We start from the raw sequence: 109,517 nt of genomic DNA, 5'->3' as shown, positions 1-109,517 counted from the left end.
GGGCCTGAACCCGGGCGAGCTGACCGTGGGCGCGGTCTGCGTCTACCCGACGATGGTGCCCCATGCCGTCAAGGCGTTGGAAGGGTCGAATATCCCCGTGGCCTCGGTCGCGACGGGCTTCCCGGCGGGTCTGATGCCGCTGCATCTGCGGCTTGAGGAAATCCGCTGGGCGGTGGCGCAGGGCGCGGCCGAGATCGACATCGTGATCAACCGCGAACTGGCGCTGACCCGGAACTGGCAGGGCCTGCATGACGAGATCGCGGCGATGCGCGAGGCCTGCGGCGATGCGCATATGAAGGCGATTCTGGCCACCGGCGAGCTGGAGACGCTCAACAACGTCTATTCCGCCTCGATGGTCGCGATGCAGGCGGGGGCCGATTTCATCAAGACCTCGACCGGCAAGGAAAGCGTCAACGCGACGCTGCCCGTCAGCCTCACCATGCTGCGCGCGCTGCGCGATTACGGGATGGCCACCGGCCACCGCATCGGCTTCAAACCCGCAGGCGGGATGAAGCAGGCGAAAGAGGCGCTGGCTTGGCAGATCCTGATGAAAGAAGAGCTGGGCCGCGACTGGCTCAACCCCGACCTGTTCCGCTTCGGCGCAAGCTCGATGCTGGGCGATATCGAGCGCCAGCTGGAGCACTACGTCACCGGCCGTTACGCCGATAGCAGCCGTCACGCGCTGGCCTGAGGAGAGAGAAAAATGAGCATTCAGAACATCCTCGAAACCATGGAGTACGGCGTGGCCCCCGAAGACGACAGTCAGGCGCGCAAATGGCTCGCCAAGCATGAGGGCGGCTTCGGCCATTTCATCGACGGCGCGATGACCAAGCCGGGCGATCTGTTCGAAGTCCGCGATCCGGCAAGCGACACGGTGCTGGCGCGCGTCACGCAAGGTTCGGCGTCGGACGTGGATGCCGCCGTCACCGCCGCGCGCAAGGCGCAAAGCGGTTGGGCGAAGCTGTCGGGCCATCAACGCGCGAAGCACCTCTATGCGCTGGCCCGCCACATCCAGCAGCATTCCCGCCTTCTGGCGGTGCTGGAGACGCTCGACAGCGGCAAGCCGATCCGCGAGAGCCGCGACATCGACATTCCGCTGGTCGCGCGCCACTTCTACCACCATGCGGGCTGGGCGGAGATCCTCGACGACGAACTCCCGGGTCACACTGCGCAGGGCGTCTGCGGGCAGATCATCCCGTGGAATTTCCCGCTACTGATGCTGGCGTGGAAAGTCGCGCCGGCACTGGCCGCGGGTAACACCGTCGTCCTGAAGCCCGCCGAATATACGCCACTCACGGCGCTGGCCTTCGCCGAGATCGCGCAGGAATGCGGTATCCCGAAAGGCGTGATCAATATCGTCACCGGCGATGGTGAAACCGGCGCTGCCATCGTCGGCCATGAGGGGATCGACAAGCTGGCCTTCACCGGCTCGACCGATGTGGGCCGCATCCTGCGCGAGCGCACGGCTGGCTCGGGCAAGGCGCTGACGCTGGAACTGGGCGGCAAATCCCCCTTCGTCGTCTTCGAGGATGCCGATCTGGATGCCGCCGTCGAAGGCGTGGTGGATGCGATCTGGTTCAATCAGGGGCAGGTCTGCTGCGCGGGCTCGCGCATCCTCGTGGCCGAGGCAGTGGCCGAGCGGTTCGAGACGCTGCTGCGCGCCCGGATGAAGACGCTGCGCACCGGCGACCCGATGGACAAGAGCACCGATATCGGCGCGATCGTGCACCCCTCGCAGCTCGCGCGCATCCGCGATCTGGTCGATAAGGGCGCAAGCGAGGGGGCGACGCTGACCCAAGGCTCCGCCCCGCAGGGCTGCTTCTTCCCGCCGACGCTGGTGACGGATGTCGAACCCGCAAGCGTTCTGGCCACCGAGGAAATCTTCGGCCCCGTCGTCACGCTCACCACCTTCCGCACGCCGTCCGACGCCGTGGCACTCGCCAACAACACGCGCTACGGGTTGGCGGCCAGTATCTGGTCGGAGAATGTGAACCTGTGCCTCGACATCGCGGGGCAGGTGAAGGCCGGGATCGTCTGGATCAACTCGACCAACATCTTCGACGCGGGCGCGGGCTTCGGCGGCTATCGCGAGAGCGGCTTCGGCCGCGAGGGCGGGCGCGAAGGCATGCGCGCCTATCTGCGCAACCCCGCGGCGGCCACCGGCAAGGGCCGCGGCACGACACCATCCGAGCTGGAAACCGGCCCCGCAGACATGATCAAGGGCGGCGAGATCGACCGCACCGCGAAGCTTTATGGCGGCGGCAAACAGGCGCGGCCCGATAGCGGCTACAGCTATCAGGTGAAGGGCGGCAAAGCAGTCGTGGGGCTCGCAGGGCTCGGCAACCGCAAGGACATCCGCAACGCGGTCGAGGCCGCGCACAAGGCCAAGGGCTGGGGCAAGGCCACGGGCCATAACCGGGCGCAGGTGCTCTATTACATCGGCGAGAACCTCTCGGCGCGCGGCGCGGAATTCGCGGCCCGTCTGGAAAGCTTCGGCGCCTCGCGCAAAGCCGCCGAGGCCGAGGTCGAGACGGCTGTCGAGCGTTGCTTCTGGTATGCTGCCCAGGCCGACAAGTTCGACGGCGCGGTCCACGCGACCAAGTCGGAATTCGTGACCCTCGCGATGAACGAGCCGATCGGGGTGATGGGGCTGGTGGCTCCCACCGCGCAGCCGCTTCTGGGGGCGATCTCGCTGGTGCTGCCCGCGATTGCGATGGGCAACCGCGTGGTGTTGGTCCCGAGCCAGACCCATCCGCTGGCCGCGACCGACCTCTATCAGGTGCTCGACACCTCCGACGTGCCGGGGGGCGTGGTCAACATCGTCACCGGCCCGCGCGACGAGCTGGCGAAGACGCTGGCCGCCCATGATGGCGTCGATGCGATGTGGTATTTCGGGAATGCCGAGGGCTGCCGGATGGTCGAGGCGGAAAGCGCCGGGAACCTCAAGCAGACCTGGGTCGAAGCCGACGATGCACGCGACTGGGGAGCTCGTGCGGGGCAGGGGCGCCTGTTCCTCGACCGCGCGACGCAGGTGAAAAACATCTGGGTGCCCTACGGCGCGTGAGGCCTCTGACAGAGCATCGAGAAAGCGGCGCCGAGAGGTCAGGCCTTCTCAGTAAATCTTGCGGGTGAGAAACTTGAAGGCTCGAAGCGCAATGGTCGCTTCGAGCCCGAACTTGCATGATATGACGTTACGCGGGAAGGTCAGCTTTGGCGCTGTTGGGCTTCGATCGCGCTCATTTCAGATGCCACCGCAGGACCGCCGCAATGCTGAACTCTCCCATAGAAATTGGTGATTTCCGCATCTCAGAAGCAGATCAGCTCGGAGTCATATTCTTTGAGGCCGTGCGCGAAGGAGCTAGGGAATTCTATAATTTTGAGCAGCGGCGGGCTTGGGCGTCGGGGCCGCCTTCGGGACCGGACTGGGCATCTCGCCTGACCGCTCAGAGAACTATGGTAGCGCGTTTGGCAGGCCAGCCCGTTGGCTTCATGACCTTGGACGATGATGGCTATATAGATCTTGCTTTCGTCGCACCCGGCCACCAACGACAGGGCGTCGGTGGATCTCTCTATGCCCGGATCGAGGCAATCGCTCGAGACGGCAAGATAGCGCGTCTTCACGCCCACGCGAGCTATCTTGTCCGAGGCCTTTTTGAGCAGCAGGGGTGGGACGTGGTTCGCGAGCAGAAGATCGAAAGGGCTGGCGTTACATTGACGAACTTCCTGATGGAAAAACGCCTCCATTATCCAGTCCGGCGCACTGGCATTGCCGCGCGTTCTGACGAAAACTGACCGTGAGGACCGAGCGGCGATGTTGCGCGCTGTCATGCTTAGCCGGCATCCGCCGCAGACGGCTTCCGAAGAATTTGTCGGGAGCTGCTGATCGACATGGCGTCGCGCCTACAAGGCGTTCGGCCCCACGCTGCACCATTTACTGCAAAGGGTTGGCGCCTGAACGGGCCGCTTTTTCATGCGGGATCGGCGCGCGCAAAGCTGCGCCAGGCGGCAATCGCAAACAGACGCGACCAAACGGCGTGTGATGAAATTGTTTTGAAATCAGGGGAGTAGTGGCAGTCCGTAGGGGAATCGAACCCCTCTTTCCAGGTTGAAAACCTGGCGTCCTAACCGATAGACGAACGGACCGCACAACGCTCAGTCAGGGCTCGGAAGTGGCAGTCCGTAGGGGAATCGAACCCCTCTTTCCAGGTTGAAAACCTGGCGTCCTAACCGATAGACGAACGGACCACTCTGAACCTTCCGGGCATACCTGCCTAAGGTGGAGCGGTGTTTAGGCCAGAGAACCGTGACTCGCAAGAGGGTAATTGCGGATTTTCGGAAAGTTTTTGTCCCTCCGTTACGGCAGCAGCGAAGCCTTGGAAATATTGCCCTTTTCCGTGTGCGATGGCGGGGTGGCGGTTACGCTTCGGCGGCGTCTTCGAGGCGCAGCTGAACCTTGTTGCGCCCGCCCCATGTGTTGATCTCCAGCCGCCCGGCGAGGTGGAAGCGTTGCGCGCCCGGCTGGCTCAGCGCGGGGCCGAGCGGGCCGTCGAACGCGCCGAAGCAAATCGCCTCGATCCGACCGCCCATACCGTCGCCGAAATTGAAGCGCAGGTGGCTTTCCCCGATCCGGCGCGCGCCCACGACTTCCATATCGGCGAAGGCGAAACGCGGGGCAGGGGCGCCCTGGCCGAAGGGGCCTGCGCGGTCGAGATCTTCGATCAGCTGCGGGGTCGCGGCGCCCGGCATCAGCATCCCGTCGAGGCGCAGGTCGCGCGGTCCGATTTCGCCCGCGCCCTGTTTGGCCAGAAGCTCCGACAGGCGTGCCATCGCGGGCTCCAGCTTGTCTTCCTCGACCGTGAGGCCCGCGGCCATCTTGTGCCCGCCGCCTTTCAACAGCAGCCCCTCAGCGGCGACGCGCTGGATCGCGGCCCCGATATCGACGCCCGCGACCGAGCGCGCGGACCCTTTGCCGATCCCGCCCTCCACGCCGATCACGACCGAGGGGCGGTTGGTCGCCTCTTTCAGCCGCGCGGCCACGATGCCCACGACGCCCGGATGCCAGCCCGCGCCCGCCGCCCAGACGAGCGGCGCGTTCAACCCGCGTTCCTCGGCCTGGCTCAGCGCGGCTTCGCGCACGGCGTTCTCGACCTCTCGGCGCTCGGTGTTGAGCTGGTCGAGCCGCTCGGCGATGGATTGCGCCTCATGCGGGTCGGTTGTCGAGAGCAGGCGCGCACCCAGATCGGCCGCGCCGATCCGTCCGCCCGCGTTGATCCGCGGGCCAAGCACGAAGCCCAGATGATAGGCCGCAGGCGCGCGATCGAGCCGCGCCACATCCGAGAGCGCCACGAGGCCGGGCCGCTCGCGCCGCGCCATGATCTTGAGGCCCTGACGCACCAGCGCCCGGTTGCAGCCCGTGAGCGGCGCCACATCGGCGACCGTCGCCAGCGCCACCAAATCCAAGAGCGTCATCAGCGGCGGTCCCTGCACGCCTTCGTCGCGCAGCTGCCGGTTCGCCTCCACCAGCATCAGGAAGACGACCGAGGCCGCGCAGAGATGGCCCAGCTCGCCGGTCTCGTCCTGCCGGTTCGGGTTCACCACGGCCAGCGCGGGCGGCAGGGTCTCGCCGCCGAGGTGGTGGTCGAGGATGACGACATCGGCGGGTTTTGCGGCGGCCACGGGCTCATGGCTCAGCGTGCCGCAATCGACGCAGACGATCAGCGGATGCTCGGCTCCGAGGCTCTCCATCGCGGGCACGTTCGGCCCATAGCCCTCGTCGATCCGGTCAGGGATATAAAGCGTCGCCTCGCGCCCCATCGCGCGCAGCCAGTTGATCAGCAGTGCCGCCGAGGAGCCGCCATCCACGTCGTAATCCGCGAAGACTGCGATCTTCTCGCCGGACTTCACCGCCTTGAGAAAGCGCGCGGCCGCCTGCTCCATGTCGCGCAAGGATCGCGGATCGGGGAGTAGCTCGCGGATAGTGGGTTCCAGAAAGCCCTCGCTTTCCTCCGGCGTCACGCCACGCGCGACGAGGATACGGGCGAGCGGCAGGGGCAGGCGCGTCTGTTGCGCCATCGCCTCGGCCAGCCGGTCGGCCTCGGGTGTGGGGCCGATCCAACGGCGGCCTGTCAGGGATTGCTCGACGGAAAGGAAACTGCTCATGCCTTCGGGTGTAGCCAAATCATGCGAGCCCTGCCAGCCACTATGAAGCGGAGCTTGCGCGGGCCGTCACTCAGGCCGTCATTCGGGCCCTCACTCAGGTATGTCTTGCAGCAGGGCCTGACGCGAGTCCGAGGCGAATTCGCGCCGCCAGAGCATCCCCGTCGTGAACAGCGTCGCCGCAATGAGCGCATAGGGCCCAAGCAGCCACGCCAGCGTCGTCAGCGCGAAATAGACCGAGCGCAGCCCGCGATTGAAGCTTTTCGCCGCGTTGATGTTCACCTGCGCCGCCTGCTCGGCGCGCGGATAGGCCAGCGGGTCTTCGGGCTCGTTGGGCACCGCCGCCATCGCGATCGCGGCATAGGAAAACAGCCGGTGCGACCAGACGAATTTCAGGAAGGCATTCGCTCCGAACAGAACGGCGGTGAGGATGCGCGCCTCCCACAGCAGATCGGGGCCGCGCGCGATGTCGAAATCATCGGCGAGATTCGTCAGCGGCTGCGGATTCGCGATCAGCGCCAGCCCGGCACCGATGGCGATCAGCGAAGACGAGGCGAAGAAGGTCGTCGACTGCCGCAGCCCGTCCACCATCGCCGAATCGAAGATCCGCGGCTGGCGCGTCACGAGCTGGCGCATCCATTCGCGACGGTAATTCTCCATCAGCTTGCCCATCGAGGGGCGGGCGGCGCTCGGATGCTCGGTCGTCCAGCCGATCACCATCCAGCAGGCGATCAGAAGGGCAAGCGCCGCGAGGTCGAGCGGCCCCAGCGGGCCGATATGAAACGTCGTCATCATATCGACAGTTAGCGCGATGCGGCTTCTCTTGTCACCGGGGCTTATTGGTTATATTTTCTGACCAACCGGGAGGAGTTTGCCATGGAAATGCCCAAGCCGAAGGAGGATCTGCTGGCGCGCAAGCCGCAGATCATCGCCCGCCTGCGCGAGGTTCTGCCCGCGGATGCGGTGATCGACGACCCCAGCGAGACGCGTGCTTATGAGTGCGATGCGCTTTCGGCCTATCGCTGCCAGCCGCTGGGCGTGGTGCTGCCGCGCTCGACGGCGGAGGTGGCGGCGGCGCTGAAGGCCTGTCACGAGCTGGGCGTGCCGGTGGTGCCGCGCGGCGCGGGCACCTCGCTTGCGGGCGGTTCGATGCCGCAGGCGGATTCGGTGGTGCTGGGCCTCGCGCGGATGAATGCCGTGCTCGAGACCGACTACCCGAACCGTTTCATACGGGTCGAGGCGGGGCGTACGAACCTCTCGGTCACCGGCGCGGTGGAAAGCGATGGCTGGTTCTACGCGCCCGATCCCTCGTCGCAGCTCGCCTGCGCGATCTCGGGCAATATCGCGATGAATTCCGGCGGCGCGCATTGCCTGAAATACGGGGTCACCACGAATAACCTTCTCGGCGTGACGCTGGTCACGATGGAGGGCGAGGTGGTCGAAGTCGGCGGGCCTTACCTGGACGCGGGCGGGCTCGATCTTCTGGGGCTGATCTGCGGCTCGGAGGGGCAGCTGGGCGTCGTGACCGAAGCCACGCTGAAGATCCTGCCCAAGCCCGAAGGCGCGCGCCCCGTGCTGATCGGGTTCAACTCGAACGAGGTCGCGGGCGCCTGCGTCGCCGATATCATCAAGGCGGGCATCCTGCCGGTTGCGATTGAGTTCATGGACCGTCCCTGTATCGTCGCGACCGAGGCCTTCTGCCATGCGGGCTATCCCGATTGCGAGGCGCTGCTGATCGTCGAATGCGAAGGCTCGGAGGCCGAGATCGACGAGCAGATCGGCATGATCCGCCAGATCGCGACCCGGCACGAGCCGGTCGAGTTCCGCGAGGCGCAATCGGCCGACGAGGCCGCGCGGATCTGGCTCGGCCGGAAATCCGCTTTCGGGGCGATGGGGCAGATCAACGATTACATGTGCCTCGACGGCACGATCCCTGTGTCGGAGCTGCCCTTCGTGCTGCGCCGGATCGGCGAGCTGTCGAAGGACTATGGGCTGGACGTCGCGAACGTCTTCCATGCGGGCGACGGCAATATGCACCCGCTGATCCTCTATAACGCGAACAAGCCGGGCGATCAGGAACTTTGCGAGAAGTTGGGCGCGGAAATCCTGAAGCTCTGCGTCGAGGCGGGCGGCTGCCTGACCGGCGAGCATGGCGTGGGGATCGAGAAGCGCGACCTGATGGATGTGCAATTCGAGCCTGCCGATCTGGAAGCGCAGATGCGGGTGAAGGACGTGTTCGATCCGAAATGGCTTTTGAACCCGGCGAAGGTGTTTCCGCTGGGCGCGAGCGCGAGCCGCCGTGCAAGCTGATGGCGCGAGCTGAGGGCGGGGAGGGGCGCTGCCCCGCTCGCTGACGCGAGCCCCCGGGATATTTTTGCCAAGAGGAAGGCAGATTTTATGAGAGTTGAGAGCGAGGCGCAGCTGGCCGAGGCCGTCCGGGATGCGGGTGGCGCGCTGGCGGTGCGTGGAGGCGGCACGCGGCCTGTGGGCCGGTGTCTGGGTGAGCCGCTGGAAGTCGGGATTTCGGGCATCACGCTCTATGAGCCGGGCGCGCTGACGCTGGTCGTGGGCGCGGGGACGCCTTTGGGCGAGGTGGAGGCGGCGATTGCCGCCGAGGGTCAACGCCTGCCCTTCGAGCCTGCGAATTGGGGGTCGGTTCTGGGCGCCCCGGGCACGAGCACCGTGGGCGGTGTCGTGGCGGCGAACGTCTCGGGACCGCGCCGGGTGCAGGCCGGGGCCTGTCGCGACAGCCTGATCGGGACGCGGTTCGTCGATGGGCGCGGGCAGATCGTTAAGAACGGTGGCCGGGTGATGAAGAACGTCACCGGCTACGATCTGGTGAAACTGATGGCGGGAAGCTGGGGCACGCTCGGGGTGATGAGCGAGGTGGCCTTCAAGCTGCTGCCCGCAGCCCCGTCTCAGGCGACGGTTGTGATCGACCTTCCGGCCGGAGCCGCCCAGGTGGCTCTGGCGGCGGCCTTGGGCTCGCCCTTCGACGTGTCCGGTGCGGGCTGGCTGCCCGGAGTCGGCGCGGTGGTGCGGGTCGAGGGTCTGGCCGAATCCGTCGCCTACCGGGCGGAGCAGTTGCGCAAACTGATGGAGCCGTTCGGTCCGGTGCGGATCGAGGAAGACGGCTCGGCCGAGATCTGGCAAAGCCTGCGCGATCTGGAGCCGTTCATCGGCAAGGACGGCGATCTGTGGCGGCTCTCGGTGAAGCCGTCGGAGGCCTTCGAAATCGTCGCGCGTCTGGGTGGCGAGGTGCTGCTCGACTGGGGCGGCGGGCTGATCTGGGCGCTTCTGCCGGAAGGGAGCGATGCCCGCGCGTTGGCTTCCCCCTATACCGGCCACGCGACCTGCATGCGCGGCGCGGCGGGCGTCACCTTCGAACCCGAACCCGCTCCGATCGCCGCGCTCACCACCGCGCTGCGGGCGCAATTCGACCCCAAAGGTATTCTGAACCCCGGAAGGATGGGCTGATGCAGACGAATTTTTCGCCCGAACAGCTGAAAGATCCCGGCGTCGCGCGCTCCAACGAGATCCTGCGCGCCTGCGTCCATTGCGGGTTCTGCACCGCGACCTGCCCCTCCTATCAGGTGCTGGGCGACGAGTTGGACAGCCCGCGCGGGCGCATCTACCTGATCAAGGATATGCTGGAGAATGACCGGCCCGCGGATGAGAAGACGGTCAAGCATCTCGATCGTTGTCTGAGCTGTCTGGCCTGCATGACGACCTGCCCCTCGGGCGTGCATTACATGCATCTGATCGATCATGCGCGCGCCCATGTCGAGAAGACCTACAAGCGCCCGATGATGGACCGGCTTCTGCGCTGGACGCTGGCGAAGATCGTGCCCTATCCGGGCCGCTTCCGGCTGGCGATGGGCGGCGCGAAACTGGCGAAACCCTTCGCGGGGCTGCTGCCGGATAAGCGGCTGCGCGCGATGGTGGGCATGGCGCCGAAGACCATCCCGCCCGTCAGCCGCAATGACGATGCGCAGGTCTTCGCCCCGATGGGAGAGAAGAAATACCGCGTGGCGCTGCAGATCGGCTGCGCGCAGCGGGCGCTCAACACCGATATCAACGACGCGACGATCCGGCTGCTGCGGCGGCTGGGCTGCGAGGTGGTGATCCCGAAGAACCTGGGTTGCTGCGGGGCGCTCTCGCATCACATGGGTCGCGAGGACGAGAGCCATTCCCAGGCAGCGCGCAACATCCGTGCCTATCTGAGCGAGGGCGATCTGGATGCGGTGATCATCAACACTTCGGGCTGCGGCACGACGGTGAAGGATTACGGCCATATGTTCCGCAACGATCCGATGGCCGAGGAGGCGGCAGAGGTCGCGGGTCTGGCCTGTGATGTGTCGGAATTCCTTGTGAAAATCGGTCTGCCTGAAGGCAATGGCGGGATGCGGGTGGCCTATCACGCGGCCTGTTCGCTCCAGCATGGCCAGCAGATCAAATCCGCGCCGAAGGACCTGTTGAAACAGGCAGGCTTCGAGGTGGTCGAGCCTGCCGACAGCCATCTGTGCTGCGGCTCGGCGGGCACCTATAACCTGCTGCAGCCGGAGATTTCCGACGAGCTGAAAAAGCGCAAGGTGGCGACGCTCGAGGCGAAGCAGCCCGAGGTGATCGCGGCGGGCAATATCGGCTGCATGGTGCAGATCGGCGGCGGCACCGAGGTGCCCGTTGTCCACACTGTCGAGCTTTTGGACTGGGCCACGGGCGGGCCGAAGCCGCCGGCGCTTGCGCAGGCCTGATCCACGCCACAATCTGGCCGCATCGGGGCGCTACGAAAGGCAAAACGCCCCGCAATCTTCGGAGCCCCGATGCGCCTTCTTGCTCTCGCTCTTGCTTGTCTGACTGCGCTGCCTGTGCTGGCGCGGGCCGAGACGATCACCCAGGCCACGCCCTTGCGCGCGCTCGAGACGGGCGACGATACGCGTGGCTGGCAGGCGGTGGGGCGGCTCGATCTGGGCCATGGCAGCTTTTGCACCGGCACGCTGATCGCGCCCGATCTGGTTCTGACGGCGGGGCATTGCCTCTATGACAAGCGCAGCGGCGCGCTGATCGATGCGCGCGAGATCGAGTTTCGCGCGGGCTGGCGCAACGGTCGCGCCGAGGCCTATCGCAAGGTGTCGCGTGCGGTGCTGCACCCCTCCTATCACTATGGCGGGCCGGTGGGAGTGAAGCGTTCGGAATTCGATCTGGCGCTGATCAAGCTCGCCCAGCCGATCCGCCTGCCGCAGCTTCAGCCCTTTGAGGTGTCGCGCAATGCGCCCTATCGCGGCGAGGAAGTGGGCGTTCTGTCCTATGCGCAGGGCCGCTCGGAGGCACCGTCGCTGCAACGCGATTGCTCGGTGCTGGAACGTGCAGGCGCGACGGTGGTGATGAGCTGCTCGGCCGATTTCGGGGCCTCGGGCTCACCGGTCTTCAGCTTCGCCAATGGCCGCCCCGAGATCGTCTCGGTGGTCTCCGCCAAGGCCCAGATGGGTGCGCGCCCGGTCTCGATCGGGGCGCTGGCCAATGGGGTCGCCGATCTGCGGCAGGCCATCGAGAGCCGCGACAACGTCGCCACCACTCGCGAAATTCGCGCGGGCGGGGCAAAATTCATCAAGGCGAAGTAAGCGCGATGGGCATTCGGCGGATCATCGTGGGTGTCGTGGCTCTGGCTCTGCTGGGCGGCATGGGCGAGGCGCAGGAGGCGCGCAATTCCGCGCTCGACCGACTGTCGCAACGCGCCGATCTCTTCGGCTGGGAAGCGGTGGGCAAGGTCACCATCGGCGCTGACGGCTACTGCACAGGCGTGTTGATCGCGCCCGATCTGGTGCTGACGGCGGGCCATTGCATCTTCGACCGGCGCGCACAGGCGCCGCGCGACCCGGCGACCCTTGGTTTTGCCGCAGCCCAAACTGACGGGGCGGAGATCACCGCGCGCCCGGTCGCCGCGATGGTCGCCGATCCGGACTATAACCCGTTCGTGCCGCTCTCGGTGGACACCGTGCGCCACGACGTCGCCCTTCTGCAGCTCTCCGCGCCGATCCCGACCTCGGTCGCGGCGCCCTTCCGCGTGGGTGCGGTGCCTGCCGCGGGGGCAGAAGTGTCGGTCGTGTCTTACGCGCAGGGCCGGGCCGATGCGCTGTCGTGGCAAAAGGCGTGCCGCGTGTTCGGGCAAGCCAAGGGGTTGATCGGCTTCGATTGTGATGTCTCTCACGGCTCCTCGGGGGCACCGGTCTTCGACCGTTCCGGGCTCGCCGCAGGCGGGCGGGCGCAGATCGTGTCTTTGGTCTCCTCTGGCTCGCGTAAGAATGGCGTCTCGCGCGCCTACGGGATGGAATTGCCCGCGATCGTCGCGCAGCTGAAATCCGCACTGCGTAGCGGGCGGGGCGTGATCCGCGCCGTATCCCCCGGCGTCGGCCCCAGCGCTTCCGCCGCGCCGCAGATCCGCCGCACAGAGCCCGCGCAGGGCCAGCCGCGGATCCTGTCTGGCGGGGGCACAACCGGGGCGAAATTCCTGCGCCCCTAAGGGCTTGGCCCGAAGCGGCGCGCCTCTTGAAACGTCGCGAGAGATTTCCCAAATTTATGGGTACCGGAATGCCTGATGAGGGTTCTGGCACCCAACTGCCCGGCCCCGGAAAGGGGCGGGTTTCATAACCATCGCTCAAGAGAGGATGATGATATGCGAAGCTTTGATCTTTCGCCCCTTTACCGCGCCACCGTGGGCTTCGACCGCGTGGCTGATCTGATGGACCGTGCGCTGACCAGCGATCTCGCCCAGCCGACCTATCCGCCCTACAATATCGAGAAGACCGACGAGAATGCCTATCGCATCTCGATCGCTGTTGCAGGCTTCGGATCGGACGAGCTGACCGTCGAGATGAAGGACGGCGCGCTGATCGTGACCGGTCGCAAGGCCGAGGACGATTCCGGCCGCACCTACCTGCATCGTGGCATCGCGACCCGCGCCTTTGAGCGCCGCTTCGCGCTGGCCGATCATGTGAAGGTCACCGGGGCCACCCATGAAGACGGGATGCTCCACCTCGATCTCGTCCGCGAAATGCCCGAGGCGCTGAAACCGCGCCGGATCGAGATTGCCGGCCCGACCAAGACCGAGGCCAAGCAGGTCGAGACGGTCGACGCCTGAGGCATCTGCCATCGGTGAAAAATGACGGGCGCGGGGGGGAACTCCCGCGCTTTTTGCTGTCTGGGGCTCAGGGCGGCGTGAGATCGGTGCCGCCGCGCTGGAACACCATCACATGGTCGCCGCTGCCGGTGAAGGTGACCGCCGCGCCTTCGACCTGCGCCTGCTTCATGTCGAAGAACAGCTGCGCGAGGCCCGCATCGGCCTTGAATTGCGGCGTCTCCTGCTCGCAGGCGAAAGTGGGCGAGGCCGAGGTCGGCCGGATGCCAAGCGCGGGGTAGGGGGCGAACATCACCCCGGTCACGCAGAGGCAATGCCCGCAGACGGCGAAGCGCGAATTCTCTCCGATATAGAAGCGGATCGCCCGCGCGGGCGCCTTGCCGTCCACCGTGGCGAGGTCATAGGCGCGCCGGGTTTCCACCTTGGCGGCAAGCGTCTGGGCGTCGGAGGTGCCGCTCGGCATACAGGCTGCGAGCGCGACTGCGAGCCCGAGAGTCGCAACGCGCGCGGCCGTTTTTCTTGGAAGATCGGTCATGGTCTTGGTCCGTTACTGGCTACTGCCAGCAGGATGCGCGGTCCCGACCATAGGCGCATTGATCCGGCGCAAAGACCTCGCGGGCCTCAGTCGGCGACCATTGCGCCGATCAGGGCGATCTCTTCGGTGCCTGCCTCGCGGGCTTTCTCCTCCAGCCGGCGATAGGCTGCGAGGACGGCTTCGCCCTCGGGGGTGAGCGACGCGCCGCCGCCCTTCGCCCCGCCGCGCGCGCGATCCACCAGCGGCGACTTGAAACCCGCATTCATCTCTTCGACCAGCGACCACGCACGTTTGTAGCTCATTTTCATCGCGCGCCCCGCCGCGGAGATCGAGCCGTGTTCGGCGATTTCCTCCAGCAGCCGGACCTTGCCGGGGCCCAGCATCGCCTTGTCGAAATAGAGGCGCATCATCAGGCGGGTCAGTTCCATTCGGGCATCCCTCGCGCTCGTCACGTCATGCGTCCCTTATCCTGATCCTGTGCACGGGCCAAGACAAGGGGGCGGGCGCGCGAATGCACAGGGGCATGTGCTCTTGCCATTGCCCGCGCCTTGGGCGAGCGTGCGCGCGAAGGAGCCCCCGCATGTATATTTCGATCGCCTCGCTTGTGGGCGCCTATCTTCTGAGCCAGTTCTACCGCACCTGTCTGGCCGTTCTGACGCCCGTTCTGGGCAAGGAAATCGGCGTGACGCCGGGCGATCTCGCCGTGTCTCTGGGGCTTTGGTACGGGGCCTTCGCGCTGATCCAGATCCCGATCGGCGAGGCGTTGGACCGGATCGGGCCGCGCCGCACCGTGGGCGTACTTATGGCGCTTGGCGGGGGCGGGGGCGCTGCCGTCTTCGCGATGGCGCAGGGGCCGATGGGCATCCACCTCGCGATGATCCTGATCGGCGCGGGCTGCGCGCCGGTGCTCGTGGGCAGCTATTTCATCTTCGCGCGCAGCTTCAAGCCGGCGCTGTTCGGCACGCTCGCGGCCTCGATGATCGGGGCGGGAAGCCTTGGCAACCTCGCGGGCGCGGCGCCGCTTGCGGCCTCCATCGAGGCTTTCGGCTGGCGTCCGACGCTCTGGGCGCTCTCGGCGCTGACGTTGCTGGTAGCGGCGCTGATCCTGTGGCTCGCGCGAGATCCCGAGCGGGTGGAGCAGCCTGCAGGCCGCCGCGGCACCGCGCTCGACGTGCTGCGCCTGCCGGGCTTCTGGGTGCTGCTGCCGCTGACGGTCGCCAATTACACCGCCGCTGCCGGGATCCGCGGCGTCTGGGCGGGCTCCTATCTGGCCGATGTCTTCGGAGCCGATGCGCAGCTGATCGGCAAGGTGACGCTGGTGATGGGCCTCGCGATGATCGCGGGTAATTTCGCCTATGGCCCGGCGGACAAGATTTTCGGCAGCCACAAGCGGGTCGCGCTCTATGGCAATGCGGTGCTGGCCGTGGCGCTGGCGGGGCTGTTCGTGCTGCCGGGGCAGTCGCTGTGGTTGGCGACGGTTCTTCTGGCCGCGATCGGCTTCTTCGGCGCGTCCTTCCCGGTGATCATGGCGCATGGCCGCACCTTCTACCCGCCGCATCTGACGGGACGGGGCGTGACGCTGCACAACATGTTCTCGATCATGGGGGTGGCTGCGATGCAATTCGCCTCGCGCCCTGTGTTCGACGCGGTTTCAGTGGGGCATACGCCCGCGGTGGCCTATGGGCTGCTGTTCGCGTTCTTCCTTGCGCCGCTGATGATCGGGCTGGTTTTCTACGTTTTCGCCCGCGACAGCGGTGATGGCATGAGCTAAACCCATCGCATGACCCGGCTTGGATTTCTGATCAATCGCACGCTGCGGCGCGAGGCCCCGCTGGCCGCGCTCTCCGTCTCGCAAAAGGCGCTGCTGGGCGATCTGGCAGGCAAGTCCGTCGCGCTTGTCGGCAATGCCCGCGCGCTGGCCGAGGGGCAGGCGGGGGCCGAGATCGACGCGCATGACGTGGTGATCCGGATCAACCGCGCGCCGATGCCCTCGGCCACGAGCCACGGCACGCGCACCGACTGGCTGGCGCTTGCGACCTCGCTGCCCGAGGCAGAGCGCGCCCGGATCGCGCCGTCGCGCATCCTGTGGATGAGCCACAAGCGCAAGCGGCTCGATTGGCAGACCGCCACGAGCCCGGGTTTTTACCTGCATCCGCTGGACGACTACGAGGGGCTGAAGGCCAAGCTCGGCGCGCAGCCCACCACCGGCGCGATGTTGATCGAGATGCTCCTGCGCTCGGATCTGGCGCGGCTCGACCTCTATGGCTTCGATTTCTTTGCCTCGCTTTCGCTGTCGGGGAAGCGCTCGGCGGACAAGGTGCCGCATGACTTCGCGGCAGAGGCAGAGATGGTCGGCGGGTTTCTCGCCTCCGACCCAAGGCTCATTCGGAACTGACCCTGCGTCGAATCCCTTTCATTTCCTGACATAAAGCGGTAGGAAGCCGCGTTCTATTCGAGCAAGGAGGTCCTCATGGGCTATAAAGTCGTCGTTGCAGGCGCCACGGGTAACGTGGGCCGCGAAATGCTGAACATCCTGGCCGAGCGCCAGTTCCCGGTCGATGAACTGGTGCCGCTCGCGTCGCGCCGGAGCCTCGGCACAGAGGTCAGCTTTGGCGATCAGACCCTGAAGACTAAAGATATCGATGGGTTCGACTTCACCGGCTACGACATCGCGCTGTTCGCGATCGGCTCTGACGCCACGAAGAAATATGCGCCCATTGCCGCCAAGCAGGGCTGCATCGTGATCGATAACTCGTCGCTCTACCGCTACGACCCGGACGTGCCGCTGGTCGTGCCGGAGGTGAACCCGGAAGCCGTCGACGGTTACGCGAAGAAAAACATCATCGCGAACCCGAACTGCTCGACCGCGCAGATGGTCGTCGCGCTCAAGCCGCTGCATGACCGCGCCAAGATCAAGCGCGTCGTGGTCTCGACCTACCAGTCGGTGTCGGGCTCGGGCAAAGAGGCGATCGACGAGCTTTGGAACCAGACCAAGGGCATGTATGTCCCCGGTCAGGAAGTGGAGCCGAAGGTCTATCCCAAGCAGATCGCCTTCAACGTGATCCCGCATATCGACGTGTTCCTCGATGACGGGTCCACCAAGGAAGAGTGGAAGATGGTCGCCGAGACCAAGAAGATCGTCGACCCTGCGATCAAGCTGACCGCGACCTGCGTGCGCGTGCCGGTCTTTGTGGGCCACTCGGAAGCGATCAACATCGAGTTCGAGGAGTTCCTCGACGAGGACGAAGCGCGCGACATCCTGCGCGAAGCGCCCGGCATCATGGTTGTCGACAAGCGCGAAGATGGCGGCTACGTCACCCCGGTCGAATGCGTCGGCGATTTCGCCACCTTCATCTCGCGCATCCGTCAGGACTCGACCATCGAGAACGGCCTGAACATCTGGTGCGTGTCGGACAACCTGCGCAAGGGCGCGGCCCTGAACGCGGTGCAGATCGCCGAGACGCTGGGCAAGCGCGTGCTCAAGAAGGGCTGAGCGTTCGGCCTTATTTGAATTGGGAAACGCCCGGTCGGAGGATCGGGCGTTTTTCTTTTGGGGCAAAGTGAAGAGGGACGCGCCCGAGCCTCGGGTGGGCGCTTTGCTCCGTCTGTGGCCGGGCACTTAATCTCGCAAGCCCGAATGTCGCTTGTGCCCGCGAGGTCATCGCCAATGCGCCCTCCCGGGGGGGGGTCGGGCGCGGCCCGGGGCTGGTCGCCCCGCGCTACAAAGACTTACCGCGCGACCCGCTTAACCCCGAGATACGGCCCTTCGCCCGCCGCCGCGATCCGCGCCTTGGCGGCCTCGATGCCCTCATAGGCCACGCTCATCGTGTGGCCGTTGGCATGGATCATCGTCTCGCGATCGCAGGCGAGCGCGACATGGCCTTTCCAGAACAGCAGATCGCCACGCTGGAGGGGGGCGCTCTCCGGCACGACATCTCCCATTTCCGCCCATTGCAGGTCGCTGTCGCCCGGCACGGACTGCCCGCACAGCGCGAAGCCGATCTGCACCAGACCCGAACAGTCGATCCCCGCACGGCTGTTGCCGCCCCAGAGATAGGGCGTGCCTAGCAGCCGCTCGGCCACCGCGACCGGATCGGCCTCGGGCTGACCGAGCGCGCGCAGATGCTGGCGCGGCACGAAGCCCTCGGCGGCCACGGCGAACATGCCATCGTCGCCCGTCACTGCCAGACGCGCGCCCATCGAGAGCTGCATGACTTCGCCGCGCTTGATCGCCGCCTCGCGATAGACATGCGTCGCGGGTGCGGTGACGACATGGGTGGCCGGCTCGGGCGTGCCGAAGGTATCGGCGGCGATCCAGCCGCAATAGCCGTCCCATGCGGCCTGCACGAAGGCGAAGCCGTCGCGCTGGTCGATCACGGTTACCTCGGCCCCAAAAAGAAGTTGCCGGTCGCGCAGGCTTCCCGGCTCGGGGCAGAGATCGGTCACGGGAACGACGATCCGCGCGGGCATGCCGTGGGTGAAGCCTTCCGCCTCGATCTGACCGCGCAGGGCCTCCAGCGCGATCTCGCCTGAATAGGGCAGGCGGCGACGGTCGGTCATTTCAGCACCTCGGGCAGGGCTGCGAGGACCGCCCGCGCGCCTTGGCCGACCCCGCCTTTCGGACGGGCGGGGGCGGCGGCGGGTTGCCAGCCGTAGATGTCGAAATGGGCGAAACGCTCTGTCTCGGTCACGAAGCGGCGCAGGAACAGGGCTGCGGTGATCGAGCCCGCCATACCGCCCGAGGGCGCGTTGTCGAGATCGGCGATGCCGGGTTCGATCTTCGCCTCGTAGGGCGCCCAGAACGGCATCCGCCAGAGCGGGTCTGCCACCGCGCCCGAGGCCGTCGCCAAGGCCTGCGCGACGCCTTCGTCATCGGTGTAGAACGGGTGAATGTCCGGCCCCAGAGCGACCCGCGCGGCCCCCGTCAGCGTCGCCATGCAGATCATCAGGTCGGGCGGGGTTTCATCGGCATAGGCCAGCGCATCGGCCAGCACCAGCCGCCCTTCGGCATCGGTATTGTTGATCTCTACGGTCAGACCCTTGCGGCTCGTGAGGATGTCGCCAGGGCGGAAACTGTCGCCGCCGACCGAGTTCTCCACCGCCGGGACCAGCACGCGCAGGCGCAGCTTCGCGCCGGTCGCCATGATCATATGCGCAAGCCCCAGCACGGTGGCCGAGCCGCCCATATCCTTCTTCATCAGCCCCATCGAGGCGCCGGGCTTGAGGTTCAGCCCTCCGGTGTCGAAACAGACGCCCTTGCCGACCAGAGTCAGCGCCGGTCCTTCGCTGCCCCAGCTCAGCTCGATCAGCCGCGGCGCACGGGGCGAGGCGCGGCCCACCGCGTGGATCATCGGGAAGTTCTGCGTCAGAAGATCGTCGCCCTTGATCACCTTGGCCTCTGCGCCGTGGCGTTCGGCGAGCAGTCGAGCTGCTCCCTCCAGCTCGACCGGGCCCATATCGGAAGCGGGGGTGTTGATCAGGTCACGGGTGAAGGCCTCGCCCTCGGCCACGGCTTCGATCTGCGCCGCGTCCAAACCGTCGGGGCAGACCAGCCGCGCTTTCGGCGGCGGGGCTTCGGCATAGCGGCCGAACCGATAGCCCGCGAGCAACCAGCCAAGCGCCGTTTCCGCCTTCAACTCTTCCGACAGATCGCCCTCGATCCGCCATGCGCCTTCGGGCAGGGCCGAGGCCGCCCGCGTCAGAGAGAACCGCTCGCGCGCCCGGGCAGCAGAGGTCCCGAGCCCCAGCAGCGCCGCCTCCGCGCCATCCGGGCCGGGCAGAAGCGCGACCTGACCTGCGCTCGCCTTGAACCCCGTCGCCTCGACGAAAGCGCGCTGCGCGGGGGACAGATCTGCGAGAGCCTGCTCCAACCCCTCGGGCGCAACGGCGATCAGCGCGCGCGCGGGCGCGTCCGCTTCGGCGAAGCGCATCGCGGGGCGAGGGGCGAGAAAGGAAAACTCGGCGGGCATGTCTGCGGTCTTGTCTGTGCTCATGGGGGGCGGCTCCTTGGCTCTGGTGGTTGCTTTCGTCCCAGAGCCTAGCGTCGCCGCGCCTGCCCGCAAGGGCCGATCGATCACGCCTCAGGAAGACAGGTTGCCGATATCCCAAACCTCGGTGAGCGAGCGTTCCGCGATCCGGCCCAGCCGCGCCATTACCGCCGCCTGCGCCACCGCATCGCCACCCGAGATGCAGTCCAGAAGGTCGCGCGCCGTGCTGACCATCGACACCAGCCCGACCTGTTCGGCAAGCTCCATCACCTCGACGATCGCGCGGCGCAGCTTGCCGCATTGGCCCGATTTCGTGGCCTCTTCCAACGCGCTGAGATGGAAGGCGAGATCTTCGACCGTGGCGCAGATCACCCGCTCCGCCCCGTCCTGTCCCAGCTCCGCATAGAGCACCACCAGCCGCGCCGTATCCAACGACATCTTTTCCTTGCAGCGCAAGCGAGACACCTGTGTCACCCCGACACCCCCTTTGATTTCACCATCGCCCGGGCGGTAACGTGATCGAGAGGTCTCAAGATTTCGTTGAGCGATCCGGAAAATCTTCTCGAAACCGGGCGCGCAACGCGCTATTTGACGCAGCGATAAGACGCCAGACACCAGACGAGGGATCGATGAGAGAGCATGTGAAACCGCTGCCCAGCTACCTTGTGAGCCGTTATCAAGGATGGCACGCCACCACTTATAACGAGAACCGCGCCTGGTATCGCCGTCTCGCCTCCGAAGGGCAGCGCCCGCGCTCGATGATCATCGCCTGCTGCGACAGCCGCGTGCATGTCACCTCGATGTTCGGCGCCGATCAGGGTGAGTTCTTCATCCACCGCAACATCGCGAACCTCGTGCCGGAATTCACGCCCGATGGCGATCACCACGGCACCTCGGCGGCGGTCGAATATGCCGTGACCAGTCTGAAGGTCGCGCATCTGATCGTGCTGGGCCACTCCAATTGCGGCGGCGTCGCGGGGTGCCATGCGATGTGCTCGGGCCATGCGCCGGAGCTGGAGGAGAAAAGCTCCTTCGTCGGCACCTGGCTGAACCTGCTGCGCCCCGGTTACGAGCGCGTGACCGACCTGCCCGAGGATCAGCAGGTGCTGGCGCTCGAGCGCGAGGCGGTGAAAGTCAGCCTCGAGAACCTGATGACCTTCCCCTTCGTGCGCGAGGCGCTCGATGCGGACCGGATGACGCTGCACGGGCTGCGCCATGACATCGGCGAAGGCGTGCTCGAACAATATGACGCCGACACGGATCGGTTCGAGACGTTCTGAGGTTTTGCCTTTTCCGTTGGCCCCCGCGTGGGGCCGACGGCTCCGCTGCGGCGGAAATCCGACTGGTGTTCATGGGCTGTTAAGCTTGATGCGCGAGGCTGGGGGGACCCCGCCAATGCGAACGAGCTTCGACCCGCCATGTCACAATCTGCATCCCGCTCCCATTCTCAGCACCGCCTTGTCTCTCTGCGCCTGCCGCTCGATCTGATCGAGCGCATCGCGGCGGAGGCGCGTGCGTTCGGTCTGCCCCCGGCAGAGCTGATCCGGCGCGTGTTGCAGGACGGTCTGGCGGAGGAGGCTGCGCCCGAAACATCCGGTGCGAAAGCGCCGCTGCCGGAAATGCACGCGGTGCAGGAGGCGCTGGATCAGGCGCGCGACTGGTTCGATCTGCAACATCAGCTGCGGGGGGAGGGCTTCGTTCTGCGGCTTGCAGGCGGCGGGGCCTTGGGGCTGCATGCATGGCCCACCAACCGCTTCCTGATGCTGCTCGACGAGATCGGGCCGAGCCTGACGGAGCTTGTGCTGCGGTTCGGCGCGCCGTTTCCGGGCGACGACGGCGGGCGCACCAAGATCGTAGGTGCAACAGCCGGGCAGGGCGCGACCGTGGCGGAGGGCGCGTCGGCACGGGCGGCTGCCGCCGAATATGCGGCAGCGCAGGCCGCGCAGGCGGCGGGGCCGCAAGCCGCGCCGGGGGAGAAGACGCCCGAGGCGACAGAGAAGACCGGCGGTGCAAAGGCGCAGCCTCCCGAGGTGCCGAAGGCCGAGCCGCCCGCGCGCGGGTTCCTGCGCCTGTCGCCGTCGCTGCTCGCGAAACTGCGGGCTGCGGCCGATCCGCGAAACGCGGCCTGATCACGCGGGCCTTCGCCGCGCGCGGGGCTGTTCGCGCAGCCTTGCCTTAGCGCAGGACCTGATCGGTGGGCCAGCTGAGCGTGGTCTCGGTGCGGATCGTCTTGGTCTCGCCCGCGCCCAGATCGAAGCGCCATGCGAGCACGCCGCGGCGATGGTCGTAATCGCTCTCGCTCGCGGGCGGGGTCGCCTTGGTCGTGATCTTCAGGTCCTCCTGTTCGGAATAGGGCACCCGGTCGATCACCCGCATCGGCCAGCCTTTGTCGGTGAGGTTCTTCACCTCGATCTCGACCACCTCGCGGCGCTCATTGGATTTCGAGATGAAGCCGCTATCGCCCTCCATCGTGTCGGGCACCCGGCGGTCCACGCGAATGCCTTCGATCGGCCCGAAGCCAAGCGTCAGATCGTCACCCGCCGCGACCATCGGCAGATGCGACTGGCCGACCAGCGCGCCATCGGCATAGAGGTTCGCGGGGCCGGGCAACAGGATCTCGCCGGTCGCGTTCTTGCCCTCGGCCACGCGATAGGCCTGCGGATCGGTCAGCGGCGCGGCCTCGGCGAAGACATCCATCGGCAGGGTCTTGGAATCGAGGCTCAGGCGCAGATCGTCCACTCCGTCGCGCAGGTCCACCGCGCTCGGGTAATGGTAGGTCACCGTCTCGCCCTGCATCTGCATCTCGGCGCGGTCGCTGATCGCGGCCTCCATCATCGGCTCGGGCGCAGCGCCAGACGCGGCGAGGGAGCGCTTCATCGGGACCGGCGTGGGCGGCGCGTCGGGATCACCGATCCGGGCCAGCCGCGGATAGACCTCGCCGGGCTCCGCCCGTCCGCCGGGACGTGCCGTCGAGAGGGTCAGATCGACGCCGCGCCAATCCTCGCCCGTGTCCTGATGGACCGAGACGAACCGCTCCATGTCCACCGCCCCCTTGTCGCGGTCGAGCCGCAGATCATAGGAGGGCTGCCAGCCCGCATTCTGGACGTAGGAAGTGATCGTCAGCGTGCCCGAACCCTGCACCTTGGCGCTCAGCACGTCACGATCCTGCGCCGGGTTCAGCAGCGCATCGAGCGCCGTCTGCGCCTGCTTCACCGCCTCTTTCGCGGGGTCGAGCGCGGCTTCCGCGCGACGCGCCTCGGCTTCAGCGGTAATCGCGCGCTCAGAGGCGGAGAGGATTTGATCCTCCACCATCTGCGCCAGTGCGCGCAGCTGTTCGGGTGCGGTAACCTGCGAGTCGGTGTTCTTGAGATAGGTGATCTGGTCGCGCGCGGCCTGCGCCTTGGCCCTGATCGTCGCCACCGAGTCCTGCTGTTCCGCCAGCGCTTCCTTCGCGGAGGCCAACCGATCCCGCGCGGATTTCACCGCCGCGCTCTCGCCATCGCCGACGGCGGGCGCGCGTCCGGAGATCAGGCTCACCGCGCCGATCTGCACACCGTCACCCGACACCCGCAGCGTCGAGATGTCGGTGCCTTCGGGAAAACCCGGCACCAGCAGGTCATGGCTGCCCTCGGGGGCGTCCAGCGTCACCTGCCGCACCACCTGCGCGCCGCGCGGGAATAGCGTCACGGCGGTGATCTTGCCCGGCGCCTCGATCGTGTCGGCCAAGGCGGGCAGGGCGGTCGCGGCCAGCAGGGCCGCCGTCAGGGTGATGCGCATCGGTTCCTCCCAAATCCGTACCAGATCGAGCCTGCGTCGCCCCGCGCGCAGTTGCAAGCCATTGAAATTCGGCGCGGCTCGCGACTGGCGGGAACTCGCCAGAGGGTCCGGGGCGCGGGGCAGGGACGCTGTGCCTGCTTGCCCTTGCGTCCGCAGCCGCGCGCGCTTACGTTGCGCCCTACCTCGGGGTGCCAGCGCAAGGCTGGCTGAGATGCGATCCACGCGAACCCGTTGAACCTGAACCGGTTAAGACCGGCGGAGGGAAGGTAGCCGGATCTCCCGGCCCCACTCCGTCCGGCAAGCCCAAGGAGTGAGGCATGAAAACCCACCTGATGCTTGCGGGAGCCCTGAGCCTGATCGCCACGATGGCGGCGGCCGAGGACAAGCCCGTACTCACCGTCTACGCGCCCGATTATTTCACGAGCGAATGGGGCCCCGGCCCCGCGATCGAGAAGGGGTTCGAGGCGAGTTGCGATTGCGATCTGAAATTCGTGGCGGGCGATGTGCTGCCGCGTATCCTGCTCGAAGGCGACAAGACCTCCGCCGATATCGCGATCGGTCTGAACACCGACGTGACCGCGAAGGCGCGCGCCACGGGCCTGTTCGCCCCGCATAACGAAGACACCTCCGATCTGACCATGCCGGTCAAATGGGACGATCCGATCTTCCTGCCCTTCGACTGGTCGGAGCTGGCTTTCGTCTATGACAAGACCAAGCTGAAGAACCCGCCCGCGAGCTTCCAGGACCTGCTCGATGCGCCCGACGACGCCTACAAGATCGTCATCGAGGATCCGCGCAGCTCGGTCGCGGGTCTGTCGCTGCTCTTGTGGGTGAAGGACATCTATGGCGACAAGGCCGAGGAGGCCTGGACGAAGATCGCGCCCAAGGTGCTGACCGTGACGCCGGGCTGGTCCGAGGCCTACGGCATGTTCACCGATGGCGAGGCGGATATGGTGCTCAGCTACGTCACCTCGCCCGCCTACCACATCATGGCGGAGAAGGATGACAGCAAAGTCGCGGCGATCTTCCCCGAGGGGCACTACTTCACCCCCGAGCTGGTCGCGCAGCTCAAGACCTCGAAGCACCCGGAACTGGCGCAGAAATTCCTCGATTACGTGCTCAGCCCCGATTTTCAGGGCATGATCGCGACGGCGAATTGGTCCTTCCCGGCGAAGCTGCCCCACGATCAGCTGCCTGAGGTGTTCCAGAACCTGCCGATGCCCGACAAGACGCTCTATCTGGGTGAGGCCGAGGCCGAGAAACTGCGCGGTCCGGCGCTGGACGAATGGCAACGCGCCTTCTCCAAATAAGACGCGCGCCCCTCTGGGCGGTGCTGGCGGGTGCGGCTTTGACCGCGCTCGTCCTTGGCACATTGGCTGCGGTGACGCTGCGAGCGGGCGGGCTGACGGGACTGCGCGAGACCGACCTCGCCGCGATCCGCTTCACGCTTTGGCAGGCGGCGGCCTCGGCGCTGATCTCCTGCGCGCTGGCGATCCCCGTCGCGCGGGCGCTGCACCGGCGCCGCTTTGCGGGGCAGGGGCTGCTGATCTCGCTGCTGGGGGCACCGTTCATCCTGCCGGTGATCGTCGCCGTTTTCGGGCTGATCGCGGTGTTCGGGCGGCGCGGGTTGTTCAATGCGGCACTCGCGCCCTTCGGCATCGATCCGATCTCGATCTATGGCGCGCAGGGCGTCATCATCGCCCATGTCTTCTTCAACCTGCCGCTGGCCACGCGGATGATCCTGCACGGCTGGGAGGCGATCCCGGCCGAGCGGTTCCGCCTTGCGGCCACGCTGGGCTTCGGCCCGGCCGAGGTCACCCGCCACCTCGAACGCCCGATGCTGCGCAGCGTCCTGCCCGGCGCGTTTCTCGCGATCTTCCTCGTCTGCCTGACCTCCTTTGCGGTCGCGCTGACCCTGGGCGGCGGCCCGCGCGCGACTACGGTGGAGCTGGCGATTTACCAAGCCTTCCGCTTCGATTTCGACATGGGCCGCGCGGCGAGCCTTGCGCTGGTGCAGGTCGCGATCTCGGTCGCGGCGCTGCTGATCGCGGCGCGCGCCACCCTCCCGTCGAGCTTCGGCGCGGGTCATGACCGCCGCGCCACGCCGATCCCGCAGTTGTCCGGGGGGGCAGAGCGTGTGGCCTTCGATACGCTCGCGATCCTTCTGGCGGCCGTCTTCCTGCTGCTCCCCATCGGCGCGGTCTTCGCCCGTGGGCTGCCTGCGCTGGCCGAACTGCCCGAGATGATCTGGCCTGCCACGCTGACCTCGCTGGTGATCGCGCTGGCCTCGACGGTGATCACTCTTGCCATCGCCCTGCCGCTCGCGCTGGTGGCCACGCGGCAACGCTGGGCGGAGATCGCGGCGATGCTACCGATGACCGCGTCGAGCCTCGTGATGGGCACCGGCGCTTTCCTGATCGCGCGGCCCTTCGTGAACCCCACGAGCCTCGCCCTGCCGATGGTGCTGCTGACCAATGCCGCGCTGTCGGTACCTTTTGCGACTCGCATCCTGATGCCCGAAATCCGCACGCTGCAGGCCGATTACGACCGGCTCGCCGCCTCGCTCGGGCTGCGCGGCTTTGCGCGGCTGCGCCTGCTGACGGTCCCGCGCCTTGCCCGGCCGCTGGGCTTCTCGGCGGGGCTGGCTGCGGCCTTCTCGATGGGCGATCTGGGCGTCATCACGCTGTTCTCGGACGGGCAGACCCGCACCCTGCCGCTGGCGCTGTTCCAGCTCATGGGCTCTTATCGCATGGATCAGGCGGCGGGCGCTGCGAGCCTGCTCCTGATCCTCACCTTCGCGCTTTTCTGGGCGCTCGACCGCGCGGGGCATTATGCTGACCCTCGATAGACTGACCCTCACACAGGGCGATTTCCGCCTCGAGGCCGATCTGAAGATCCCTGCCGGTGCGCGCGTCGCGCTGATCGGCCCGTCCGGGGCGGGCAAGTCGACGCTGCTCGCGGCCATCGCGGGGTTCTTGTCGCCCGCAAGGGGCCGCATCCTTTGGCAGGGCGAGGACATCACCGCGACGCCGCCGGGGGAGCGCCCGCTCTCGATCCTGTTTCAGGACCAGAACCTTTTCCCGCATCTGCGGCTCGAGACCAATCTCGCGCTCGGCCTGAACCCGAAGGGCAAGATCGACGCCACCGACCGCGCCCGGATCGAGACGGCGCTGGCGCGGGTGGGCCTTGAGGGGATGGAGCGGCGCAAGCCCGGCGCGCTGTCGGGCGGGCAGCAAAGCCGCGCGGGGCTCGCGCGGACGCTGCTCCGTGGCCGTCCGATCCTGCTGCTCGACGAGCCCTTCGCGGCGCTGGGGCCCGCGCTGAAATCCGAGATGCTGGCGCTGGTGGCCGAGATCGCCCGCGAGCAGGGCACGACGGTACTGATGGTCAGCCACGATCCCGAGGATGCCCGCGCGCTTTGCCCGCAGACGGTTCTGGTGGCCGAGGGCCGCGCCCATGCGCCGCAAGAGACCGGACCGCTTCTCGACGATCCGCCGCCTGCGCTGCGGGACTATCTGGGAGAGTAGGGGCTCTGCCCCTCTTCGCTGGCGCGAATTCACCCGGGGATATTTGAACAAGCCCGAAACGGTCTGCGCTTCGGGCTTGCTGGAAATATCCCGGGGGTCCGGGGGCAGCGCCCCCGGCCTTGGGGTCAGTAGATCACGACCGAGCGGATCGACTCGCCCGCATGCATCAGATCAAACGCCTTGTTGATATCTTCGAGCGGCATCGTGTGGGTGATCATCGAGTCGATCTCGATCTTGTCGTTCATGTACCACTCGACGAATTTCGGCACATCGGTCCGACCCTTGGCGCCGCCGAACGCGGTGCCTTTCCAGGTCCGGCCCGTGACCAGCTGGAACGGGCGGGTGCCAATCTCGGCCCCCGCGGGTGCGACGCCGATGATTACCGACACGCCCCAGCCGCGATGCGAGCATTCCAGCGCGTCGCGCATCACCTGCACGTTGCCCGTGGCGTCGAAGGAATAGTCCACGCCGCCGATCTGGTCACGCTCGGTCTTGGTCAGGTTGACGATCTGCTGCACGACCGGAACGTCCGATTTCGACGGATTCACGAAATGGGTCATGCCGAACTTGCGCGCCATTTCCTCTTTCGAGTCGTTCAGGTCCACGCCGATGATCATGTCAGCACCCGCCATGCGCAGGCCCTGAATCACGTTCAGACCGATGCCGCCGAGACCGAACACGGCGGCGGTCGAGCCGATCTCGACCCCTGCGGTGTTGATCACAGCGCCGATGCCGGTGGTGACGCCGCAGCCGATATAGCAGATCTTCTCGAACGGTGCGTCGTCGCGCACCTTGGCGAGCGCGATCTCGGGCATCACCGTGTGGTTCGCGAAGGTCGAGCAGCCCATGTAGTGATAGATCGGCGTGCCATCGAGCATCTTGAAGCGCGTGGTACCGTCCGGCATCAGGCCCTGACCTTGGGTGTTGCGGATTGCGGTGCAGAGGTTCGTCTTGCCCGAGAGGCAGGACGGACATTCGCGGCATTCCGGCGTATAGAGCGGGATCACGTGATCGCCCGGCTTCAGCGTGGTGACGCCTTCACCGACCTCGAGCACGATGCCCGCGCCCTCATGCCCGAGGATCGTCGGGAAGATGCCCTCGGGGTCAGCACCCGAGCGGGTGAATTCGTCGGTGTGGCAGATGCCGGTGGCCTTGATCTCGACGAGCACTTCGCCCGCTTTCGGGCCTTCCAGCTCCACTTCCATGATTTCGAGCGGTTTTCCCGCCTCGAGCGCGACTGCGGCACGGGTTCTCATGGGCGCATACTCCTTGTATAAATTCCGCAATAGCCTGCGTTATCGGCGCGGCCAATGCAATGAAGGGTGCGACATGTTGAAACGATTTTTCGTCATGGGTTCGATGCTGGCGCTTGCGGCCTGCGATCCCGCGGGTCCGATGAGCGAGACCCCCTCGGATAGCGCCGCTCCCGCGCCTCAGGCCGAAGCGCCCGCGCCCTATGTCACCCCGCCTGTCACCCTCACCAAAGGCGGCCTGCAGGAGCGTGAGCCCGACACTTGCGGCGCGGTGAACTACACCTCGGTCCTCGGCCAGCCGGCGGCACAGATTCAGACGCTGGGGATCACTAAACCCTATCGCATCGTGGAATGGCGCGGCGTCGAGGATCAGGTCTACAACCCGCAGCGCGTCGTGTTCCGGCTCGACTCGCGCGGGAATGTCTACAACATCGATTGCGGGTGAGCCTGATGGAACGGAGCAGGGCGCGGATCGGTCTGATCGTCACACTTGGGGTCGCAGCCTTCGGGGTCGCGGCCTGCCAGCCGCACCGCATGCCGCCGCGGTCGGGGCCGCCCGCGGTTGGCGTCTGCCCGCCGCCCGGACTTGCGGCGCTCGTGGGGCGGCCTGAAACGGTGCTGGCGGGGCTCACCCTGGCGCGGCCCCATCGCATCATTCATCCGGGCGATGCGGTGACGATGGATTACGCCCCGGGGCGGGTGAATTTCGAGATCGACGAGAACGGAACGATCACGGCGGTGCGCTGCTACTAGGGCAGAGCGTGCGGCGGATCGGAAAATGAAAAGCCCCGTGTCTGACCAGGACACGAGGCTTTTCTGCAGGAGGGAAAAGCGCCCGACGATACGAACTGGGTGGGGGCTGTTTACCGCACCGTCGGGCTTTTAGCGTTTTCCGCTGATTTGAGGGTGTCGCTGAATCCCGGCAGGAAGGCGCAGGAAATCAGGCATTTTCTAGGTCATATTCCGGCGCGGCAAAGGCGTGTGCAACCTTAGCGCGGGTGGGCTTGATTTGCGCCACGCGCGATGTACCCTTTGTAAATGACGGTTCAAACGCCTTCCCCCCATCCGAACCCTTCCGGCGTGCCGGAGCAGATCGCTTTCGATCGCTCCGAGCTTGGCGTGATCCTGTCGCTTTACGGGCGCGCGGTCGCGGCGGGGGAGTGGCGTGATTACGGGATGAGTTTTCTGCGCGATGTTGCGGTCTTCTCGATCTTTCGCCGCGCCGCTGAAGTGCCGATCTACCGGATCGAGAAACGGCCCGCGCTGCGCTCGAAACAGGGGCAATATGCGGTGATCGGGCAGCAGGGCCAGGTGCTGCGGCGCGGTCACGATCTGCGCCAGGTGCTGCGGGTGCTCGAGCGCAAGCTGATCCGCGCGGTGGAGTGAGCGCGTCCCGCGCGCAACCAAGGTCTTTCTAAGCTGCCGCGCGCAATGCCATGCGCGTTGCCTCGAAGCCCCTGACTTGCTAAGCCAGCGCCGAAGGAAACCTGCGAGGCGCGCGTCCCATGTCGTTCAACACTTTCGGTCATCAGTTCCGCGTCACCACCTGGGGCGAAAGCCACGGGCCTGCGCTTGGCGCGACGGTGGACGGCTGCCCGCCCGGCATCGAGATCGACGAGGCGTTCATCCAGCAATTCCTCGACCGTCGCCGTCCGGGCCAGTCGAAGGAAACGACCCAGCGCAAGGAGCCCGACGCGGTGCGCATCCTGTCGGGTGTGTTCGAGGGCCGCACGACCGGCACGACGATCCAGCTGATGATCGAGAATACCGATCAGCGCTCGAAGGATTACGGCGAGATCGCGCGGCAGTTCCGCCCCGGTCATGCCGATATCACCTATCATCAGAAATACGGTGTCCGCGATTATCGCGGCGGCGGGCGTTCCAGCGCGCGCGAGACGGCGGCGCGTGTGGCCGCCGGGGGCGTGGCGCAGGCGGCGCTGCGCCAGTTGGTCCCCGATCTGCAGATCTACGGCTACATGGTGCAGATGGGCGCGAAACATCTGGATCGCGCGAAGTTCGACCGCGATGCGATCCTGCAAAACCCGTTCTTCCTGCCCGACGGCGAGGCTGCGGATGAATGGGCCGATTATCTCGCCGCGATCCGCAAGGGGCAGAATTCGGTGGGGGCCGCGATCGAGGTGGTGGCCGAGGGCTGCCCGGCAGGTCTGGGCGCGCCGATCTACGCCAAGATGGATACCGAGCTGGCCGCCGCGATGATGTCGATCAACGCCGTGAAAGGCGTCGAGATTGGCGAGGGCATGGCTGCTGCGGCCCTGACAGGCGTCGAGAATGCCGACGAGATGGTGATGGGCCCCGAGGGCGTCGAATATCTGTCGAACCACGCAGGCGGCATCCTTGGCGGGATCACCACCGGCCAGCCGATCACGGTGCGCTTTGCGGTGAAACCGACCTCGTCGATCTTGACGCCGCGCCGGTCGGTCAATGTCGCGGGCGAAGAGGTTGAGGTGATCACCAAGGGCCGCCACGATCCTTGCGTCGGCATCCGCGCGGTGCCGGTGGCCGAGGCGATGATGGCCTGCGTGATCCTCGATCAGTTCCTGATGGATCGGGCGCAGACCGGCGGTGTGCGCGGCGCGATCGGCTGAAGGGGGCGCTGCCCCCGTCGCCGGAGGGCGACATACTCAAGGGAAGAGGGGGCTCTGCCCCCGCTCCTGCGGAGCCCCCCGGGATATTTTGGCCAAGCCGAAGCTAGGCCGCGGTCTGCCGGTTCGCCGGTGCATTGCGCTATGACGTGACGTGCGCGACCTTGCGGGATGTGAACCGCCCGGTTTATTCTGCGGGCCCGGGTCGGTTGCCCGGGACCGGAGGGCAGATGTCACAGGCAGATCAGATCAATCGCGGGCGCAAGTTCGATCAGGTGCTCGAAGGGGCGCGGACGATCTTTCTGCGCGACGGGTTCGACGGGGCCTCGGTCGATGACATCGCCAAGGAAGCGGGCGTGTCGAAAGCCACGCTTTACAGCTATTTCCCCGACAAGCGGCTGATGTTCGTCGAGGTCGTGCGCTCGCAGCTCAAGGAGCAGACCGACAGCGCGGTCGCCACGATCGATTTCAGCGCCGCCCCCGAGGTAGTGCTGTCGCTTGCCGCCGCGCAGATCGTCGACTCGATGAACTGCAAACTCAACCAGGGGCTCTATCGGCTCTGCGTCGCCGAATCCGAGCGGTTTCCCGAACTGGGCCGCGCCTTCTACGCGGCGGGGCCGGAACTGGTGCATGAGTTGCTGATGGAGTACCTGCGCTGTGCCGGGGACCGGGGCGAGCTGGTGATCGACGATATCGATCTTGCGGCCTACCTCTTCATCGAGCTGTGCAAATCGGAACTGCACCCCAAGCTTCTGTTCGGGATTTGCGACAGCTTCACCGGCGAGCAGAAAGAGCGCGTGATCCGGGGCGCGGTCGCGATGTTCCTTGCACGCTACGCGGCGAAGGCCTGATCAGGCCAGATCGCGCACCATCCACTGATTGCCTTCACCGCGCTGCAACTGGAAGCGGCCGGTCTTGATCAGCAGATCCGACAGCTTCGCGCTGCCATAGGTGCGGGTGTCGAAATCCGGGTTGGCCTGCGTGATGAACTGGCCGAGCTGGCCCAGCGAATACCACTCCTCTTCCAGACCGATCGCTTTCATCGCGTTGACGATGATCGGGATCGCGGCTTTGGGTTCCTGCTTGCCGCCCGAAGTTTTCGGGGCGCTGGTGCCGGTCTTGCCTGAGGTGGGCTTGGCGGCGGTGTCGGTGGTGCTGTCGCCATTGCCGAGGTTCTCGACATAGATGAAGCGTTTGCAGGCCTTGCGGAAGGCTTCGGGGGTCTTCTGTTCGCCGATGCCGTAGACATCCAGCCCCTGCTCGCGGATGCGGGCGGCGAGGCGGGTGAAGTCGCTGTCCGAGGAGACCAGCACGAAGCCGTCGAACAGGTCCGAATGCAGGAAATCCATCGCCGCAATGACGAGCCCGATATCGGAGGCGTTCTTGCCCTTCGTGTTGGCGAATTGCTGATCCGCGACGAGGCCCAGTTCGGCCACGCGCTTGGCCCAGCCCGCGAGGCGCTGCGCCGACCAGTCGCCGTAGATCCGGCGCACCGAGGCTTCGCCCAGCGAGGCGATCTCTTCGAAGATCGCTTCGGCATATCCGGCAGGGACGTTATCGGCGTCGATCAGCACGCACAGGCGCGGGGCGCGGGAGGCGGGGCTGATATGGGGCAGGTCGGAAATGTCGGGCATTGTTACTCCTGTTGTCCCTTCCCAGATAGCCCGCTTGTCCGCGACATCCAAGAGCGCGGACGCTTTGCGCCGCGTCAGCGGAGGGAGAATTTCAGCGCCCCTCGGGGCCGTCATACTGGCGTTCGACCTTGGCGACACGCAGGGCGTAATGGCGATACCAGCGATCCTTGCCGAGTTGCTGCGCGAGCTGGTGCTTCGCCACCGTCTTCCACGCGATCAGAGCCGCCTCGTCGGCCCAGTAGCTGACGGTGAGGCCGAAGCCTGTTCCATCGCGTGCGCTTTCCATTCCGATATAGCCGGGCTGCTGAGCGGCTAGCGCGGCCATCTGTTCGGCCATCGCGCCATAGCCCTCATCGCTCGCGCCGGGCAGAGAGGCGAAGATCACCGCGTAATAGGGCGGGTCGGGCAGGGGCGCGAAGCCGGGGGGCGGGGTGGACATCGGGCAGCTCCAGAGAACGGAAAACGCCCCCTCGCGGGCGAGGGGGCGTTCATCAGTCTAGCAGGTCGAGCCCGGGCTTACAGGTCGAACTTCTTGCCCTTATGCGGCGCCCAGAGCTTCTTGTTGGTCAGGTAGAGCAGCGTGCTCAGCACCGCCAGCATCAGCACCGCGACGAAGCCCCAGCGCTTGCGCGATTCCAGCTTCGGCTCGGCCGTCCACATCAGGAAGGCGGACACGTCCTGAGCCATCTGTTCGACGGTGGCGGGCGTGCCGTCCTCATATTCGATGAGGTCTTCCGAGAGCGGCGGAGGCATGGCGATCCAACCACCCGGGAAGGTGTGGTTGCCGTAGAAATACGAGCCCGCCTCTTCCTTCTCTTCGCCGGTGTAACCGGTCAGGACCGAGTAGATATACTCGGGGCCGCCGATGCCGCGGAAGAACTGGTTGATGCCGAGACCGTAGGGACCGTGGAAGCCCGCACGCGCTTTCGCCATCAGCGACAGGTCCGGACCCATGCCCATGCCCGAGACGACCGGGAAGTGGTCGGTCTCTTTGCCGTCGCGCTCTTCGCCGGTTTCCTTGTCCATCACGGTGAACTCGGCGGCATAGGCGCGCACCCAGGCCGGGTCCATCATCGGGCCGCCCTGATCAGCGAGCGTGCGGAAGGCGACATAGCGCAGGCCGTGGCAGGCCGAGCAGACCTCCCGGTAGACCTGGAAGCCGCGGCGCAGCTGCTGTTGGTCGAAGGTCCCGAAGGGGCCCTCGAAGGAGAAGTCGATATCCTCGACATGGCTTTCGCCGCTTTCGGCCGCCATCGCCGGGGAGGTCAGGGCGCTTGCCCCGATCACCAGCGCCGACAGGGCAGAGATCAGAAGATGTTTCATTTGGTGTCCCTCTTCCTTACTCATTCAGCCGATTTGATGTCGTAGTGGTGGTTGAAGTCTTCCTCGATCGTCGCCGGCAGCGGTTGCGGCTTCTCGATCAGGCCAAGCAGCGGCAGGATCACGAGGAAATAGACGAACCAGTAGGTCGCGCCGATCAGCGAGATGTAGGGGTAAATCCCGTCGGTCGGCATCGCGCCCACCCACATCAGCACCATGAAGTCGATCGCCAGCAGCCAGAACCACCATTTGAACATCGGGCGGTAGGCGCCCGAGCGTACTTTCGAGGTGTCGAGCCACGGGGCCAGCGCCATCACGAGGATCGCGCCGAACATCGCGAGCACGCCGAAGAACTTCGCGTCGACGATGCCGAAGGTGATCCAGTTGACGAACATCACGGCCCAGACGTCCGAGGTGAAGGCGCGCAGGATCGCGTAGAAGGGCAGGAAGTACCATTCCGGCACGATGTGTGCGGGCGTCGCCAGCGGGTTCGCCTCGATGTAGTTGTCGGGGTGGCCGAGATAGTTCGGCATGAAGCCCACGACCGCTGCGAAGACCAGCAGGATCACGGCGAGCGCGAAGAGGTCCTTGATCACGAAATAGGGCCAGAAGGGCAGGGTGTCCTTCTCGGCTTCCGCTTTCGAGCCGGTGCGGACCGGAACGCCCGTCGGGTTGTTGTTGCCCGTGGTGTGGAAGGCCCAGATATGCACGATCACCAGCGCCGCGATCACGAAGGGCAGCAGGTAGTGCAGCGAGAAGAAGCGGTTCAGCGTCGCGTTGTCCACCGCCGGGCCGCCGAGCAGCCAAGCCTGGATCGACTCGCCGATGCCCGGGATTGCGCCGAACAGGCCGGTGATCACGGTCGCGCCCCAGAAGGACATCTGACCCCAGGGCAGAACGTAGCCCATGAACGCCGTGCCCATCATGCACAGGTAGATGATCATGCCGATGATCCAGGTGATCTCGCGGGGCGCCTTGTAGGAGCCGTAATAGAGGCCGCGGAAGATGTGGATATAGACGGCGAGGAAGAACAGCGAGGCGCCGTTCGCGTGAATGTAGCGCAGCATGTAGCCGCCATTCACGTCGCGCATGATGTGCTCGACCGAGGCGAAGGCCAGATCGACATGCGGGGTGTAATGCATCACCAGAACGATGCCGGTGACGATCTGCAGCACGAGGCAGAAGGCCAGCACGATGCCCCAGATCCACCACCAGTTCAGGTTCTTGGGGGTGGGGATCATGATCGTGTCGTAGATCAGCCCGATGATCGGAAGACGCTTATGCGTCCATTTCTCGAAGCCCGTCTTGGGCTCGTAATGGTCGTGGGGAATGCCCGACATTTAAATGCCTCCTCAGCCCAGCTTGATGGTGGTTTCATCGGTGAACTGGGCCACCGGGATATCGAGATTGCGCGGTGCGGGGCCTTTGCGGATCCGGCCGGCGGTGTCGTAATGCGACCCGTGGCAGGGGCAGAACCAGCCATGGTAGTCCCCGGAGCCGTTGCCGATCGGCACGCAGCCCAAATGGGTGCACACGCCGATCATCACCAGCCACTCGCCCGCCTCGTCGAGCGTGCGGTTCTCGTCGGTCGCTTCGGCGCCCGGCTTGTTCGCGTTCTCGGCGGAGGTGTCGACCAGATCGGCGAGCGGCACTTCACGCCCCAGTTCGATCTCTTCCTCGGTGCGGCGGCGGATGAAGACCGGCTTGCCGCGCCATTTCACCGTGAGCTGCGTGCCGGTCTCGACGCCCGAGATGTCGACATAGATCGACGAGAGCGCCTTGACGTCGGCCGAGGCATTCATCTGGTTCACCAGCGGCCAGACGGCTGCGCCGGTCACCACCGCGCCAGTGCCGGCGGTGGCGTAATAGAGGAAATCCCTCCGGGTGCCTGCGTTATTATCTGCGTGGGACACGTTGTCTCTCCTTCCCGGGCCCGCGAGGGGGCCGATAGTGACGTGCCGGGGCACGTCGCGAGGTGCCGCCAAACATGGCCGCTCTCATACCAATCACGAATTTGTCAGTCCAGAACACATTCGCCTGATTTTGCCCCGCGGGACAGTAAATTGTCGCTCTTGCAACAGATCACGCAGGGTCAATGGCCATACGCGCCGGGGAAGGCACCCTCGCGCGACAAGTTCGACGCGCAACTGCCGCTCCCGATTGGGGAAAAGCGATTCGTGGCCTTTAAAACATATAACAAATTCGCATTTTTGAAGATGATCACTCTGCATCTGGCTCGGACCGTTGGCCGAGCGGAGGGCGGGCAAGCTGGAATACGCCGCCGCCATGTCGCTCAGTCGGGCGCGAGCAGGTAGCCCAGACCGCGCACCGTCTGCAGGTAGCGCGGCTCGCGGGGGTCGCGCTCGATCTTTCGGCGCAGGCGCGTGATCTGGACGTCGACCGCCCGATCACCGCCGCCTTCCTCGCCGCTGCCGCGCTCGCGGCCCAGCTCCTCGATCAGTTCCGTGCGGCTGACCACGTCGCCCGCATGAGTCGCGAAGATGCGCATCAGCTGAACCTCGGTCGCGGTCAGCTTCACCAGCGCATCGCCATCCCACAGCTCGCCCCGCTCCTGATCGTATTTCAGCGGCCCCAGCGAGAGGTATTTCGGACCGCTCTCGGTCTCCTGCGGCACCCGGCGCAGGATCGCGTTGATCCGCAGCAGCAGCTCCTTCGGCTCGAACGGTTTCGCGAGATAGTCGTCTGCGCCCGCCTCCAGACCCTCGATCCGTTCGCGCGTCTCGCCGCGCGCCGTCAGCAGCAGGATCGGCGTCGCGATCGATCTGGCGCGCAGATCGCGGGTCAGCGACAGCCCGTCCTCGCCCGGCATCATCACATCCATCACGATCAGGCTGAATTCCAGCCCCGACAGCAGCGCGCGCGCATGGCCCGCGTCGCGCGCGGCGGTGACGAGAAAGCCGTGGCGCTGCAGAAAGCTCTTCAGCAGCGTCCGGATGCGCTCGTCATCGTCGACGATAAGGAGATGAGGGTCGGCCGAGTAGGGCATCAGTCGTCTTTCATCATTTGATAGAGCTTGTGCAAGTCGGGGCCCATCATAGCCTCCAGCACCTGCCGGAAGCCCGCCACCGCCTGCGGCCCCGCCGCGCGATAGGCAGAGCGCATCCGGCCGCGCTGCGCTTCCGACAGCGCGCGTTCCAGCGTTTCCCCTTCAGCGGTCAGATGCAAGCGCCGCTCGCGCTTGTCGCGGGTGCCGACGCGGCTTTCCACCAACCCGTCCTCGATCAGCGTGCGCAGCACCCGGTTGAGCGACTGCTTGGTCACGCCCAGAACCGCGAGCAGCGTCGTCACCGTCAGCCCCGGCTGGCGGTTGATGAAATGCAGCGCGCGGTGATGCGCGCGCCCGTAGCCGTATTCTTCGAGCAAACGGTCAGGATCGGCGGTAAAGGCGCGATAGGCGAAGAACATCGCCTCGATGCCTTTGCGCAATTGCTCGTCCGTCAGGAAAAGAAGTGTCTCGCCCCCGGGGCTTCCGCTATCTGCCATATCGTCCCTCTCTTTTGCGTGACTTTATGTCAGCCTTGTTGACTATCCAAGACTCAACTGCTACCGCAGAACAGTTTTAGCGCAACAAAGTGTCCACTTCGGACGTAAGTTGCGCAATATTCGTAAAATGGCGTGACTGCAAGGAGAGTAAGATGTCGGGCTCGTATGACGATCGTGACGGCAAGATCTGGATGGATGGACAGCTTGTGGAGTGGCGCGACGCCAATGTCCACATCCTGACTCACGCGCTGCATTACGCGTCCTCCGTCTTCGAAGGCGAGCGTTGTTACAACGGCAAGATTTTCAAAGGCGAAGAGCATTCCGCCCGCCTGCGCAAATCGGCGCAACTGCTCGACATGGAAATCCCCTATTCGGTCGAAGAGATCGAAAAGGCCAAATACGACATGCTCAAGGCCAATGGCTGGACCGACGCCTATGTGCGCGCGGTGGCCTGGCGTGGCGCGGGCGAGGATATGGGCGTCTCGGCGCGCAAGAATCCCGTGCGTCTCGCCGTCGCTGGCTGGGAATGGGGCAATTACTACGGCGATGCGAAGATGCAGGGCGCCAAGCTCGACATCGCGAAATGGCGTCGCCCCGATCCGCGCACGATCCCGGCTGAAGCGAAGGCCGCCGGTCTCTACATGATCTGCACCATGTCCAAGCACGCCGCCGAAGATCGCGGCTATTCGGATGCGCTGTTCATGGATTGGCGCGGCTACGTGGCCGAGGCGACCGGTGCGAACATCTTCTTCGTGAAGGACGGTGAGGTTCACACGCCCAAGGCCGACGTGTTCCTCAACGGGATCACCCGTCAGACCGTGATCGGCCTGCTGAAAGAAAAGGGCATCACCGTCCACGAGCGCCTGATCGAGCCGACCGAACTGGCCGAGTTCGAGCAGTGCTGGCTCACCGGCACCGCCGCCGAAGTGACGCCCGTCAGCCAGATCCGCGACTTCAACTTCGAGGTCGGCGCGCTGACCCGCGACATCGCCGAGACCTACGAGAAACTCGTGCGCGCCTGATCCGCGCTTCAGCCGAGAAAACAGAAGGGCGTGCCCCCCGGCACGCCCTTTCGCGTTTTCATAGCGCTCAAGCGTAAGTCAGATGGTCAGGTGGCTTCGGCCCGCTCGATCCGCAGGAACTGTTTCATCCGCGCGCCGTGGTCGGGCCGCCCGCGTTTGCTGAGCTCCTTGATCACCGGGTGGATGCCTTCGCGCCGTTGCAATTCGAGAAACCGCTTCACGCGCGGTCCTTCTGCCTTGAGTACGGCGCGGTCGATGATGTGACGGGACATATCTTCCTCCTCTCGTCATCGCCTCTGATAGCGGGACTATAGCACGGTTCGACTGAGTCGTGACGCAGGGGCAGGCAGGTTTTTTGTCGCAGGCGGATCGGCGCTCAGCCTTGGGGCGTCGCGGCCTTGCGCGCGCGCTTGCGCTCCAGCCCCAGCCAATGCTCGCGCAGGATGATCGCGATGCCGGCCGCGATGATGAGCGCGGCCCCGGCGAGGGTCGCGTGGGTCGGTACTTCCGAGAAGATGGTATAGCCGATCACCAGCGCCAGCAGCATCGAGGCGTAGTCGAACGGCGCCACCAGCGAGGCATCGGCGAAGCGATAGGCCGAGGTCAGCATGATCTGCCCGGTGCCGCCGATCAGCCCTGCGAGGATCAGAAGCGTCGCCTCCCACGCGGTCGGCACGACCCAACCGAAGGGCAGGGAGGCGAGCGAGAGCACCGAGGCGGTGCAGGAGAACCAGAAGACGATCGCTGAGGTGCGCTCCGTCCCGACCATGCGGCGGATCTGGATCTGCGCCAGCGCCGCGCAGGTTGCGCCCGCCAGCGCCATCCCCGCGCCAAGCGCCTCCGCGCCGCCTTCCGGCCCGCTGCCGCCCAGCCGGGGCCAGAGCACGATCAGAACGCCCACCATCCCCAACCCGACCGCCGAGAAGCGGAAGATCCGAACCGTCTCGCCCAGCAAAAGCGCCGCGAAGACGACCGTCAGCAGGGGGGCCGCATAGCCCAGAGCGGTCGCCTCGGGCAGCGGCAGGAAGGCAAGCGCTGCGAAACTCAGCGCCATCGCGGTGGTTCCCACGACGCCGCGCATGACGTGGTTGATCGGTTTCTCCACCCGCAACCCGCCCTGCAACTCACCGCGCCACAGCAGCCACAGCAGGATCGGCACGATGCCGAAGAAGGAGCGAAAGAACACCGCCTCGCCCGGCGGCACCCGGTCGGAGACCGATTTGATCAGCGCCTGCATGATGACGAAGCCCGTGACCGTGCCGAGCTTCAGCGCGATCCCAAGGAGTGGGCGAGGGGTCTGGGTGGTAACCGGTGTCATGACCGCGATCAGATAGGCCATGCGCGGGGCGCGGCAATCGTTTTCATCGCGATACCTGCCCGAGCTGGTCGAGTGCCCATCGCGCGGCCTCGGCCACCACCGGATCGGGATCGTCCAGATGCGGGCGCGCGGCCTCGGTCAGCGCCGGATCGCCAGAGTTCCCGATCGCGTAGAGCACGTTGCGCAGGAAGCGGTCGCGCCCGATCCGCTTGATTGGCGAGCCCGAGAACCGCGCCCGGAACCCCGCATCGTCGAGCGCGGCCAGTTCCGCGAGCGGCGGCGCGCCGACGCCGCCGTGATAGCGCGCCTCGCGCGCCTCTGCGGCGAATTTGTTCCACGGGCAAACGGCCAGACAATCGTCGCAGCCATAGATGCGGTTGCCCATCTTGGCGCGCAGCTCCTCGTCGATCGGCCCCTTATGCTCGATCGTCAGATAGGAGATGCAGCGCCGCGCATCGAGTTGGTAGGGCGCGGGAAAGGCCTCGGTCGGGCAGATGTCGAGGCAGGCCGTGCACGACCCGCAATGGCTGATCTCCGGCGCGTCGGGCGGCAGCTCTACCGTGGTGAAGATCGCGCCGAGGAAGAACCAGCTGCCCAGATCGCGCGCCAGAAGGTTCGTGTGCTTGCCCTGCCAGCCTAGCCCCGAGGCCTCGCCCAAGGGCTTTTCCATCACCGGGGCGGTGTCGACGAAGACCTTGATCTCTTCGCCTTCGGGGGCCTGCTCCAGCAACCAGCGCCCGACGCGCTTGAGCCGCTTCTTCACCAGATCATGGTAATCCTTGCCCTGCGCATAGGCCGAGATCACACCGTGATCGCGCGCCTTCAGCAGGTCCAGCGGGTCGTAATCGGGCGTGTAGGTCTCGGCCAGCATCACCACCGAGCGCGCCTCGGACCACAGCGCCGCCGGATCGCCGCGCCAGCCCATGCGCTCCTCCATCCAACCCATCTGGCCATGCATCCCCGCGCCCACGAAGGCGGCCAGCCGCTCGGCTGCCTGCGGGATCGCGTCGGGCGTGGTGATGCGCGCCTTCGAGAAACCCTCGGCAAGGGCCGTCTCTATCAACCGCGCTTTCAACTCCGCACTCATGGCTTCGCCTTGGTCCAAATATCCCGGGGGGGCCGCGCCGCAGGCCGGCGGGGGCAGAGCCCCCTCGGCGCGAGACGGATGCGGCCCGCATCGCATCGTCGCCGTATCCTTTCGGAGCCGGGCGGGCAAGACAAGGGGCGGGGGCGGCGCGCGTCAGCTGGCGAAATGCGCCTCCGCGTAAGCCGCGACCGCGCGGGCTGCGTCGGAAAGCGGCGCGGTCAGTGCCACGTAGCCGTCGGGCCGCACCAGCACCGCCGCGCCGTCGTGGCCGAAGATCTGCGCGAACGCCTCCGCGTGGTCGGGGACGGGGCGTAGTTTCAGGCTTTTGGCAAAGCGGCTCTGCGGGGCGGGGCCATCCCCCGCGCAGAGCAGGACGAACCCCGACGGATCGACCAGATCCTGCGCGTGGGCCGGATGCCATGCCTCATCGCGGGCCACCTCCAACGGTGGATCGGGAAGGCGTGCGCCCGGTGCGATGGTGCCGCGCGCATGCGGGCCGTCGGAAAGCGTTCCGCCCTCATAGCCGATCGCGATCTGCCCCATCCGGGCCGCGACTTTCTCCTGAACGAGATCGCGGCTGCCGAGATAGGGGCTGATATGGTCGATCAGCATCCGGCGCACCGGCGAGGTCGAGGCCATATTGGCGGTCAGCGCCTCGGTTCCGTGCAGCAGGTCGCGGATCACCGGCAGGCGCTCGGCCTCATAGCTGTCGAGCAGGCTGTCGAGCGCCGTACCCGCAATCACCCGCGCGAGTTTCCAGCCGAGGTTCATCATGTCCTGCATGCCGGTGTTCATTCCCTGACCGCCCGCGGGCGAGTGGATATGCGCGGCATCGCCGCCCAGCAGGAAACGCCCCACGCGCAGCGTTCCGACCATCCGGCTATTGATCGCGAAGCGCGAGGACCACGTCAGGTCGTGCAGCGTCGCAGGCAGATGGGCGCGGGCATCGAAGACCTGCTGCAGCGTTGCAAGATCGGGTTGTTCGCTGCCCGCGACATCGGAGGCGATCAGACGGAAACGTCCGCCGCCTAAGGGGAACATGCCCAGAAAGCCGTCGCTGGAAGAGAAGACATGCAGCTCCTCGGGGGCGAGCGCGCCGCTGACTATCTGGTCGCCCAGCACGAAGCCCTGACCCACGGATTTTCCCTCGAAGGGCAGATTGAGCGTGCGGCGGATCAGGCTATGCGCCCCGCCGCTGGCGATTACCCAATCGGGGCGCAGCCCTTCGAGCGTGTGGTCCGGGCCGCGCAGCACCGCCATGGGCCGCGCCTGCGCATCATGGCCCTCGCGGGCGATCGCGACGAGTTCGGTGTCCCATTCCGTTTCCACTCCGAGGGCTGCGCAAGCCTCGCGGAGCACGGCCTCGGTTTCGACCTGCGAGACGAAAAGGATATAGGGGAAGCGGCTCTCGAGATGGGCGAAGTCGAGCCGGAAGAGCGGGGCGCCTTCGCCATAAAACTGCGCGATCCGGGTCTGCACGCCGCGCGCGACAAGGGTGTCCGCCAGGCCGCGCTGCGCCAGCATCTCCAGCGTGCGGGCCTGAACCGCGATCGCGCGCGAGGTGGTCGCGGGGCTTGCGGATCGCTCGATCAGGCGGACGGGCACGCCTTGGCGGGCCAGTTCGTAAGCGGCGGTGAGACCGGTCGGGCCGGCCCCCACGATCAGCACGGGATGGGGCATGGCAGTCCTCGCTTTGCAGTCCGGGCCAAGCTCCGGATCGGCTTGGGCCTGTTCCTGAGGTAGCGAAGCGAATGATTAAATCAATTGTTTTAATTTTGCAGGGCGCGCACCTTTGCGTGAGCCAAGTTCGCGAAGGACCAAATAAAAGCGCCGCCCGAACGGGTCGGACGGCGCGGTGTGAGACTGGCGGTGTCGGATGGAGGCGCGGGGCGCGTTCAGAAATCCAGCTCCGCATATTGCGACGCGGGCGGCATGCCGGGCAGTTGATCGGCCAGAAGCGAGCGGAAGGCCGGGCGCGACTTGATCTTCGCATACCAGTCTTTCACGGCCTCCTGCCGGTTCCAGTCGACGTCGGAGATATAGTCGAGGCAGCTCAGATGGGCGGCCGCCGAGAAATCCGCGAGCGTCATTACGTCGCCCGCAAGCCAGCGGCGCTGTTCCAGCAGCCAGCCCATGTAATCGAGGTGATACTTGATCGCGGACAGGCCCGCCTTCACGGTCTTGCTGTCCGGATAACCTTCCTTGCGGACCTTCTTCCAGACCCGCTCGCCCATGATCCGCGCGGTGACCTCGGAATTGAACTTGTCGTCGAACCACGCACATAGGCGGCGCACCTCGTAGCGCGCGGCGGGATCGCGCGGCATCAGCGGTGCGTCGGTATGGGTCTCGTCGATATATTCGCAGATCGCCTGGCTCTCGGCCATCATCATGCCGTCCATCTTCAGTACCGGAACCTTGCCCGCCGGGTTGCGGCGCAGGAAATCGGGCTGCTGTTCCCAGTAGCGTTCCTCGACGAGTTCGACCTCGAGTTTCTTCTCGGCCAGCGTGAGGCGGACCTTGCGGCAGAACGGGGAGAGGGCGACATGATAGAGGCGGATCATCGGGGCGACGCTCGCAATTCTCGTTGGGGGATTTGAAGAACTGATAACGGCGGGCGCGGGCGGGTTCAATGGCGACAAACCCGCCGATGGCGCTCCCTTGCCGGAAGGTGATCGGGACGGCACAGGTCGGATGCCTCCGGCGGGGATATTTTTACCAAGCCGAAAGGGGCGCGGGGACTAGGCTTTCGGTTTGCGTGTGCGCTTTGGTTTGGGCGCGGGCAGGGAGGTCTCGATCACGCTGAGAAGACCTGCGAGCCACTCCGTGTCTTGCCAGAGGTCCGGGTCGATCTGCCAGTGATCCTTGGCGCGCGGATAGGGTTTGCCTGTGACGGGCGCGTGGCCGCTGTCTTCAAGGTAGCGCGTGGCCTCGGGCAATTGCCGCACGAACAGCGTGTCGTCGCACAGAAGCGCCACCGTCTTGCCGCCCATATAGACCGCGTATTCGCCGAACATCGGCCGGGTCGCGATCCGGTCTCCGAGACAGTCGCGCAGCAGCGCCTCCGTCTCGGGCCGGGTGCCCATCAGAAGCTTTTGCGGGCGCGCAGCGCCGCCTGAATCGTGCCGTCGTCGAGATAGTCCAGCTCGCCCCCGATCGGCACGCCTTGGGCAAGGCTGGTCACTGCGATGCCGCGTCCTTCGAGCGCCTCGGCGATGTAATGGGCGGTGGTCTGGCCCTCGACGGTGGCGTTGAGCGCGAGGATCACCTCGGTGATGCCTTCCTCGGTGGCGCGTTCGAGAAGGTCGGGGATGCGCAGGTCTTCGGGGCCGATCGCATCGAGTGCAGACAGCGTGCCGCCAAGGACGTGGTAGCGGCCCTTGAAGGCGTGGCCGCGCTCCATCGCCCAGAGGTCGGCCACATCCTCGATCACGCAGATCTCGCCGGTGGCGCGTTTGGGGTCTTCGCAGATGTCGCAGATCGGCGCGGTGGAGATATTGCCGCAGCGCTGACATTCGCGCGCGGTGCGGGCCACTTGCGCCATCGCCTCGGCCAAGGGGCCCATCAGCTGCGCGCGTTTCGAGATCAGATGCAGCACCGCGCGCCGGGCGGAGCGGGGGCCAAGCCCCGGCAGCCGCGCCATCAGGGCGATCAGCGCCTCTATCTCGTCGCGCGCGCCGCTCATCGGATCAGACCGGCAGGTCCATGTTCTCGGGCAGGCCCAATTCGCGCAGAAGGCGCTTCTGCTCTTCCTGCTCGCGGAACTTGGCCTTTTCCTGCGTGTCCTTGATCGCGGCGAGGATCAGGTCTTCGACGACTTCCTGCTCGGAGGCCTGCAGGATCGAGGGGTCGATGGAGAGCCCGGTCAATTCGCCCTTCGCGGTGGCGCGGGCCTGCACGAGACCGGCCCCGGCCTCGCCGGTGACGACGATGGATTTGAGCTCTTCCTGGAGCTCGCCCATCTTCTCCTGCATTTCCTTGGCGGCCTTCATCATCTTGGCCATGTCGCCCATGGCGCCCAATCCCTTGAACATCGCTTTCTCCGTCACGTTTGGCTTGAGTGAGAGATACGCATCGCTGCGCGAAGGGACAAGGGACAAGGCGGGAAAACGGCGCGGCAGGGCGGCGCGTGCGATTGCGCCGGGCCGCCCTTGGCGTGGCTCAGCCTTCCTCGAAGGGGTCCCATTCGTCTTCGACCTCGGCCAGCGCCTCGGCCTCGATCGCGGCGGTATCTTCCTCGGGCAGGATTTCGATCTTCGCGCCGGGGAAGCGGGCGAAGATCTCCGCCACCAGCGGGTTCTTCATCGCCTCGGCTTCGGCCTTCGCCATTTCCTCGGCCTTCACCTCGGCAATCGTGGGCGCGCCGCCTTCGGAGACGACCGAGACGCCCCAGCGCGCGCCGGTCCAGCCCTGCAGCCGTGCCGATAGCGTCGCCGCGAGATCGCGCGAGGCCTGCGGGGTCGGCTCGAACTCGATCCGACCGGGGCGGTAATTCACGAGGCGCAGATTGCTCTCGACCTCCAGCAGCAGGGTCATGTCGCGCATTCGGGCGATCAGGTCGACCACGTCGTCGAAGCTCGCGAAACGGGCGAGCGCGTCGGCCATCGGATCGTGCTGCGGGGCAGGGGCCGCCGCAGCCACGGCCCCACCACCGGCACGCCGGGCGCGCAGGGTTGCGCCATGCACCGGCCCGGTCGAGGGCGCGGGGCCCCGGCCTGCGGCCTGGGTCTGGGTGTTGCCCTGCTGGATCTTCTTGATCAGCGTTTCCGGGTCGGGCAGGTCGGCGACATGGGTCATGCGGATCACGGCCATCTCGGTCGCCATCATCGCATTGGGCGCGCTCGCGACTTCCTCGAGCGCTTTGAGCAGCATCTGCCAGAGCCGCGAGAGCACCCGCATCGGCAGCGCGGCCGCCATTTCCTGACCGCGATTGCGTTCCTCGGGGGGGACGGTCGGGTCTTCGGCGGCTTCGGGCGTGACCTTGATGACGGAGACCCAATGCGTGATCTCGGCCAGATCGCGCATGATCGCCATCGGATCGGCGCCATCGGCATATTGCGCGGCAAGTTCGGTCAGCGCCTCGGCGGCCTGACCGTGCAGGATCATGTCGAAGAGATCGAGCACGCGGGCGCGGTCGGCCAGACCCAGCATCGCGCGGACCTGTTCCGCGGTGGTCTCGCCTGCGCCATGCGCGATCGCCTGATCGAGCAGCGAGGTCGCATCGCGGGCGGACCCTTCGGCGGCGCGGGTGATCAGCGCGAGCGCATCGTCGGCGATCTCGGCGCCTTCCGCATCGGCGATCCGGCGCAGCAGCGCGATCATTTCCTCGGGCTCGATCCGGCGCAGGTCGAAGCGCTGGCAGCGCGAGAGCACGGTGACGGGCACCTTGCGGATTTCGGTGGTCGCGAAGATGAACTTCACATGGGCGGGCGGTTCCTCGAGCGTCTTCAGGAGCGCGTTGAAAGCGCTCGTCGACAGCATGTGAACCTCATCGATGATGTAGACCTTGTAGCGTGCCGAGGCCGCCCGGTAATGCACGCTCTCGATGATCTCGCGGATGTCGCCCACACCGGTGCGCGAGGCGGCGTCCATCTCCATCACGTCGACATGGCGGCCTTCCATGATCGCGCGGCAATGCTCGCACTCGCCGCACGGGTCGGTCGTGGGGGTGCCGTTGCCGTCGGGGCCGATACAGTTGAGCCCTTTGGCGATGATCCGCGCCGTGGTGGTTTTCCCGGTGCCGCGAATCCCCGTCATGATGAAAGCCTGCGCGATCCGGTCGGCCGCGAAGGCATTCTTGAGGGTGCGCACCATCGGCGCCTGTCCGATCAGGTCGGCGAAGGTCTCGGGACGGTACTTGCGGGCGAGAACCTGATATTGGGTGTCGGTCATCGAAGCTCCGGTGTCATAGGCAGCCGTCAGACTAGGCCCCCGGGGCGTCGGCGTCCACCCGGCTCATTCCCATTCCATCTGGCTGAACACCGCCTGCGCGTTGCGTTTGGCGAGCGTGTCGAAATCCTCGAGATATTCGAACTGTGACTGGTCGACATTGACCGAGCCGATGATGTCGCCGCCCTCGTCGATATAATCGGCCATCTGGCTGCGCAGATTGGTCAGATAATCGTAGGTGTCGCGGGTCGCGGTAGCGAGATCGGTGGCGGGGCCGTGGCCCGGAACGACATGGGCGGGCTCATAGGCGGCCATCGCCTCGAAGGCCTCGACCCAGCCGATCGAGGAGGACATGTCGAGCACGCCGAGAATACGGCCCACGAAGACGATATCGCCGGTGAACATCACTTTCTCCGCTGGCAGCCAGACGAAGCTGTCGCCGGGCGTGTGGGCGGGGCCGGGATGGGTGATCTCGATCTCGCGCCCGCCGAGGGTGAGCGTGTAGCTCTCGTCGAAGGTCGTGTCGGCATAGACGGGGTCTGTGCCTGCGAGCGCCTCGTTGCCGACCAGCGCATCCAGCATCGTCAACTCCAGCGACGCGCGGGCCTTCTGGTCAGCGAGCGCATCTTCCGAGGTGATGATCTCGGCGTCATGCTCTTTCCAGTAGCCATTGCCGAGCCAGCGGTGATCCTGCCCGCCGGTGTCGATCACATATTTCACCGGCTGGTCGGTGAGGGTGCCGATCACTTCGTCGAGCGCCGCCGCCCCCTTATAGGTGCCGCCCGCATCGACGAGCACCGCGCCCTCATCGGTGACGATCAGCCCGAAGGTCGCGTTATTGCCGAGGTTCTCGGCATCGCGCTGCCCGAAGGGGCCCTCGATCGCGTAGGTGTTCGGCGCGACTTCGACGGTTTTGAGCGTGCCCGCGAAGAGCGGCACAGGAAGAATGGCCAGAGCGGCCAGAGCGAAACGAAACATGGTGAAACCTCCCTTTTGACGGGAAGCTTAACGTGATGATGTCATCTCACAACCGGGCATGGTGACGCGGCGGGAAAACACAAGCGAGTTTGTAGGGGTAGGGTGAGAGGCTGGACAGCGACCCAAGCGGGGCTCGTTGCGGCTGCTTCCTTCCGGACCTGACCGGGTTGGCGAGGCGCTCGCCCGCGCCAACCTCTCGAGGGGCGATATAGGAAACCCGGATCAGATTCGCAAGCGTTGTGCGGGAAGAGGTTGAAGGAGAGGGGGCGCTGCACCCTCGGCGCGTCCGCGCCTCACCCCCGGGATATTTTAGCCAAGCCGAAAATGGGCCGATTTGCGCGGCCCGGCTTTACTCAGGCTGGAAGCCGTGGATCAACTGGCGCAGGCCGATCAGCCCGCCGATCACGATCGAGGCCAGCGTGACCGGTGCGGAGAAGGAGAGCACGGCCATCGCGCTCACCCCCTGGCCGATCGAGCAGCCGACCGCGATCGTGCCGCCGATACCCATCAGGGCCGCGCCGCTGACCTGACGGCCCAGTTCGCGCGGATCTTCGCAGGCTTCCCATTTGAAGAGGCCGCGAATGGCCGAGCCGAGGAAGGCCCCGCCCAGCACGCCTGCGACGAGACCCACGGAGAAGGTGAGGCCGCCTGCCGTGGAGGTCATGAAATAGAGGATCGTGCGCCCGAGCGGTGCGGTGAAGGACGGCGCCTCGACGCCGGTTTCGCCCATGCTCTCGGTGAAGAGATAGGAGGTGCCGACGTAGCACCAGACCACCGCGAGACCCGCGGCCACGCCCCAGGCGAGGCGGCGTTTGTCCGCGCGCAGCGGCTGATAGCTCAGCGCCCAGGCAAGGAAGCCGGCGGCGACGGGCAGGGCGAAGACCAAGGGCGACAGCCCGGTCCGCGCCGAGAGCCAATGCGCGATGCCCTGCGGAGTATCGGCGGCCTGCTGGTCGAAGATCAGAAGGCGCAGATGGGCGAGGGGGCCGGACAGCGTCACGAAGGCGAAGATGCCCATCACCACGACCACGACCATCGCGCGCAGATCGCCGCCGCCGAAACGCACCAGCGCACCGAAGCCGCAATTGCCGGCGAGCGCCATGCCATAGCCGAAGACGAGCCCGCCCACGATCGAGGCGAGCGGCGACCATTTGATCGTGTGATAGAAGCTGCGGGTGATGTCCGCATAGCCCAGGGCCTCGGCCACGAAGGCGCCGGTGATCGCCACGCCCAGCACGATCCCCCAGAGACGCAGGCGTCTCTGGTCGTCGCCATAGGCCGCGCTTTCGAGCGCGCCGAGGGTGCAGAAATCGCCAAGGCGCGCGGCGAGGCCGAGAATGATGCCGCCGATCGCCCCGACCATGGCTGCCAAGGCACCCATCGGAATCTGTTCCATTGCCCTTCTCCCTCCCGGATCACCCAGCGTCCGGTCTGATGGCGCACCGCGTTCAGTCGGTGGCGCAGAACATCTCGTAAATCGTCTCGACGAGGCGACGCGCACGCGGATCCGAGAGCGTGTAGTAGATCGCCTTGCCTTCGCGGCGTGCGCTGACGAGCCCCTCGAGACGCAGCCGCGCCAATTGCTGGCTCACCGCGGCCTGGCGCGATTCCAGCAGGTTTTCCAGCTCGGTCACCGATTTCTCGCCCGAACTCAGATGGCACAGAATCATCAGCCGCCCCTCATGGGCGAGCGCCTTCATGAGGTTGGAGGCGTCTTGCGCGCGATCGAGTAGCTCTTCTGCATCCATGCGGGAACATCTCGACTCGGCCGTGGCAGAGGCAAGCTTTTCGGCATGACCGTCAGGCACCAGATGCCGCACCGCATCGTCCTTCCTTGGAAGCCGCACAGAGTGCGACCGTATTGATCGAATGACTCAGGCTTTAGCATGTCGATTCGCTGGAACAAAGCCCGAGAGCGCAAAAACCCGCCAAAAGCGAGACAAAAGCGCGCAGGTCAAACCTCAGTTCGATGGGGTCTGATATGTCGCGCCATTCTTTTTCAGGGCCTGATCGAGCAGGCCCCAGAAGAAATCTTCGCTCGCATAGCCTTCGATGCGGGCGACTTCGACCCCGTCCTGCAGCAGGATGAAGGTCGGTGTGAAAAGCGGTTTGCCCCCGGTGATCGTGATGTCATCGGGGAAGGGTTTGTGCAGATCGACCCGCTGCAGCGGCGCAGTCTTGCCCTCGGGCGTCTTCGGATAGATAGGCGCAAGGTCGTTGTTCCACATCCGGCAATAGATGCAGCCGACCTGCTCGACCATCAGGAGCCGGAATTCGCTGTCGGCTATCGCCTCGCTGGTCTCGGCCTCGGAGGTGGCGGCGACCGTCGTGTCGGCGGCTTGCGATGCGGTATCGGCGCGCGCGACATCGCCCGTCGCGCCCAGCGTGATCGCCAGCGCCGCAGTCATCGAAATCGTATGCCACACAATGCGGAACATTGACGGACCCCTTTTTACATATAAAGATCGTAATGTGTTTGACGGGCCCCTTCAAGGACGGTTGGGAGACCGAGGCCATATAGGCTAGGGCGCGTCACGAGGGAGGAAACAGTGCCGATCGATATTACCTATGGCGGGGCGTTTTTTGCTGGCCTGCTGTCTTTTCTGACGCCGTGCATTCTGCCGATGGTGCCATTCTACCTGTCCTATATGGCCGGGCTGTCGATGTCCGAGCTGCGTGGCGACGGCAAGATCGCGCCGGGCGCGCAGGCGCGCATGGTGGCCTCTTCGGTGGCCTTTGCGCTGGGCGTGACCACGATTTTCGTGCTGATGGGGATGGGGGCGACCGCGCTGGGGGCTGCATTCCGCGAATGGATGGGGCCGCTGAGCTGGGTGGCCGCGGCGATCCTGCTGGTCTTCGGTCTGCATTTCCTCGGCGTGATCCGCATCCCGTTTCTCTATCGCGAGGCGCGGATGGAGGCGAAGACCGATCCCACGACCTTCCTCGGCGCCTATGTGATGGGGCTCGCGTTCGGCTTCGGCTGGACGCCCTGTGTCGGCCCCGCGCTTGCGGCGATCCTGATGGTGGCGTCGGGCATGGGGGATATCTCCAAAGGCGGGCTGCTGCTCTTTGCCTATGGGATCGGGATGACCTTGCCTTTCATCATCGCGGCCTTCTTCACGCGGCCTTTCCTCGCCTTCATGGCGAAGCATCGCGCGAAGCTCGGCTATGTCGAGAAGGCGATGGGGGTTATGCTGATCCTGTTCGCGGTTCTCATCGTGACCGGGGGGCTGCGCTACATTGGTGAGTTTCTGATCGACGTCATGCCGAGTGGGAGTCTCGGCTGACCGTCTGTTTCTAGGGAGAACGATCATGCGTCATTTTCTGACTGCCGCTTTCACCGCCGCGATGCTGGCCCTGCCGGTCCATGCGGCCGAGATGGGCGATGACGGGCTGCACAAGGAGCCGTGGTTCCACGACACGTTCAAGGACATGTCGGACGATCTCGCCACCGCCAATGACGAGGGCAAGCGCTTCATGGTCATCTGGGAGCAGCGCGGCTGCATCTACTGCAAGAAGATGCATGAGGAGGTCTTCTCCGACCCCGAGATCGCGCAATACATCACCGACAACTACTACGTCGTGCAGATGAACCTCTTCGGCGATGTCGAAGTGACCGATTTCGACGGCGAGGCTTTGCCCGAAAAAGAGATGGCGATGAAGTGGGGCGTGATGTTCACGCCGACCATGATGTTCTTCCCCGAGGAAGCCACCGACCAGCCCGCCAACAAGCAGGCCGTGGCGCAGATGCCGGGGGCTTTCGGGAAGGGCACGACGATGGCTCTGTTCGAGTGGGTAAAGACTCACGGCTATGAGAGCGGACAGAACTTTCAGAAGTACGTTGCCGAGAAAGTTATGGCGAAGTGAGCGCTCTCTCGGTGATTCTGACAGAGTCGTGATCGTTTGCTTGCCAGTGCAGCATTCGTGCTGCGCCCGCGAATGTTTCTGATTTTGCTAAAAAAATCTTGGGTATACGGCTGTATGCTTCGATATATCCGAGTGAACATATTGGAAAATATGCGATTTTTTGAATTTATCCATTGCACCACTGTAGCGCGCTCGCTTAAAAGTGAGTCAGGGAGAGAATTTGGGAGGACTTCTATGAAACGCCACGTTGCGTGGGCCGCAATGGCCGTCACCTTCGCAGCCAGCGCCGCGATCGCAGAAACCGCGCCGATGGATGTCAAATTCACCGATGTGGGCGCGGTGGCCGAGTCGCTGACCGGCCAGCCGGGCGATGCAGCTAAAGGCGCAGAAGTCGCGGCGACCAAGTCGCTGGGCAACTGCGTGGCCTGCCATAAGGTCTCGGCGCTCGACGCGTCGTTCCAAGGCAATGTCGGCCCGGAACTGAACGGTGCCGGTGACCGCTGGGACGAGTCGCAGCTGCGCGGCATCGTCGTCGATGCCAAGCACACGTTCGAGGGCACGGTAATGCCGGCGATGTATAAAACCGGTCCCTTCATTCGCCCCGGCGATGGTTACACCGGCAAGGCTGCGCCTGCCGATCTGCCGCCGATTTTGAATGCACAACAGGTTGAGGATGTGGTCGCTTTCTTGATGACCCTCAAGGACGAGTGACCCTCTGAACGACAAACCCGAGAGGAGAAGATACAAAATGACCATGACCAGACGTGACGCGCTGGCGCTGGCGATGGGCGGTGTTGCCGCTTCCATGCTGCCGCTGCCCGCGCTGGCCGATACCGGCGCTGACGCGATCGCGAAGTTCACCGGTGGCGCTGAAGCCGCAATGGGTGACGGCGTCACCCTGACCGCGCCGGAAATCGCCGAGAACGGGAACACCGTTCCGATCTCCGTGGATGCGCCCGGCGCAACCGAGATCGCGGTCTTCGCGACCGGCAACCCGACGCCCGACGTCGTGACCTTCAAGTTCGGTCCGATGGCTGGCTCGCAGATGGCTTCGACCCGCATTCGCCTCTCGAAGACTCAGGACGTGATCGCTGTCGCCAAGATGGCGGACGGTAGCTTCGTCCAGGCGAAATCGACCGTGAAGGTCACCATCGGCGGCTGCGGCGGCTAAATTCGGTATCTGAGGAGACAAGACCATGAAAGGCGTGAGACCCCGCGTAAAAGTGCCGAAAACCGCTTCGGCCGGTGACACGATCACCATCAAAACCCTGATCTCGCACCCGATGGAATCGGGCCAGCGCAAGGATAAAGACGGCAACGTCATCCCGCGCGAGATCATCAATCGCTTCACCTGCGACTTCAACGGTGAGAACGTCGTCGACGTGACTCTCGAGCCGGCGATCTCGACCAATCCCTATATCGAGTTCGAGGCGAAAGTCCCGGAATCCGGTGAGTTCAAGTTCACCTGGTACGATGACGACGGCTCGACCTACGAAGACAGCAAAAAGATCGAAGTGAGCTGATCGGCCGTTAAGGCTAGCGGCGCGTGAGGGAGCGCGCCGCCTCACCAAAAACAGAGAACCGCGCCTGTTTGGGGAGATCGATGGGCGCGGGGCACACCCAGGGAGGACACAGAATATGACGTTGCGCACCAGCCGCACCATCCTTGCCGCCACTGCAGCCTTCGCGCTCAGCACTGCGGCGCTGCACGCCGAAATGGCGGATGACGAGCTCGTCATCAACGGCGACACCCCGATCACGGTGAAGGCGCCCGCCGCCCCTCACCTCGAAGGGCACCTCGACGAGGTCTATTCCGGCTGGCTCTTCCGTACGGATGAGACCCGCGCGATGGAACAGGACGACTTCGACAACCCGATCATGATCTTTGCCGAGCAAGGCCAGGAAGCCTGGTCGACCGCTGACGGTTCCGAGGGCAAATCCTGCGCGGATTGCCACGGCGATATCAGCGAAGGCATGAAAGGCGTCCGCGCCGAGATGCCGAAGCTGAACGAAGCCGGCAAGCTGTGGTCGATGGAAGATTTCATCAACGACTGCCGCACCAACCGCATGGGCGCCGAAGCCTGGGGCTGGGACAGCGGTTCGATGAAGAACATGACCGCCGCAATCGCGGTCGAGTCGCGTGGTATGCCGGTCGCGGTCAAGATCGATGGCGACGCCAAGCCTTTCTGGGAGAAGGGCAAGGAGATGTACTACACCCGCTACGGTCAGCTCGAGCTGTCCTGCGCGTCGTGCCACGAAGAGAACTACGGCAACTACATCCGCGCTGACCACCTCAGCCAGGGCCAGATCCAGGGCTTCCCGACCTACCGTCTGAAGAACGCGGGCGTGGTTTCGATCCACAACCGCTTCAAGGGCTGTATCCGCGACACGCGCGCGGAAACCTATAGCCCGGGTTCGGACGAGTTCCGCAATCTTGAGCTCTACGTCGCCTCGCGCGGCCTGGGTCTCGACATCGAGGGCGGCGGCGTCCGTCCCTGACCTTTGACTTGATGCGCGGGGCAGGGGCCTCCCTGTCCCGCGCGTTTCGTTTCAACATATTCAATTTTTAATATCTGTCTGAATTTGTTTGTCAATTTACCCGAATGAAACGACCGCCGGGCGCACGGGCCCGGTGAGAAGAAGGAGACACATCGCATGATTTCCCGGCGGGAATTTCTTCAGGCGAGCTTGGCCGCCTCGACTATCCTCGGTGCTTCGGGCCTGTCGCGCTGGTCGCGCGCCATGGCACAGCAGTCGCTGACTCAGGACCAGCTCCTGCAGTTCGAACCGCTGGGCAACGTGACGCTGATCCACATCACCGACATCCACGCGCAAGCGATGCCGATCTATTTCCGCGAGCCGGAAATCAACCTCGGCGTGGGGGAGGCCAAGGGCCGTCCGCCGCATGTCACCGGCGCGGACTTCCTCAAGATGTTCAACATCGAGCCGAACAGCCCCGACGCCTATGCGCTGACCTACGAGAACTTCACCGATCTCGCGAAGTCCTACGGCAAGATGGGCGGCATGGACCGCGTGGCGACGATCGTGAAAGCGATCAAGGCCGAGCGTCCCGAAGCTCTGCTGCTCGATGGCGGCGACACCTGGCATGGCTCGATGGTCGCGCTGAAGACCAAGGGCCAGAACATGGTCGACGTCATGAACAAGCTCGGCGTCGAGGCGATGACCTCGCACTGGGAATGGACCTATGGCCAGGACCGCGTGAACGAGATCGTCGACGGCCTTCCCTTCCCCTTCCTCGGCGCGAACATCTTCGACGCGGAGTGGGACGAGCCCGCCTACGAGCCCTACAAGATCTTCGAGCGCAACGGCACGCAGATCGCGGTCATCGGTCAGGCCTTCCCCTATATGCCGATCGCCAACCCCGGCTGGATGTTCCCCGACTATTCCTTCGGTATCCGCGAAGAGCGTATGCAGGCGATGGTCGACGAGGTCCGTGCGAAGGGCGTCGATCTGGTCGTCTGCCTGTCGCATAACGGCTTCGACGTGGACCACAAGATGGCGAGCCGCGTGAAGGGCATCGACGTGATCCTCACCGGTCACACCCATGACGCTATTCCGGAGCCGGTCCTCGTGGGCGAGACGATCCTGATCGCCTCGGGCTCGAACGGCAAATTCGTCTCCCGCGTCGATCTCGACGTGCGCGACGGCAAGATGATGGGCTTCCGCCACAAGCTGATCCCGGTCTTCTCCGACGTGATCGAGCCCGACAAAGAGATGACCGACGTCATCATGGGCCATCGCGAGCCCTACAAGGCCGAGCTCGAGGAAGTCGTGGGCGAGACTAACTCGCTGCTCTACCGCCGCGGCAACTTCAACGGCACCTGGGACGACCTGATCTGCGAAGCGATGCTGTCCGAGCAGGACGCCGAGATCGCGATGAGCCCGGGCGTGCGCTGGGGGCCGTCGCTGATCCCGGGGCAGAAGATCACTATGGAAGACGTGCTCAACGCCACTTCGATGACCTATGGCGAGAACTATCGCACCGAGATGACGGGCGAGCTGATCAAGACCATTCTCGAAGACGTGGCCGACAACATCTTCAACACCGACCCCTACTACCAGCAGGGCGGGGACATGGTTCGAGTGGGTGGCATGGGCTACCACATCGACGTTTCGAAGCCGATCGGCGAGCGGATTTCCAACATGACGCTCTTGAAGGACGGCTCCGATATCGACCCGGCACGCAACTACGTCGTGACGGGCTGGGCCTCGGTCAACGAAGGCACCGAAGGGCCGCAGATCTGGGACGTGATCGCCGATCACCTGCGCAAGATCAAAACCGTTGACTTGAAACCGAATGACTCGGTGGTCGTGACCGGCATTTAAGCCGGTCCCGCCCGTCGATGATTGCGCCCCGCAGGGGGTTAGAGACTGGAGGAAAACACATGGACGACAAGGAACGCCAGGGCAACCCGGCCGCCAATGCCGCCCTCAGCCGCCGCGGGTTCCTCCGCGCAGGGGCTGCGGTCGGTGCGATGGCCGCAGGTGCTGGTGCCGCGCGCGCGCAAACTCAACCCGATCCGTTGATCACCGAAGTTCAGTCATGGGCTTCGGGCTGGGGCGACGGGGTCGATGCGACCCCCTACGGCCTGCCGATCGAATTCGAAGATGACGTCATCCGCCGCAATGTCGGCTGGCTGACGGCGGACACGATTTCGTCGATCAACTTCACGCCGATCCACGCCCTCGACGGCACGATCACCCCCACCGGCTGCGCTTTCGAGCGTCACCACTCGGGCGCGATCGAGCTGAAGAAGGAAGACTACCGCCTGATGATCAACGGCCTCGTCGATAAGCCGCTGGTCTTCACCTACGAGGATCTGGAGCGTTTCCCGCGTGAGAACCGCACCTACTTCCTCGAATGTGCGGCGAACTCGGGCATGGAATGGGCTGGTGCACAGCTCAACGGTGCGCAGTTCACCCAAGGCATGATCCACAACATGCAATATTCGGGCATCCCGCTGCGGACGCTGCTCGAAGAAGCGGGGATCACCAATCTCGGCGACCAGATCAAGGACAAGTGGGTCTATGCCGAAGGCGCCGACGCGTCCTCGAACGGCCGCTCGATCCCGCTGGAGAAGGCGCTCGACGACTGTCTCGTGGCCATCAAGGCCAACGGCGAGGCGCTGCGCAAGGAGCACGGCTATCCGGTGCGCCTCGTGGTTCCGGGCTGGGAAGGCAACATGTGGGTGAAGTGGCTCCGTCGCCTCGAAGTCACCGACGAGGCCGTGCAGTCGCGCGAAGAAACCTCGAAATACACCGACACGCTCGCCGATGGCACGTCGCGCAAGTGGACCTGGGTCATGGACGCCAAATCGGTCGTCACCTCGCCCAGCCCGCAGATGCCGATCAAGCACGGCAAGGGCCCGCTGGTCATCACCGGCATGGCCTGGTCGGGTCGCGGTCACATCACCAAGGTCGACGTGTCGATCGATGGCGGTGCGAACTGGCAGGAAGCCCGTCTGGCCGAGCCGGGCACCGACAAGGCGGTCTCGCGCTTCTACCTCGAGATCGACTGGGACGGTTCGGAGATGCTCCTTCAGTCCCGCGCTACCGATTCCACCGGCTACGTTCAGCCGACCAAGGACGCGCTCCGCGCGATCCGTGGCGAGAATTCGGTCTATCACAACAACGGTATCCAGACCTGGTGGGTCAAGGAAAACGGGGAGTCCGAGAATGTCGAAGTGTCGTCGTAATCTGCTGCTGGCCACGCTTCTGGCCGCTCCGCTCGTCGCGACGCCCGCCCTGGCCGAGAAATACGGTCTGGGTCGCGAAGCGCTGCCCGAGGAAATCAACGCCTGGACCGTCGAGGTCTTCCCCGATGGCAAGAACCTTCCCGAAGGTTCGGGCTCGGTTGCCGATGGCGAGAAAATCTTTGCCGACAACTGCGCGGCGTGCCACGGCGACTTCGCCGAGGGCGTCGACAACTGGCCGAAACTGGCCGGGGGCGATGGAACGCTGGCCGACAAGGACCCGGTGAAGACCGTCGGTTCCTACTGGCCCTACCTGTCCACCGTCTGGGACTATGCGCACCGCTCGATGCCGTTCGGCAACGCGCAGACGATGACCGTCGACGAGACCTATGCCATCGTCGCCTACATCCTCTACTCGAACTATCTCGTGGATGACGATTTCGTCCTCACGAAGGATAACTTCCTCGACGTGGAGATGCCGAACGCAGATGGGTTCATCGTGGATAACCGCGATGAGGTCGAAGTGCCGAAGTTCTCGGAAGCCGCTTGCATGAGCGACTGTAAGACCGACGTGCAGATCACCAAGAAGGCGACCGTTCTCGACGTGACCCCCGATGAGGGCAACGGCGAAGACACGGCGGCTGCCGATACTGCGGCCGAAACCGACACTGCCGAAGCTCCGGCGCAGGACGCTCCGGCGGCTGCGGAGGAAGCCAAGGCAGAGGCCGCGCCGGCGGAAAGCCTCTCGGCTGACCCCGAGCTGGTCGCAGCTGGCGAGAAGGTCTTCAAGAAGTGTAAGGCCTGCCACCAGGTCGGCGAAGACGCGAAGAACCGCGTCGGTCCCGTGCTCAACGGGCTGATCGGGCGTCAGGCCGGTACGGTCGACGGCTTCAAATACTCGAAGTCGATGACCCAGCACGGCGAAGACGGTCTGGTTTGGACCGAGCAGACGGTCGAGGAGTATCTCGCCGATCCGAAGGGCTACATTCCGAAGAACCGGATGTCCTTCGCTGGCCTGAAAGACCCCGAAGACGTCAAGGCGGTGCTCGCCTACATCGAGAGCCAAGGTGGCTAACACCCTCCCCGGGCGGGGGCTTCGGTCCCCGCTCACTTAAACCGTCAGGGGCCTTCCGCCTGATCGTGTTTCGACGCCCGCGCTCCCCGCGGGCGTCATTTCGTTTGGGTGCCTGTGTCGGGGGCTTTCCCCGCCGGGCTTGCAGCCCGCCTCCCCCCGGGGCTATCTGGACCAAAGCGAAGGGGGCAGGAATGGATCTTGAAGCACGCGCGCGCGAATTGTTCGACATCGGAGTGAAGACGGCCGACCCGGCAGCGGGGGTGACCCGCGCGATGGGCTGGGCGACGGACAACCCGCCGGGGCCGGGCGGGCGCTGGCAGGTGGTCGCGCTCGGCAAGGCGGCGCTGGCGATGACTGCGGCTGCGCTGGACGCTCTGCCCGCGGAGGCGCAGGCGCTTGTCGTGACCAATCCTGAGAATGCCGAAGCGGCCTCGCCGCGCGCGGGCGTCACGCTGATCGCGGGCGACCACCCCGTGCCGGGAGAGGGCAGCGAGCGGGCAGGGCGCGCGATTCTGGAGTGCCTGCAGGGCTGTGGGCCGGAGGATCGCGTTCTGGCGCTGATTTCCGGCGGTGGCTCCGCGCTGGCGGTGGCGCCTGCCGAGGGGCTGAGCCTGTCGGACAAGGCCGAAGTCAGCCGCCTGCTGCTCGGCTGCGGGGCGGATATCACGCAGATGAACCTGATCCGCCAGCAACTTTCCCAGCTCAAGGGCGGCGGCTGGCTGCTTGCCAGCGCGGCCCCGGTGACGGGGCTGATCCTGTCCGATGTTCCGGGTGACGATCTGCGCGTGATCGCCTCTGGTCCCACAGTCGAGCCGATCGGCACGCGGGCCGAGGCAGCGCAGCTCTGTCGTGATCTTGGGATATGGGAGGCTTTGCCCGCCCCTGTGCAGGCGCATCTGGAAGCCTCCGGCGTCGAACCCGCGCTGCCCGCTGCCCGCAATCGCCTGATCGGGGCGAACGGGCTGTCGGTCGCGGCGATGGTCTCGGCAGGCGCCGAGGCGGCACCCTTCGCGCTCGACGGGGACGTGGCCGATCTTGCGCCGCAGATCGTGGCTCTGATGCGCGATATGCCCGCAGGCGCTTTGGTCATGGGCGGGGAGACCACCGTGACGATCAAGGGCGACGGGCGCGGCGGGCGCAATCAGGAACTCGCTCTGCGGGTGGCTTGCGCGGCAGAGGCGGCCGGGATCGAGGGCGCGTGGCGCTTCCTCTCGGGCGGCACCGATGGCCGTGACGGGCCGACGGATGCGGCGGGCGGTCTGGTGGGGCCGGAGACCTGCGCGGCGGCGCGGGCGGCTGGCGTCGATTGCGATGCGGCGCTTGCGCGCAACGACAGCTATCACGTCCTGCAGGCGGCCGATGCGCTGCTGATGACGGGGGCGACCGGCACGAATGTGGCCGATCTCGCGGTTCTGGTGAAAGGCTAGCTTAGCCGCGCTCTGCTTCGGCGGAGCGCATCATCGGGCGCAGGCGGAGATAGGCTTCGCGAATGGCTGCGACGGTGATGATCGCGAGAGCAAAAGTGTCGAAAGCAACCATGCGTGTTTTCCTCGTAGCGAAGCCTGAGTGGCGCGGCCTGAGCGGCTGGCGCCCTCGGAGCCTCGGCAAAGATTGAGGCACGAAAAAGGCAGGATCACGACGATTGCGGGCCGCGCCCGCTCAGCGTTCGAGGATCAGCGTGCCGCGCGCGAACTCCACCTTCGCGAAGCGGGTGAGATAGGTCATGCCCAGAAGCGAGGTATCCATCGAGCCGCGATTGACCACGGCGCGCAGGTTGCTGTCGTGGATCGGCCCCAGATCGAAGCGCTCCAGCCGTACCGGCGCGGTCGCGACGATGCCATTGGCGGTGCGCGCCTGCCCGATATAGGCGAGATCGGAGGTGTTGATGCCCGCGCGCTCGGCGGCGCGCTGGGTCAGCACGATCTGGCTCGCGCCGGTATCGACGACGAAGCGGATCGGCGTGCCGTTGACCTCGGCGGTGAGGTAGTAATGCCCATCGGGCGCTTGCGGCACCTCGATCCGGCCATCGCGCATCACCGCCTGATCGGGGATCGTCACTTGCCGCTGGATATCGGTCCAAAGCCCGACCGCGGCGAGCGTGCCCAGAAAGATCAGCCCCCAGATCGCGGCCTGTTGCATGGTGCGACCGGGGCGGCGTCGGATCTCCAGCACGAAATACCCGCCCACGGCGACGAGCAGGAGGCTCAGATAGACCAGCCGTCCCCAGTTTTCGCTGATGATCGTCTCCACCATGATCCTCGTTACCCCTACCGATCTCTTTCAGATAGGTCCGCTCAGGTGACTTTCCCAGAGGGCGGATTGCCTCAGTTCGTCGGGACGCCGCCCATCAGCCCCGCACCGTGCAGCCCGTCGAGGATGAACTGGATCGCCAGCGCGGCCAGCAGCATCCCCAGAAGCCGGGTGACGACCATCGTGCCGGTGCGCCCCAGCGCGCGCTCGATCGGGGTGGCGAGCAGGAACATCACGAGGACGCAGCCCAGCACCAGAAGCATCATGGCGATGATAGCCACGACATGCAGCCAGTCGCCGCCCTCGCGCCCTGCCAGCAGGATCATCGTGGCCATCGCGCCGGGTCCGGCCAGCAGCGGCGTCGCCAGCGGGAAGACGGAAGGGTCGGTCTCGGGATCGGCCTCGTGTTCTTCGCCCTGCGCCTCGCGGCGCTTGGTGCGGCGTTCGAACAGCATGTCGAGCGCGGTGAGGAACAAAAGGACCCCGCCCGCAATGCGGAAGGCGGGCATGGAGATGCCGATCCCGGCAAGGATCTTGTCGCCGAAGATGCCGAACAGCGTCAGCAGCACGGCGGCGATGATGAGCGCGCGGAAGGCGATGCGCAGACGCGCGCGATGGCTTTCGCCCAGCGTCAGCGCGATGAAGACCGGGGCCAGCCCGATCGGGTCGATGATGACGAAAAGCGTCACGAAAGCAGTGATGTATTCGGCACCGATCACGTAAGGGCATCCCTTCCAAGTTTCGCGGGCGAGCCTAGCGTGATCCCGGGCCCCCCGCCAGCCCTTCCCCGGCGTCTTCGGGAGAGGCTTCGGCGGGTGGAGAGGGAAGGGCGGCGCGGATCTTCGCGGCGAGGCTCGCGGCCCCTCCGGCTAGGCGCGGATCGTCGACTGCCTCGGCCAGATCGAGCAGGTGATCGAGTGCCGCAAGCTCCTCGCGGGTCAGTACCAGAGGCGGCAGCCCCACGGCCCGGCGCAGGATGTAGCCCACGCCGCGCTCGCCCTCGACAGGCACCCCATAGGCCGAGATTTCCGCCATGTCGCGCCAGATCGTGCGGGCGGAAACGCCCAGCCGCTCGGCCAGGTCGCTGGCGCGATGCATCTTGCCGTCGCGCAGGATGGCGATGATCTGTTGCAGCCGCTCGTCGCGGGTCATGGGGCTCTCCCGTCGGGTCGCCAGAAGGGTAACGCGAGGGAGGGCAACTGACAATGAACTGTCAGTAATCTGCCCCTCAAAGCCCCGTTTGGGCGGAATCGCTCTAGGATTGAGGCCCGCATGATCCTAAAACTCGGGACCGACATAAGGCGCGGGCGGCGGGCCCGTGACCAGAGGAGAGACAACAATGCTCAACAATATCGGCCTTCCCGGCCTTCTTCTGATCGCCGTCGTGGTTCTGGTTCTTTTTGGCCGCGGCAAGATTTCCTCGCTCATGGGTGAAGTCGGCAAAGGCATCACCGCCTTCAAGAAAGGCGTGAGCGACGGCTCGAAAGAAATCGAGGACGGCACCGTCGACGAGGCACGTGACGTGACCCCGGCTGACGAAGTCCAGAAAGAAAAAGACAAGGCCTGAGCCTGATCGCATTCGGGGTTTGCGGGCCGTGGCCCGTTTGCCTTTGCGTCCTCAATCGGCCGGAGGCCTGAGCACTCATGTTAGACATCGGTTGGAGCGAGCTTCTGCTGATCGGCGTCGTGGCGCTGATCGTGGTGGGACCGAAAGACCTGCCCAAGATGTTCCACCAGCTTGGCCGCATCACTGCGAAGGCCAAGGCGATGGGGCGCGAGTTTTCGCGGGCGATGGAAGATGCGGCGAAGGATACCGGGCTCGATGAAGCTGCGGGCTCCGTGCGCGATCTGAAATCGCTGGCGTCCAAGAAATCGCTCGGGCTCGACGCGCTGGAAAAAGCGACCGATGCGTTCGAGAAATGGGAGCCGGGCCGGTCCGAGAGCGGAAAGACCTCGCTCAAGCCCGATCCCGAGGCGGAGCCGCCCAAGCCCGAGGCCGCCCACCCCGAGGCGAGCCCGGCCGAGACGGCCAAACCCGAGACAACCAAAACGGCAAGCAAGCCGGCGGCCAAGCCCGCTGCGAAGAAAGCCGCGCCGAAGACCGCAGCCAAGACTGGCGCCAAGACGACTGGCACCAAGACGGGCACTTCGACCGCAGCGAAATCCAGCGCCAAGCCGGCAACCAAGTCGAGCAGTAAACCCGCCGCGAAAACCGGTGCCAAACCGGCGGCCAAGAAGACGGCGGCGAAGAAACCCGCCGCGAAGAAGGGTGACGCATGAGCGACAATAACGAGATCGAGGAAAGCTCGGCCCCGCTGATCGAGCACCTTGCCGAACTGCGCACGCGCATCCTCTATTCGCTGGGGGCCTTCATCGTCGCGATGGTGGTCTGCTACACGGTCTGGAACCCGATCTTCAACTTCCTGACCCGCCCGGTCTGCTCGGCACTGGAATCGCGCGGCGAGCAATGCGGCCTCTACCTGATCAAACTGCAGGAAGGCTTCTTCGTCGCGATCAACATCTCCTTCCTCGGCGGTTTCGCCCTGGCTTTCCCGATCATCGCCTATCAGATGTGGCGGTTCGTGGCGCCGGGCCTCTATCGCAACGAGAAGAACGCGTTCCTGCCCTTCCTGGTCGCCTCGCCGATGATGTTCTTCCTTGGCGCGGCGTTTGCCTATTACATCATCCTGCCGCTGGCCTTTAACTTCTTCCTCGGCTTCCAGCAGGGCGAAATCGGCGCGACTTCGGGCGCGAACGAGATGGCCGCGATCGGCTTCCAGGGCTCGGTGCAGGAATATCTCAACCTGACGATCAAGTTCGTAATGGCCTTCGGGATCTGTTTCCAGCTGCCCGTCCTGCTGTCGCTGATGGGCAAGGCGGGGCTCGTGTCCTCCGAAGGTCTCGGCAACATGCGCAAATATGCCGTGGTCGCGATCCTCGTGGTGGCGGCGATCGCCACGCCCCCGGATGTGATCTCTCAGGTCATCCTGTTCACGGTGGTCTACGGTCTCTATGAGGTGTCGATCCAGCTTGTGAAACGGATCGAGAAGACCCGTGAAGCCCGGATGCGCGCCGAAGGCACCTGGATCGACCCCGACGAATGGGACGATGACGAGGACGAAGAGGGCGATGACGACGCGGACGAGAAGGACGGCAAGGCATGAGTGACGCGGCGCTGACCCGCATCGCCTCGGCGCTGGAGCGGCTCTCGCCCGCGCCGCAGCCCGCGCCGGACTTCGCCTCTGCCGATGCCTTCATCTGGCACACCGCGCCGGATCGGCTGGAGCCCGTGGCGCAGGTGAACCGCGTCGATCTGAGCCTGCTGCACGGCATCGACCGCTCGCGCGACACGCTGCTGGCCAACACGCTGCAGTTTGCGCGCGGGGCGGCGGCGAACAATGCGCTTCTCTGGGGTGCGCGCGGGATGGGGAAATCTTCGCTCGTGAAAGCCGCCCACGCGGCGGCGGTGGCCGAGGGGCTGCCGCTGAAACTGGTGGAGCTTGCGCGCGAGGATCTTCCCTCCGTCGGCCGTCTGCTCGCGCATCTGCGCGACGCGCCCGAGATGCGCTTCATCCTGTTCTGCGATGACCTCTCGTTCAGCCATGACGATCAGCATTACAAATCGCTGAAAGCGGTTCTGGATGGCGGGATCGAGGGGCGGCCCGTGAACGTGATCCTCTATGCCACGTCGAACCGGCGCCACCTGATGCCGCGCGACATGATCGAGAACGAGCGCTCGACCGCGATCAACCCGTCCGAGGCGGTGGAGGAGAAGGTCTCTCTGTCGGATCGTTTCGGTCTGTGGCTGGGCTTCCACCCCTGTAGCCAAGACGAATATCTCACGATGATCCGCGGCTATTGCGACAGCTACGGCGTCGAGATTTCCGACGAAGACCTGCGCGCCGAGGCCATCGAATGGCAGGCCACGCGCGGGGCGCGCTCGGGCCGCGTGGCATGGCAGTATTTCACCGATCTGGCCGGGCGGCGCGGCGTCGCGCTCTAAGCGCGTCTCGCCGCATCACTGGCGGCGCGGGGAGGGGGCTCAGACCCCCAGCCGGTCGCGCAGCGCGTACCACCACGACCCCGCGACCGAGTAGGGCACGCGGAAAGTGCGCCCGCCGGGGAACGGGATCCACGGCAGTTTCGCGAACGTATCGAACCGGGTCAGATCGCCGTTGATCGCCTCGGACAGGATGCGCCCGAAGGTGTGCGAGCCGGTCACGCCGTGGCCGGAATAGCCATGCGCAAAATAGGTGTTCTGCCCGATCCGGCCCATCTGCGGCACGCGGCTGAAGGAGAGCGCGAAATTGCCCGACCATGCGTAGTCGATCTTGGTGCCCTTGAGCTGCGGGAAGACCTTCTCGAGGTTCTTCCAGAGCTTCGCCTTGATGTCTTTCGGGTCCGCCCCGCCATAGACCGTGCCGCCGCCGAACAGCAGGCGGTTGTCGGCGGACATGCGGTAATAGTCGAGGATGTAGCGCACGTCCTCGATGCAGACATCGGACGGCATCAGCGCGTGCGCCTTCGCCTCGCCCAGCGGCTCGGTCGCCATGACCTGTGTCGAGACGGGCATCACACGGCGCTCCAGCGTGGGCACGACATGGCCGAGATAGGCGTTACCACACAGCACCAGCGTCTTCGCGGTGATCTGGCCTTTCGAGGTCTTGATGGCCGGGCGCGCGGCCTCGGTATCGACGGAGGTCACGGGCGACATCTCGTAGATCGTGCCGCCGAGTTTCTCGACCGCCGCCGCTTCGCCAAGTGCGAGGTTCAGCGGATGCAGATGGCCGCCCTTATGGTCGATCATGCCGCCCGCATAGAGGTCGGAAGCCGCATGCTCGCGCATCTGCTCGCGGCTCAGCATCTCCTGGCTCTCGATGCCGTAGCTGCGCCAGAGCTTCCAGCGCGCTTCCAGCTCCTGCATATGCTTACCAGTGAGCCCCACGAAGACGTTGCCGGGCTTCAGGTCACATTGGATGTCATAGGTCGCGACGCGTTCGCGGATGATGTCGCCGCCTTCCATCACGAGGCCGGCGACGAAATTCGCGGTGTCCTGCCCGTAGCGGCTCTCGATCACGTCGAGGCTCGCGTTCAGCCCGTTCACGACCTGACCGCCATTGCGGCCCGAGGCGCCCCAGCCGATGCGTGCGCCTTCTACGACGGTGACTTTGTAGCCCTTCTCCGCCAGATGCAGCGCGGTGGACAGACCCGAGAAGCCTGCGCCCACGACGCAGATATCCGCCTCCTGTTCGCCCACCAGTTCCGCGCGCAAAGGTGCCGGGGTGGCCGAAGCCGCGTAGTAGCTGCCGGTATGGCTGCCGTCGCCCGCATAGGGGTGGGTCTGATGGGTCATGTCGCGCACTCGTCTGAAAGGGGCGTTTGGCTTTCGGTGCCACGCGCGCGCGCCAAGCGCAAGCGGGCTCAGCCCGCCCGCGTCAGCATCCCGAACAAATCGCGCGGATCGTCGGGGTCTGCCATAAGATCGAGCATCTGCGCGTATTCGCCCCCCTTCACGCGGTCATGGATGTAGCGCAGCGCGCTGAAATCCTCGATCGCGAAGCCCACGCTATCGAACAGCGTGATCTGTTTCGCGTCGCGACGGCCCTCGGCCTCGCCGCGCATGACTTTCCACAGCTCGGTCACCGGATGGTCCTCGTCGAGCGCCTGGATCTCGCCCTCGATGCGGGTCTGCGGCGGGTATTCGACGAAGATCTCCGAGCGGGTGAGGATGTCGCGATGCAGTTCGGTCTTGCCGGGGCAGTCGCCGCCGATCGCGTTGATGTGGATGCCGGAGCCGACCATGTTGTCGGTCAGGATCGTCGCATATTGCTTGTCGGCGGTGCAGGTGGTGATGACCTGCGCGCCCTCGACGGCTTCCTCGGCGGAGCGGCACTTGGTGACGGAAAACCCTTGTGCGGTCAGGTTCTTCGCGGCCTTCTCGGTCGCCGTCGGGTCAATGTCGTAAAGCCGCAGCGTGTCGATCCCGCAGATCGCGCGGAAGGCCAGCGCCTGAAACTCGCATTGCGCGCCATTGCCGATCATGCCCATGACCGTCGCGCCTTTCGGGGCAAGGTATTTGCCCACCAGCGCCGAGGTGGCGGCGGTGCGCAGCGCGGTCAGCATCGTCATCTCGGTCATCAGCAGGGGATAGCCCGTCGCGACCGAAGACAGCACGCCAAAGGCCGTCACGGTCTGGTGCCCGGTGCGGCCGTTCTTGGGGTGGCCGTTGACGTATTTGAAGCCGTAATTCTCGGCATCCGCGGTCGGCATCAGCTCGATCACGCCCTCCGCCGAATGGCTTGCCACGCGCGGCGTCTTGTCGAAATCCGGCCAGCGGCGGAAATCCTCTTCGATATAGGCGGCAAGGTCGCGCATCACCTGTTCGGGGCCGATCTCGTTCACCAGCTTCATCATGTTGGCGACGGAAACGAAGGGCACGAAGGCCAGTTTGGAGGGGGCGAGAGGGGACATATCCATCAAAAGCTCCGTGTCATGCGGTCGAGAACGCGGCGGCCAAAGAGGCTGGCGGCGAGGTCGCACAGCAGTTTCGCCGTGCGGCCGCGTTCGTCGAGGAAAGGGTTGAGCTCGACAATGTCGAGCGAGGTCACGAGGTCGCTGTCGCCGACCTCTTCCATGATCAGATGCGCCTCGCGGAACGTGGCGCCGCCCGGCACGGTCGTGCCCACGGCGGGCGCGATGCCGGGGTCGAGGAAATCGACGTCGAAGCTGACATGCAGCAGGCCGTTGGCTTCGCGAACGCGGTCGAGGAAGGCGCGCAGCGGGGCCAGCACGCCGGTCTCGTCGATGGCGCGCATGTCATGGACTTCCAAGCCGATCTGCTTGATGCGTTCGCGCTCCGCCGGATCGACCGAGCGGATGCCCATCATGCAGAAATTCTTCGGATCGATGCTGGCTTCCAGCGGCGGGAAGGCCTCGAAATCGGGCTGTCCGGTGACATAGGCCACCGGGGTGCCGTGGAGGTTGCCGCTGGTCGTGGTCTCCAGCGTGTGCAGGTCCGGGTGGGCATCGAGCCACAGGACGAACAAGGGGCGATCTTGGGTCTTCGCGTGCCGTGCGAGGCCGCTCAGCGTGCCTGCGGCCAGCGCGTGATCGCCGCCGATGAAGATCGGGCGGTCATGGGTCTGCGCGGCGTCGAACGCTGCCTGCGAGAGCGTCTCGATCCAGGCACGGGTTTCTGCGAGATCGTGGATCGCGGGGTTCTTGTGCGGCACCGGCTCTTGCGGGGCGATCGACAGGTCGCCCAGATCATCCACCTCCCAGCCCAGTTCGGTCAGGATGTCGCCCAGCCCCGCGATGCGCAGACTGGCCGGCCCCATGATGCAGCCGGGTTGCGAAGCGCCAGTTTGAATAGGCGCGCCCAGAATCGAAACTGTGCGTGTCATCGAGATCTCCCTTGTTGGTCTTAGTCTGACGAAATGGCGCAGAGGTTTCGCTTGTCAATTTGCGCAAAACGGAACTAAATTTGATCAGTTTGATAAGTCAGTTGATCAAAACGGAGGGGAAATGCAGCTCGACGATACGGACCGCGCGATCATGGCCGCGTTGCGCGCGGATGCGCGGCTCTCGATGACCGATCTCGCGCTGCAGGTGGGGGTGTCGCGGACCACCGCGCGCGCCCGGCTGGAGGCGCTGGTCGCCTCGGGGCAGATCCGGCGCTTCACCATCGAGACCGAGACGGATGTCGAGGGGCAGGTGCGCGCGATCACGCTCGTGGAGTTGCAGGGCAAGATGTCGCGCGCGGTGATCCGGGCGCTGCATCGCATTCCGGAGGTGACGACGGTCTTCGCGACCAATGGCAACTGGGATCTGGTGGCGGAAATCCGGGCCGAGACCTTGGGCGAATTCGACCGGGCCTTGCGCGATATTCGGGAAATTCCGGGGGTGCTCAACAGCGAGAGCTGTCTGCTGCTTGCGCCTGTCGCGGGCTGAGCGGGCAGGGCGCGTGGGCGGGCCGGAACATCTCCGGCCCGCCGCAAAAGGTCAGTTGAGGTAGGGCATCGGATCGACGGAATCGATCCCCTTGCGGACCTCGAAATGCAGATAACCCTGATCGCCGGACGCGACCTTGGCGATGGTCTGGCCGCGCTTGACGCTCGCGCCTTTCTTCACCGTGATGCCGGTCACGTTGTAATAGACCGTCACCAGATTGTCGGGATGCTTGATCGCGAGGAAGGCGACGTCGTCGGTGTCCTGGCTGATCAGCAGCACGGTGCCGCTCTCGGCGGCTTTCACCGCCGTCCCGGCCGAAGCCGAGATATCCACGCCGTCGTTCGAGCCCTTCTTGTAGGGGCGGATGATCGAACCCGGCACCGGCATCGCCATCTTCGACGTGTCCGACGCCTTGGTGCGATCGGTGCTCATGTCCGGGGTCTGCGTCTTGACCGGCGCAGAGGCTTTCGGCGGCGTCTTGTCGGGCAGGGGCTCTGCCGCGGAGGGCGGCACCGGGGTCGGCGAGCCGGTGCCCGGCGCGGTCGTGGCCGTCGCGGTCTCGACCTTCGCGGGTTGGCGGTTCGACGCGACCGGGATGATCAGGACCTGACCTTCGCGCACGCGCAGGTCGTTGGGCAGCCCGTTCCATTCGGCCAGCGCCTTCACCGGCACCGAGTAGTAGCGCGCGATGGAATAGGCGGTCTCGCCGCGTGCGACCTTGTGGCGGATCGGCTCGGCGCTGTTGGTGGAGACCGGGGCCGAGGCCGGGGTCGATTTGGCGGGCTGGTTCGCCTGCGCCTTGTCGATCGCGTTCGAGGCGAGCGAGGTGATGTCGATCGTCTCAGAGGTCAGCGCGCTGGAGTTGCCCGGCGCCGCGGAGCCGCCCGTGGTCGCGACCTTGTTGGGCAGGGCGAGCACTTCGCCCGCGTTCAGCACCGCATCGGGGGCGACCGCGTTATAACGGGCCAGCGCGCCGGGATCGGTGCCGATCCGCTGCGCGACGGAATTGACCGTATCGCCGCGGCGCGCCACGACGACCTGATAATTCGGGTAGGTGATGATGCCCTGCGCGTTCGGGCGCGGGCGATCCTGCACCGCCTGCCGGGCGGCGGCGCTCGTGTCGAGCCCGCCATTGCCATAGCCGCGCATGTCCAGATCGAACCCGTTCGGGTTACAGGCGGCCAACGCCGTCAGCGCGACGCCACCTGCCAGGATCAGCCGCAGCCGGGAAATCTTCGTTGCCATCCGCTCGTCCTCACTGTCTCTCAGACCTCTTCGGGGTCCGTTCTTACCTGCCACTCAATCGTTTGCCACGCCCTCGACGAGGGGGACAAAACGCACCGGGCGCAATTCTTCGTAATCGAAACCCGTCTCGAGCCGGCGCACCCGGATCAGGCTTTGCACCGTGTCCGACTGGCCCACGGGTAAAACCATGATACCCCCGATCTTCAGCTGGGCCAAGAGCGGCCCGGGAGGGTCTTCCGCAGCGGCAGTCACGATGATTCGATCAAACGGCGCCTGATCGGGGAGCCCGTGCGAGCCATCCCCGGAAATCGCGACGATATTGGTGAGCCGCAGCGCGTTGAAGACGCCTTCGGCCTCGCGCACCAGCCTGCGATGCCGGTCCACCGTATAGACGCGGCGGGCGAGCTGGCTCAGGATCGCGGCCTGATAGCCCGAGCCGGTGCCAATCTCGAGCACGGTGTCGCGCGGGCCCACATCTGCGGCTTGCGTCATCAGTCCAACGACCGAGGGTTGAGAGATCGTCTGTCCGCAGGCGATGGGCAGGGGCATGTCTTCATAGGCGCGGTCGGCGAAGATGCCGCGCACGAACTGGCCGCGGTCGATCCCTTCCATCGCATGCAGGGTGCGCGCGTCGGTCACGCCCTTGGAGCGCAGCGCGAAGAGGAACCGCATCTTGCGCTCGGCCAGATCCTCTTCTGCACCCTCGCTCATCCCAGACGGGCCTCCAGATCGGCGATCACGTCATGCGCGGTGAGATCGGCGCGCATCGGCGTGACCGAGATATAGCCGTCGAGATTGACCGCGGCATCGGTGCCCGGCTGCGTCGGCGTGTGCTGCGGGCCGCCCTTGATCCAAAGGAAGCGCCGTCCCGAGGGCGCGTGATGCGCCTCGGTCGAGAAGAAGCAATCCTTACGGAAGCCTTGGGCCGCGACCTTGTGGCCTTTGACGTTTTTGGCCAGCACCGGCGGGAAATTGACGTTGTAGAAGACCCGGTAATCGCCATCGTCCCAGATGCCCTGGTCGATCAGTTTGCGCACCAGCGCCGCGCCATGGACCCGGGCTGCCTCGAACATGTCGGGGGCGTTGAAGACCTCGGGGCCGATGAATTGCGACAGGGCAATCGCGGGCACGCCTTGCAGCGCCGCCTCCATCGCGCCGCCCAACGTGCCGGAATAAAGCGCGTTATCGGCGGAGTTGTTGCCCCGGTTCACGCCCGAGAGCACCAGATCGGGGCGCTGCTCCTCCAGCACGTCATACAGCCCGGCCATCACGCAATCGGCGGGGCTGCCTTCGGCGGCGAAACGGCGCTCTGCCAGTTTCGAGATCATCATCGGCCGGGTGTAGGAGATGCAATGCCCGACGCCCGATTGCTCGAAGGCTGGCGCGACCGTCCAGACCTCGCCATCGGGGCCTGCAAGCTCTTCGGCGATCTCGCCCAGAACGGCCAGTCCCGGTGCGTCGATCCCGTCGTCATTGGTGATGAGAATACGCATGTTGCCCCCAGTTCGCCGTCGCGTCACCCGATGCTTACCGTGCGGCGGATGAAGGGTAAAGCGGGGGCGGGCGACAGCGCGGATGTGTCGCCAAAGCGCCGCAGCCGAAGGCCAATTCGGCGGCGCTTTGGTTGCGATCAGAGCGTGTCGAGGATGCGCCGCGCTTCGGCATGGCGATCGGCCAGCGCGTCGCGATCTTCGCCGGGGAAGAACCGTCCGCGCAGCGCGGTCGCCATCGGTGCAGGCTCCGCAATCACCACGCGCGGCCCGATCTTCACGGTCTCGGCCTGCCACGACCGCAGCATCGCCATCTGCGCGGCTTTCGTCGCCCCATAGATGCCGAAGAATTTCTGGCCCGCACGCGGATCGTCGAAGGCCAGCGCGGTGCCTTCGCGCGCAAGCAGCAGCGGCTCCATCAGCCCGATGAGCTGCGCGGTTGCGGTCACGTTCACCTTGACCGAATTCGCCAGTTCCTTCGCGTCGATATGCCCCGTCGGCGAGAGCGGCGCGGCATGGATCGCCGTGTGCACCCACAGATCGAGCCCGCCCCAGCGCGCGCCGATCGACTGTGCGAGATGCGCCATCTGATCGGGCTCGGTCACGTCGAGCGGACCGAGCGAAGCGGTGCCGCCCTTCGCCTGAATGCGGTCGTCGAGCTCTTCCAGCGCGCCGGTGGTCCGCGCGACGGCCATGACATGCCAGCCGTCCTCGGCCAAAGCTTCGGCGATCGCCCCGCCAAGGCCACGCGAAGCGCCTGTGACAAGCGCCAGTTTCTTGCCCTGAGAAGGGTCTTGGGTCTGATCCGTGCTCATGGCGCATTTCTTGCCACCACGCCCGCCGTCGCGCAAGCGTGCAGATGCACGTCCCGCGCCTTTCCCGCTGTTTTGCAAATTTGCGCGCGCGCGACTTTGTCAGCTTTGCAGTGCCGCGCATTGATACGCTCGGCGCGTTGACAGGAAAGGGCGCGATGCGAAGGCTGCGGTCATCAGAAACGTAATACGGACAATGACATGACCCTCTCGCAAGCCCTTCTACCCTCGACCTCGCTGCCAACCCGCATCGCGATGATCCTGGCCGGGTCGCTCTTTATCGCTCTCTCGGCGCAGGCGAGCGTGCCGATGTTTCCTGTGCCGATGACGCTGCAGACTTTGGCGATCTCGATCGTTGGGCTCGCCTTCGGGGCGCGGCTCGCGGCTGCGACGCTGATCGCCTATCTCGTGGAGGGCGCGATGGGGCTGCCGGTCTTCGCTGATGGCAAAGCGGGCGCGATGGCGCTGATTGGGCCGACGGGCGGCTATCTCTGGGGCTTCGTTGCGATGGCGTGGATGACCGGTTGGATGGTTGAGCGCGGCTTCGATCGCGGGCTGTTTCGGCTGTTCATCGCGGCGCTGATCCCGGCCGCGCTCCTCTTCGTGCCGGGTGTCGCGATGCTGCAGGTCGTGACCGGGATGAGCGTCGGAAAAGCCATCGCGCTCGGTGCCACGCCATTCCTGCTGGGCGGTGTCGTGAAAGCGGCACTGGCGGCGCTCGTCGTTGCGGGCGGCTGGTCGGTGCTGCGCAAGCGCGGCTGAGCCCTGGACCCAAATCAAGGTGCCGCCCTCCTGACCGGGGCGGCGCTACGCTTTGTCCTGAAGCCGCGCGAGGGCGGCGGCGCACATGCCCGCGCTCAGCCATTGGCATTCGGCGCAGATCGTCTGATGCACATCGGCGGGCAGGGCGGCCATCCGCTCCAGCGCCTCGCCCCATGTCAGCACATCGCCCGGCGCAATCTCCAGCGCCTCGGCATGGGCCGCGTCCAGCCGGTCGATCTTCGCCTGCGCGGTGCAGCCCGATCCGCGCCGCGACGGGCAGGGGCCGCAGATGTCATCCGCCGCGCCCACCACTTCGATCTCCACCGCCGCGCCGTCCGCACGCCGCAACCGTCCTTCGACGATCTCGGTCATATTCGCGGTGAAGCGATCCGAATATCCCTTCCCCTCGAAACCGAGCGAGCAGAGGAAATGATGCGGGCGATATGTCAGGCGATCGGTGATGTCTTCGCTCTTGGGTAAATATCCCGGGGGATGAATGGCGCAGCCAGAAGGGGGCAGCGCCCCGTTGTCCCCGGTATCAGAATAGAAAACGGGCCGGAAGGTCTCCCCTCCGGCCCGCAATGACTTGGCTTACGCTCAGCGCTTGGCGATATCGACGTAATCGCGATAGGTCGCACCGGTGTAGAGCTGGCGCGGGCGACCGATCTTGCCGGTCGGATCCTCGATCATCTCTTTCCACTGCGAGATCCAGCCGACGGTGCGCGAGAGCGCGAAGATCGGGGTGAACATCGAGGTCGGGAAGCCCATCGCCTCGAGGATGATGCCCGAGTAGAAGTCGACATTCGGATAGAGCTTCTTGGAGACGAAATAGTCGTCCTCCAGAGCGATCTTCTCGAGTTCCTTGGCGACCTGAAGGGTCTCGTTGTCGTGGATGCCGAGCAGGTCGAGCACCTCGTCCGCCGATTCCTTCATGACCTTCGCACGCGGGTCGAAGTTCTTGTAGACGCGGTGACCGAAGCCCATCAGGCGGAAGGGATCATCCTTGTCCTTGGCGCGCTTGATGTATTCCGGGATCTGATCGACGGTGCCGATTTCGCGCAGCATCTCGAGGCAGGCCTGGTTGGCGCCACCGTGGGCCGGGCCCCAGAGGCAGGCGATGCCAGCTGCGATACAGGCGAACGGGTTCGCGCCCGAGGAGCCTGCCAGACGCACGGTCGAGGTCGAGGCGTTCTGCTCGTGATCGGCATGGAGCGTGAAGATACGGTCCATCGCCTTCGCGAGCGCCGGCTCGATCTTGTAGTCTTCGGCCGGGACCGAGAAGCACATATGCAGGAAGTTCTCGGCGTAGCTCAGCTCGTTCTTCGGATAGACGAAAGGCTGACCGATCGAATACTTGTAGGCCATCGCGGCGATCGTCGGCAGTTTCGCGATCAGACGGATCGAGGCGACTTCGCGCTGCCACGGGTCCGAGATGTCGAGGCTGTCGTGATAGAAGGCCGAGAGCGCGCCCACGACGCCGACCATGGTCGCCATCGGGTGGCTGTCACGGCGGAAGCCCTGGAAGAACTGCTTCATCTGCTCGTGGATCATCGTGTGACGGGTCACGCGATATTCGAAATCTTCCATCTGCTGCTTGCTCGGCAGCTCCCCGTAGAGAAGCAGGTAGCACACTTCGAGGTAATGCGATTCCGAGGCGAGCTGGTCGATCGGGTAGCCGCGATACAGCAGCTCGCCCTTGCCACCATCGATGAAGGTGATCTTGGACTCGCAGGCTGCGGTCGAGGTGAAACCCGGATCGTAGGTGAAGACGTCGGCTTGACCGTAGAGCTTGCGGATATCGAGCACGTCGGGACCAGCCGAGGGCGAGAGCACGGGAAGCTCATAGGTTTGTCCGTCAAGCGAGAGCGTGGCGGTCTTCGAGTTGTCTGCCATGTAAATTCCCTTTCATCCTCCGGCTGGGCCGCGCCGGTCTATCGCGTCCGGACAGGCGTCCGGAGAGGGCGGCCAGGCCTCAGGCCGCCTGATCGTCGAGTCGTGCCAGAGTCTCCTCTTGGCCCAAAACGAGCATCATATCGAATACGCTGGGGGTAGCCGCTCGCCCCGCCAAGGCCGCCCGCATCGGAGCAGCGACCTTCCCAAGGCCCAGTCCGTACGCTTCGGCAACCTGTCCGACGGCGGCTTCCAGGTCTTCCCGCGACCAATTAGCGCGTTGCAGCGCAAAGGTCAATTCACTCAGTATACCACGGGATACATCATTGAGCGCCTTGGCCGCTTTCTCTTCGATCTCGATCGGGCGCTGCGTCAGCGAGAAATGCGCCTTTTCAAGGAGTTGCGGGAGCATTTTCGCCGACCCCTTCACGACGGGGAGCGTGCGCATAAGCGCAGATTTCTGTGCGTCACCCAGCGGCGGTTTTTCTGCAGCTGCGAGATAGCCCTCGATTTCGCGCAGCAATTCGGCCTCATCGGTGATCGCGATATGCTGGCCGCAGATATTTTCGAGCTTTTTGAAGTCGAGCCGCGCCGGCGCCTTGTTGATCCCGGTGATGTCGAACCATTCCTTCGCCTGGTCGTCGGTGAAGAATTCGTCGTCGCCATGGCTCCAGCCGAGCCGCGCGAGGTAGTTGCGCATCCCCGTCGCGGGATAGCCCATCGCCTGATACTGCTCGAGGCCCACCGCGCCGTGGCGCTTCGACAGCTTCTTGCCGTCGGGGCCGTGGATCAGCGGGATATGCGCGAAGGTGGGCACGTCCCAGCCCATCGCGCGATAGACCAGCATCTGCCGTGCGGCGTTGACGAGATGGTCGTCCCCGCGGATCACATGGGTCACGCCCATATCATGGTCATCGACGACAACGGCCAGCATGTAGGTCGGTGTGCCATCAGAACGTAAACAAATCATGTCATCGAGCTGATCGTTGCGGATCGTCACCTCGCCCTGCACGGCGTCGGTGATCACCGTCGTGCCCTCGCGGGGCGCTTTCAGACGGATCACGTAGGGCGTATCCGGATGCGTCGCGGGATCGGCATCGCGCCACGGCGAGGGGAACATCTGCCCCTTGTTCGCCGGGTCCTCGCGGAAGGCCGCGATCTCTTCCTGCGTGGAGAAGCACTTATAGGCGTGGCCGTTCTCGAGCATCTGATGGGCGACCTCGGCATGACGGGCCGCGCCCGCAGCCTGGCTCACCACGTCGCCGTCATAATCGAGCCCCAGCCATTCGAGCCCCTGCAGGATCGCCGCCGTGGCCTCGGGGGTGGAGCGTTCGCGATCGGTATCCTCGATACGGAGCAGGAATTTGCCGCCGCGCCCACGGGCATAGAGCCAGTTGAACAGGGCCGTGCGCGCACCGCCGATATGCAGATAGCCGGTGGGCGAGGGGGCGAAACGGGTGACAATCTGGTCGGACATGTCGGGACCTTTCTTCGCGGGCTCTTACCGGCCCGCGTTAACCTATCGGAAACCATCAAGCGCATAGGCTTTCTCGGCTCGATGCATAAGCAGGGACGGGGCCGAGGACAAGCATGGCGATCATTGCCGAACCCGGCGACTGGGCGCAGGCGGAGGGTGCGACGGGCGCGGGCCGCGCTCCGCGTCTGATCGCGGCGCTCTTCGGGGGGCTCTCCGATCCGCTGGACGCGCTGGCGCGGGCGCGCGCGCAGCTTTTCCTGTGGATGCCGGTGGCGCTCGGCCTCGGGGTCGGGGCGTATTTCTCCCTCGTGGTCGAGCCGGGATGGCCTATCTACCTGAGTACGCTCGTAATCTGCGCGCTCTCGCTGACGCTTTGGCTGCGCGCTGCGGCGTGGTTTCGGCTGCCCGCGGCGCTGATCGCCCTCGCGGCTTTGGGGCTGCTGCTCGCGGGACTGCGCGCCCATCTCGTTGCTGCCCCGGTGCTGCAGTATCGCTATTACGGCCCCGTCAGCGGACGGATCGTGAAGATCGACCGCGCGCGGTCGGACCTGATCCGGCTGACGCTGGACCGAGTGCGGATCGACCGAATTCCGCCCGCCAAGACCCCTGCGCGGGTGCGGGTGACGCTGCATGGCGATCAAAGCCATTTCAGCCCCGAGCCCGGCACGCAGGTCATGCTCACGGCGAATCTCTCGCCCCCGCCGCCGCCAGCCGCGCCCCGGGGTTACGATTTTCGACGGACCGCCTGGTTCGACCGGCTCGGCGCGATCGGCTATACCCGCGCGCCGGTGCTGCGGATCGCGCCACCCGATCCCGGCGATTGGGCGATGGCGGCGCATCGCGCGCGGATGCGGCTCTCGGCGGCGATCCAGTCGCGGATCGCAGGCCAGCCCGGTGCGGTCGCGGCGGCGCTGATGACCGGCGACCGTTCGGGGTTGAGCGAGGCCACGCGCGAGGTGATGCGCCGCTCCAGCCTCGCCCATCTAATCGCGATTTCGGGGCTGCATATGGGGATGCTGGCGGGCTTCGTCTTCGGTCTGGTGCGTTACGGGCTGGCGCTGGCGGGACGCCCGGCGCTGATCTGGCCCACGAAGAAACTGGCCGCCATTGCGGCGCTGATCGCGGCCAGCGCCTATCTCTGGCTCGCGGGGCCTGCGGTCTCGACGCAGCGCGCCTGGATCATGGTGTCGATCATGCTCCTCGCCGTGCTCTTCGACCGGCGTGCGCTGAGCCTGCGCACCGTCGCGCTCGCCGCCACGCTTCTGCTGATCTGGCAGCCCGAGAGCCTGACCGAGCCCGGCTTCCAGATGTCCTTCGCGGCCACCACCGCGCTGATCGTGGCGCTGGGGCCGTGGACCCGCGCGTCGCGCCATCTGCCGCGTCTGCTGCGCCCGGTGTTGATGCTGGTCGCGACCTCTCTGATCGCAGGCGCGGCCACCGCACCGATCGTGGCCGCGCAGTTTCACAGGCTCTCGGAATACGGGGTGCTGGCCAATCTCTTCGCCGTGCCCGCGATGGGGCTGGTGATCATGCCGATGGGCGTACTCGCAGCACTGCTCGCGCCCCTTGGTCTGAGTGGTCCCGCGCTTTGGGCGATGGGGCAGGGCACGGCGTGGATCCTGCGCGTGGCGGAGTGGGTGAGCGGCCTCGACGGCTCGGTTCTCGCGATCGTTCAGCCGGGGCCGTGGGTGACCCCTTTGATTGCGCTTGGGGCGTTGGGGGCGATCCTGACGCGCGGGGCCGGGCGCAGTGCGAGCGTCGGTCTGATCCTTCTGGGCGGCGCCCTTTGGCTGCGCGCCGGGGCGGAGCGTCCGGCGCTGCTGATCGCGCCTGAGGCGCAGCAGGTCGGCCTGATGACCTCGCAGGGCCGGGCGCTGTCGAAGCCGGGCGCAGGGTTCATCTCCGAGCGCTGGCTCGCGGCGGATGGCGACGAAGTCTCGCTGGAAGTGGCCGCCGCACGCCCGGCTTTCTCTGGGCCGCGCGGCGCGCGGATCGCGCAGTTTAGGCGCGCGCCGCTCGCCCATCTCACCGGGAAATCGGCAAAAGAGGCCCTCCCTGCGATTTGCGCGAAGGGCGGCATCGTCGTGATCTCCAGCAAGATCGAAGCGCCCACCGGCCCATGCGATCTGTGGGACGCCGCGCGCCTGCGCGACACTGGCGCGGTCGCCATCTGTGCCACAGGCGAAGTCACGACGACCGCGCAAATCAAAGGCCGCCGCCTCTGGACGCGCCCCTGATCTTCGCTCTTTCCAAATATCCCCGCCGGAGGCTCCTGCCCACGCCACCGGCGCGACAAACGAAAAGAGCGCCCCGCAGGACGCTCTTTCTCAAGCATTCACCAAATCTCAGTAGCTGCGGATCAGCCCGACGAGCCGCCCCTGCACCTTCACCTGATCGTCGCGCAGCAGCCGCGTCTCATAGGCCGGGTTCGCGGCTTCCAGAGCGATCATCCCGCTGCGACGGTAGAAGCGTTTCAGCGTCGCCTCATGCCCTTCGACCAGCGCGACCACGATATCGCCATTGTCGGCGGTGCCCTGTTCGCGGATCACCACGACATCGCCATCGTTGATGCCGGCTTCGATCATCGAGTCGCCTTTGACTTCGAGCGCGTAATGCTCCCCGCGGCCGCCCAGCATGGAGCCGGGGACGGCGACGTGATGCGAGACTTCCGAGATCGCCTCGATCGGGACACCGGCGGCGATCCGGCCCATCACCGGCAGTTCCAGCGCGTGGATCACGTCGACCGGCATCGCGCCGCGCGGCGGGTCGGTCTTGTCGCCCTCGATCACCTGCGGGGCGAAGCTGCCGGCACTGTCGCCTGCGGGCGCGCCGAATTTCTTCTCCAGCGCCTCGGGCAGTTTCACGATCTCGATCGCGCGGGCCCGATGGGCGAGGCGGCGGATGAAGCCACGTTCTTCCAGAGCAGTAATCAAACGGTGGATACCGGATTTCGAGCGCAGGTCCAGCGCGTCCTTCATCTCGTCGAAAGAGGGTGGAACACCGTCCTTCATCATCCGTTTTTGAATGAATTCCAGCAATTCCAGCTGCTTGCGCGTCAGCATCCGCGACCCTCCGTTCCCCGGTCAAGGCACATGTTCAAGGATTGTTCTACCCTTGTTCACGGGGCCTGTCAACGCCCGAGGCGGGCGCGGCTCAGTCCAGCGGTAGGATTTCGACCGTCTCGCCTGCCTTGCGCGGCCCGTCGCCCAAGGGGCGGATCAGCAGGCAATCGGCCTGCGACAGGAGGCTCAGCATCGCGGAGTCCTGATTGTCGAAGGGCGTGACGCGGGGCAGGGGATCGCCGGGCGCGAGGGTGGCGCGCATGTAATGGGTGCGCGGGCCGGTCGGGCCGGTATCGGTCGCGAGGATCGCCTGTTGCACGCGGCTTTCCGGCGGCAGGCCCGCGAGCTTGCGCAGCATCGGGCGCAGGAACAGCTCGGCGCAGACCGTGGCCGAGACCGGGTTGCCCGGCAGGCCCAGCATGGCCGCTTCGCCGATCCGGCCCGCCATCAAGGGCTTTCCGGGGCGCATCGCGATCTTCCAGAAGCTGCGGTCGAGCCCCAGTTCTGCCGCCACTTCGCCGACCAGATCATGCGCACCGACCGAGGCGCCGCCCGAGGTCACCACCAGATCGGCGCCTTTCGCAAGGTCGAACACGGTGCGCAAGCTCTCGCGGTCGTCGCGCGCGATCGGCAGCATGCGGGCCTCGGCGCCCATGCGTTCGGCGAGCGCTGCAACGATGAAGCTGTTGGAGCAGATGATCTGGTCCGGCCCCGGCTCTTCGCCCGGCATCACCAGCTCGTCGCCGGTGGCGATGATCGCGACGATGGGGCGGCGGCGCACGGTGACGGCGGCCACGTTCATCGCGGCCAGCAGCCCGAGGTCGCGCGCGGTCAGCGGGCGGTCGGGGCAGAAGCTCTCGCCTTGCGCGAAGTCCTGACCCTTGGGGCGGATATTGTTATGGGTTTCAAGCTCTTGCGGCAGGGTGATCGTGTCGCCTTCACGGGTCACGTTCTCCTGCAGAACGACCACGCCATTCGGGCCCGGCACCGGTGCGCCGGTGAAGATGCGCACGGCTTGGCCCGGAGTCGGCGTGCCGTCATAGGCGCGACCTGCGGCGGCCTCGCCCTCGACGGTGAGCGTCGCGCCGGGCAGGTGGTCAGCCACGTCGATCCAGTAGCCATCCATCGCCGAGCCCGAGAAGGGGGGCTGGGTGAGCTGCGCCGTTGCGGGCTCCGCCATCACGCGGCCAAGCGCATGGCGCAGGCTCACGCGTTCGGTGCCCAGCGGCTCGACCAGTGCCAGAACCTTTTCCAGCGCCTCTTCGACGGGCAACAGGCTCATGATGTGCTCCCTTCGGCCTCGTATTTGCCGGATTTCCCGCCGTCTTTCAGCACGACGCGGATACCCTCGATCTGCATGGATTTCTCGACCGCCTTGAGCATGTCATAGACCGTCAGCGCCGCCGCCGAGACCGCCGTCAGCGCTTCCATCTCGACGCCGGTCTGCCCCGAGGTCTTCACCGTTGCACGGATGCGCACGCCGGGCAGCGCCTCGTCGGGCTCCAAGTCCAGCGTGACCTTGGTGATCGGCAGCGGGTGGCAGAGCGGGATCAGATCGGAGGTCTTCTTCGCGGCCATGATCCCCGCGATCCGTGCGATGCCCAGAACGTCGCCCTTCTTCGCGGTGCCCTTCAGGACATAGTCCAGCGTCTCGGGCAACATCACCACGCGCCCCTCGGCCACGGCGATGCGGTCGGTCACCTCCTTATCGGAGACGTCGACCATATGGGCCTGACCGTCCTTGTCGAAATGCGACAGGCTCATGCGACCTCCAGAAGCGTCCGGGTGGCGCCTGCGACATCGTCCTGCCGCATCAGGCTTTCGCCGATCAGGAAGCGGCGCGCGCCGACCTCGGCCATCGCCGCCATGTCGTCGCGGGTGAAGATGCCGCTCTCGCAGACCAGATCGCGGCCTTCGGCGAGGATGCTCGGCGCAAGTTCGCGGGTCACGTCGAGCGTGACCTCGAAGGTCTTCAGGTTGCGGTTGTTCACGCCCAGAAGCGGCGATTTGAGATGTTTGAGCGCGCGCTCGGTCTCTTCCATGTCATGCACTTCGACGAGCACATCCATGCCCCAACCGAAGGCTGCGTCTTCCAGTTCTGCGGCGAGGCTATCCTCGACCGAAGCCATGATGATCAGGATGCAATCGGCGCCCCAGGCACGGGCTTCCGCGACCTGATAGGTGTCATAGAGGAAATCCTTGCGCAGAGCGGGCAGCGAGCAGGCCGCGCGCGCCGCACTCAGGAATTCCGGCGCGCCCTGAAACGAGGGCGTGTCGGTCAGCACCGACAGACAGGCCGCGCCGCCTTGCTCATAGGCCTTGGCCAGCGCGGGCGGGTCGAAATCGGGGCGGATCAGCCCTTTCGAGGGCGAGGCCTTCTTGATCTCGGCGATCAGCCCGTAGCCCGTTTCCGCCTTCGCGGTCAGGGCGTTGGCAAAACCGCGCGTGGGCGCCTGCGCCTTGGCCTGAGCCTCAACTTCGCTCAGCGGGCGCGCGGCTTTGGCCGCTTTGATCTCTTCCAGCTTATAGGCTTTGATCTTGTCGAGGATCGTGCTCATCCGGCGACCTCCTGCGTGATGCGGGCGAGCGTTTCCAGCGCGGTCTTTGCCTTCCCGCTGTCGATGCTTTCGGCGGCCATTTCCGCCCCGGATTTCAGGTCCGCGACCTTGTCGGCCACGACAAGCGCGGCGGCGGCGTTGAAAATCACCGCGTCGCGATAGGCCGAAGCCTCGCCATCCATCAGCGCGCGCAGGGCGGTGGCGTTCTCGGCCGCCGTGCCGCCGACCAGATCCTTGAACTTATGCACGGGCAGGCCCGCATCCTCGGGGTGGATCTGCAGCGACTCGATGCGGCCGTTCTCCAGCGCGGCGACCTCAGTGGTGCCGCAAATGGTGATCTCGTCGGTGCCGTCCGAGCCATGCACAAGCCATGCCTTTTCGGAGCCCAGCATCTGCAGCGTCTCGGCCATCGGGAAGATCAGGTCGGGCGCGAAAGCCCCGGTCAGCTGCCGCTTCACGCCCGCGGGGTTGGTCAGGGGCCCGAGGATGTTGAAGATGGTCTTGCAGCCCAGTTCCTGACGCACCGGCATGACGTGGCGCATCGCGGGGTGATGGATCTGCGCCATCATGAAGCCGATATTGGCCTCGGCCAGACCGCGTTCGGTCGCCTCGGGGCCGGCCATCACGTCGATGCCAAGCTCGGATTGCACATCCGCCGTGCCCGATTTCGACGAGGCCGCGCGGTTGCCGTGTTTCGCGACCGGCACGCCCGCGCCCGCCACGACGAAGGCCGCAGCGGTCGAGATGTTGAGCGTGTGCATCCCGTCGCCGCCGGTGCCCACGATATCCATCGCGCCCTCGGGGGCTTTGACCGGCACGCATTTCGCTCGCATCGCGGCGGCAGCAGCGGCATATTCCGACACGGATTCCCCGCGCGCCCGCAGCGCCATCAGCAAGCCGCCGATCTGTGCCGGCGAGGCTTCGCCTTCGAACAGCAGCTGGAAGGCCATTTCCGCCTGCGCGCGGCTCAGCGGGCCTTCCGACGCCGCGAAGATCAGCGGCTTCATCGCTTCGCTCATCGGCTGGCTCATGCGGGCACCTTCAGGCTGACGCCTGCCTCTGTCAGGAAATTCTTCAGCATGGCGTGGCCATGCTCGGAGGCGATGGATTCCGGGTGGAACTGCACACCCTCGATCGGCAGCTCGCGATGACGCAGGCCCATGATCGTGCCGTCGTCCAGCTCGGCGGTGATCTCGAGGCAGTCGGGCAGGCTCTCGCGCTCCACGATCAGCGAGTGGTAGCGCGTCGCTTTCAGCGGAGAGGGCAGGCCCTTGAAGCAGCCTTTGCCCTCGTGGCGGATTTCGCCCATCTTGCCATGTACGATCTCGGAGGCGCGCACGACTTTCCCGCCGAAGGCCTGACCGATGGTCTGATGCCCCAGACAGACGCCGAACAGAGGCAGTTTCGCCTCGGCCGCAGCCATCACCAGAGGCAGGCAGATGCCCGCCTGATCGGGATCGCAGGGGCCGGGCGACAGCACGATCGCTTCGGCGCCCATGCCCATCGCCTCCTGCACGTTCAGTGCGTCGTTACGCCAGACCTTCACATCGGCGCCCAGCTCGCCAAAATAGTGCACCAAATTATAGGTGAAGCTGTCATAATTATCGATGAGCAGCAGCATGGCCGGGCCCTTTCGTTTGTTGGCCCCCGGCGTTCCCCACGCATACAAGCGCCGATGCGCTCATCAAGGGGGGTGAACCGGGGATCGGGTCGGGCTATAGATGCTATCAGCGAAGGGCCGGGGTCAAGGGCAGTCCCCGCGAAAAGCCGCGTATCAAGAGCGGTGAAGATGGAGGCAGGCAATGATGCGATCTGTGATGAAGGGCGGACTGGCCGGTCTGCTGGTCGCGGTTCTGGGTGCGGGTGTGATGTCGTTGATCTTCCCGGCGCCGAAAGAGCCCGGCGAAGAGATCAAGCTCGCCGGAAGCCCGACGCCCGAAGAACCGGCGAATGTGGACCTGCCCGCGGGCTCCGATTTCTCGCGGCCCGCGACCGACCGCACGCCCGCGATGCCGACGCCGGACGGGGCGCCGCTGTCAGCGCCGACCAAGACGCCGCGCGTATCCGAGCCGCAGCCGAGCCTCGCGCCGCCCAGTGCCGACGAGATCGAGAGCGCCGCGCGCCCGGAAATGGCGACCGACATGGCCGAGCCGCGTCCCAAGGCGGACGGGGAGACGGTCGCACTCGCCGAGCCGGTCGCGCCGGAGGCGGGAGCCCAGCCCGACAGCGCGCCGCCTGCCTCTTTGCAAGGCGCGCCCGCACCCGATACCGCGCCCGAGGTTGCTCCTGTGAGCAAGTCCACGCCGGACGCGCAGCCCGAGCAGACCGCCGAAACTGCGCCCGCAGCCGAAATGCCCGCGTTGCCCGACGTCACCCTTCAGCCGCCGAAAGCGTCCGAGCAAGCGACGCGGCCTGCGGATGAGGGCGACACGACCGTCGCGGCGAATGAGATGCCCGCATTGCCCGAGGCCGAGATGACGCCCCCCGAGGCGGAGCCCCAAGCGGCCCCGTCGCTCGGTGAGATGCCCGCGCCGGATCAGTTGCCGCCCGAGGGGGAGGGGATCGACACTGCGCAGGCCGACAAGCCCGAGATCTCAAGCGACCCGGCCGCAAGCCCGGACCTGCCCGCAGGGCGCGCTCTGCCGCAAGCCGGGGATGCAGCCCCGATCAAGCCGCGCATCTTCTCGTTGCAAGACGCCCCGTCGCTGCCGGGCAAGCCGGTGGGCGGGTTCAAATCCGCGCCCGGCGTGGTTGTGGATCGCCTGCCGCAAGTGACGCCTTCGACCGCGCCTGCGCCGGGGGAAGGGGCTGACGCGCAGTCTGCGCAGGACATGCCCGAGGTCGCGGCGGTCGATGCGGCCGATCTGAACCCGATCCGAAAATTCGCAGCCCCCGCACCGATCGGCGACAAGCCGCAAATCTCGCTTGTGCTGATCGATCCGGGCGTGGCGGCAGGCGGGCTCGATCCGGCGACGATCACGGCGAGCGATCTGCCGATGACCATCGCGATCGATCCGACCCGCGACGGCGCTGCCGAAGATGCGAAAGCCTTCCGCGCGGCAGGGTTCGAGGTCGCGATCCTTGCAGCCGGACTGCCCGCCAATGCCGCGCCCGAGGATGTCGAGGTGGCGCTGGAGGCCTGGCGTCACGTGATCCCCGAGGCGGTCGCCGTCGTGGAGCCGCCGCAGCCGCAATTCCAGAACAACCGCCCGCTCGCGCGGCAGATGATTTCGGCGCTCAGCCGTGGCGGGCTCGCGGTGGTGACGCAGAAGAAGGGCTTCGACAGCGCCAACCAGATCGCGACCTCGGCCGATCTGCCGCGCGCGCAAGTCTGGCGCGTGATCGATGACGGGCGCGAGAAGGCCGCGGTGATCTCGCGGATGCTCGCGCGCGCCGATTTCGAGGCGGAGCGCAACGGCTCGGTCGTGGTGATGCTCTCGGCCTGGCCGGAATCGGTTCAGGGGATCGAGGATTGGTATGTCGATGCGCAGAACCAGGTGACCCTGACCCCGGTTTCGGCGCTGGCGCTCGATAGCGTGGCGGCTGGCACTCCGGAGACCGGGCCGAAAATGGAAAACGCGGGCCAGTAAGCCCGCGTTCTCAAAGCTTGGGAAAAGGCGGCTGGCTCAGCCGTTGCCGCGTGTCGCCACGAACAGCCCCGCATCCTCGGCGGCCTTGCGCAGCGCCTTGGACTTGTTGACCGTCTCCATCCATTCGGCCTCGGGGTCGCTATCATAGACCACGCCGCCGCCCGCCTGAATGTAGAGCGTCTTGTCCTTCACCACCGCCGTGCGCAGCGCGATGCACATATCCATCTCGCCATTGGCCGCGAAATAGCCCACGGCGCCGCCATAGATGCCGCGTTTCTCCGGCTCCAGCTCGTCGATGATCTCCATCGCGCGGACCTTGGGCGCGCCGGAGACCGTGCCCGCGGGCAGACCGGCCAGCAGCGCCGAGAGCGCGTCCTGATCGTCGGCCAGCTCGCCCACGACGTTCGAGACGATATGCATGACGTGGCTGTAGCGCTCGATGATGAATTTCTCGGTCGGGTGGACCGAGCCGATCTTGGAGACACGCCCCACATCGTTGCGGCCCAGATCGAGTAGCATCAGGTGCTCGGCCAGCTCTTTCTTGTCGGCCAGCAGGTCCTCTTCCAGCGCCTTGTCCTCGGCAGGGGTCGCGCCACGCGGACGGGTGCCCGCGATCGGGCGGATCGTCACCTCGCCCTCGCGCACGCGCACGAGGATCTCGGGCGAAGCGCCCACGATCTGGAAACCCCCGAAGTTCAGGAAGAACATGAAGGGGGAGGGGTTGGTGCGCCGCAGCGAACGATAGAGCGCGAAGGGCGGCAGCGGGAAATGCGCCGACCAGCGCTGTGCCGGAACCACCTGGAAGATGTCGCCCGCGCGGATGTAATCCTTCGCGGCCTCCACGGCGGACATGTAGCCCTCTTTGGTGAAGTTCGAATGCATCTCGCCGACCTGCAGGCTCTCGCCCAGATCGCGGCTCTCCACCGGCGTGCGGTCGAGATCGCGCAGCGCATCGGAGACCCGCTCAGCGGCCTGCGCGTAGGCCGCGCGCGCCGACATCCCCTCGGCTTGGAAGGCAGGCGCGCAGATGATCACGTCGCCCTTCACCCCGTCGAGCACGGCCACGACCGACGGGCGCAGCAGCATCGCGTCGGGCACGCCCAGCGGATCGGGGTTCACGTTCGGCAGCTTTTCGACCAGACGGATCGTGTCATAGCCGAGATAGCCGAAGAGACCCGCCGCCGCAGCGGGCAGATCGTCGGGCATCTCGATGCGGCTTTCCGCGATCAAGGCGCGCAAGCTGTCGAACGGGTGGCCGGGCAGCTCTTCCCACGCCTCGTCGAAGCGCGCCGAGCGGTTGATCCGCGCCTGCTCGCCCCGGCATTCCCAGATCACGTCCGGCTTCATGCCGACGATCGAGTAGCGCCCGCGCACCTCACCGCCGGTCACCGATTCCAGCATGAAGGAATTGGGCTGCGCCTCGGCGAGCTTGAGCATCAGCGAGACGGGCGTGTCCAGATCGGCCGCGAGCCGCGCGTAGACCAGCTGGTTTTCACCCTTGGCCCAGCGTTCCTCGAACGCCTCGAAAGAGGGGGAGAGAGCGACCACGGCGGGCCTCCTTACTGCATCTGCGACTGCACGGCGGTCACGGTCTGGTTGTCGAGATCGAGCCCGGCCTCCGACTCCACGGCGGTCGCGTAGAAATTGAGCAGGTCATTGGCCAGCGAGTTCGACAGCTGGGTGCCGATCTGACCCGAGATCAGCTTGGTGTCGGCATCTTCCATATCCGCCGGGATGACCTTGTCGGTGACGAAGACATAGACCTTGCCGTTGGCGGTGATCTGCGCGGGCTTGCCCGGCTCGGTCTTGAAGACCTTCGAGATCACCGGCGGCGGCAGTTCGTCGGAATAACCGCCCCGGCCGATGCTCGCGACCTTGGTGGTCAGCACGCCGGTCTCGCCCAGAGATTTGCCACCCTCGACCGCCGAGACGATCTCCTTGGCCCGGTCCTCTTCGGCCTGCACCACCTGATCGGCGCGCCAGGCCGCTGCGACCTCGTCCTTCACATCGGCGAAGGGCTTGGGCTGGGGCGGCACGATCTTGTTGAGGCGCAGCGCGAAGACGCCGCCATCCGAGAGCGTCTGCAGATCGGGATAGGCGTCGGTCGTGGCCTCGTCGGCCGCTTTGCGGAACTCGTCATAGCCCGCGATGCCGTCGGTGCTGTCGGCGGTGTAGGCGATCTGGCCAAGCTCCATATCAGTTTCCTTGGCCATCTCCTCGAGCGTCGCGCCGCCTGCCAGACGGTCCTGCAGGTCTTCGCTCATCTTGCCGATCTCGTTGCGCGCCTTCTCGGCTTCGGCATCGCCCGCGAGTTCGTCGCGCGCCTCGGCAAAGGAGGTTTCCTGCGCATCGATGATGCCGTTCACCTTGAACAGGGCCGGGCCCAGATCAGTCTCGACGGGGCCGACCACGGCGTTGTTCTCAGCCGCGAAGACCGGGTCTGCGGCCTTGCCCAGATCGTCGCGCGTCACGTCGCCCAGATCGGCATCGGCCAGCGTCAGGCCGCGATCCTTGGCGAGGTCGGCGAAGGTCGCGCCGCCATCCAGCTTGGCTTTCGCGGCCTTGGCCGCGTCCATGTCGGAATAGACGAGACGCTCCACGAGGCGCTTCTCGGGCTGCTTGAACTCGTCGGCGCGGCGCTCGTATTCGGCCTTCAGCGTGGCGTCGTCGATCTTGACCTTGTCGGCCAGCATGTCCGGCGTCAGCCACGCATAGGTGATGTCGCGCGTCTGGGGCGCGGTGAACTGATCGATATGGTCGTTGTAATAGGTCTGAAGCTGATCGTCGGTCGGGTCCGGGATCGCCTTGCTCAGATCGCTCTCGCTCACCTCGGCCCAGGTGAAGCCGCGCTTCTCGCTGACATATTTGGTATAGGCGTCGACCACCGGCTTGGGCGCATCCACGCCCCCTGCAACGGCGCCCTGAATGATCGAGCGCGAGAGATCGTCGCGCAGCTGAGCCTCGAATTGCGGCTCGGTATAGCCCTGCTGGCGCAGCGCGAATTTATAGGTCTCGCGGTCGAACTCGCCCGAGGCGTTCTGGAAGGCCTGCACCTTGTAGATCTGCTGCTGAAGCTCCTTGTCGCCGACCGACACGCCCAGACGGCGCGCGCTTTCGCCGATCGCGGCCTGACCGATCAGCTTGCCCAGCACCTGCTGGTCGACGCCGGAGGACCGCATCTGTGCCATCGTGACCGGCTGGCCAAGCTGCTGGCTGCGCTGCTGCATTTCCTGACGCAGCGCGCGGGCGTAATCGTCGACGGTGATCTGGGTGTCGCCGACCGCGCCGACCGATTTGGCCGAACCGGAGAAATTGCGTAGCCCGAAACCGCCGAGACCAAGGATCAGCATGGCCAGCAAGATCCAGACGACGACACTCTTGCCGTGGCTGCGCATCTTCATCGGGGGTCCTCCTAGGGCATTGTTTGTTGGGCGCTGTTTAGGGCTTTGATTACTGGCCTGCAAGGCTAGCCGCGCGTGAGGCCCGCCAGCCGGTCGCGCAGCGTGGCGATCCCGTCCGTGTCGACATTGGCGAATGCGATCCGCATCTGCTGCGCGGCCCCGTTCGCGCCTTGCGGCATGAACATCGTACCGGGCAGCATCAGCACGCCCGCCTCGCGCACCAGAGCCTGCGCGAAATCAGGAGAGGGGCGGGGATCGGGATGAGTGACATAGGCGAAATACGCCCCGCAGCCGAGCATCTCCCAGCCTTCCAGATCGGCGAAGGCGGCCTCCATCGCCGCGCGCCGGCGCAGGATTTCCGCGCGCTCGCCCGCGACCCATTGCGACAGGTGCAGCATGCCCCAAAGCGCCGCCATCTGACCGAGCTGCGAGGGGCAGATCGCCACCGTGTCGAGGAATTTCTCGACCTCGGCGAGGCGCGCCTCGCCCGCGACGATGGCTCCGACGCGGTGGCCCGTCAGGCGATAGGCTTTCGAGAAGGAATAGAGATGGATGAAATAGTCCGGCCAGTCGGGATCCGAGAACAGGTCATGCGGCGCGCCAGTGCGCGAGTCGAAATCGCGATAGGTCTCGTCCACGATCAGCGCGAGCTTGTGACGCTTGGCCAGATCGGCGAAGGCGCGCAGCAGTTCGGCCGGATATTCCGCCCCGCCCGGATTGTTCGGCGAGACCAGCACGATCGCGCGCGTCTTGTCGGTGATCTTCGCGGCTGCCTCCTCCGGGTCGGGCAGAAGCCCCGCGCCGGGGGCTAGCGGCACCGTCTGCACGCCCGCCATGTCGAGCCACATCTTGTGATTGAAATACCATGGCGTCGGCAGGATCACCTCGTCGCCGGGACCTGCGAGCGTGGCGAGCGTCGCGCAAAACGCCTGATTGCAGCCTTGGGTGATCGCGACCTGACGCGCTGCGATCTCGCCGCTATAGGCGAGGCTCCATTGATGCGCGAGCTCCGCACGCAGATCGGGCAGGCCCAGAACGGGGCCGTAAAGATGCGCCTGCGGATCGTTCAGCGCGGCCTCGGCGATAGCCTGACGCAGCGCCTCGGGCGGCGGATCGACGGGGGCTGCCTGAGAGACGTTGATCAGCGGGCGATCGGCGGTGAACTCGACCCCGTCGAGCCAGCGCCGCGCCTCCATGACCGGGGGCGGGAAGGTGGCGGCGAGCGCGGGGTTGAGCGGATGGGGCATGATGGTCCTCTTGGCTGATCGGCGCGAGATCAGCAGAGCGCCGCGCGCTTGGCAAGAGGCGGGAGCCTCCGGCGGGGATATTTGGATCGAGAAGAAGGGGCGCAGCGCCCCCCTAGCTGTGTCCCTCGCGGGGTTTGCGCCAGGCAAAGCTGTGGCGCACCGACCATTCGCGGATCGTCAGCGCGATCACCAGAAGGTCCAGCGCGGTCAGCGCCAGCATCCCTGCGCCGTGGTTCAGGCTGTAGAGATACATCTGGTAGGCCACGAAACCCGACATCATCACGATCGCCAGCGGATAGGCCCAGATCAGCCCGCGGATCAGCAGTATCACCACGACGAGTTTCAGCAGCCCGTGGCTGGTGAAATAGAAGCCATAGAAATCCTGCGTCTGGATCGAGAAGTGATGCGCCGCGCTCAGAAGCGCGTTGGCGATGCGGTCATTGGGGTCTTCGCGCAGCTCGCGCGCGGTTATCCAATGCGCCGCATCGAAGAGCGCGTTTTTCGGCATGCCGAGAAGCGCGAGACCCGACAGGGTCTCGGCCGTCTCGAACAGAGCCTTGAGGATCAGGCTTACCTCGAAGAGCCAGTGCAGGAACCGACCCAGAGGGGTTCCGGGGGCGCCGAATTTCACCGATCAGTCCGTGCCGCGATAGGGCTGCACATATTGCAGCGCCATGTCCCAGGGGAAGAAGATCCAGGTGTCCTGGCTGACCTCGGTGATGAAGGTGTCGACCAGCGGCGCGCCCATCGGCTTGGCGTAGACGGTGGCGAATTGCGCCTTCGGGAAGAGGTCGCGCACCAGTTTCAGCGTGTTGCCGGTATCGACGAGGTCGTCGACGATCAGTACGCCTTCGCCGCCGTTTTCCATCAGGCTCTCTTGCGTCGGCTTGATGACCTGCGCTTCGCGCTGTTCCTGATGGTTGTAGCTTTTGACCGAGATCGTATCGACCGTGCGGATGTCGAGTTCGCGCGCGACGATCGCCGCCGGAACGAGGCCGCCACGGGTGATGCCCACCACCGCGCGCCAGCTGCCGTCGCCCGGGCCCTTGCCGTCGAGGCGCCATGCCAGCGCACGGGCATCCCGGTGGATTTGGTCCCAGCTGACGTGGAAGCCTTTTTCATGCGGCAGACGATCGGACATCGGGGGTCTCCTCAGCTCAGAGCGAGTTTCAGACCGAGCAGCGCCAGCAGGCCGCCAAAGCAGCGCTCGATCACGGTTTTCAGGTTCAGATAGGCCGCGCGCGTCTTCTCGAGCGAGAAGATCCGCGCGACGATGACGTTCCATCCCGCATCGTTGAACATCACGATGCCGAGGATCGCGACATAGGCCCAGGCGGGCGCCGACGGCGGGATGAAGGTCAGGAAGACAGTGCCGAAGAACACGGCGGGTTTGGGGTTGGCGAGCTGGGTCGAGATGCCGAGCCAGATCAGCCGGGGGATCGAGCGGGTGCGCGGCAGGTCGGGGATCGCTTCATCCATCGGGTCGCCCGCATGGCGCCACATCTTATAGGCGAGCCAGAGCAGATAGGCCGCGCCCGCGATCTTGAGCGTGGTCAGCAGGGCAGGGGCGACCTTGAAGACGAGGGCGAGGCCGAACAGCGCCGCCGCCGCCCAGATCACTGCGCCCAAGCCGATGCCGAGCGCGAGCCAGATGCCGCGTCCGAAGCCCTCGCGCAGACCCGTGCGCGCAGCCAAAAGCACAGCTGGCCCCGGCGACATCGCCGCGGCCAGATGCACGAAATAGATCGCGGTGAGGGCCGCGAGGGTCATCTCATTCCTTCCGCTTGGTGACCACGTCGATATCGGGCGCGTCGACCGCTTTCATGCCCACCACGTGATAGCCAGCGTCGACATGCAGCGTCTCGCCGGTGGTGCCGGAACCGAGATCGGAGAGCAGGTAGAGCGCGGCTTTGCCGACCTCTTCCTGCGTCACGTTGCGGCGCAGCGGCGAGTTCAGCTCGTTCCACTTCATGATGTAGCGGAAATCACCGATGCCCGAAGCCGCGAGGGTCTTGATCGGGCCGGCGGAGATCGCGTTGCAGCGGATACCGTCCTTGCCCAGATCCTCGGCGATATACATCACGCTGGCTTCCAGCGCCGCTTTCGCCACGCCCATCACGTTGTAATGCGGCATGACCTGCTCGGCACCGTAATAGGTGAGCGTGAGCAGCGAGCCGCCCTCGTTCATCATCGCAGCCGCTTCCTTGCACACGGCGGTGAAGGAATAGACCGAGATGTCCATCGTGGATTTGAAATTGTCGCGCGACGTGTCGACGTAGCGCCCGCGCAGCTCCGACTTGTCGGAGAAGCCGATCGCGTGGACGACGAAATCGATGCTGTCCCAATGGGTGCGCAGCGTCTCGAAGAGCGTCTGGATCGAGTCGCCGCTGGCGACGTCGCATTCGACGAGGATCTCGGAGCCGAGCTGTTCGGCCAGCGGTCCCACGCGCTTCTTCAGCGCCTCGCCCTGGAACGAGAAGGCCAGCTCCGCACCGGCATCCGCGAGGGCTTTGGCGATGCCCCAGGCGATGGATTTGTCATTCGCAAGGCCCATAATCAGCCCGCGCTTGCCTGCCATCAGGTTGTTTGACATGTCAGGTTTTCCCCCGCTTCGCTCTGGTAAGTCCGAATGCTTTAGGCGAAAGGTGGAGACGCATCAAGGCTACTGACCTCCGGTCAAGCATGATCGTGTGGATCGTGTTGCAGATCGGGGCGTTGCGCCTGATGTGCGAAGCGGCGGCGAGACTGGAGGCGAGTATGAGTGACAGAACCGGAATTTTCGCAGGCGACGATCCCTTTGCCATCGCGCAGACATGGCTGGATGAGGCCGCGGACACCGAGATCAACGATCCCAACGCGATTGCCTTGGCGACGGTCGATCCGGACGGGTTGCCCAATGCGCGCATGGTTCTTCTCAAGGAAATCGAGGGACGCGACATGCCCTCCGGCGGGGCTTTCGTCTTCTACACCAACTACGGATCGGTGAAGGCGCAGGAGATCGAAAGCGCCGGAAAAGCCGCCTTCGTGATGCATTGGAAATCGCTGCGCCGCCAGATTCGGGTTCGCGGTATGGTTGAGCGCGAAGAGGGGCCGCAGGCCGACGCCTACTACAAGTCGCGCTCGCTGAAATCGCGTCTCGGCGCTTGGGCTTCACGGCAAAGTGAGCCGCTGAGTTCGCGCAGCGCCTTGATGGCGGAGGTCGCGAAGGTAACCGCGAGCCACGGCGCGAATCCCGATCGACCGCCGTTTTGGGGAGGGTTCAGAATCAAGCCGTTGGAGCTGGAATTCTGGGCAGACGGTTCTTTTCGCCTTCATGATCGCTTCCGCTGGAGCCGGCAAACCCTTGCCGATCAGTGGGTTGTGACCCGCTTGAACCCCTGAAACTCGCGCTTCGTGAATTGCATAGGGTCTTGAAACTTTGGGCAATCTCTTGAAGTGTCCCTTAAACACCGCATTTCCAGAAGGACGTGCGGAGGAAATGCGAACAGGAAAGCCCGCGAATGCAAACGGGATGGAATATGCTGGGGGAGTCCGAGGCTGAGCTTCGTGAGGTGACCGGCACCGTCAAATGGTTCGACCCTGTCAAAGGGTTCGGCTTCATCGTCGATGGCGAAGGAGGGCCGGACATCCTGCTTCATGCGAATGTTCTGCGCAATTTCGGTCAGGGCTCGATTGCCGATCACGCGCGGATTCGCGTCCAGATGCAGCTGACCCCGCGCGGCGCGCAGGCGGTCGAGGTTTTGGAGATTCTTCCTCCGGAAGGCGAGCCCGTCGCGCCGATCGAGGATCTGGGCGACAACACCTTCGACGATATCGCGGCGCTGCCATTGGAGCCGGCGCGGGTGAAATGGTTCGAAAAGGCCAAGGGCTTCGGCTTTGCCAATGTCTTCGAGAATGATGAGGACATCTTCATCCATATGGAAGTTCTGCGCCGGTCGGGTTTTGCCGATCTGACCCCCGGCGAAGCGGTGTGCCTGCGCGTGATCGAAGGCAAGCGCGGTCGGATGGCGGCACAGGTTCTCGCATGGGATGCCGGTTTGAAATCCGGGCGCTGAGCGCCGCGCTTTTCCTTGCCGTAACGCCGGGCCTCGCCGCGGCGGAAGGGGCGCAGTGCCGCGATGACCTCGCTATTCTGCGCACCGCGAACGAGCCGGTCAGCTTCACCGTCGAGATTGCCGATAGCAGCGCCGAGCGCGCGCAGGGCCTGATGGGGCGGCGCGAGATGGACGAAGGGGCAGGGATGCTCTTCATCTACGAGCATGCGCGGGAGGTCGCCTTCTGGATGCATGACACGCCGCTGCCGCTCGACATGGTGTTCATCGATCCGACGGGCGAGGTGGTGAAGGTCGCGGCCAATACGACGCCCAATGACGACACTCCGATTCCCTCCGGCGCACCGGTGCGCTACGTGCTCGAGATCAATGCCGGGATGGCGGCGCGCCACGGCATCGCGCCGGGCACGCAACTGGCGCATCCCAGCGTTGACCCGGCGCAGGCCGCATTTCCCTGCGAATGACCCTTTCCTTGGGACGAGCCTCTTTGTAAGGAGAGGGCGTCGGGGCGTAGCGCAGCCTGGTAGCGCGTCTGTTTTGGGTACAGAAGGTCGTGAGTTCGAATCTCGCCGCCCCGACCATCCCCTCGAAATCGCCGGAATCGGGCCCGCTATATCTAGTGGTAGGCTCTTGATTGTGACACTAGCGACACGCTCTTCGGCTTTGCCCAAATTTTGCGCAACCCCGGCGAGGCTATCCACAAGATATTGCGTTCTGTGGATTGAAATTGCCAGATGAGCGGCTAAAGCCCCCGAATCTTCAATGAAATTTGGCTCTTATTGGTGCCGCAGTGCAGCGCCCATGCGTTAACCAAATGTGGAGGAATCGTGCAGCGCGCTTCCCTCGGGGCCGGTCAACTGAAAAATGGACTGACTCTAGGTGAAAGTTTCGTTGACGGCTCGGTGCGCCTACGGCAGGTTGTGTGGTGTCGGAGGCTAACCCACCAGATGTAGTGGAGCCTAGGGCCAAGGGACAGATTTCGGACATTGCACCCCCGAATCCGGGGCGCGCAGCCCTCGCGGTGTCGACTGCGAGGCCCGGGCTTCTTTGTCTTCTGCGGCTCCCGCCGGCACCTGATTGGACTGACTGCAACGGGGACAGGGCAATGAAGATCGAACGGAAGTTCACCACCGACGAAACCGGCGCCTACGGCGCGCTGGAATTCACGACGACCACGTCTGAGATTCGCAATCCCGACGGGAAAGTGGTGTTCCGAAACGAGTCGGTCGAAGTGCCCGGCCGTTGGAGCCAGGTGGCGTCCGACGTGCTCGCGCAGAAATACTTCCGCAAGGCCGGCGTTCCGGCGGCGCTGAAGAAGGTCAAAGAGAAGGGCGTGCCGGAATTCCTGTGGCGCTCGGTCCCCGATGAAGACGCGCTTGCTCAGCTCCCCGAAGAGGCGCGCTACACCGGTGAAAACTCGGCCAAGCAAGTGTTCGACCGTCTCGCCGGTGCCTGGTGCTATTGGGGCTGGAAGGGCGGCTACTTCTCCACGGAAGCTGATGCGCAGGCTTACTATGACGAGATGCGCTTCATGCTGGCCGAACAGATGGCCGCGCCGAACTCGCCGCAATGGTTCAACACCGGCCTGCATTGGGCTTACGGCATCGACGGCCCCGGTCAGGGTCACTTCTATGTCGATCACAAGTCGGGCAAGCTGACCTCCTCGACCTCGGCCTACGAACACCCGCAGCCCCATGCCTGCTTCATCCAGTCGGTCTCGGACGATCTGGTGAAAGAGGGCGGGATCATGGACCTCTGGGTCCGTGAAGCGCGCCTGTTCAAATACGGCTCGGGCACCGGCACCAACTTCTCGAGCCTGCGCGCCGAAGGCGAGAGCCTCTCGGGCGGCGGCAAATCCTCGGGCCTGATGGGCTTTTTGAAGATCGGCGACCGCGCAGCGGGTGCGATCAAGTCGGGCGGCACCACGCGCCGCGCGGCGAAGATGGTGATCTGCGACATGGATCACCCCGATATCGAGGAATTCGTCAACTGGAAGGTCATCGAAGAGCAGAAAGTGGCCTCGCTGGTCGCGGGCTCCAAGCTGCATGAGCGTGAGCTGAACGGCATCTTCACCGCGATCCGCGAATTCGACGGCTCGACGGAAACCTCGGTCGATCCGAGCCAGAACGAGGCGCTGAAAGACGCGATCAAATCCGCCAAGCGCGTGATGATCCCGGAGACCTATATCAACCGCGTGCTGCAATATGCGCGGCAGGGTTATGCCAGCATCGAATTCCCGACCTACGACACTGATTGGGACTCGGAAGCCTATGTCTCGGTTTCGGGTCAGAACTCGAACAACTCGGTCCGCGTCACCAACGCTTTCCTGAAAGCGGTGAAGGACGATGCCGATTGGGAACTGGTGCGCCGCACCGATGGCAAGGTCGCCAAGACCGTGAAGGCGCGCGATCTGTGGGAGCAGGTCGGCCACGCCGCCTGGGCCTGCGCCGATCCGGGCATCCAGTTCCACGACACCGTCAACGAATGGCACACCTGCCCCGAAGACGGTGCGATCCGCGGCTCGAACCCGTGCTCGGAATACATGTTCCTCGACGACACGGCCTGTAACCTCGCTTCGATGAACCTGCTGACCTTCTACAAGGACGGCAAATTCGACGCGGAAAGCTACATGCACGCCACCCGCCTGTGGACCGTGACGCTGGAAATCTCGGTGCTGATGGCGCAGTTCCCCTCGAAGGAAATTGCGCAGCGCAGCTACGACTTCCGCACGCTGGGCCTCGGCTACGCCAATATCGGCGGCCTGCTGATGAACATGGGTCTGGGCTACGACTCCAAGGAAGGCCGGGCGCTGTGTGGCGCGCTGACCGCCGTGATGACCGGTGTCTCCTATGCCACCTCGGCAGAGATGGCGGGCGAGCTGGGCGCGTTCCCGGGTTACGAGAAGAACGCCAAGCACATGCTGCGCGTCATCCGCAACCACCGCAACGCGGCCTACGGCAAGACCGAGGGCTACGAGGCGCTCGAGACCAAACCGGTTGCGCTCGATCACAAGGGCTGCCCCGATCAGGATCTGATCGCGCTCGCCACCCAAGCCTGGGACGAGGCGCTGGCGCTGGGCGAGAAGCACGGCTACCGCAACGCCCAAGTGTCGGTGATCGCGCCGACCGGGACGATCGGTCTCGTGATGGATTGCGACACCACCGGGATCGAGCCGGACTTCGCGCTGGTGAAGTTCAAGAAGCTCGCAGGCGGCGGCTACTTCAAGATCATCAACCGCTCGGTGCCCGGCGCGCTCGAGACGCTGGGCTACGGCTCGGCGCAGATCGAAGAGATCATCGCCTATGCCGTGGGGCACGCCAGCCTCGGCAACTGCCCCGACATCAACACCACGGCGCTGATCGGCCACGGCTTCGGCCCGCGCGAGATCGAGAAGGTCGAGGCCGCGCTGCCGACCGCCTTCGATATCCGCTTCGTCTTCAACCAGTGGACGCTGGGCGAGGAGTTCTGCACCCAGACGCTGGGCATCCCGGCCGAGAAGCTGAACGATCCGACCTTCGACATGCTGCGTCACCTCGGCTTCACCAAGAAGCAGATCGACGCCGCGAACGACCATGTCTGCGGGACGATGACGCTGGAAGGGGCGCCGCACTTGAAGGAAGAGCACCTGAGCGTGTTCGACTGCGCCAATCCCTGCGGCAAGAAGGGCAAGCGTTACCTCAGCGTCGACAGCCATATCTACATGATGGCCGCCGCGCAGAGCTTCATCTCGGGGGCGATCTCGAAGACGATCAACATGGCGAACCACGCCTCGATCGAAGACGTGAAAGCGGCTTACGAGCTGAGCTGGTCGCTCGGCATCAAGGCCAACGCGCTCTATCGTGACGGATCGAAACTGTCGCAGCCGCTGGCCGCCGCGCTGGTCGAGGATGACGAGGAGGCCGAGGAAATCCTCGCCACCGGTTCGACCCAGGAGAAGGCCGCCGTGCTCGCCGAGAAGATCGTCGAGAAGGTGCTGGTCAAGGAGATCGTGCGCAGCCACCGCGAGAAGCTCCCCGAGCGCCGCAAGGGCTACACCCAGAAGGCGGTCGTGGGCGGCCACAAGGTCTATCTGCGCACCGGCGAATATCACGACGGCACGCTGGGCGAGATCTTCATCGACATGCACAAGGAAGGCGCTGGCTTCCGGGCGATGATGAACAACTTCGCGATCGCCGTGTCGGTCGGCCTGCAATATGGCGTGCCGCTGGAAGAGTTCGTGGACGCCTTCACCTTCACCAAGTTCGAACCCGCCGGCATGGTTCAGGGCAACGACTCGATCAAGAACGCGACCTCGATCCTCGATTACGTGTTCCGCGAACTGGCCGTGTCCTATCTCGACCGCACCGACCTCGCGCATATCAAGCCCGAGGGCACCAGCTTCGACGATCTGGGCGGTGGCGAGAACGAGGGCAAGCGCGCCGATGGCAATGTCGAGCCGATCTCGGAGAACGCCTCGAAATCGCTCGAAGTGCTGCGCCAGATTTCTTCGACCGGCTACCTGCGCAAGCGCCTGCCGCAAGAGCTGATGGTGCTGCAGGGCGGTGTGGACGTCGTGACCTCGCAGATGCCCGCGCAAAGCGCGCAGGCCCGTGCCTCCAGCTCCACCGCGGTCTCCTCTGGCGGTGTCCAGATGGATGCGCGCGCCAAGGCGAAGATGCAGGGCTACGAGGGCGAGGCCTGCGGCGATTGCGGCAACTACACGCTGGTGCGCAACGGCACCTGCATGAAGTGCAACACCTGCGGGGCGACCAGCGGTTGCTCTTGAGGGACAGGGGTCTCGGTCTGGCGGCCGGGGCCCCGACGACGACCACACGCGATCCGCGTGGCGGGGACTGGGACGTGAAGACTGGGGGCCTCTCTCGCATGGCGGGCCCGAGGGACAGAACGACCGCCAAAGGCGGCAAAAGGAGCGGAAATTGGACCTGATCGTCGGCAATAAGAAGGTGACCCCGAAAGCCACGCGCCGGATTCCCGGTGGCATCGAGGCCGAGCTGGTGGGCGAGGAACTGACCTCGCTGATCGACGCGACCTTCACCGGCATCGAGATCGCCTGCCTCGGCGGCGACCTCGATCATCACGCGCTCGACGTGACCGATATCCGCATGGCCGGTAGCGCGACGACCGTCACGCTGATGACTGCGCGCGAGATGGCGCTGCACTGAGATTGAGGGTCGAGGAGGAAAGCGCCAACTTTCCCCCTCGGGCCATTCCGCAAGAGCTTAGCACGCTGCGGAAGGACCAAAACTCGGCCCGACAGGGTCGATAACGATGAAAGACCACGAACCGGGTGAAGGGATCAATAGCGTGCTTCCAAAAGTCCACATGTTTTCACGTCGCTGTGGATAGGTGTGGATAAGCTGCCAAGGAGATTAAGATGGCACGTAAGAAGATTACCGTAACCCGAGAGACAAGCACCGGATTGAACACTCGTTTTAACGTTCCGGGGCAAGGGAAAATAACTCGCGGGCGGCTTGCAGAACAAGTCGAACGTGGAGAGCACGAAGGATACCACGTCCGCAGAGTGAACGGACGGCGGATCGTCGCTTCGAACCCTGACGACAGCTCGAGAAATAATCTCGGGTGATATGAGATCCGGGGCGGGTGCGCTCGCCCCAGACGCTGAGAAGGCCCAGGCAAAACGACGATAAGCTCGGGCGGTCAACGAATGAGCCTGATCGGCGAAACTGGCCCTCTCCAACCCCCCGGAGAGGGCCGCATTATTTCTTGGGGGGGGGCAGGGACGGGCTCTGGTCATTTGCGCGGCCGCGCGTCACGATATGCGCAGTGGCCCGAGGGGGCCGAGGATCGAAACCCGCAACCGGAAGGACCGCAGATGACCGCATCCGGACCGACAGTCTCCTTCACCCAGATGAAAGACGGCACCCGCGAGGATTACGAACTGCTCGAAGAGCTGGAAAAGCCCTTCCTTGCAGGCACGGCGGACCGGCTGTTGCGCGAATTGGCCGCACAGGCGGAAGAGACGCTGTCGGGCTACCAGATCACGCGGCTCGAACACGGGCTGCAGGCGGCAACGCGGGCGCGGCGCGACGGGGCGGATCTCGACTGGGTCGTGGCGGCGCTGCTGCACGATATCGGCGACCGGCTCGCCCCGCAGAACCACGACCGGATGGCCGCCGAAATCCTGCGCCCCTATGTCCGCGAGGAGGTTTCGTGGGTGGTGGAGCATCACGGCATCTTCCAGATCGCCTATTACGGCCATCACTACGGTTGGGACCCGGAAGAGCGGCAGAAGTTCAAGGATCATCCCTGCTACAACAGCTGCGAGCAATTCTGCGAGCGCTGGGATCAGTCGAGCTTCGATCCGGACTATCCGATGGACCCGCTGGAGAGCTTCGTCGAGGATGTCCGCACGGTATTCGCCCGCAAGGCCTATGCGCCCGAAGTGCTGCGCGCGGGCGAGGTTCACGGCCTGCCCGACCCCGCCTGAGCGGGCCGGCGTCGCACCGGCCACACCGGTCCTCTCCCGCTTTTTGTCGCAGGTGGAGAGATTTTTCTGGCGATAACACGCGTGTGAGAGTACGGGCATGACCCATGAGCGATACCTTGCCCCCGTGCCCCGAATGCAACTCGTCCTTCACCTACGAGATGGACGCCCTCCTGATCTGTCCCGAATGCGGCCATGAATGGTCGGCCTCGGGTGACGCGGATGCGCCCGCCGAGGTGCGCGATGCGGTCGGCAACGTGCTGAACGACGGCGACACGGTGACCGTGATCAAGGACCTCAAGGTGAAGGGCTCTTCCTCGGTCGTGAAGGTCGGCACCAAGGTGCGCGGCATTCGTCTCGTGGACGGCGATCACGACATCGACTGCAAGGTGCCCGGTATCGGCCAGATGGGGCTGAAGTCGCAATTCGTGAAAAAGGTTTCCGAGTAAGCCTGCTCACTGTCGCGTTGCGACCCAGCTGCCCCTGCACCCGTCGACGTTTTCATAATTCCCCACGAGGCGCCCCTTGACGAGGTGCCCCTTGAGCGAACCGACAGAGCGCGTCCGGAAGTAGAAATTCCCGACGATCCGGTCGGCTCCGACGACATGCCCGGAAATCCTGTAGGATGCTCCGTAGGTGTTGGTGGCGTAGCCCGAAAGCCGGCCGTCCTGGATGCGTATCCCGCCATAGCCCGGCGTGCAGGGGCGATCCATCACATGCATGGTCTGAGGGGTGTATCTTCCGACCCAGTGCCCATCGAGGAGGCTTGGCCGTCCGTCGGGTGGCTCTGGAACGCAGGCTGCGAGCGCGATCAGGGTTACGCCCGCGAGGATCGCGGTGGCGGCCCTGCGTGTGAGTGTCGTCATCGATTTGTCCTCCCCGATTGGCGCCGCCTGCGTTCACTCGATCCCGACGATCATCGTGAAGGGGGCCGGGGCGTCGCCGATATTGTAGACCGTGATCCGGTTTTCGCCGTTCAGCCAGAGCTGGCCGCGATAGTCCCGCCTGCCGCCGCGGCTCTCGTATAGAAGCTCGCCGTCCGGGGTGAAGATGTTGAAATGCACGGCGGGCGAGCCGGTCTGTAGCTGCGCCGTCAGGAATTGCTTTTCCCGCGCGCCGAGCCGGTAATTGATCGCAGCTCCGGGGGCGAGGGTCGATGTCAGCACCGCGCCGCTCGTGCCGGGGGCGAACTGGACCTGCTGATCGCGAGTCTCGGGTTCGACCCTGCGCGGCGGCGGAGCAGCGCCTTCGCGCAGGTAGCGTCCGGCGACCCAGCCGGTTAGAGAGCCTTCGGTTGCCGCCACGTTGCACCAGCGCTGGCCCTCGTTCATCCGGCAGCCCATGTTGCGCAGGATCGCCCCCTCGGGAAACCGCCCGATGATCGTAGCCCCGGTCGAGGGCCCCGCGCGCAGGTTCGGCGGATCGTTGATATCGCCGGTCTGGACCTGCCAGAAATCCGGCCCGCCCTGCAGCCCGTCGGCATAATCGCCCTGCACGACCGCGCCGGTCTTCCCGGTGATCCCGATCCGGATCTCGAAATTCGCCACCTCGTCGCGCCGCGCCGCCGAACGCATCATGTAGACCGAGATCTTGTAGGTGCCCGAGCTGGGCAGCGTGCCGGTATAGTGATTGATCTCGGGCGTGAACTGGCTGTTCATGATCGCCTGATCGCCGGGCCCAGTTCCGGGGCCGTAGAGGTTGAAATAAGTGGCGGTGTGGTTCGTGGACAGCTTGATATCGATCGTCTGACCGGCCTCGGCGCCGATCGTGTAGATCACGCTGTCATAGCCCTTGATGCGATCGCTCAGAACCGCGTTATCCGCTCCGGTTGCGAAATAGACCGGAACCTCGCGCATCTCCTCGGCGAGGGCAGGCGTGGCGAAGGAGAGCGCCGCGACGAAGACATATCCCAGAAGCCGGTTCATACCGATCCTCCCCCTTGGTGTATGGCGCGCGTCTTGGGGGAGTATAGCACGAAAATCACGCACAGGCGTGGTCTTAGGCGGTGCTGGTTTGCGGACGTCCGAAATAGGCCCGCAGATGGGGCAGGGCGGCAAGTTGCACCGCGCTCAGGATCAGCGCGACCGGCCAGATCACCAGCGCGTCGGGCGCGGCAAGTGTGATCAGCGGGATCGCGATCAACACGAGCGCGGTCGTCAGCGCAGCGCGGCCAACCTGAGGCAGCGCCATGACCCGCGAGAGCCGCCAGAGCGCCACGCCAAGACCGATCGCCTCGCCCGCGACCCCGAGCCAGATCACCGGCACGACCGAACCGGTCTCGATCAGCGCCCAATAACTCAACGGGAGAACCGCGATCCGGGGCAGGTTCCCCCAAAAGCCGTTATCGGTCTGCCCCGCCGAGAGCGCGACCGTGCTCGGCCCGTTCTTGATCGCGCGGAGTGCGTTCATCAGCGCGAAGGGGATAAGGAGCGGCAGGAGGCTTGCATATTTCGCCCCCAGAAGGGCCGTGACGACGAGCGGTCCGATCAGGACCGTGCCCAGCAGCAGGATCGATCCGGTGAGAAACATCCCTTCGAAGGTCGCCCCGGCAAGCTGGCGATGCGCGAGGGCGTCCGCACGGCCATGCGCGGCCGAGAGCTTCGGCAAAAAGAGGTTCTGCACCGACTTCGCGCCGATCAGCGACGGCGTCAGCGTCAGCGTCATGCCCATCGCGAAGATCGCCAGCGCCTCCATCCCCGCCAGTCGCCCGACGATGATCTTGTCGCCCTGAAAGACCAGATACATCAGGGCCGCATTTGCCAGAAGCGGCGCGCCGAAACGCAGGTTCGCGCGCATCTCGGCGCGGTCGAGGCGCAGGCGATAGCGGCGCTCGGCCATCAGGTGCGAGACCAGAACGCCGAGGGCCGCGTGCAGCACGATCGCCCAAAGCGCCACCTGCCAGTCGTCGAAGAGGCGCGAGAGCGGCCAGATCGCGATCAGCGCGGCCAGTGCGGGCAGGGCGCCCGTCAGCAGCATCGGGCGATAGTGGCCCCTGCGCTGGGCGCGGTGGATGTCGAAATGCTGCGCCGCCGTCAGGAGCGGCACCAGCGCGAGCCAGCGATAGGCCGGTGCGGCCTCTGGGATCGCGAGGAAGTCGGCGATCGGTCCGGCCAGCACGAACAGCGCCGCCGCCGCGATTACGCCACGCAGCAGTTGGAAACCTTGCAGTGCCGCCTGAAACGCGGGGTCGTCGCCGCGTTTCGACTGCACGATCTGATGCTGCAGCCCCAGCGTCGAGCCCATCTCGATCACTGCCATCACCATCGCGAAGGTCGCGGCCACGCCGTAATCGGCGACCGGGATCAGCCGCGCGATCGCGAGGTTGCGCGCGAGCATCAGCGCCGAGGTGGCGGCGTTCCCGCTGAGGATGAGGATCGCGGTGCGAAGCATGTACTGTCCGATATGGCGCGGGGTTTGGCCGCCCGCGCATGTTTTGCGCCCATAATCCCGCCCGAGGGGCCGTCGGGTCAAGCGCGCTGTGGCGGCTGTGGCTTGACGGCCACGTCACGCGCGGCGAGCGACCCAGCCAAGCCTTGCCAGATTCATGGCTTTGCTGTTCAACTCCTTGAAAAACCAGATCGGCCGAGCATGACCCATCACAGCCCCATTTCGACGCCTTCGAGCGATGCGCTCGCCCATGTCGCGGCGGGCGATCTCTGCGCGGGCTGCGGGCTGTGCGCCGGGGTCGCGCCGGATGAGATCGCGATGGCGCCCGATGCGCGCGGCTTCCTGCGCCCGGTGCAAAGCGCCGAGATCAGCGCCCGTGCGGAGACCGCCATTGCCGCGTGCTGCCCGGGCTTGGGCCAGAGCGCGCAGCGCGTCGCGCCCGGAGAGGAGCCGCTCTGGGGGCGGTTCATGGAGATGAAAGCTGGCCATGCCACCGACGCGGACCTGCGCCATGCGGGGGGCTCGGGCGGGGCGCTCTCGGCGCTGGCGCTGCATCTGCTGCAATCGGGCCGCGTCGACGCCATAGCCCAGATCGAGCCCGACCCGGACAACCCGATCGGCAACCGGATGCGGCTGAGCACCACGCGCGACGAGGTTCTGGGGGCGGCGGGCTCGCGCTATGCGCCCTCGGCCCCGCTGGCCGATCTGTCGGCGCTGATCGCGGACGGGCGGCGCTTCGCGGTGATCGGCAAGCCTTGCGATGCGGTGGCTTTGCGGGCGCTGGTGGCGCGCGACCCGAAACTCGCGCGGACATTCCCGGTGATCCTGTCCTTCTTCTGCGCGGGCGTTCCCAGCGCGGAGGGCGCGCGGGAATTGCTGGCGGAGATGGGCGCGCCCGAGGACCAACTGGCGGGCCTGCGCTATCGTGGCAATGGCTGGCCGGGCAAGACGGTGGCCGCGCTGCACGATGGCTCCACCCGCGAGACGAGCTATCACGCGGCCTGGGGCGGGGTGCTCTCGCGCCACGTCCAGCATCGCTGCAAGATTTGCGCCGATGGTACCGGCGTGGCCGCCGATCTGGTCTGCGCCGATGCGTGGGAGGCCGACGATGCGGGCTATCCGCTGTTCGAGGAGGCGCCGGGGCGTAGCCTGATCGTGGCGCGCACGCGGCTCGGCGCGGAAATTCTGAGAGAGGCCGAGGCGGCGGAGGCGGTCGAAACCGCGCCCTTCGATGTGGCTGACCTCGCCGCGATCCAGCCCGGTCAGCGCGAACGCCGCCGCGCCCTGTTCGCGCGTCTCGCGGCGCTCAAACTGATGGCCCGCCCGATCCCGCGCTACGAGGGGATGAACCTGCGCGCCTGCGCATTGCAAAACCCGGTCACGCGGAACCTGCGCAATTTCGCGGGCACGATGCGCCGCGTGTTGCGGGGCCGAAAATGAGCCGCACGCTGCGCGTCTGCCTGATCTTCCACTCGACGCGCTCGGACAATCTTGGCGTCGGTGCGCTGACCGTGTCGGAGATCGCCCTGCTGCGCGATCTTGCCGCCAAAGCGGGGCGCGAGATCGCGATCACCGTGCTCGACTGGAAGGACCGGCGCGCGCCCTATGTGGCAGGCGACGACTTGCGACTGATCGAGGTAGATGGCGCGTTTCTGAAATCTCCCAATGGGTTGTGGGCCGAAGTTAAGGCGGCCGATCTGGTGATCGACATTGGCGGCGGCGACAGTTTCGCGGACATCTACGGGGCCTCGCGGCTGGTGAAGATGTTCTGGATGAAGTTCGCGACCCATCTCGCGGGCACGCCTTTGGTGGTCGCGCCGCAGACCGTGGGACCCTTCACCAAAGGCTGGTCGAAGCGGCTGGCGCGGATGAGCCTCAACCGTTCGGCTCTGGTGGCGGTGCGCGACGAACGCTCCCGCGCGGCGCTGGACGATCTGGGCTATCGCGGCGTGCCGGTTCTGGCCTCCGATCTGGCGCTGCGGCTGCCCTATGACCCGCCCGCGCCGCGCGACGCTGGTCCGGTGCGCGTCGGCGTCAATGTCTCGGGGCTGTTGATGGCGGGGGGCTATCACGGGAGCAATGATTTCGGGATGGCGCTGGATTATCCCGCGCTGATCGCGCGCGCGATCGACTGGTTCAAGGGGCAGGGGGGCGAGGTCCATCTGGTGCCGCATGTGATCGTGCCCGAAGGCCCGATGGTGATCGAGGACGACCTGCGCGCCTGTGAGGCGCTGGCGGCCGAGCATGGCGTGATCTGCGCACCTGCCTTCGCAAGCCCGTCCGAGGCGAAGTGCTATATCGCGGGGCTCGATTTCTTCACCGGGGCGCGGATGCATGCCTGTATCGCGGCATTTTCCGCGGGCGTCGCGGTGGTGCCGCTCGCCTATAGCCGCAAATTCGCGGGGCTGTTCGGCGCGCTGGGATATGACCACACGGTCGATGCGACCAAGGCGGATGCGGATGCGGTGATGGCGGCGCTGGAGCAAGGGTTCGTCCATCGCGACGGGCTTGCGGCAGAGGCGAAGGCGGCGCTGGCGCGCGGGATCGACCGGCTTGCGGCTTACGACGCGGCGCTGCTCGAGTTTATGGAGGCGCTGTGATGGCCGAGGCCGCGATCATTATCCCGCATTTCAACGACGTCACGCGGCTCATGCGCTGCCTCGAGACGCTTGCGCCGCAGCTTGACGCGCGTTGCGAGCTGCTGGTGGTCGACAACGGCTCGACCGATGATCTGGCCCCCGTCCGCGCGGCCTATCCCGACCTGCGGATCGTGACCGAGACCAAGAAGGGCGCGGCAGAGGCCCGCAATCGCGGTGTGGCGGAGACGACGGCGGCGCGGCTGTTCTTCATCGACAGCGACTGCGTGGCCGACCCGGACTGGATCGCGACCGCCTTCGCCGTGGCCGGGCAGGGCGATCTGGTCGGCGGGCATGTCTTCGTGTTCGACGAGACCCCGCCGCCGCGTTCCGGTGCGGAGGCGTTCGAGACCGTCTTCGCCTTCGATTTTCGCCGCTATATCGAGGAAAAAGGGTTCTCCGGCACCGGCAACCTGCTGACCCGGCGCGATGTCTATGAGGCGACGGGGCCTTTCATCGCCGGGCTGTCGGAGGATCTCGACTGGTGCCGCCGGGCGACCGCGAAGGGCTATTCTCTGATCTATGCCGACGGGCTGCGTGTGGGCCATCCGTCACGGCAGGACTGGGCGGCGCTGTCGCGCAAATGGCGGCGGCTGACCGAAGAAGGCTTCGGCGTGAATGGATCAAACCTGCCCGCGCGGCTGCGCTGGGGGGCGAAGGCGCTCTTGATGCCCGTCTCGATCCTCGCACATCTGCCCAAGGTGCTGCGCCACCCAGAGCTGCGCGACGCGACCGAGCGGTGGCGCGCCGTGGCGACGCTCGCGAGACTGCGGCTCGTGCGGATGGGCTGGATGCTGTGGCAGGCGGTTTTCGGGCGGCTTTAGCGGCGCGAAGGCCACAATGGCGATGTGCAAAGTTTCATCTGGGTTAAAGCGCTTGCCGCATCGATCTTCCTCACGCTAGCGTGACGGCAAGATATCAGAGCCGCAAAAAGCGGCCCGGAACAGGCAGGCAGCGATGGAGCAGATCGCATTCACCACGAGGCATGCAGCCCGCGTCGGACGGCGTGGGCTTCTGGCCGTCGGTCTTCTCGTGCTCGGGGCGTGGCCCGCACTGGCGCGCGACTGGCAGGTCTCGGATACGGCCGGGCTGGCGCGGATCGGGGTGAAACTGGCGCCGGGCGACACGGTTCTGATCGCGCCGGGCGACTATGACGCGCTCGATCTGCGGGGGCTGACGGGGCGCGAGGACGCGCCGATCACCTTCCGCTCCGCCGATCCGGACAACCGGGCGGTGATCGCGCAGATGAACCTGCGGGAAGTCAGCCATGTCGTGATCGAGGCCGTGATCTTCGATTACCGTTACACCGAGGGCGACCGGTCCAATATCCGCCCGTTTCAGGTCTTCACCACCCGCGATCTGACGATCCGCAACGCGCTGTTCGATGGAGACCTCGCTCCCGCCGATCCCGAGCTGATCGAGCAGGGCCCGCTGCCCACCGCCTTTGGCCTCGCCGTGCGCGCCTCGACCGGGATCACGGTCGAGCGCTCCGAGTTTCGTCGCTTTTACCGTGGCGCGATCTTCACCGACTGCACCGATCTGGTGGTGGTCGCCAACGACATCCATGACATGCGGATGGACGGGCTGAACTTCGCCCAGATCGAACGCGCAGAGATCGCAAACAACCACATTCACGATTTCCGCCGTGCCGTCGCCTCGGGCGATCATGCCGACATGATCCAGTTCTGGACCGCCGGCACCGAACGGCCCAGCCGCGACATCGCGATCACGAACAACCTGCTCAATTCCGGCGAGGGCGGTTTTACCCAGTCGATCCTGATGCGCAACGAGCTGGTCGATCGTGGCAAGGCGGGCGCGGAGATGTTCTACCGCAATGTCGAGATCAGCGGGAACGTCATCATCAACGCCCATCTGCACGGGATCACGGTGGGCGAGGCGGAGGGCGTGAAGATCGCCAACAACACGCTCATCCATGACGTCTATTCCGAGGGCGAGAAACGCGATCCGGTTCTCTGGATCCCGCAGATCCGCGTGGCGCGCGACGCCCGCGCCGTCGAGATCGCCCGCAATGCGGTGAGCGAGATCGCAGGCCCGGCGGGACAGCCCGACTGGAAGCTCCGCGACAACCTGCTGATTCAGGACATCACGCCGCAGCGGGCGAGCTATTACGACCAGCTCTTCGTCGCCGCGCGCACCGGTGCGCCGCGTGAGATCATGAATTACGCCTATCTTCCGGGTGGGGCCTTGGCCGGGAGCGGGATCGGCGCGCCGATGCTCGATATTCTCGGCGGTCCGGATGCGCTCCAGCCGGTCATGCGGTTCGCGCGCAGCGAAGGCGGCGGCACGACGCTGCAATTCGACGCGCGCGAGAGTGTGCTGCCCGAGGGGGTGGACCCTGCCGAGGTCGCCTATCGCTGGGGGATCGACGGGCAGACCAGCCTCGACGGCGCGCAGGTGCCGGTGGGTTTCCGCATGCCGGGGCGGCACAAGGTGACGCTTTCGCTGACGCTGCCCGACGGGCGGAGCGCGCAGAGCAGCGGCTATGTCATGGTCCGCGACGACCGTATTCTCAGCTATGACCCCGAACTGGGCCGTCTGATCTCGCATGCCGGGGCGCAGCCGGAGGCGCTCGACTCGATCCCGCTCAGCCCCGGCGCGCTGGAATTCGGGTTGGGCGGCGGCGCCGTGGTGATCCCGCGCGAGATGGTCGCGCCGCTCTACGGCGCAGATCGCTTCGCGCTGCATATGAAGCTGCGCGCGGTGGGCGATTACAAATCCGCCGGAGAGCTGTTGCGCCTGCATCAGTCGCTGATCGTGCGGGTGACCGGGCGCGGCACGTTCGAGGTCGAGTTCTGGCCCGAGAGCGGGCAGCGGCTGTTCCTGCGCACCAAGCGCGTGCCGATCTATGACGGCAAGTGGCACGA

General features: G+C 65.6%; 110 protein-coding genes, 3 tRNA genes, 1 other RNA gene and 1 riboswitch (2 of these 115 cut by a window edge). Of the genes, 53 read left to right on the top strand and 61 right to left on the bottom strand.

The window, feature by feature from the left end; genetic code table 11:
- The 3 genes from deoC to AC2TZ7_RS16430 all read left to right on the top strand — a co-directional run.
- A protein-coding gene (gene deoC, locus AC2TZ7_RS16440) for a deoxyribose-phosphate aldolase (protein WP_489866833.1) crosses the window boundary here: on the top strand, positions 1–691 show its 3' portion. Its footprint begins 317 nt before the window's first position; only the last 691 of its 1,008 coding nucleotides appear in the window; its start codon lies beyond the left edge, outside the window; the stop codon is at positions 689–691.
- Positions 692–703: 12 nt separating this feature from the next.
- On the top strand, positions 704–3,064 hold the full coding sequence (locus AC2TZ7_RS16435; protein ID WP_489865032.1) for an aldehyde dehydrogenase family protein: 2,361 nt from the start codon (positions 704–706) through the stop codon (positions 3,062–3,064).
- 203 nt (positions 3,065–3,267) lie between these two features.
- On the top strand, positions 3,268–3,792 hold the full coding sequence (locus AC2TZ7_RS16430; RefSeq protein WP_489865031.1) for a GNAT family N-acetyltransferase: 525 nt from the start codon (positions 3,268–3,270) through the stop codon (positions 3,790–3,792).
- Between the two features lie 276 nt (positions 3,793–4,068).
- Here the strand turns inward: AC2TZ7_RS16430 and AC2TZ7_RS16425 are convergent.
- The 4 genes from AC2TZ7_RS16425 to AC2TZ7_RS16410 all read right to left on the bottom strand — a co-directional run bounded on the left by AC2TZ7_RS16425 (position 4,069) and on the right by AC2TZ7_RS16410 (position 6,948).
- Positions 4,069–4,143 (bottom strand) — tRNA-Glu (locus tag AC2TZ7_RS16425).
- 27 nt (positions 4,144–4,170) lie between these two features.
- Positions 4,171–4,245 (bottom strand) — tRNA-Glu (locus tag AC2TZ7_RS16420).
- A gap of 171 nt (positions 4,246–4,416) precedes the next feature.
- Positions 4,417–6,159, bottom strand: coding sequence for a single-stranded-DNA-specific exonuclease RecJ (recJ, locus tag AC2TZ7_RS16415; protein WP_489865030.1), 1,743 nt, complete (start codon positions 6,157–6,159; stop codon positions 4,417–4,419).
- Between the two features lie 90 nt (positions 6,160–6,249).
- Positions 6,250–6,948, bottom strand: a complete 699-nt coding sequence (locus tag AC2TZ7_RS16410; RefSeq protein ID WP_489865029.1) for a DUF599 domain-containing protein — start codon at positions 6,946–6,948, stop codon at positions 6,250–6,252.
- An 84-nt stretch (positions 6,949–7,032) separates the two neighbouring features.
- Between AC2TZ7_RS16410 and AC2TZ7_RS16405 the strand changes: the two genes are divergently transcribed.
- From AC2TZ7_RS16405 to AC2TZ7_RS16380, 6 genes are all read left to right on the top strand, one after another.
- The gene (locus AC2TZ7_RS16405) at positions 7,033–8,466 is read left to right on the top strand and encodes an FAD-linked oxidase C-terminal domain-containing protein (protein ID WP_489865028.1); all 1,434 of its coding nucleotides are present in this window, start codon (positions 7,033–7,035) and stop codon (positions 8,464–8,466) included.
- Positions 8,467–8,553: 87 nt separating this feature from the next.
- A complete protein-coding gene (locus AC2TZ7_RS16400) occupies positions 8,554–9,633 on the top strand; it encodes an FAD-binding protein (protein WP_489865027.1) in 1,080 nt (359 codons plus the stop codon).
- Entirely contained in the window at positions 9,633–10,910 is a 1,278-nt protein-coding gene (glcF, locus tag AC2TZ7_RS16395) for a glycolate oxidase subunit GlcF (protein WP_489865026.1), read from the top strand. Before AC2TZ7_RS16400 ends, glcF begins: the two co-directional genes overlap by 1 nt.
- Before the next feature lie 69 nt (positions 10,911–10,979).
- Positions 10,980–11,777: a trypsin-like serine peptidase gene (locus AC2TZ7_RS16390; protein WP_489865025.1), complete on the top strand. Its 798-nt coding sequence runs from the start codon at positions 10,980–10,982 to the stop codon at positions 11,775–11,777.
- 5 nt (positions 11,778–11,782) lie between these two features.
- Positions 11,783–12,676 (top strand): trypsin-like serine peptidase, encoded by an 894-nt coding sequence (locus tag AC2TZ7_RS16385; protein ID WP_489865024.1) that lies wholly within the window; start codon positions 11,783–11,785, stop codon positions 12,674–12,676.
- 153 nt (positions 12,677–12,829) lie between these two features.
- Positions 12,830–13,294 carry an Hsp20 family protein gene (locus AC2TZ7_RS16380; protein WP_098411574.1) on the top strand — a complete coding sequence of 155 codons (465 nt, stop codon included), beginning with the start codon at positions 12,830–12,832 and terminating at the stop codon, positions 13,292–13,294.
- Between the two features lie 67 nt (positions 13,295–13,361).
- Here AC2TZ7_RS16380 and AC2TZ7_RS16375 read toward each other — a convergent pair whose 3' ends face one another.
- Both AC2TZ7_RS16375 and AC2TZ7_RS16370 read right to left on the bottom strand, forming a co-directional pair.
- Positions 13,362–13,826, bottom strand: a complete 465-nt coding sequence (locus AC2TZ7_RS16375) for a hypothetical protein (RefSeq protein WP_489865023.1) — start codon at positions 13,824–13,826, stop codon at positions 13,362–13,364.
- A gap of 86 nt (positions 13,827–13,912) precedes the next feature.
- Positions 13,913–14,254 (bottom strand): winged helix-turn-helix domain-containing protein, encoded by a 342-nt coding sequence (locus AC2TZ7_RS16370; protein WP_246832058.1) that lies wholly within the window; start codon positions 14,252–14,254, stop codon positions 13,913–13,915.
- 152 nt (positions 14,255–14,406) lie between these two features.
- Between AC2TZ7_RS16370 and AC2TZ7_RS16365 the strand changes: the two genes are divergently transcribed.
- The 3 genes from AC2TZ7_RS16365 (at position 14,407) to AC2TZ7_RS16355 (ending at position 17,319) form a co-directional block, all read left to right on the top strand.
- Positions 14,407–15,597 (top strand): MFS transporter, encoded by a 1,191-nt coding sequence (locus tag AC2TZ7_RS16365; protein WP_489865022.1) that lies wholly within the window; start codon positions 14,407–14,409, stop codon positions 15,595–15,597.
- A gap of 9 nt (positions 15,598–15,606) precedes the next feature.
- Positions 15,607–16,221 carry a glycosyltransferase family 29 protein gene (locus AC2TZ7_RS16360; RefSeq protein ID WP_489865021.1) on the top strand — a complete coding sequence of 205 codons (615 nt, stop codon included), beginning with the start codon at positions 15,607–15,609 and terminating at the stop codon, positions 16,219–16,221.
- A 75-nt stretch (positions 16,222–16,296) separates the two neighbouring features.
- Entirely contained in the window at positions 16,297–17,319 is a 1,023-nt protein-coding gene (locus AC2TZ7_RS16355; RefSeq protein WP_078601688.1) for an aspartate-semialdehyde dehydrogenase, read from the top strand.
- Positions 17,320–17,555: 236 nt separating this feature from the next.
- Here AC2TZ7_RS16355 and AC2TZ7_RS16350 read toward each other — a convergent pair whose 3' ends face one another.
- The 3 genes from AC2TZ7_RS16350 to AC2TZ7_RS16340 all read right to left on the bottom strand — a co-directional run bounded on the left by AC2TZ7_RS16350 (position 17,556) and on the right by AC2TZ7_RS16340 (position 20,251).
- A complete protein-coding gene (locus AC2TZ7_RS16350) occupies positions 17,556–18,386 on the bottom strand; it encodes a C40 family peptidase (RefSeq protein ID WP_489865020.1) in 831 nt (276 codons plus the stop codon).
- On the bottom strand, positions 18,383–19,756 hold the full coding sequence (locus AC2TZ7_RS16345; protein WP_489866832.1) for a leucyl aminopeptidase family protein: 1,374 nt from the start codon (positions 19,754–19,756) through the stop codon (positions 18,383–18,385). Before AC2TZ7_RS16345 ends, AC2TZ7_RS16350 begins: the two co-directional genes overlap by 4 nt.
- A gap of 150 nt (positions 19,757–19,906) precedes the next feature.
- The gene (locus tag AC2TZ7_RS16340) at positions 19,907–20,251 is read right to left on the bottom strand and encodes a hypothetical protein (protein ID WP_078547851.1); all 345 of its coding nucleotides are present in this window, start codon (positions 20,249–20,251) and stop codon (positions 19,907–19,909) included.
- Between the two features lie 191 nt (positions 20,252–20,442).
- Between AC2TZ7_RS16340 and AC2TZ7_RS16335 the strand changes: the two genes are divergently transcribed.
- A complete protein-coding gene (locus tag AC2TZ7_RS16335; RefSeq protein WP_098411567.1) occupies positions 20,443–21,093 on the top strand; it encodes a carbonic anhydrase in 651 nt (216 codons plus the stop codon).
- Positions 21,094–21,231: 138 nt separating this feature from the next.
- The gene (locus AC2TZ7_RS16330; RefSeq protein WP_489865019.1) at positions 21,232–21,942 is read left to right on the top strand and encodes a hypothetical protein; all 711 of its coding nucleotides are present in this window, start codon (positions 21,232–21,234) and stop codon (positions 21,940–21,942) included.
- A 46-nt stretch (positions 21,943–21,988) separates the two neighbouring features.
- On the opposite strand, the gene AC2TZ7_RS16325 is transcribed toward AC2TZ7_RS16330, so the two are convergent.
- Complete coding sequence (locus AC2TZ7_RS16325) at positions 21,989–23,590, bottom strand: DUF4139 domain-containing protein (protein WP_489865018.1); 1,602 nt, start codon at positions 23,588–23,590, stop codon at positions 21,989–21,991.
- 174 nt (positions 23,591–23,764) lie between these two features.
- Positions 23,765–23,871, top strand: a riboswitch (TPP riboswitch).
- 36 nt (positions 23,872–23,907) lie between these two features.
- On the opposite strand from AC2TZ7_RS16325, the gene thiB reads away from it, so the two are divergent.
- Genes thiB through AC2TZ7_RS16310 form a run of 3 tightly spaced genes read left to right on the top strand, consistent with a single transcriptional unit; the run spans position 23,908 to position 27,117 of the window.
- A complete protein-coding gene (thiB, locus tag AC2TZ7_RS16320; protein ID WP_489865017.1) occupies positions 23,908–24,900 on the top strand; it encodes a thiamine ABC transporter substrate binding subunit in 993 nt (330 codons plus the stop codon).
- Positions 24,876–26,438: a thiamine/thiamine pyrophosphate ABC transporter permease ThiP gene (locus tag AC2TZ7_RS16315; RefSeq protein ID WP_489865016.1), complete on the top strand. Its 1,563-nt coding sequence runs from the start codon at positions 24,876–24,878 to the stop codon at positions 26,436–26,438. The genes thiB and AC2TZ7_RS16315 overlap by 25 nt, the downstream gene beginning before the upstream one ends.
- Positions 26,422–27,117 carry a thiamine ABC transporter ATP-binding protein gene (locus tag AC2TZ7_RS16310; protein WP_489865015.1) on the top strand — a complete coding sequence of 232 codons (696 nt, stop codon included), beginning with the start codon at positions 26,422–26,424 and terminating at the stop codon, positions 27,115–27,117. Before AC2TZ7_RS16315 ends, AC2TZ7_RS16310 begins: the two co-directional genes overlap by 17 nt.
- Before the next feature lie 125 nt (positions 27,118–27,242).
- On the opposite strand, the gene AC2TZ7_RS16305 is transcribed toward AC2TZ7_RS16310, so the two are convergent.
- The gene (locus AC2TZ7_RS16305; RefSeq protein ID WP_152844837.1) at positions 27,243–28,373 is read right to left on the bottom strand and encodes an S-(hydroxymethyl)glutathione dehydrogenase/class III alcohol dehydrogenase; all 1,131 of its coding nucleotides are present in this window, start codon (positions 28,371–28,373) and stop codon (positions 27,243–27,245) included.
- 73 nt (positions 28,374–28,446) lie between these two features.
- Between AC2TZ7_RS16305 and AC2TZ7_RS16300 the strand changes: the two genes are divergently transcribed.
- The 5 genes from AC2TZ7_RS16300 (at position 28,447) to AC2TZ7_RS16280 (ending at position 31,824) form a co-directional block, all read left to right on the top strand.
- A complete protein-coding gene (locus AC2TZ7_RS16300) occupies positions 28,447–28,815 on the top strand; it encodes an I78 family peptidase inhibitor (protein WP_098411560.1) in 369 nt (122 codons plus the stop codon).
- A gap of 5 nt (positions 28,816–28,820) precedes the next feature.
- On the top strand, positions 28,821–29,123 hold the full coding sequence (locus AC2TZ7_RS16295) for an I78 family peptidase inhibitor (protein WP_489865014.1): 303 nt from the start codon (positions 28,821–28,823) through the stop codon (positions 29,121–29,123).
- Between the two features lie 285 nt (positions 29,124–29,408).
- A complete protein-coding gene (locus AC2TZ7_RS16290; protein WP_078547833.1) occupies positions 29,409–29,756 on the top strand; it encodes a DUF2794 domain-containing protein in 348 nt (115 codons plus the stop codon).
- 119 nt (positions 29,757–29,875) lie between these two features.
- On the top strand, positions 29,876–30,976 hold the full coding sequence (gene aroC, locus AC2TZ7_RS16285) for a chorismate synthase (RefSeq protein WP_489865013.1): 1,101 nt from the start codon (positions 29,876–29,878) through the stop codon (positions 30,974–30,976).
- 227 nt (positions 30,977–31,203) lie between these two features.
- Positions 31,204–31,824, top strand: coding sequence for a TetR/AcrR family transcriptional regulator (locus AC2TZ7_RS16280; protein ID WP_489865012.1), 621 nt, complete (start codon positions 31,204–31,206; stop codon positions 31,822–31,824).
- On the opposite strand, the gene AC2TZ7_RS16275 is transcribed toward AC2TZ7_RS16280, so the two are convergent.
- The 7 genes from AC2TZ7_RS16275 to AC2TZ7_RS16245 all read right to left on the bottom strand — a co-directional run bounded on the left by AC2TZ7_RS16275 (position 31,825) and on the right by AC2TZ7_RS16245 (position 37,431).
- Entirely contained in the window at positions 31,825–32,607 is a 783-nt protein-coding gene (locus AC2TZ7_RS16275; protein ID WP_489865011.1) for an NYN domain-containing protein, read from the bottom strand.
- Between the two features lie 91 nt (positions 32,608–32,698).
- Positions 32,699–33,046 carry an antibiotic biosynthesis monooxygenase family protein gene (locus AC2TZ7_RS16270; protein ID WP_489865010.1) on the bottom strand — a complete coding sequence of 116 codons (348 nt, stop codon included), beginning with the start codon at positions 33,044–33,046 and terminating at the stop codon, positions 32,699–32,701.
- A gap of 77 nt (positions 33,047–33,123) precedes the next feature.
- Complete coding sequence (locus AC2TZ7_RS16265; protein WP_489865009.1) at positions 33,124–33,930, bottom strand: cytochrome c1; 807 nt, start codon at positions 33,928–33,930, stop codon at positions 33,124–33,126.
- 20 nt (positions 33,931–33,950) lie between these two features.
- Positions 33,951–35,267 (bottom strand): cytochrome b, encoded by a 1,317-nt coding sequence (gene petB, locus AC2TZ7_RS16260; protein ID WP_489865008.1) that lies wholly within the window; start codon positions 35,265–35,267, stop codon positions 33,951–33,953.
- Positions 35,268–35,279: 12 nt separating this feature from the next.
- Positions 35,280–35,840 (bottom strand): ubiquinol-cytochrome c reductase iron-sulfur subunit, encoded by a 561-nt coding sequence (petA, locus tag AC2TZ7_RS16255; RefSeq protein WP_098411554.1) that lies wholly within the window; start codon positions 35,838–35,840, stop codon positions 35,280–35,282.
- A 380-nt stretch (positions 35,841–36,220) separates the two neighbouring features.
- A complete protein-coding gene (locus tag AC2TZ7_RS16250) occupies positions 36,221–36,934 on the bottom strand; it encodes a response regulator (RefSeq protein ID WP_098411553.1) in 714 nt (237 codons plus the stop codon).
- Complete coding sequence (locus tag AC2TZ7_RS16245; protein ID WP_075775697.1) at positions 36,934–37,431, bottom strand: MarR family winged helix-turn-helix transcriptional regulator; 498 nt, start codon at positions 37,429–37,431, stop codon at positions 36,934–36,936. The genes AC2TZ7_RS16250 and AC2TZ7_RS16245 overlap by 1 nt, the downstream gene beginning before the upstream one ends.
- A 152-nt stretch (positions 37,432–37,583) precedes the next feature.
- On the opposite strand from AC2TZ7_RS16245, the gene AC2TZ7_RS16240 reads away from it, so the two are divergent.
- Positions 37,584–38,453 carry a branched-chain amino acid aminotransferase gene (locus tag AC2TZ7_RS16240; RefSeq protein WP_078547823.1) on the top strand — a complete coding sequence of 290 codons (870 nt, stop codon included), beginning with the start codon at positions 37,584–37,586 and terminating at the stop codon, positions 38,451–38,453.
- A gap of 86 nt (positions 38,454–38,539) precedes the next feature.
- On the opposite strand, the gene AC2TZ7_RS16235 is transcribed toward AC2TZ7_RS16240, so the two are convergent.
- The 14 genes from AC2TZ7_RS16235 to AC2TZ7_RS16170 form a co-directional block, all read right to left on the bottom strand.
- The gene (locus AC2TZ7_RS16235; protein ID WP_489865007.1) at positions 38,540–38,725 is read right to left on the bottom strand and encodes a hypothetical protein; all 186 of its coding nucleotides are present in this window, start codon (positions 38,723–38,725) and stop codon (positions 38,540–38,542) included.
- A 104-nt stretch (positions 38,726–38,829) separates the two neighbouring features.
- A complete protein-coding gene (locus tag AC2TZ7_RS16230; RefSeq protein WP_489865006.1) occupies positions 38,830–39,792 on the bottom strand; it encodes a DMT family transporter in 963 nt (320 codons plus the stop codon).
- A gap of 22 nt (positions 39,793–39,814) precedes the next feature.
- Entirely contained in the window at positions 39,815–40,858 is a 1,044-nt protein-coding gene (gene queG, locus AC2TZ7_RS16225) for a tRNA epoxyqueuosine(34) reductase QueG (RefSeq protein ID WP_489865005.1), read from the bottom strand.
- A gap of 153 nt (positions 40,859–41,011) precedes the next feature.
- Positions 41,012–42,538 (bottom strand): FAD-dependent oxidoreductase, encoded by a 1,527-nt coding sequence (locus AC2TZ7_RS16220; RefSeq protein WP_489865004.1) that lies wholly within the window; start codon positions 42,536–42,538, stop codon positions 41,012–41,014.
- Between the two features lie 215 nt (positions 42,539–42,753).
- On the bottom strand, positions 42,754–43,419 hold the full coding sequence (gene fzlA / locus AC2TZ7_RS16215; RefSeq protein ID WP_098411549.1) for an FtsZ-binding protein FzlA: 666 nt from the start codon (positions 43,417–43,419) through the stop codon (positions 42,754–42,756).
- Between the two features lie 177 nt (positions 43,420–43,596).
- Positions 43,597–43,941: a TfoX/Sxy family protein gene (locus AC2TZ7_RS16210; protein ID WP_489865003.1), complete on the bottom strand. Its 345-nt coding sequence runs from the start codon at positions 43,939–43,941 to the stop codon at positions 43,597–43,599.
- On the bottom strand, positions 43,941–44,540 hold the full coding sequence (gene recR, locus AC2TZ7_RS16205; protein ID WP_078547815.1) for a recombination mediator RecR: 600 nt from the start codon (positions 44,538–44,540) through the stop codon (positions 43,941–43,943). Before recR ends, AC2TZ7_RS16210 begins: the two co-directional genes overlap by 1 nt.
- 4 nt (positions 44,541–44,544) lie before the next feature.
- Entirely contained in the window at positions 44,545–44,889 is a 345-nt protein-coding gene (locus AC2TZ7_RS16200; protein ID WP_489865002.1) for a YbaB/EbfC family nucleoid-associated protein, read from the bottom strand.
- A 127-nt stretch (positions 44,890–45,016) separates the two neighbouring features.
- On the bottom strand, positions 45,017–46,747 hold the full coding sequence (locus AC2TZ7_RS16195; protein ID WP_134330795.1) for a DNA polymerase III subunit gamma/tau: 1,731 nt from the start codon (positions 46,745–46,747) through the stop codon (positions 45,017–45,019).
- A gap of 63 nt (positions 46,748–46,810) precedes the next feature.
- Positions 46,811–47,722 (bottom strand): MBL fold metallo-hydrolase, encoded by a 912-nt coding sequence (locus tag AC2TZ7_RS16190; RefSeq protein WP_489865001.1) that lies wholly within the window; start codon positions 47,720–47,722, stop codon positions 46,811–46,813.
- Positions 47,723–47,823: 101 nt separating this feature from the next.
- Positions 47,824–47,920, bottom strand: an RNA gene (gene ffs, locus AC2TZ7_RS16185) — signal recognition particle sRNA small type.
- Positions 47,921–48,071: 151 nt separating this feature from the next.
- Positions 48,072–49,118, bottom strand: a complete 1,047-nt coding sequence (locus tag AC2TZ7_RS16180; protein ID WP_489865000.1) for a YeeE/YedE family protein — start codon at positions 49,116–49,118, stop codon at positions 48,072–48,074.
- A 52-nt stretch (positions 49,119–49,170) separates the two neighbouring features.
- On the bottom strand, positions 49,171–49,470 hold the full coding sequence (locus AC2TZ7_RS16175) for an ArsR/SmtB family transcription factor (protein ID WP_098411544.1): 300 nt from the start codon (positions 49,468–49,470) through the stop codon (positions 49,171–49,173).
- Positions 49,471–49,683: 213 nt separating this feature from the next.
- The gene (locus AC2TZ7_RS16170; RefSeq protein WP_489864999.1) at positions 49,684–50,160 is read right to left on the bottom strand and encodes a thioredoxin fold domain-containing protein; all 477 of its coding nucleotides are present in this window, start codon (positions 50,158–50,160) and stop codon (positions 49,684–49,686) included.
- 111 nt (positions 50,161–50,271) lie between these two features.
- On the opposite strand from AC2TZ7_RS16170, the gene AC2TZ7_RS16165 reads away from it, so the two are divergent.
- From AC2TZ7_RS16165 to AC2TZ7_RS16120, 10 genes are all read left to right on the top strand, one after another.
- On the top strand, positions 50,272–51,009 hold the full coding sequence (locus AC2TZ7_RS16165) for a cytochrome c biogenesis CcdA family protein (RefSeq protein ID WP_232621622.1): 738 nt from the start codon (positions 50,272–50,274) through the stop codon (positions 51,007–51,009).
- A 25-nt stretch (positions 51,010–51,034) separates the two neighbouring features.
- Positions 51,035–51,589 (top strand): thioredoxin family protein, encoded by a 555-nt coding sequence (locus AC2TZ7_RS16160; protein ID WP_078571956.1) that lies wholly within the window; start codon positions 51,035–51,037, stop codon positions 51,587–51,589.
- Between the two features lie 234 nt (positions 51,590–51,823).
- Positions 51,824–52,300, top strand: a complete 477-nt coding sequence (soxX, locus tag AC2TZ7_RS16155) for a sulfur oxidation c-type cytochrome SoxX (protein WP_078571954.1) — start codon at positions 51,824–51,826, stop codon at positions 52,298–52,300.
- 37 nt (positions 52,301–52,337) lie between these two features.
- Entirely contained in the window at positions 52,338–52,760 is a 423-nt protein-coding gene (soxY, locus tag AC2TZ7_RS16150; RefSeq protein ID WP_134330801.1) for a thiosulfate oxidation carrier protein SoxY, read from the top strand.
- Between the two features lie 25 nt (positions 52,761–52,785).
- Entirely contained in the window at positions 52,786–53,112 is a 327-nt protein-coding gene (gene soxZ, locus AC2TZ7_RS16145) for a thiosulfate oxidation carrier complex protein SoxZ (protein ID WP_098411540.1), read from the top strand.
- A 115-nt stretch (positions 53,113–53,227) separates the two neighbouring features.
- Positions 53,228–54,088, top strand: coding sequence for a sulfur oxidation c-type cytochrome SoxA (gene soxA / locus AC2TZ7_RS16140; RefSeq protein WP_489864998.1), 861 nt, complete (start codon positions 53,228–53,230; stop codon positions 54,086–54,088).
- Positions 54,089–54,244: 156 nt separating this feature from the next.
- The gene (gene soxB, locus AC2TZ7_RS16135; RefSeq protein WP_489864997.1) at positions 54,245–55,936 is read left to right on the top strand and encodes a thiosulfohydrolase SoxB; all 1,692 of its coding nucleotides are present in this window, start codon (positions 54,245–54,247) and stop codon (positions 55,934–55,936) included.
- Between the two features lie 59 nt (positions 55,937–55,995).
- Entirely contained in the window at positions 55,996–57,306 is a 1,311-nt protein-coding gene (gene soxC / locus AC2TZ7_RS16130) for a sulfite dehydrogenase (protein ID WP_098411537.1), read from the top strand.
- The gene (locus AC2TZ7_RS16125) at positions 57,287–58,378 is read left to right on the top strand and encodes a c-type cytochrome (RefSeq protein ID WP_489864996.1); all 1,092 of its coding nucleotides are present in this window, start codon (positions 57,287–57,289) and stop codon (positions 58,376–58,378) included. The genes soxC and AC2TZ7_RS16125 overlap by 20 nt, the downstream gene beginning before the upstream one ends.
- 191 nt (positions 58,379–58,569) lie before the next feature.
- Entirely contained in the window at positions 58,570–59,805 is a 1,236-nt protein-coding gene (locus AC2TZ7_RS16120; RefSeq protein ID WP_489864995.1) for a glycerate kinase type-2 family protein, read from the top strand.
- Between the two features lie 232 nt (positions 59,806–60,037).
- Here the strand turns inward: AC2TZ7_RS16120 and AC2TZ7_RS16115 are convergent, their stop codons facing one another.
- The 3 genes from AC2TZ7_RS16115 to AC2TZ7_RS16105 form a co-directional block, all read right to left on the bottom strand.
- Positions 60,038–60,631, bottom strand: a complete 594-nt coding sequence (locus AC2TZ7_RS16115; protein WP_098411534.1) for a retropepsin-like aspartic protease family protein — start codon at positions 60,629–60,631, stop codon at positions 60,038–60,040.
- A gap of 71 nt (positions 60,632–60,702) precedes the next feature.
- Complete coding sequence (locus AC2TZ7_RS16110; RefSeq protein ID WP_489864994.1) at positions 60,703–61,347, bottom strand: MarC family protein; 645 nt, start codon at positions 61,345–61,347, stop codon at positions 60,703–60,705.
- Between the two features lie 34 nt (positions 61,348–61,381).
- Positions 61,382–61,780: a helix-turn-helix transcriptional regulator gene (locus AC2TZ7_RS16105; protein ID WP_489864993.1), complete on the bottom strand. Its 399-nt coding sequence runs from the start codon at positions 61,778–61,780 to the stop codon at positions 61,382–61,384.
- Positions 61,781–61,967: 187 nt separating this feature from the next.
- Here AC2TZ7_RS16105 and AC2TZ7_RS16100 point away from each other — a divergent pair, with 187 nt between their 5' ends.
- From AC2TZ7_RS16100 to AC2TZ7_RS16085, 4 genes are all read left to right on the top strand, one after another.
- Complete coding sequence (locus AC2TZ7_RS16100; RefSeq protein ID WP_078520142.1) at positions 61,968–62,195, top strand: twin-arginine translocase TatA/TatE family subunit; 228 nt, start codon at positions 61,968–61,970, stop codon at positions 62,193–62,195.
- 77 nt (positions 62,196–62,272) lie between these two features.
- Positions 62,273–62,908: a Sec-independent protein translocase protein TatB gene (tatB, locus tag AC2TZ7_RS16095; RefSeq protein WP_489864992.1), complete on the top strand. Its 636-nt coding sequence runs from the start codon at positions 62,273–62,275 to the stop codon at positions 62,906–62,908.
- Entirely contained in the window at positions 62,905–63,792 is an 888-nt protein-coding gene (gene tatC / locus AC2TZ7_RS16090; RefSeq protein WP_489864991.1) for a twin-arginine translocase subunit TatC, read from the top strand. The genes tatB and tatC overlap by 4 nt, the downstream gene beginning before the upstream one ends.
- Positions 63,789–64,631 (top strand): ATP-binding protein, encoded by an 843-nt coding sequence (locus tag AC2TZ7_RS16085; protein ID WP_489864990.1) that lies wholly within the window; start codon positions 63,789–63,791, stop codon positions 64,629–64,631. The genes tatC and AC2TZ7_RS16085 overlap by 4 nt, the downstream gene beginning before the upstream one ends.
- 39 nt (positions 64,632–64,670) lie before the next feature.
- On the opposite strand, the gene AC2TZ7_RS16080 is transcribed toward AC2TZ7_RS16085, so the two are convergent.
- The 3 genes from AC2TZ7_RS16080 to rocF form a co-directional block, all read right to left on the bottom strand.
- Positions 64,671–65,981, bottom strand: coding sequence for an NAD(P)/FAD-dependent oxidoreductase (locus AC2TZ7_RS16080; protein ID WP_489864989.1), 1,311 nt, complete (start codon positions 65,979–65,981; stop codon positions 64,671–64,673).
- 68 nt (positions 65,982–66,049) lie between these two features.
- The gene (ocd, locus tag AC2TZ7_RS16075) at positions 66,050–67,099 is read right to left on the bottom strand and encodes an ornithine cyclodeaminase (RefSeq protein ID WP_489866831.1); all 1,050 of its coding nucleotides are present in this window, start codon (positions 67,097–67,099) and stop codon (positions 66,050–66,052) included.
- A gap of 5 nt (positions 67,100–67,104) precedes the next feature.
- The gene (gene rocF / locus AC2TZ7_RS16070) at positions 67,105–68,031 is read right to left on the bottom strand and encodes an arginase (RefSeq protein ID WP_489864988.1); all 927 of its coding nucleotides are present in this window, start codon (positions 68,029–68,031) and stop codon (positions 67,105–67,107) included.
- Between the two features lie 121 nt (positions 68,032–68,152).
- Between rocF and AC2TZ7_RS16065 the strand changes: the two genes are divergently transcribed.
- Positions 68,153–68,578 (top strand): Lrp/AsnC family transcriptional regulator, encoded by a 426-nt coding sequence (locus AC2TZ7_RS16065; RefSeq protein ID WP_078520136.1) that lies wholly within the window; start codon positions 68,153–68,155, stop codon positions 68,576–68,578.
- Positions 68,579–68,629: 51 nt separating this feature from the next.
- Here the strand turns inward: AC2TZ7_RS16065 and AC2TZ7_RS16060 are convergent, their stop codons facing one another.
- The 4 genes from AC2TZ7_RS16060 to AC2TZ7_RS16045 all read right to left on the bottom strand — a co-directional run bounded on the left by AC2TZ7_RS16060 (position 68,630) and on the right by AC2TZ7_RS16045 (position 72,128).
- A complete protein-coding gene (locus AC2TZ7_RS16060) occupies positions 68,630–69,823 on the bottom strand; it encodes a LysM peptidoglycan-binding domain-containing protein (protein WP_489864987.1) in 1,194 nt (397 codons plus the stop codon).
- 54 nt (positions 69,824–69,877) lie between these two features.
- Positions 69,878–70,534: a protein-L-isoaspartate(D-aspartate) O-methyltransferase gene (locus AC2TZ7_RS16055; RefSeq protein ID WP_098411527.1), complete on the bottom strand. Its 657-nt coding sequence runs from the start codon at positions 70,532–70,534 to the stop codon at positions 69,878–69,880.
- On the bottom strand, positions 70,531–71,316 hold the full coding sequence (surE, locus tag AC2TZ7_RS16050) for a 5'/3'-nucleotidase SurE (RefSeq protein ID WP_078520133.1): 786 nt from the start codon (positions 71,314–71,316) through the stop codon (positions 70,531–70,533). Before surE ends, AC2TZ7_RS16055 begins: the two co-directional genes overlap by 4 nt.
- Before the next feature lie 137 nt (positions 71,317–71,453).
- Positions 71,454–72,128, bottom strand: coding sequence for an SDR family NAD(P)-dependent oxidoreductase (locus AC2TZ7_RS16045; protein WP_489864986.1), 675 nt, complete (start codon positions 72,126–72,128; stop codon positions 71,454–71,456).
- 198 nt (positions 72,129–72,326) lie between these two features.
- Here AC2TZ7_RS16045 and AC2TZ7_RS16040 point away from each other — a divergent pair, with 198 nt between their 5' ends.
- Complete coding sequence (locus AC2TZ7_RS16040) at positions 72,327–72,887, top strand: biotin transporter BioY (protein WP_489864985.1); 561 nt, start codon at positions 72,327–72,329, stop codon at positions 72,885–72,887.
- A gap of 45 nt (positions 72,888–72,932) precedes the next feature.
- Here AC2TZ7_RS16040 and AC2TZ7_RS16035 read toward each other — a convergent pair whose 3' ends face one another.
- From AC2TZ7_RS16035 to gltX, 3 genes are all read right to left on the bottom strand, one after another.
- The gene (locus tag AC2TZ7_RS16035) at positions 72,933–73,337 is read right to left on the bottom strand and encodes a DUF1284 domain-containing protein (RefSeq protein WP_489866830.1); all 405 of its coding nucleotides are present in this window, start codon (positions 73,335–73,337) and stop codon (positions 72,933–72,935) included.
- 147 nt (positions 73,338–73,484) lie between these two features.
- Positions 73,485–74,780: a citrate synthase gene (gltA, locus tag AC2TZ7_RS16030; protein WP_078520131.1), complete on the bottom strand. Its 1,296-nt coding sequence runs from the start codon at positions 74,778–74,780 to the stop codon at positions 73,485–73,487.
- Between the two features lie 79 nt (positions 74,781–74,859).
- Entirely contained in the window at positions 74,860–76,254 is a 1,395-nt protein-coding gene (gene gltX / locus AC2TZ7_RS16025; RefSeq protein WP_489864984.1) for a glutamate--tRNA ligase, read from the bottom strand.
- A gap of 113 nt (positions 76,255–76,367) precedes the next feature.
- Between gltX and AC2TZ7_RS16020 the strand changes: the two genes are divergently transcribed.
- Positions 76,368–78,491, top strand: a complete 2,124-nt coding sequence (locus AC2TZ7_RS16020; RefSeq protein ID WP_489864983.1) for a ComEC/Rec2 family competence protein — start codon at positions 76,368–76,370, stop codon at positions 78,489–78,491.
- A gap of 108 nt (positions 78,492–78,599) precedes the next feature.
- Here the strand turns inward: AC2TZ7_RS16020 and lexA are convergent, their stop codons facing one another.
- The 6 genes from lexA to AC2TZ7_RS15990 all read right to left on the bottom strand — a co-directional run bounded on the left by lexA (position 78,600) and on the right by AC2TZ7_RS15990 (position 83,495).
- Positions 78,600–79,316 (bottom strand): transcriptional repressor LexA, encoded by a 717-nt coding sequence (gene lexA / locus AC2TZ7_RS16015; RefSeq protein ID WP_098411522.1) that lies wholly within the window; start codon positions 79,314–79,316, stop codon positions 78,600–78,602.
- 91 nt (positions 79,317–79,407) lie between these two features.
- Positions 79,408–80,592, bottom strand: coding sequence for a molybdopterin molybdotransferase MoeA (locus tag AC2TZ7_RS16010; protein ID WP_489866829.1), 1,185 nt, complete (start codon positions 80,590–80,592; stop codon positions 79,408–79,410).
- A gap of 2 nt (positions 80,593–80,594) precedes the next feature.
- A complete protein-coding gene (gene moaC, locus AC2TZ7_RS16005) occupies positions 80,595–81,080 on the bottom strand; it encodes a cyclic pyranopterin monophosphate synthase MoaC (RefSeq protein WP_489864982.1) in 486 nt (161 codons plus the stop codon).
- Positions 81,077–81,874 carry an indole-3-glycerol phosphate synthase TrpC gene (gene trpC, locus AC2TZ7_RS16000; RefSeq protein ID WP_274963588.1) on the bottom strand — a complete coding sequence of 266 codons (798 nt, stop codon included), beginning with the start codon at positions 81,872–81,874 and terminating at the stop codon, positions 81,077–81,079. Before trpC ends, moaC begins: the two co-directional genes overlap by 4 nt.
- Complete coding sequence (gene trpD / locus AC2TZ7_RS15995) at positions 81,871–82,893, bottom strand: anthranilate phosphoribosyltransferase (RefSeq protein ID WP_489866828.1); 1,023 nt, start codon at positions 82,891–82,893, stop codon at positions 81,871–81,873. Before trpD ends, trpC begins: the two co-directional genes overlap by 4 nt.
- Positions 82,894–82,901: 8 nt before the next feature.
- Complete coding sequence (locus tag AC2TZ7_RS15990; RefSeq protein ID WP_078520124.1) at positions 82,902–83,495, bottom strand: anthranilate synthase component II; 594 nt, start codon at positions 83,493–83,495, stop codon at positions 82,902–82,904.
- A gap of 181 nt (positions 83,496–83,676) precedes the next feature.
- Between AC2TZ7_RS15990 and AC2TZ7_RS15985 the strand changes: the two genes are divergently transcribed.
- Positions 83,677–85,464, top strand: a complete 1,788-nt coding sequence (locus tag AC2TZ7_RS15985) for a divergent polysaccharide deacetylase family protein (RefSeq protein ID WP_489864981.1) — start codon at positions 83,677–83,679, stop codon at positions 85,462–85,464.
- A 36-nt stretch (positions 85,465–85,500) separates the two neighbouring features.
- On the opposite strand, the gene trpE is transcribed toward AC2TZ7_RS15985, so the two are convergent.
- The 7 genes from trpE to fabI all read right to left on the bottom strand — a co-directional run bounded on the left by trpE (position 85,501) and on the right by fabI (position 92,705).
- A complete protein-coding gene (gene trpE, locus AC2TZ7_RS15980; protein WP_489864980.1) occupies positions 85,501–87,012 on the bottom strand; it encodes an anthranilate synthase component I in 1,512 nt (503 codons plus the stop codon).
- Between the two features lie 11 nt (positions 87,013–87,023).
- On the bottom strand, positions 87,024–88,865 hold the full coding sequence (locus tag AC2TZ7_RS15975) for a SurA N-terminal domain-containing protein (protein WP_489864979.1): 1,842 nt from the start codon (positions 88,863–88,865) through the stop codon (positions 87,024–87,026).
- Between the two features lie 65 nt (positions 88,866–88,930).
- On the bottom strand, positions 88,931–90,112 hold the full coding sequence (locus AC2TZ7_RS15970; protein ID WP_489864978.1) for an aminotransferase: 1,182 nt from the start codon (positions 90,110–90,112) through the stop codon (positions 88,931–88,933).
- A 112-nt stretch (positions 90,113–90,224) separates the two neighbouring features.
- Entirely contained in the window at positions 90,225–90,743 is a 519-nt protein-coding gene (locus AC2TZ7_RS15965) for a DUF2127 domain-containing protein (protein WP_489864977.1), read from the bottom strand.
- A 3-nt stretch (positions 90,744–90,746) separates the two neighbouring features.
- On the bottom strand, positions 90,747–91,253 hold the full coding sequence (gene gpt, locus AC2TZ7_RS15960) for a xanthine phosphoribosyltransferase (RefSeq protein ID WP_075775650.1): 507 nt from the start codon (positions 91,251–91,253) through the stop codon (positions 90,747–90,749).
- A gap of 11 nt (positions 91,254–91,264) precedes the next feature.
- Complete coding sequence (locus tag AC2TZ7_RS15955) at positions 91,265–91,882, bottom strand: LysE family translocator (protein WP_489864976.1); 618 nt, start codon at positions 91,880–91,882, stop codon at positions 91,265–91,267.
- A 1-nt stretch (position 91,883) separates the two neighbouring features.
- Positions 91,884–92,705, bottom strand: coding sequence for an enoyl-ACP reductase FabI (fabI, locus tag AC2TZ7_RS15950; protein ID WP_489864975.1), 822 nt, complete (start codon positions 92,703–92,705; stop codon positions 91,884–91,886).
- 164 nt (positions 92,706–92,869) lie between these two features.
- On the opposite strand from fabI, the gene pdxH reads away from it, so the two are divergent.
- From pdxH to AC2TZ7_RS15910, 8 genes are all read left to right on the top strand, one after another.
- Complete coding sequence (pdxH, locus tag AC2TZ7_RS15945; RefSeq protein ID WP_078542894.1) at positions 92,870–93,493, top strand: pyridoxamine 5'-phosphate oxidase; 624 nt, start codon at positions 92,870–92,872, stop codon at positions 93,491–93,493.
- Between the two features lie 137 nt (positions 93,494–93,630).
- Positions 93,631–94,167 (top strand): cold-shock protein, encoded by a 537-nt coding sequence (locus tag AC2TZ7_RS15940; protein ID WP_489864974.1) that lies wholly within the window; start codon positions 93,631–93,633, stop codon positions 94,165–94,167.
- Entirely contained in the window at positions 94,137–94,628 is a 492-nt protein-coding gene (locus tag AC2TZ7_RS15935; protein ID WP_489864973.1) for a DUF192 domain-containing protein, read from the top strand. Before AC2TZ7_RS15940 ends, AC2TZ7_RS15935 begins: the two co-directional genes overlap by 31 nt.
- Positions 94,629–94,668: 40 nt before the next feature.
- A tRNA-Pro gene (locus tag AC2TZ7_RS15930) sits at positions 94,669–94,745 on the top strand.
- A gap of 524 nt (positions 94,746–95,269) precedes the next feature.
- On the top strand, positions 95,270–98,929 hold the full coding sequence (locus AC2TZ7_RS15925; protein ID WP_489864972.1) for a vitamin B12-dependent ribonucleotide reductase: 3,660 nt from the start codon (positions 95,270–95,272) through the stop codon (positions 98,927–98,929).
- Positions 98,930–99,080: 151 nt separating this feature from the next.
- Positions 99,081–99,326, top strand: coding sequence for a hypothetical protein (locus tag AC2TZ7_RS15920; protein ID WP_078601734.1), 246 nt, complete (start codon positions 99,081–99,083; stop codon positions 99,324–99,326).
- A 671-nt stretch (positions 99,327–99,997) separates the two neighbouring features.
- Complete coding sequence (locus AC2TZ7_RS15915) at positions 99,998–100,612, top strand: HD domain-containing protein (RefSeq protein WP_489864971.1); 615 nt, start codon at positions 99,998–100,000, stop codon at positions 100,610–100,612.
- A gap of 104 nt (positions 100,613–100,716) precedes the next feature.
- Complete coding sequence (locus AC2TZ7_RS15910) at positions 100,717–101,058, top strand: zinc ribbon domain-containing protein YjdM (RefSeq protein ID WP_075775641.1); 342 nt, start codon at positions 100,717–100,719, stop codon at positions 101,056–101,058.
- 6 nt (positions 101,059–101,064) lie between these two features.
- Here AC2TZ7_RS15910 and AC2TZ7_RS15905 read toward each other — a convergent pair whose 3' ends face one another.
- From AC2TZ7_RS15905 to AC2TZ7_RS15895, 3 genes are all read right to left on the bottom strand, one after another.
- Positions 101,065–101,475, bottom strand: a complete 411-nt coding sequence (locus tag AC2TZ7_RS15905; protein ID WP_489864970.1) for a hypothetical protein — start codon at positions 101,473–101,475, stop codon at positions 101,065–101,067.
- A 33-nt stretch (positions 101,476–101,508) separates the two neighbouring features.
- On the bottom strand, positions 101,509–102,534 hold the full coding sequence (locus AC2TZ7_RS15900; RefSeq protein ID WP_489864969.1) for an SH3 domain-containing protein: 1,026 nt from the start codon (positions 102,532–102,534) through the stop codon (positions 101,509–101,511).
- Positions 102,535–102,607: 73 nt separating this feature from the next.
- Complete coding sequence (locus AC2TZ7_RS15895; RefSeq protein ID WP_489864968.1) at positions 102,608–103,999, bottom strand: oligosaccharide flippase family protein; 1,392 nt, start codon at positions 103,997–103,999, stop codon at positions 102,608–102,610.
- A gap of 198 nt (positions 104,000–104,197) precedes the next feature.
- Here AC2TZ7_RS15895 and AC2TZ7_RS15890 point away from each other — a divergent pair, with 198 nt between their 5' ends.
- From AC2TZ7_RS15890 to AC2TZ7_RS15875, 4 genes are all read left to right on the top strand, one after another.
- Positions 104,198–105,436 carry a Coenzyme F420 hydrogenase/dehydrogenase, beta subunit C-terminal domain gene (locus tag AC2TZ7_RS15890; RefSeq protein WP_489864967.1) on the top strand — a complete coding sequence of 413 codons (1,239 nt, stop codon included), beginning with the start codon at positions 104,198–104,200 and terminating at the stop codon, positions 105,434–105,436.
- Complete coding sequence (locus AC2TZ7_RS15885; RefSeq protein WP_489864966.1) at positions 105,433–106,596, top strand: polysaccharide pyruvyl transferase family protein; 1,164 nt, start codon at positions 105,433–105,435, stop codon at positions 106,594–106,596. The genes AC2TZ7_RS15890 and AC2TZ7_RS15885 overlap by 4 nt, the downstream gene beginning before the upstream one ends.
- Positions 106,596–107,456 (top strand): glycosyltransferase family 2 protein, encoded by an 861-nt coding sequence (locus tag AC2TZ7_RS15880; protein WP_489864965.1) that lies wholly within the window; start codon positions 106,596–106,598, stop codon positions 107,454–107,456. The genes AC2TZ7_RS15885 and AC2TZ7_RS15880 overlap by 1 nt, the downstream gene beginning before the upstream one ends.
- 133 nt (positions 107,457–107,589) lie before the next feature.
- Positions 107,590–109,517, top strand: partial view of a right-handed parallel beta-helix repeat-containing protein gene (locus AC2TZ7_RS15875; protein ID WP_489864964.1) — the 5' portion only. It continues 214 nt past the right edge of the window; 1,928 of the gene's 2,142 nt are visible here — the first part of the coding sequence; it begins with the start codon at positions 107,590–107,592; its stop codon lies off the right edge, out of view.

The sequence above is a fragment of the Thioclava sp. ISO4 genome (assembly GCF_058105145.1).
This window is presented reverse-complemented; position numbering and strand designations above follow the sequence as displayed.

Excerpts from the sequence above, each read along its gene's own strand:
- AC2TZ7_RS16435 (WP_489865032.1), top strand. The coding sequence starts at position 704 with ATGAGCATTCAGAACATCCTCGAAACCATGGAGTACGGCGTGGCCCCC.
- AC2TZ7_RS16430 (WP_489865031.1), top strand. The coding sequence starts at position 3,268 with ATGCTGAACTCTCCCATAGAAATTGGTGATTTCCGCATCTCAGAAGCA.
- recJ (WP_489865030.1), bottom strand. The coding sequence starts at position 6,159 with ATGAGCAGTTTCCTTTCCGTCGAGCAATCCCTGACAGGCCGCCGTTGG.
- AC2TZ7_RS16410 (WP_489865029.1), bottom strand. The coding sequence starts at position 6,948 with ATGACGACGTTTCATATCGGCCCGCTGGGGCCGCTCGACCTCGCGGCG.
- AC2TZ7_RS16405 (WP_489865028.1), top strand. The coding sequence starts at position 7,033 with ATGGAAATGCCCAAGCCGAAGGAGGATCTGCTGGCGCGCAAGCCGCAG.
- AC2TZ7_RS16400 (WP_489865027.1), top strand. The coding sequence starts at position 8,554 with ATGAGAGTTGAGAGCGAGGCGCAGCTGGCCGAGGCCGTCCGGGATGCG.
- glcF (WP_489865026.1), top strand. The coding sequence starts at position 9,633 with ATGCAGACGAATTTTTCGCCCGAACAGCTGAAAGATCCCGGCGTCGCG.
- AC2TZ7_RS16390 (WP_489865025.1), top strand. The coding sequence starts at position 10,980 with ATGCGCCTTCTTGCTCTCGCTCTTGCTTGTCTGACTGCGCTGCCTGTG.
- AC2TZ7_RS16385 (WP_489865024.1), top strand. The coding sequence starts at position 11,783 with ATGGGCATTCGGCGGATCATCGTGGGTGTCGTGGCTCTGGCTCTGCTG.
- AC2TZ7_RS16380 (WP_098411574.1), top strand. The coding sequence starts at position 12,830 with ATGCGAAGCTTTGATCTTTCGCCCCTTTACCGCGCCACCGTGGGCTTC.
- AC2TZ7_RS16375 (WP_489865023.1), bottom strand. The coding sequence starts at position 13,826 with ATGACCGATCTTCCAAGAAAAACGGCCGCGCGCGTTGCGACTCTCGGG.
- AC2TZ7_RS16370 (WP_246832058.1), bottom strand. The coding sequence starts at position 14,254 with ATGGAACTGACCCGCCTGATGATGCGCCTCTATTTCGACAAGGCGATG.
- AC2TZ7_RS16365 (WP_489865022.1), top strand. The coding sequence starts at position 14,407 with ATGTATATTTCGATCGCCTCGCTTGTGGGCGCCTATCTTCTGAGCCAG.
- AC2TZ7_RS16360 (WP_489865021.1), top strand. The coding sequence starts at position 15,607 with ATGACCCGGCTTGGATTTCTGATCAATCGCACGCTGCGGCGCGAGGCC.
- AC2TZ7_RS16355 (WP_078601688.1), top strand. The coding sequence starts at position 16,297 with ATGGGCTATAAAGTCGTCGTTGCAGGCGCCACGGGTAACGTGGGCCGC.
- AC2TZ7_RS16350 (WP_489865020.1), bottom strand. The coding sequence starts at position 18,386 with ATGACCGACCGTCGCCGCCTGCCCTATTCAGGCGAGATCGCGCTGGAG.
- AC2TZ7_RS16345 (WP_489866832.1), bottom strand. The coding sequence starts at position 19,756 with ATGCGCTTCGCCGAAGCGGACGCGCCCGCGCGCGCGCTGATCGCCGTT.
- AC2TZ7_RS16340 (WP_078547851.1), bottom strand. The coding sequence starts at position 20,251 with ATGTCGTTGGATACGGCGCGGCTGGTGGTGCTCTATGCGGAGCTGGGA.
- AC2TZ7_RS16335 (WP_098411567.1), top strand. The coding sequence starts at position 20,443 with ATGAGAGAGCATGTGAAACCGCTGCCCAGCTACCTTGTGAGCCGTTAT.
- AC2TZ7_RS16330 (WP_489865019.1), top strand. The coding sequence starts at position 21,232 with ATGTCACAATCTGCATCCCGCTCCCATTCTCAGCACCGCCTTGTCTCT.
- AC2TZ7_RS16325 (WP_489865018.1), bottom strand. The coding sequence starts at position 23,590 with ATGCGCATCACCCTGACGGCGGCCCTGCTGGCCGCGACCGCCCTGCCC.
- thiB (WP_489865017.1), top strand. The coding sequence starts at position 23,908 with ATGAAAACCCACCTGATGCTTGCGGGAGCCCTGAGCCTGATCGCCACG.
- AC2TZ7_RS16315 (WP_489865016.1), top strand. The coding sequence starts at position 24,876 with ATGGCAACGCGCCTTCTCCAAATAAGACGCGCGCCCCTCTGGGCGGTG.
- AC2TZ7_RS16310 (WP_489865015.1), top strand. The coding sequence starts at position 26,422 with ATGCTGACCCTCGATAGACTGACCCTCACACAGGGCGATTTCCGCCTC.
- AC2TZ7_RS16305 (WP_152844837.1), bottom strand. The coding sequence starts at position 28,373 with ATGAGAACCCGTGCCGCAGTCGCGCTCGAGGCGGGAAAACCGCTCGAA.
- AC2TZ7_RS16300 (WP_098411560.1), top strand. The coding sequence starts at position 28,447 with ATGTTGAAACGATTTTTCGTCATGGGTTCGATGCTGGCGCTTGCGGCC.
- AC2TZ7_RS16295 (WP_489865014.1), top strand. The coding sequence starts at position 28,821 with ATGGAACGGAGCAGGGCGCGGATCGGTCTGATCGTCACACTTGGGGTC.
- AC2TZ7_RS16290 (WP_078547833.1), top strand. The coding sequence starts at position 29,409 with ATGACGGTTCAAACGCCTTCCCCCCATCCGAACCCTTCCGGCGTGCCG.
- aroC (WP_489865013.1), top strand. The coding sequence starts at position 29,876 with ATGTCGTTCAACACTTTCGGTCATCAGTTCCGCGTCACCACCTGGGGC.
- AC2TZ7_RS16280 (WP_489865012.1), top strand. The coding sequence starts at position 31,204 with ATGTCACAGGCAGATCAGATCAATCGCGGGCGCAAGTTCGATCAGGTG.
- AC2TZ7_RS16275 (WP_489865011.1), bottom strand. The coding sequence starts at position 32,607 with ATGCCCGACATTTCCGACCTGCCCCATATCAGCCCCGCCTCCCGCGCC.
- AC2TZ7_RS16270 (WP_489865010.1), bottom strand. The coding sequence starts at position 33,046 with ATGTCCACCCCGCCCCCCGGCTTCGCGCCCCTGCCCGACCCGCCCTAT.
- AC2TZ7_RS16265 (WP_489865009.1), bottom strand. The coding sequence starts at position 33,930 with ATGAAACATCTTCTGATCTCTGCCCTGTCGGCGCTGGTGATCGGGGCA.
- petB (WP_489865008.1), bottom strand. The coding sequence starts at position 35,267 with ATGTCGGGCATTCCCCACGACCATTACGAGCCCAAGACGGGCTTCGAG.
- AC2TZ7_RS16250 (WP_098411553.1), bottom strand. The coding sequence starts at position 36,934 with ATGCCCTACTCGGCCGACCCTCATCTCCTTATCGTCGACGATGACGAG.
- AC2TZ7_RS16245 (WP_075775697.1), bottom strand. The coding sequence starts at position 37,431 with ATGGCAGATAGCGGAAGCCCCGGGGGCGAGACACTTCTTTTCCTGACG.
- AC2TZ7_RS16240 (WP_078547823.1), top strand. The coding sequence starts at position 37,584 with ATGTCGGGCTCGTATGACGATCGTGACGGCAAGATCTGGATGGATGGA.
- AC2TZ7_RS16235 (WP_489865007.1), bottom strand. The coding sequence starts at position 38,725 with ATGTCCCGTCACATCATCGACCGCGCCGTACTCAAGGCAGAAGGACCG.
- AC2TZ7_RS16230 (WP_489865006.1), bottom strand. The coding sequence starts at position 39,792 with ATGGCCTATCTGATCGCGGTCATGACACCGGTTACCACCCAGACCCCT.
- queG (WP_489865005.1), bottom strand. The coding sequence starts at position 40,858 with ATGAGTGCGGAGTTGAAAGCGCGGTTGATAGAGACGGCCCTTGCCGAG.
- AC2TZ7_RS16220 (WP_489865004.1), bottom strand. The coding sequence starts at position 42,538 with ATGCCCCATCCCGTGCTGATCGTGGGGGCCGGCCCGACCGGTCTCACC.
- fzlA (WP_098411549.1), bottom strand. The coding sequence starts at position 43,419 with ATGATCCGCCTCTATCATGTCGCCCTCTCCCCGTTCTGCCGCAAGGTC.
- AC2TZ7_RS16210 (WP_489865003.1), bottom strand. The coding sequence starts at position 43,941 with ATGGGCACCCGGCCCGAGACGGAGGCGCTGCTGCGCGACTGTCTCGGA.
- recR (WP_078547815.1), bottom strand. The coding sequence starts at position 44,540 with ATGAGCGGCGCGCGCGACGAGATAGAGGCGCTGATCGCCCTGATGGCG.
- AC2TZ7_RS16200 (WP_489865002.1), bottom strand. The coding sequence starts at position 44,889 with ATGTTCAAGGGATTGGGCGCCATGGGCGACATGGCCAAGATGATGAAG.
- AC2TZ7_RS16195 (WP_134330795.1), bottom strand. The coding sequence starts at position 46,747 with ATGACCGACACCCAATATCAGGTTCTCGCCCGCAAGTACCGTCCCGAG.
- AC2TZ7_RS16190 (WP_489865001.1), bottom strand. The coding sequence starts at position 47,722 with ATGTTTCGTTTCGCTCTGGCCGCTCTGGCCATTCTTCCTGTGCCGCTC.
- AC2TZ7_RS16180 (WP_489865000.1), bottom strand. The coding sequence starts at position 49,118 with ATGGAACAGATTCCGATGGGTGCCTTGGCAGCCATGGTCGGGGCGATC.
- AC2TZ7_RS16175 (WP_098411544.1), bottom strand. The coding sequence starts at position 49,470 with ATGGATGCAGAAGAGCTACTCGATCGCGCGCAAGACGCCTCCAACCTC.
- AC2TZ7_RS16170 (WP_489864999.1), bottom strand. The coding sequence starts at position 50,160 with ATGTTCCGCATTGTGTGGCATACGATTTCGATGACTGCGGCGCTGGCG.
- AC2TZ7_RS16160 (WP_078571956.1), top strand. The coding sequence starts at position 51,035 with ATGCGTCATTTTCTGACTGCCGCTTTCACCGCCGCGATGCTGGCCCTG.
- soxX (WP_078571954.1), top strand. The coding sequence starts at position 51,824 with ATGAAACGCCACGTTGCGTGGGCCGCAATGGCCGTCACCTTCGCAGCC.
- soxY (WP_134330801.1), top strand. The coding sequence starts at position 52,338 with ATGACCATGACCAGACGTGACGCGCTGGCGCTGGCGATGGGCGGTGTT.
- soxZ (WP_098411540.1), top strand. The coding sequence starts at position 52,786 with ATGAAAGGCGTGAGACCCCGCGTAAAAGTGCCGAAAACCGCTTCGGCC.
- soxA (WP_489864998.1), top strand. The coding sequence starts at position 53,228 with ATGACGTTGCGCACCAGCCGCACCATCCTTGCCGCCACTGCAGCCTTC.
- soxB (WP_489864997.1), top strand. The coding sequence starts at position 54,245 with ATGATTTCCCGGCGGGAATTTCTTCAGGCGAGCTTGGCCGCCTCGACT.
- soxC (WP_098411537.1), top strand. The coding sequence starts at position 55,996 with ATGGACGACAAGGAACGCCAGGGCAACCCGGCCGCCAATGCCGCCCTC.
- AC2TZ7_RS16125 (WP_489864996.1), top strand. The coding sequence starts at position 57,287 with ATGTCGAAGTGTCGTCGTAATCTGCTGCTGGCCACGCTTCTGGCCGCT.
- AC2TZ7_RS16120 (WP_489864995.1), top strand. The coding sequence starts at position 58,570 with ATGGATCTTGAAGCACGCGCGCGCGAATTGTTCGACATCGGAGTGAAG.
- AC2TZ7_RS16115 (WP_098411534.1), bottom strand. The coding sequence starts at position 60,631 with ATGGTGGAGACGATCATCAGCGAAAACTGGGGACGGCTGGTCTATCTG.
- AC2TZ7_RS16105 (WP_489864993.1), bottom strand. The coding sequence starts at position 61,780 with ATGACCCGCGACGAGCGGCTGCAACAGATCATCGCCATCCTGCGCGAC.
- AC2TZ7_RS16100 (WP_078520142.1), top strand. The coding sequence starts at position 61,968 with ATGCTCAACAATATCGGCCTTCCCGGCCTTCTTCTGATCGCCGTCGTG.
- tatB (WP_489864992.1), top strand. The coding sequence starts at position 62,273 with ATGTTAGACATCGGTTGGAGCGAGCTTCTGCTGATCGGCGTCGTGGCG.
- tatC (WP_489864991.1), top strand. The coding sequence starts at position 62,905 with ATGAGCGACAATAACGAGATCGAGGAAAGCTCGGCCCCGCTGATCGAG.
- AC2TZ7_RS16085 (WP_489864990.1), top strand. The coding sequence starts at position 63,789 with ATGAGTGACGCGGCGCTGACCCGCATCGCCTCGGCGCTGGAGCGGCTC.
- AC2TZ7_RS16080 (WP_489864989.1), bottom strand. The coding sequence starts at position 65,981 with ATGACCCATCAGACCCACCCCTATGCGGGCGACGGCAGCCATACCGGC.
- ocd (WP_489866831.1), bottom strand. The coding sequence starts at position 67,099 with ATGTCCCCTCTCGCCCCCTCCAAACTGGCCTTCGTGCCCTTCGTTTCC.
- rocF (WP_489864988.1), bottom strand. The coding sequence starts at position 68,031 with ATGACACGCACAGTTTCGATTCTGGGCGCGCCTATTCAAACTGGCGCT.
- AC2TZ7_RS16065 (WP_078520136.1), top strand. The coding sequence starts at position 68,153 with ATGCAGCTCGACGATACGGACCGCGCGATCATGGCCGCGTTGCGCGCG.
- AC2TZ7_RS16060 (WP_489864987.1), bottom strand. The coding sequence starts at position 69,823 with ATGGCAACGAAGATTTCCCGGCTGCGGCTGATCCTGGCAGGTGGCGTC.
- AC2TZ7_RS16055 (WP_098411527.1), bottom strand. The coding sequence starts at position 70,534 with ATGAGCGAGGGTGCAGAAGAGGATCTGGCCGAGCGCAAGATGCGGTTC.
- surE (WP_078520133.1), bottom strand. The coding sequence starts at position 71,316 with ATGCGTATTCTCATCACCAATGACGACGGGATCGACGCACCGGGACTG.
- AC2TZ7_RS16045 (WP_489864986.1), bottom strand. The coding sequence starts at position 72,128 with ATGAGCACGGATCAGACCCAAGACCCTTCTCAGGGCAAGAAACTGGCG.
- AC2TZ7_RS16040 (WP_489864985.1), top strand. The coding sequence starts at position 72,327 with ATGACCCTCTCGCAAGCCCTTCTACCCTCGACCTCGCTGCCAACCCGC.
- gltA (WP_078520131.1), bottom strand. The coding sequence starts at position 74,780 with ATGGCAGACAACTCGAAGACCGCCACGCTCTCGCTTGACGGACAAACC.
- gltX (WP_489864984.1), bottom strand. The coding sequence starts at position 76,254 with ATGTCCGACCAGATTGTCACCCGTTTCGCCCCCTCGCCCACCGGCTAT.
- AC2TZ7_RS16020 (WP_489864983.1), top strand. The coding sequence starts at position 76,368 with ATGGCGATCATTGCCGAACCCGGCGACTGGGCGCAGGCGGAGGGTGCG.
- lexA (WP_098411522.1), bottom strand. The coding sequence starts at position 79,316 with ATGCTGACGCGCAAGCAGCTGGAATTGCTGGAATTCATTCAAAAACGG.
- moaC (WP_489864982.1), bottom strand. The coding sequence starts at position 81,080 with ATGAGCCTGTCGCATTTCGACAAGGACGGTCAGGCCCATATGGTCGAC.
- trpC (WP_274963588.1), bottom strand. The coding sequence starts at position 81,874 with ATGAGCACGATCCTCGACAAGATCAAAGCCTATAAGCTGGAAGAGATC.
- trpD (WP_489866828.1), bottom strand. The coding sequence starts at position 82,893 with ATGAGCGAAGCGATGAAGCCGCTGATCTTCGCGGCGTCGGAAGGCCCG.
- AC2TZ7_RS15990 (WP_078520124.1), bottom strand. The coding sequence starts at position 83,495 with ATGCTGCTGCTCATCGATAATTATGACAGCTTCACCTATAATTTGGTG.
- AC2TZ7_RS15985 (WP_489864981.1), top strand. The coding sequence starts at position 83,677 with ATGATGCGATCTGTGATGAAGGGCGGACTGGCCGGTCTGCTGGTCGCG.
- AC2TZ7_RS15975 (WP_489864979.1), bottom strand. The coding sequence starts at position 88,865 with ATGAAGATGCGCAGCCACGGCAAGAGTGTCGTCGTCTGGATCTTGCTG.
- AC2TZ7_RS15970 (WP_489864978.1), bottom strand. The coding sequence starts at position 90,112 with ATGCCCCATCCGCTCAACCCCGCGCTCGCCGCCACCTTCCCGCCCCCG.
- gpt (WP_075775650.1), bottom strand. The coding sequence starts at position 91,253 with ATGTCCGATCGTCTGCCGCATGAAAAAGGCTTCCACGTCAGCTGGGAC.
- AC2TZ7_RS15955 (WP_489864976.1), bottom strand. The coding sequence starts at position 91,882 with ATGACCCTCGCGGCCCTCACCGCGATCTATTTCGTGCATCTGGCCGCG.
- fabI (WP_489864975.1), bottom strand. The coding sequence starts at position 92,705 with ATGTCAAACAACCTGATGGCAGGCAAGCGCGGGCTGATTATGGGCCTT.
- pdxH (WP_078542894.1), top strand. The coding sequence starts at position 92,870 with ATGAGTGACAGAACCGGAATTTTCGCAGGCGACGATCCCTTTGCCATC.
- AC2TZ7_RS15940 (WP_489864974.1), top strand. The coding sequence starts at position 93,631 with ATGCTGGGGGAGTCCGAGGCTGAGCTTCGTGAGGTGACCGGCACCGTC.
- AC2TZ7_RS15935 (WP_489864973.1), top strand. The coding sequence starts at position 94,137 with ATGGGATGCCGGTTTGAAATCCGGGCGCTGAGCGCCGCGCTTTTCCTT.
- AC2TZ7_RS15925 (WP_489864972.1), top strand. The coding sequence starts at position 95,270 with ATGAAGATCGAACGGAAGTTCACCACCGACGAAACCGGCGCCTACGGC.
- AC2TZ7_RS15915 (WP_489864971.1), top strand. The coding sequence starts at position 99,998 with ATGACCGCATCCGGACCGACAGTCTCCTTCACCCAGATGAAAGACGGC.
- AC2TZ7_RS15910 (WP_075775641.1), top strand. The coding sequence starts at position 100,717 with ATGAGCGATACCTTGCCCCCGTGCCCCGAATGCAACTCGTCCTTCACC.
- AC2TZ7_RS15905 (WP_489864970.1), bottom strand. The coding sequence starts at position 101,475 with ATGACGACACTCACACGCAGGGCCGCCACCGCGATCCTCGCGGGCGTA.
- AC2TZ7_RS15900 (WP_489864969.1), bottom strand. The coding sequence starts at position 102,534 with ATGAACCGGCTTCTGGGATATGTCTTCGTCGCGGCGCTCTCCTTCGCC.
- AC2TZ7_RS15895 (WP_489864968.1), bottom strand. The coding sequence starts at position 103,999 with ATGCTTCGCACCGCGATCCTCATCCTCAGCGGGAACGCCGCCACCTCG.
- AC2TZ7_RS15890 (WP_489864967.1), top strand. The coding sequence starts at position 104,198 with ATGACCCATCACAGCCCCATTTCGACGCCTTCGAGCGATGCGCTCGCC.
- AC2TZ7_RS15885 (WP_489864966.1), top strand. The coding sequence starts at position 105,433 with ATGAGCCGCACGCTGCGCGTCTGCCTGATCTTCCACTCGACGCGCTCG.
- AC2TZ7_RS15880 (WP_489864965.1), top strand. The coding sequence starts at position 106,596 with ATGGCCGAGGCCGCGATCATTATCCCGCATTTCAACGACGTCACGCGG.